116 protein-coding genes and 2 pseudogenes (2 of these 118 cut by a window edge) are annotated in these 113,017 nt (G+C 54.7%); 54 read left to right on the top strand and 64 right to left on the bottom strand.

The annotated features are described in order from the left end of the window. From LH86_RS08155 to LH86_RS08125, 7 genes are all read right to left on the bottom strand, one after another. Positions 1–335 carry the 5' portion of a lysozyme gene (locus LH86_RS08155; RefSeq protein WP_039300115.1) on the bottom strand. Its footprint begins 175 nt before the window's first position, so 335 of the gene's 510 nt are visible here — the first part of the coding sequence; it begins with the start codon at positions 333–335; its stop codon lies beyond the left edge, outside the window. Next, on the bottom strand, positions 316–531 hold the full coding sequence (locus LH86_RS08150) for an HP1 family phage holin (protein WP_039300112.1): 216 nt from the start codon (positions 529–531) through the stop codon (positions 316–318). The genes LH86_RS08155 and LH86_RS08150 overlap by 20 nt, the downstream gene beginning before the upstream one ends. Before the next feature lie 2 nt (positions 532–533). Further along, positions 534–737 carry a tail protein X gene (locus tag LH86_RS08145; RefSeq protein ID WP_039300109.1) on the bottom strand — a complete coding sequence of 68 codons (204 nt, stop codon included), beginning with the start codon at positions 735–737 and terminating at the stop codon, positions 534–536. Next, entirely contained in the window at positions 737–1,201 is a 465-nt protein-coding gene (locus LH86_RS08140) for a head completion/stabilization protein (protein ID WP_039300106.1), read from the bottom strand. The genes LH86_RS08145 and LH86_RS08140 overlap by 1 nt, the downstream gene beginning before the upstream one ends. Before the next feature lie 94 nt (positions 1,202–1,295). Next, a complete protein-coding gene (gene gpM / locus LH86_RS08135; protein ID WP_039300102.1) occupies positions 1,296–1,946 on the bottom strand; it encodes a phage terminase small subunit in 651 nt (216 codons plus the stop codon). Between the two features lie 3 nt (positions 1,947–1,949). Then, complete coding sequence (locus LH86_RS08130; protein WP_039300099.1) at positions 1,950–3,014, bottom strand: phage major capsid protein, P2 family; 1,065 nt, start codon at positions 3,012–3,014, stop codon at positions 1,950–1,952. Positions 3,015–3,030: 16 nt separating this feature from the next. After that, positions 3,031–3,855, bottom strand: coding sequence for a GPO family capsid scaffolding protein (locus LH86_RS08125; RefSeq protein ID WP_039300096.1), 825 nt, complete (start codon positions 3,853–3,855; stop codon positions 3,031–3,033). 142 nt (positions 3,856–3,997) lie between these two features. Here LH86_RS08125 and LH86_RS08120 point away from each other — a divergent pair, with 142 nt between their 5' ends. Beyond that, positions 3,998–5,764, top strand: coding sequence for a terminase ATPase subunit family protein (locus LH86_RS08120; protein ID WP_039300093.1), 1,767 nt, complete (start codon positions 3,998–4,000; stop codon positions 5,762–5,764). Then, positions 5,764–6,804, top strand: a complete 1,041-nt coding sequence (locus tag LH86_RS08115; protein WP_039300090.1) for a phage portal protein — start codon at positions 5,764–5,766, stop codon at positions 6,802–6,804. The genes LH86_RS08120 and LH86_RS08115 overlap by 1 nt, the downstream gene beginning before the upstream one ends. An 8-nt stretch (positions 6,805–6,812) precedes the next feature. Here the strand turns inward: LH86_RS08115 and LH86_RS08110 are convergent, their stop codons facing one another. From LH86_RS08110 to LH86_RS22775, 8 genes and pseudogenes are all read right to left on the bottom strand, one after another. Then, positions 6,813–7,511, bottom strand: a complete 699-nt coding sequence (locus LH86_RS08110) for a DUF4145 domain-containing protein (RefSeq protein WP_039300087.1) — start codon at positions 7,509–7,511, stop codon at positions 6,813–6,815. Between the two features lie 255 nt (positions 7,512–7,766). Next, on the bottom strand, positions 7,767–8,555 hold the full coding sequence (locus tag LH86_RS08105) for a hypothetical protein (RefSeq protein ID WP_039300085.1): 789 nt from the start codon (positions 8,553–8,555) through the stop codon (positions 7,767–7,769). A 9-nt stretch (positions 8,556–8,564) separates the two neighbouring features. Continuing rightward, positions 8,565–8,759, bottom strand: coding sequence for a hypothetical protein (locus LH86_RS08100; RefSeq protein ID WP_039300081.1), 195 nt, complete (start codon positions 8,757–8,759; stop codon positions 8,565–8,567). A 285-nt stretch (positions 8,760–9,044) separates the two neighbouring features. Next, positions 9,045–9,278, bottom strand: a complete 234-nt coding sequence (locus LH86_RS08095; protein ID WP_039300077.1) for a DinI-like family protein — start codon at positions 9,276–9,278, stop codon at positions 9,045–9,047. A gap of 10 nt (positions 9,279–9,288) precedes the next feature. Then, entirely contained in the window at positions 9,289–9,477 is a 189-nt protein-coding gene (locus tag LH86_RS08090; RefSeq protein WP_032678736.1) for a hypothetical protein, read from the bottom strand. A gap of 156 nt (positions 9,478–9,633) precedes the next feature. After that, positions 9,634–9,732: pseudogene (locus tag LH86_RS22780) on the bottom strand (DNA adenine methylase); the annotation flags it as partial. A gap of 34 nt (positions 9,733–9,766) precedes the next feature. Further along, positions 9,767–10,887, bottom strand: a protein-coding gene (locus LH86_RS08085; protein ID WP_156107014.1) for an IS3 family transposase whose coding sequence is annotated in 2 segments (ribosomal slippage) — positions 9,767–10,629 and positions 10,629–10,887 — 1,122 coding nt in all. Because the reading frame shifts where the segments join, the coding sequence is not laid out codon by codon here. Between the two features lie 76 nt (positions 10,888–10,963). After that, positions 10,964–11,089, bottom strand: a pseudogene (locus LH86_RS22775) (DNA adenine methylase); the annotation flags it as partial. 175 nt (positions 11,090–11,264) lie between these two features. Here LH86_RS22775 and LH86_RS08070 point away from each other — a divergent pair. Both LH86_RS08070 and LH86_RS08065 read left to right on the top strand, forming a co-directional pair. Further along, positions 11,265–11,639 (top strand): hypothetical protein, encoded by a 375-nt coding sequence (locus tag LH86_RS08070; protein WP_039300062.1) that lies wholly within the window; start codon positions 11,265–11,267, stop codon positions 11,637–11,639. Beyond that, positions 11,636–12,100: a hypothetical protein gene (locus LH86_RS08065; RefSeq protein WP_039300059.1), complete on the top strand. Its 465-nt coding sequence runs from the start codon at positions 11,636–11,638 to the stop codon at positions 12,098–12,100. Before LH86_RS08070 ends, LH86_RS08065 begins: the two co-directional genes overlap by 4 nt. A gap of 327 nt (positions 12,101–12,427) precedes the next feature. Here LH86_RS08065 and LH86_RS08060 read toward each other — a convergent pair whose 3' ends face one another. The 10 genes from LH86_RS08060 to LH86_RS08025 all read right to left on the bottom strand — a co-directional run bounded on the left by LH86_RS08060 (position 12,428) and on the right by LH86_RS08025 (position 18,348). Then, positions 12,428–14,704, bottom strand: a complete 2,277-nt coding sequence (locus tag LH86_RS08060; RefSeq protein ID WP_039300056.1) for a replication endonuclease — start codon at positions 14,702–14,704, stop codon at positions 12,428–12,430. Next, complete coding sequence (locus tag LH86_RS08055; RefSeq protein ID WP_039300053.1) at positions 14,701–15,531, bottom strand: hypothetical protein; 831 nt, start codon at positions 15,529–15,531, stop codon at positions 14,701–14,703. Before LH86_RS08055 ends, LH86_RS08060 begins: the two co-directional genes overlap by 4 nt. A gap of 2 nt (positions 15,532–15,533) precedes the next feature. Further along, entirely contained in the window at positions 15,534–16,406 is an 873-nt protein-coding gene (locus LH86_RS08050; protein WP_039300050.1) for a DNA adenine methylase, read from the bottom strand. Then, positions 16,403–16,537, bottom strand: a complete 135-nt coding sequence (locus tag LH86_RS22900; RefSeq protein ID WP_269320700.1) for a hypothetical protein — start codon at positions 16,535–16,537, stop codon at positions 16,403–16,405. Before LH86_RS22900 ends, LH86_RS08050 begins: the two co-directional genes overlap by 4 nt. Next, complete coding sequence (locus LH86_RS08045) at positions 16,534–16,761, bottom strand: TraR/DksA family transcriptional regulator (protein WP_039300047.1); 228 nt, start codon at positions 16,759–16,761, stop codon at positions 16,534–16,536. Before LH86_RS08045 ends, LH86_RS22900 begins: the two co-directional genes overlap by 4 nt. Further along, entirely contained in the window at positions 16,761–16,988 is a 228-nt protein-coding gene (locus LH86_RS08040; RefSeq protein WP_039300043.1) for a DUF2732 family protein, read from the bottom strand. Before LH86_RS08040 ends, LH86_RS08045 begins: the two co-directional genes overlap by 1 nt. Positions 16,989–17,054: 66 nt before the next feature. Further along, on the bottom strand, positions 17,055–17,396 hold the full coding sequence (locus LH86_RS08035) for a DUF5347 family protein (protein ID WP_039300040.1): 342 nt from the start codon (positions 17,394–17,396) through the stop codon (positions 17,055–17,057). Next, positions 17,360–17,560 carry a phage filamentation protein Fil family protein gene (locus LH86_RS21970; protein ID WP_071842863.1) on the bottom strand — a complete coding sequence of 67 codons (201 nt, stop codon included), beginning with the start codon at positions 17,558–17,560 and terminating at the stop codon, positions 17,360–17,362. The genes LH86_RS08035 and LH86_RS21970 overlap by 37 nt, the downstream gene beginning before the upstream one ends. A gap of 7 nt (positions 17,561–17,567) precedes the next feature. After that, positions 17,568–18,077 (bottom strand): phage regulatory CII family protein, encoded by a 510-nt coding sequence (locus LH86_RS08030; RefSeq protein ID WP_039300037.1) that lies wholly within the window; start codon positions 18,075–18,077, stop codon positions 17,568–17,570. A 34-nt stretch (positions 18,078–18,111) separates the two neighbouring features. Further along, positions 18,112–18,348, bottom strand: a complete 237-nt coding sequence (locus LH86_RS08025) for a hypothetical protein (protein ID WP_039300035.1) — start codon at positions 18,346–18,348, stop codon at positions 18,112–18,114. 99 nt (positions 18,349–18,447) lie between these two features. Here LH86_RS08025 and LH86_RS08020 point away from each other — a divergent pair, with 99 nt between their 5' ends. From LH86_RS08020 to LH86_RS08010, 3 genes are read left to right on the top strand one after another with little or no spacing between them, the layout of a single operon-like run. Beyond that, positions 18,448–19,068 (top strand): phage repressor protein CI, encoded by a 621-nt coding sequence (locus LH86_RS08020; RefSeq protein WP_039300032.1) that lies wholly within the window; start codon positions 18,448–18,450, stop codon positions 19,066–19,068. A gap of 3 nt (positions 19,069–19,071) precedes the next feature. Next, positions 19,072–20,100, top strand: a complete 1,029-nt coding sequence (locus LH86_RS08015) for a tyrosine-type recombinase/integrase (RefSeq protein ID WP_039300029.1) — start codon at positions 19,072–19,074, stop codon at positions 20,098–20,100. Between the two features lie 12 nt (positions 20,101–20,112). Continuing rightward, positions 20,113–21,318 carry a hypothetical protein gene (locus LH86_RS08010; RefSeq protein ID WP_039300026.1) on the top strand — a complete coding sequence of 402 codons (1,206 nt, stop codon included), beginning with the start codon at positions 20,113–20,115 and terminating at the stop codon, positions 21,316–21,318. A 233-nt stretch (positions 21,319–21,551) separates the two neighbouring features. Here the strand turns inward: LH86_RS08010 and LH86_RS08005 are convergent, their stop codons facing one another. The 6 genes from LH86_RS08005 to LH86_RS07980 all read right to left on the bottom strand — a co-directional run bounded on the left by LH86_RS08005 (position 21,552) and on the right by LH86_RS07980 (position 28,278). Beyond that, positions 21,552–21,851 carry a DUF1889 family protein gene (locus tag LH86_RS08005; RefSeq protein WP_039300023.1) on the bottom strand — a complete coding sequence of 100 codons (300 nt, stop codon included), beginning with the start codon at positions 21,849–21,851 and terminating at the stop codon, positions 21,552–21,554. Positions 21,852–22,019: 168 nt separating this feature from the next. Further along, positions 22,020–23,711 (bottom strand): methyl-accepting chemotaxis protein, encoded by a 1,692-nt coding sequence (locus tag LH86_RS08000; protein WP_039300019.1) that lies wholly within the window; start codon positions 23,709–23,711, stop codon positions 22,020–22,022. 299 nt (positions 23,712–24,010) lie between these two features. Next, positions 24,011–24,460 carry a hypothetical protein gene (locus tag LH86_RS07995; protein ID WP_039300017.1) on the bottom strand — a complete coding sequence of 150 codons (450 nt, stop codon included), beginning with the start codon at positions 24,458–24,460 and terminating at the stop codon, positions 24,011–24,013. 419 nt (positions 24,461–24,879) lie between these two features. Next, a complete protein-coding gene (locus tag LH86_RS07990; RefSeq protein ID WP_039300014.1) occupies positions 24,880–26,310 on the bottom strand; it encodes a 6-phospho-beta-glucosidase in 1,431 nt (476 codons plus the stop codon). Between the two features lie 10 nt (positions 26,311–26,320). Continuing rightward, complete coding sequence (gene bglK, locus LH86_RS07985) at positions 26,321–27,214, bottom strand: beta-glucoside kinase BglK (protein WP_039300011.1); 894 nt, start codon at positions 27,212–27,214, stop codon at positions 26,321–26,323. A 356-nt stretch (positions 27,215–27,570) separates the two neighbouring features. Then, positions 27,571–28,278 (bottom strand): GntR family transcriptional regulator, encoded by a 708-nt coding sequence (locus LH86_RS07980; RefSeq protein WP_039300008.1) that lies wholly within the window; start codon positions 28,276–28,278, stop codon positions 27,571–27,573. A gap of 195 nt (positions 28,279–28,473) precedes the next feature. On the opposite strand from LH86_RS07980, the gene LH86_RS07975 reads away from it, so the two are divergent. From LH86_RS07975 to LH86_RS07965, 3 genes are all read left to right on the top strand, one after another. Then, entirely contained in the window at positions 28,474–28,788 is a 315-nt protein-coding gene (locus LH86_RS07975) for a PTS sugar transporter subunit IIB (protein WP_039300004.1), read from the top strand. A gap of 133 nt (positions 28,789–28,921) precedes the next feature. Further along, a complete protein-coding gene (locus tag LH86_RS07970) occupies positions 28,922–30,244 on the top strand; it encodes a PTS sugar transporter subunit IIC (protein ID WP_039300001.1) in 1,323 nt (440 codons plus the stop codon). Positions 30,245–30,333: 89 nt separating this feature from the next. Further along, the gene (locus LH86_RS07965; protein ID WP_039299998.1) at positions 30,334–32,007 is read left to right on the top strand and encodes a carbohydrate porin; all 1,674 of its coding nucleotides are present in this window, start codon (positions 30,334–30,336) and stop codon (positions 32,005–32,007) included. A 58-nt stretch (positions 32,008–32,065) separates the two neighbouring features. Here the strand turns inward: LH86_RS07965 and LH86_RS07960 are convergent, their stop codons facing one another. Next, complete coding sequence (locus LH86_RS07960; RefSeq protein WP_039305995.1) at positions 32,066–32,650, bottom strand: histidine phosphatase family protein; 585 nt, start codon at positions 32,648–32,650, stop codon at positions 32,066–32,068. A 221-nt stretch (positions 32,651–32,871) separates the two neighbouring features. Between LH86_RS07960 and LH86_RS07955 the strand changes: the two genes are divergently transcribed. From LH86_RS07955 to LH86_RS07935, 5 genes are all read left to right on the top strand, one after another. Next, the gene (locus LH86_RS07955; protein ID WP_039305992.1) at positions 32,872–33,966 is read left to right on the top strand and encodes an adenosylhomocysteinase; all 1,095 of its coding nucleotides are present in this window, start codon (positions 32,872–32,874) and stop codon (positions 33,964–33,966) included. A 123-nt stretch (positions 33,967–34,089) separates the two neighbouring features. After that, on the top strand, positions 34,090–34,680 hold the full coding sequence (locus LH86_RS07950; protein WP_039299995.1) for a cytochrome b: 591 nt from the start codon (positions 34,090–34,092) through the stop codon (positions 34,678–34,680). A 16-nt stretch (positions 34,681–34,696) separates the two neighbouring features. Beyond that, entirely contained in the window at positions 34,697–35,233 is a 537-nt protein-coding gene (locus LH86_RS07945; protein WP_039299992.1) for a tetratricopeptide repeat protein, read from the top strand. Beyond that, positions 35,211–35,759, top strand: coding sequence for an RNA polymerase sigma factor (locus LH86_RS07940; protein ID WP_039299989.1), 549 nt, complete (start codon positions 35,211–35,213; stop codon positions 35,757–35,759). The genes LH86_RS07945 and LH86_RS07940 overlap by 23 nt, the downstream gene beginning before the upstream one ends. After that, positions 35,756–36,553 (top strand): anti-sigma factor family protein, encoded by a 798-nt coding sequence (locus LH86_RS07935; protein WP_039299986.1) that lies wholly within the window; start codon positions 35,756–35,758, stop codon positions 36,551–36,553. Before LH86_RS07940 ends, LH86_RS07935 begins: the two co-directional genes overlap by 4 nt. A 12-nt stretch (positions 36,554–36,565) precedes the next feature. Here LH86_RS07935 and uxuR read toward each other — a convergent pair whose 3' ends face one another. The 12 genes from uxuR to LH86_RS07875 all read right to left on the bottom strand — a co-directional run bounded on the left by uxuR (position 36,566) and on the right by LH86_RS07875 (position 48,009). Beyond that, positions 36,566–37,348 (bottom strand): Uxu operon transcriptional regulator, encoded by a 783-nt coding sequence (uxuR, locus tag LH86_RS07930; protein ID WP_052045556.1) that lies wholly within the window; start codon positions 37,346–37,348, stop codon positions 36,566–36,568. Positions 37,349–37,422: 74 nt separating this feature from the next. Beyond that, the gene (uxuA, locus tag LH86_RS07925) at positions 37,423–38,607 is read right to left on the bottom strand and encodes a mannonate dehydratase (protein ID WP_039299982.1); all 1,185 of its coding nucleotides are present in this window, start codon (positions 38,605–38,607) and stop codon (positions 37,423–37,425) included. A 256-nt stretch (positions 38,608–38,863) separates the two neighbouring features. Continuing rightward, entirely contained in the window at positions 38,864–39,076 is a 213-nt protein-coding gene (cspA, locus tag LH86_RS07920; protein ID WP_008459989.1) for an RNA chaperone/antiterminator CspA, read from the bottom strand. A gap of 417 nt (positions 39,077–39,493) precedes the next feature. Beyond that, the gene (locus tag LH86_RS07915) at positions 39,494–40,525 is read right to left on the bottom strand and encodes an NADP-dependent oxidoreductase (RefSeq protein ID WP_039299979.1); all 1,032 of its coding nucleotides are present in this window, start codon (positions 40,523–40,525) and stop codon (positions 39,494–39,496) included. 86 nt (positions 40,526–40,611) lie between these two features. Further along, a complete protein-coding gene (gene citG, locus LH86_RS07910; protein ID WP_039299975.1) occupies positions 40,612–41,457 on the bottom strand; it encodes a triphosphoribosyl-dephospho-CoA synthase CitG in 846 nt (281 codons plus the stop codon). Next, a complete protein-coding gene (gene citX, locus LH86_RS07905; protein WP_039299972.1) occupies positions 41,435–41,974 on the bottom strand; it encodes a citrate lyase holo-[acyl-carrier protein] synthase in 540 nt (179 codons plus the stop codon). The genes citG and citX overlap by 23 nt, the downstream gene beginning before the upstream one ends. Before the next feature lie 5 nt (positions 41,975–41,979). Continuing rightward, positions 41,980–43,503 carry a citrate lyase subunit alpha gene (citF, locus tag LH86_RS07900; protein WP_039299969.1) on the bottom strand — a complete coding sequence of 508 codons (1,524 nt, stop codon included), beginning with the start codon at positions 43,501–43,503 and terminating at the stop codon, positions 41,980–41,982. A 10-nt stretch (positions 43,504–43,513) separates the two neighbouring features. After that, entirely contained in the window at positions 43,514–44,389 is an 876-nt protein-coding gene (gene citE, locus LH86_RS07895; RefSeq protein WP_039299966.1) for a citrate (pro-3S)-lyase subunit beta, read from the bottom strand. Next, entirely contained in the window at positions 44,386–44,679 is a 294-nt protein-coding gene (gene citD, locus LH86_RS07890) for a citrate lyase acyl carrier protein (protein ID WP_039299963.1), read from the bottom strand. Before citD ends, citE begins: the two co-directional genes overlap by 4 nt. Before the next feature lie 24 nt (positions 44,680–44,703). Further along, positions 44,704–45,747, bottom strand: a complete 1,044-nt coding sequence (gene citC, locus LH86_RS07885; protein WP_039299960.1) for a [citrate (pro-3S)-lyase] ligase — start codon at positions 45,745–45,747, stop codon at positions 44,704–44,706. A 4-nt stretch (positions 45,748–45,751) separates the two neighbouring features. Next, entirely contained in the window at positions 45,752–46,621 is an 870-nt protein-coding gene (locus LH86_RS07880; protein ID WP_039299957.1) for a fumarylacetoacetate hydrolase family protein, read from the bottom strand. A gap of 23 nt (positions 46,622–46,644) precedes the next feature. Continuing rightward, positions 46,645–48,009, bottom strand: a complete 1,365-nt coding sequence (locus LH86_RS07875) for a 2-hydroxycarboxylate transporter family protein (RefSeq protein ID WP_039299954.1) — start codon at positions 48,007–48,009, stop codon at positions 46,645–46,647. Positions 48,010–48,313: 304 nt separating this feature from the next. Here LH86_RS07875 and LH86_RS07870 point away from each other — a divergent pair, with 304 nt between their 5' ends. Together LH86_RS07870 and LH86_RS07865 are read left to right on the top strand one after the other, a co-directional pair. Continuing rightward, entirely contained in the window at positions 48,314–49,930 is a 1,617-nt protein-coding gene (locus LH86_RS07870; protein WP_039299951.1) for an ATP-binding protein, read from the top strand. Between the two features lie 11 nt (positions 49,931–49,941). Continuing rightward, complete coding sequence (locus tag LH86_RS07865; RefSeq protein WP_008460511.1) at positions 49,942–50,649, top strand: response regulator; 708 nt, start codon at positions 49,942–49,944, stop codon at positions 50,647–50,649. A gap of 14 nt (positions 50,650–50,663) precedes the next feature. Here the strand turns inward: LH86_RS07865 and LH86_RS07860 are convergent, their stop codons facing one another. Beyond that, positions 50,664–52,184 carry a PAS domain-containing methyl-accepting chemotaxis protein gene (locus tag LH86_RS07860; RefSeq protein WP_039299948.1) on the bottom strand — a complete coding sequence of 507 codons (1,521 nt, stop codon included), beginning with the start codon at positions 52,182–52,184 and terminating at the stop codon, positions 50,664–50,666. Between the two features lie 304 nt (positions 52,185–52,488). Here LH86_RS07860 and proP point away from each other — a divergent pair, with 304 nt between their 5' ends. The 6 genes from proP to LH86_RS07830 all read left to right on the top strand — a co-directional run bounded on the left by proP (position 52,489) and on the right by LH86_RS07830 (position 59,625). Next, complete coding sequence (proP, locus tag LH86_RS07855; RefSeq protein WP_039289887.1) at positions 52,489–53,994, top strand: glycine betaine/L-proline transporter ProP; 1,506 nt, start codon at positions 52,489–52,491, stop codon at positions 53,992–53,994. 566 nt (positions 53,995–54,560) lie between these two features. Next, on the top strand, positions 54,561–56,129 hold the full coding sequence (locus LH86_RS07850; protein WP_039299945.1) for an ABC transporter substrate-binding protein: 1,569 nt from the start codon (positions 54,561–54,563) through the stop codon (positions 56,127–56,129). Positions 56,130–56,213: 84 nt separating this feature from the next. Next, entirely contained in the window at positions 56,214–57,257 is a 1,044-nt protein-coding gene (locus LH86_RS07845; RefSeq protein ID WP_039289883.1) for an ABC transporter permease, read from the top strand. Then, on the top strand, positions 57,257–58,090 hold the full coding sequence (locus LH86_RS07840) for an ABC transporter permease (RefSeq protein WP_039299943.1): 834 nt from the start codon (positions 57,257–57,259) through the stop codon (positions 58,088–58,090). The genes LH86_RS07845 and LH86_RS07840 overlap by 1 nt, the downstream gene beginning before the upstream one ends. Beyond that, positions 58,083–58,916: an ABC transporter ATP-binding protein gene (locus tag LH86_RS07835; RefSeq protein WP_039299941.1), complete on the top strand. Its 834-nt coding sequence runs from the start codon at positions 58,083–58,085 to the stop codon at positions 58,914–58,916. The genes LH86_RS07840 and LH86_RS07835 overlap by 8 nt, the downstream gene beginning before the upstream one ends. Then, on the top strand, positions 58,903–59,625 hold the full coding sequence (locus tag LH86_RS07830; RefSeq protein WP_039299938.1) for an ABC transporter ATP-binding protein: 723 nt from the start codon (positions 58,903–58,905) through the stop codon (positions 59,623–59,625). The genes LH86_RS07835 and LH86_RS07830 overlap by 14 nt, the downstream gene beginning before the upstream one ends. Positions 59,626–59,629: 4 nt before the next feature. On the opposite strand, the gene LH86_RS07825 is transcribed toward LH86_RS07830, so the two are convergent. Further along, a complete protein-coding gene (locus LH86_RS07825) occupies positions 59,630–60,529 on the bottom strand; it encodes a diguanylate cyclase (protein WP_039305986.1) in 900 nt (299 codons plus the stop codon). A gap of 478 nt (positions 60,530–61,007) precedes the next feature. Between LH86_RS07825 and ygjG the strand changes: the two genes are divergently transcribed. Next, positions 61,008–62,405 carry a putrescine aminotransferase gene (gene ygjG, locus LH86_RS07820; protein WP_172744008.1) on the top strand — a complete coding sequence of 466 codons (1,398 nt, stop codon included), beginning with the start codon at positions 61,008–61,010 and terminating at the stop codon, positions 62,403–62,405. A gap of 169 nt (positions 62,406–62,574) precedes the next feature. On the opposite strand, the gene lsrG is transcribed toward ygjG, so the two are convergent. Beyond that, a complete protein-coding gene (gene lsrG, locus LH86_RS07815) occupies positions 62,575–62,865 on the bottom strand; it encodes a (4S)-4-hydroxy-5-phosphonooxypentane-2,3-dione isomerase (RefSeq protein ID WP_008460496.1) in 291 nt (96 codons plus the stop codon). Then, positions 62,862–63,752, bottom strand: a complete 891-nt coding sequence (gene lsrF / locus LH86_RS07810; RefSeq protein ID WP_039299935.1) for a 3-hydroxy-5-phosphonooxypentane-2,4-dione thiolase — start codon at positions 63,750–63,752, stop codon at positions 62,862–62,864. Before lsrF ends, lsrG begins: the two co-directional genes overlap by 4 nt. Before the next feature lie 169 nt (positions 63,753–63,921). On the opposite strand from lsrF, the gene lsrK reads away from it, so the two are divergent. The 6 genes from lsrK to LH86_RS07780 all read left to right on the top strand — a co-directional run bounded on the left by lsrK (position 63,922) and on the right by LH86_RS07780 (position 72,289). Further along, on the top strand, positions 63,922–65,502 hold the full coding sequence (gene lsrK, locus LH86_RS07805; RefSeq protein WP_039299932.1) for an autoinducer-2 kinase: 1,581 nt from the start codon (positions 63,922–63,924) through the stop codon (positions 65,500–65,502). A 243-nt stretch (positions 65,503–65,745) separates the two neighbouring features. Next, positions 65,746–66,729 carry an alpha/beta fold hydrolase gene (locus LH86_RS07800; protein WP_039299929.1) on the top strand — a complete coding sequence of 328 codons (984 nt, stop codon included), beginning with the start codon at positions 65,746–65,748 and terminating at the stop codon, positions 66,727–66,729. Between the two features lie 51 nt (positions 66,730–66,780). Then, the gene (locus LH86_RS07795; RefSeq protein ID WP_039299926.1) at positions 66,781–67,521 is read left to right on the top strand and encodes a response regulator; all 741 of its coding nucleotides are present in this window, start codon (positions 66,781–66,783) and stop codon (positions 67,519–67,521) included. Then, entirely contained in the window at positions 67,518–68,819 is a 1,302-nt protein-coding gene (locus LH86_RS07790) for an ATP-binding protein (RefSeq protein ID WP_039299923.1), read from the top strand. The genes LH86_RS07795 and LH86_RS07790 overlap by 4 nt, the downstream gene beginning before the upstream one ends. 128 nt (positions 68,820–68,947) lie before the next feature. Beyond that, positions 68,948–70,138 carry a cytochrome c biogenesis protein DipZ gene (locus LH86_RS07785; protein ID WP_039299920.1) on the top strand — a complete coding sequence of 397 codons (1,191 nt, stop codon included), beginning with the start codon at positions 68,948–68,950 and terminating at the stop codon, positions 70,136–70,138. A 132-nt stretch (positions 70,139–70,270) separates the two neighbouring features. Then, positions 70,271–72,289, top strand: a complete 2,019-nt coding sequence (locus LH86_RS07780; RefSeq protein WP_039299917.1) for an NADPH-dependent 2,4-dienoyl-CoA reductase — start codon at positions 70,271–70,273, stop codon at positions 72,287–72,289. Here LH86_RS07780 and rlmG read toward each other — a convergent pair. Next, a complete protein-coding gene (gene rlmG, locus LH86_RS07775; RefSeq protein ID WP_039299915.1) occupies positions 72,286–73,422 on the bottom strand; it encodes a 23S rRNA (guanine(1835)-N(2))-methyltransferase RlmG in 1,137 nt (378 codons plus the stop codon). The genes LH86_RS07780 and rlmG overlap by 4 nt on opposite strands. 84 nt (positions 73,423–73,506) lie before the next feature. On the opposite strand from rlmG, the gene LH86_RS07770 reads away from it, so the two are divergent. The 4 genes from LH86_RS07770 (at position 73,507) to sstT (ending at position 77,777) form a co-directional block, all read left to right on the top strand. Then, entirely contained in the window at positions 73,507–74,007 is a 501-nt protein-coding gene (locus LH86_RS07770) for a M48 family metallopeptidase (RefSeq protein ID WP_039289830.1), read from the top strand. A gap of 48 nt (positions 74,008–74,055) precedes the next feature. Beyond that, positions 74,056–75,054 carry a Gfo/Idh/MocA family protein gene (locus tag LH86_RS07765; protein ID WP_039299912.1) on the top strand — a complete coding sequence of 333 codons (999 nt, stop codon included), beginning with the start codon at positions 74,056–74,058 and terminating at the stop codon, positions 75,052–75,054. Positions 75,055–75,297: 243 nt separating this feature from the next. Further along, positions 75,298–76,266, top strand: a complete 969-nt coding sequence (locus tag LH86_RS07760; RefSeq protein WP_039299910.1) for a TerC family protein — start codon at positions 75,298–75,300, stop codon at positions 76,264–76,266. 266 nt (positions 76,267–76,532) lie between these two features. After that, the gene (sstT, locus tag LH86_RS07755; RefSeq protein WP_039299908.1) at positions 76,533–77,777 is read left to right on the top strand and encodes a serine/threonine transporter SstT; all 1,245 of its coding nucleotides are present in this window, start codon (positions 76,533–76,535) and stop codon (positions 77,775–77,777) included. 284 nt (positions 77,778–78,061) lie between these two features. Here sstT and LH86_RS07750 read toward each other — a convergent pair whose 3' ends face one another. Then, entirely contained in the window at positions 78,062–79,549 is a 1,488-nt protein-coding gene (locus LH86_RS07750; RefSeq protein ID WP_039299905.1) for a UxaA family hydrolase, read from the bottom strand. Between the two features lie 7 nt (positions 79,550–79,556). Beyond that, positions 79,557–80,969 (bottom strand): glucuronate isomerase, encoded by a 1,413-nt coding sequence (uxaC, locus tag LH86_RS07745; protein ID WP_039299902.1) that lies wholly within the window; start codon positions 80,967–80,969, stop codon positions 79,557–79,559. Positions 80,970–81,345: 376 nt separating this feature from the next. On the opposite strand from uxaC, the gene LH86_RS07740 reads away from it, so the two are divergent. From LH86_RS07740 to LH86_RS07690, 11 genes are all read left to right on the top strand, one after another. Beyond that, positions 81,346–82,647, top strand: a complete 1,302-nt coding sequence (locus LH86_RS07740; protein WP_039299898.1) for an MFS transporter — start codon at positions 81,346–81,348, stop codon at positions 82,645–82,647. 110 nt (positions 82,648–82,757) lie between these two features. Next, complete coding sequence (gene exuR, locus LH86_RS07735; RefSeq protein ID WP_039299895.1) at positions 82,758–83,534, top strand: transcriptional regulator ExuR; 777 nt, start codon at positions 82,758–82,760, stop codon at positions 83,532–83,534. Between the two features lie 320 nt (positions 83,535–83,854). After that, positions 83,855–84,517, top strand: a complete 663-nt coding sequence (gene yqjA, locus LH86_RS07730) for a DedA family general envelope maintenance protein YqjA (protein ID WP_039299892.1) — start codon at positions 83,855–83,857, stop codon at positions 84,515–84,517. Between the two features lie 9 nt (positions 84,518–84,526). Beyond that, positions 84,527–84,904 (top strand): EnvZ/OmpR regulon moderator MzrA, encoded by a 378-nt coding sequence (mzrA, locus tag LH86_RS07725; RefSeq protein ID WP_039299888.1) that lies wholly within the window; start codon positions 84,527–84,529, stop codon positions 84,902–84,904. A gap of 181 nt (positions 84,905–85,085) precedes the next feature. After that, complete coding sequence (locus LH86_RS07720) at positions 85,086–85,454, top strand: DUF1090 domain-containing protein (RefSeq protein WP_039299885.1); 369 nt, start codon at positions 85,086–85,088, stop codon at positions 85,452–85,454. Positions 85,455–85,504: 50 nt separating this feature from the next. Next, positions 85,505–85,810 (top strand): DUF883 family protein, encoded by a 306-nt coding sequence (locus LH86_RS07715; protein WP_008460461.1) that lies wholly within the window; start codon positions 85,505–85,507, stop codon positions 85,808–85,810. A 1-nt stretch (position 85,811) separates the two neighbouring features. Next, the gene (locus LH86_RS07710) at positions 85,812–86,210 is read left to right on the top strand and encodes a phage holin family protein (protein ID WP_039299882.1); all 399 of its coding nucleotides are present in this window, start codon (positions 85,812–85,814) and stop codon (positions 86,208–86,210) included. Next, positions 86,207–86,497 carry a YqjK-like family protein gene (locus tag LH86_RS07705; protein ID WP_039299879.1) on the top strand — a complete coding sequence of 97 codons (291 nt, stop codon included), beginning with the start codon at positions 86,207–86,209 and terminating at the stop codon, positions 86,495–86,497. The genes LH86_RS07710 and LH86_RS07705 overlap by 4 nt, the downstream gene beginning before the upstream one ends. Positions 86,498–86,743: 246 nt before the next feature. Further along, positions 86,744–87,136: a DoxX family protein gene (locus LH86_RS07700; protein ID WP_039289778.1), complete on the top strand. Its 393-nt coding sequence runs from the start codon at positions 86,744–86,746 to the stop codon at positions 87,134–87,136. A 73-nt stretch (positions 87,137–87,209) separates the two neighbouring features. After that, positions 87,210–88,202, top strand: coding sequence for a glutathione S-transferase family protein (locus LH86_RS07695; protein WP_039299876.1), 993 nt, complete (start codon positions 87,210–87,212; stop codon positions 88,200–88,202). Between the two features lie 104 nt (positions 88,203–88,306). Further along, on the top strand, positions 88,307–88,678 hold the full coding sequence (locus tag LH86_RS07690) for a DUF805 domain-containing protein (RefSeq protein WP_039299873.1): 372 nt from the start codon (positions 88,307–88,309) through the stop codon (positions 88,676–88,678). A 52-nt stretch (positions 88,679–88,730) separates the two neighbouring features. Here the strand turns inward: LH86_RS07690 and mpl are convergent, their stop codons facing one another. After that, entirely contained in the window at positions 88,731–90,116 is a 1,386-nt protein-coding gene (gene mpl / locus LH86_RS07685) for a UDP-N-acetylmuramate:L-alanyl-gamma-D-glutamyl-meso-diaminopimelate ligase (RefSeq protein ID WP_039299869.1), read from the bottom strand. A gap of 175 nt (positions 90,117–90,291) precedes the next feature. On the opposite strand from mpl, the gene fbp reads away from it, so the two are divergent. Further along, positions 90,292–91,290 (top strand): class 1 fructose-bisphosphatase, encoded by a 999-nt coding sequence (gene fbp, locus LH86_RS07680; RefSeq protein WP_008460446.1) that lies wholly within the window; start codon positions 90,292–90,294, stop codon positions 91,288–91,290. A 45-nt stretch (positions 91,291–91,335) separates the two neighbouring features. Here fbp and LH86_RS07675 read toward each other — a convergent pair whose 3' ends face one another. Together LH86_RS07675 and LH86_RS07670 are read right to left on the bottom strand one after the other, a co-directional pair. Beyond that, entirely contained in the window at positions 91,336–91,833 is a 498-nt protein-coding gene (locus tag LH86_RS07675) for a DUF2569 domain-containing protein (RefSeq protein ID WP_039299867.1), read from the bottom strand. 137 nt (positions 91,834–91,970) lie between these two features. Continuing rightward, positions 91,971–93,524, bottom strand: coding sequence for a methyl-accepting chemotaxis protein (locus LH86_RS07670; protein ID WP_039299864.1), 1,554 nt, complete (start codon positions 93,522–93,524; stop codon positions 91,971–91,973). 283 nt (positions 93,525–93,807) lie between these two features. Here LH86_RS07670 and ppa point away from each other — a divergent pair, with 283 nt between their 5' ends. Further along, a complete protein-coding gene (gene ppa, locus LH86_RS07665; RefSeq protein ID WP_008460444.1) occupies positions 93,808–94,338 on the top strand; it encodes an inorganic diphosphatase in 531 nt (176 codons plus the stop codon). A gap of 48 nt (positions 94,339–94,386) precedes the next feature. Here the strand turns inward: ppa and LH86_RS07660 are convergent, their stop codons facing one another. The 5 genes from LH86_RS07660 to tamA form a co-directional block, all read right to left on the bottom strand. After that, positions 94,387–94,737: a type II toxin-antitoxin system ChpB family toxin gene (locus LH86_RS07660; RefSeq protein WP_039299861.1), complete on the bottom strand. Its 351-nt coding sequence runs from the start codon at positions 94,735–94,737 to the stop codon at positions 94,387–94,389. Further along, a complete protein-coding gene (locus LH86_RS07655) occupies positions 94,731–94,982 on the bottom strand; it encodes an AbrB/MazE/SpoVT family DNA-binding domain-containing protein (RefSeq protein ID WP_039299859.1) in 252 nt (83 codons plus the stop codon). The genes LH86_RS07660 and LH86_RS07655 overlap by 7 nt, the downstream gene beginning before the upstream one ends. Before the next feature lie 220 nt (positions 94,983–95,202). Beyond that, positions 95,203–95,547 carry a gamma-glutamylcyclotransferase family protein gene (locus LH86_RS07650; protein ID WP_008460443.1) on the bottom strand — a complete coding sequence of 115 codons (345 nt, stop codon included), beginning with the start codon at positions 95,545–95,547 and terminating at the stop codon, positions 95,203–95,205. Positions 95,548–95,549: 2 nt separating this feature from the next. Then, entirely contained in the window at positions 95,550–99,326 is a 3,777-nt protein-coding gene (tamB, locus tag LH86_RS07645; protein ID WP_039299856.1) for an autotransporter assembly complex protein TamB, read from the bottom strand. Beyond that, the gene (gene tamA, locus LH86_RS07640; RefSeq protein ID WP_039299853.1) at positions 99,323–101,059 is read right to left on the bottom strand and encodes an autotransporter assembly complex protein TamA; all 1,737 of its coding nucleotides are present in this window, start codon (positions 101,057–101,059) and stop codon (positions 99,323–99,325) included. The genes tamB and tamA overlap by 4 nt, the downstream gene beginning before the upstream one ends. A 215-nt stretch (positions 101,060–101,274) precedes the next feature. Between tamA and msrA the strand changes: the two genes are divergently transcribed. Then, positions 101,275–101,910, top strand: a complete 636-nt coding sequence (gene msrA, locus LH86_RS07635) for a peptide-methionine (S)-S-oxide reductase MsrA (protein ID WP_039299850.1) — start codon at positions 101,275–101,277, stop codon at positions 101,908–101,910. A gap of 47 nt (positions 101,911–101,957) precedes the next feature. Here the strand turns inward: msrA and LH86_RS07630 are convergent, their stop codons facing one another. Together LH86_RS07630 and LH86_RS07625 are read right to left on the bottom strand one after the other, a co-directional pair. After that, on the bottom strand, positions 101,958–102,806 hold the full coding sequence (locus LH86_RS07630) for a leucine-rich repeat domain-containing protein (RefSeq protein WP_081943000.1): 849 nt from the start codon (positions 102,804–102,806) through the stop codon (positions 101,958–101,960). Positions 102,807–102,862: 56 nt separating this feature from the next. Beyond that, entirely contained in the window at positions 102,863–104,197 is a 1,335-nt protein-coding gene (locus tag LH86_RS07625) for a hypothetical protein (RefSeq protein ID WP_052045555.1), read from the bottom strand. Between the two features lie 318 nt (positions 104,198–104,515). Between LH86_RS07625 and LH86_RS07620 the strand changes: the two genes are divergently transcribed. After that, positions 104,516–105,853, top strand: a complete 1,338-nt coding sequence (locus LH86_RS07620) for a hemolysin family protein (RefSeq protein ID WP_039299843.1) — start codon at positions 104,516–104,518, stop codon at positions 105,851–105,853. A 61-nt stretch (positions 105,854–105,914) separates the two neighbouring features. On the opposite strand, the gene LH86_RS07615 is transcribed toward LH86_RS07620, so the two are convergent. Continuing rightward, positions 105,915–106,121, bottom strand: a complete 207-nt coding sequence (locus tag LH86_RS07615; RefSeq protein ID WP_008460430.1) for a DUF1107 domain-containing protein — start codon at positions 106,119–106,121, stop codon at positions 105,915–105,917. Between the two features lie 325 nt (positions 106,122–106,446). Between LH86_RS07615 and LH86_RS07610 the strand changes: the two genes are divergently transcribed. Further along, positions 106,447–107,004 carry a YtfJ family protein gene (locus tag LH86_RS07610; protein ID WP_039299840.1) on the top strand — a complete coding sequence of 186 codons (558 nt, stop codon included), beginning with the start codon at positions 106,447–106,449 and terminating at the stop codon, positions 107,002–107,004. Here LH86_RS07610 and cysQ read toward each other — a convergent pair. Further along, a complete protein-coding gene (gene cysQ / locus LH86_RS07605; RefSeq protein ID WP_039299837.1) occupies positions 106,994–107,740 on the bottom strand; it encodes a 3'(2'),5'-bisphosphate nucleotidase CysQ in 747 nt (248 codons plus the stop codon). The genes LH86_RS07610 and cysQ overlap by 11 nt on opposite strands. A 201-nt stretch (positions 107,741–107,941) precedes the next feature. Here cysQ and LH86_RS07600 point away from each other — a divergent pair, with 201 nt between their 5' ends. After that, positions 107,942–109,873, top strand: a complete 1,932-nt coding sequence (locus tag LH86_RS07600; protein ID WP_039299834.1) for a bifunctional 2',3'-cyclic-nucleotide 2'-phosphodiesterase/3'-nucleotidase — start codon at positions 107,942–107,944, stop codon at positions 109,871–109,873. 5 nt (positions 109,874–109,878) lie between these two features. Here the strand turns inward: LH86_RS07600 and LH86_RS07595 are convergent, their stop codons facing one another. Further along, positions 109,879–110,274, bottom strand: coding sequence for a winged helix-turn-helix transcriptional regulator (locus LH86_RS07595; protein ID WP_039299831.1), 396 nt, complete (start codon positions 110,272–110,274; stop codon positions 109,879–109,881). Positions 110,275–110,366: 92 nt separating this feature from the next. Here LH86_RS07595 and LH86_RS07590 point away from each other — a divergent pair, with 92 nt between their 5' ends. The 3 genes from LH86_RS07590 to LH86_RS07580 all read left to right on the top strand — a co-directional run. Continuing rightward, positions 110,367–111,215, top strand: coding sequence for an SDR family oxidoreductase (locus LH86_RS07590; protein ID WP_039299828.1), 849 nt, complete (start codon positions 110,367–110,369; stop codon positions 111,213–111,215). Between the two features lie 78 nt (positions 111,216–111,293). Then, positions 111,294–112,115 (top strand): AraC family transcriptional regulator, encoded by an 822-nt coding sequence (locus LH86_RS07585; RefSeq protein WP_039299826.1) that lies wholly within the window; start codon positions 111,294–111,296, stop codon positions 112,113–112,115. A gap of 80 nt (positions 112,116–112,195) precedes the next feature. After that, positions 112,196–113,017, top strand: the 5' portion of a protein-coding gene (locus LH86_RS07580) for a DMT family transporter (RefSeq protein WP_039299824.1). Its footprint extends 144 nt past the window's final position; only the first 822 of its 966 coding nucleotides appear in the window; the start codon lies at positions 112,196–112,198; its stop codon lies beyond the right edge, outside the window.

Below are 113,017 nucleotides of genomic sequence, written 5' to 3'. Positions count from 1 at the left end.
AAAGCAAACGACACCACGGCGTCATAGACCTTTTGCGGCATCGACTGCAGCACACACTTATCCAGCGCCCGCTCCACACGCAGCACATTGGAGATCAGCCCCTGCGCTGCCTGTCTCTCCGTGATGGTTTTGCCCGGCACCACCCCTACCGTGTTGCCGATCCCATCAGTCCAGACATTGGCATCACACTGATATGGCTGCAGGCGGCATCCTTCGTAATCAGCAATAAGCTTCAGCCCCTCAACAGAGGTATTGAGCTGCTGAAACCCCGGCAGGGTTGCAGCAATGGCGAGCACAGCGCCAACTGCACAGCGCTTAACGATTGACGCGTTCATAAACCTCCAGGCTGATTTTTCCCGTAACGAGAAGCTGGAATGTTTTGCGCCGGTAATACCAGCTCACCGCAAACATTCCCGCGCCCAGGGCCATGCCCACTGCGGCGGCCGCATCCTGAATAGACCAGCCTCCCAGCCAGGCCAGAAAGACTGCGATCCAGTACACAATGAAGGCCGTGACTTTTTCTATTGTCATGGTCAGTCCCATAGCTGAACGGTCTGAGTGGTTGCAGCCCGGACCAAATCCGGCAGCTCCACTTCAAGCCCGTGAGGTAAAAAAGGGCCGTACTCTGCCAGCCCCGGATTTGCCTGTAGCACCTGTTCTGTGACGCCCTGCGTGCGCCCGTAATGACGCCAGCAAAGCGCATCCACAGTGTCATACTGGTGCGCACGCACTTTCATCAGATAAGCTCCACCGTGCAGTGCGGCGCATCCTGCACCCGGCTGATTGCCCAGCGGGCATCACGCCACAGGTCGGCGCTAGCCTCCGCCAGTTCTTCCCCGCGCTTTACCGCAGACGCCGTGGAATCATAGTCCTGATAGCGCTCATTGAGCACCGCACGCGCCCAGCAATACACCGCATTGCTGTAGTGATGCAGGCGCTCGCTTTTACCGTCCAGTTCTTCTGCGGGCACCTCTGCCAGCATCCGGTAGCCCAGCGCCTGCTGGCGCTGGCGGAAGGTGTACAGCTCCGCGTTGACTTCCGACATTGCCGTGAGCGCCAACTGTTTCAGCCGGGCGGGCGTCACCGTGCCGTCAGTGCGCATCACGCTGCGAAATTCGCACAGGTCCACATCAGGCCAGAACGGCGTATTTTTGATGACCTCCGCCTGTTCCGGGGCCTGCTCAGGCGCAACAAACTGCATATCGCTTTCTCCTGAAAAAGTGGGCGGTGGACGGGATTTTGATAAGGCTGAGCCTGTCGCCATCCCGTGCCGCCCGTGCGCGGGGCACGTTCCGTTACTGGCTCTCGTTGCGCAGTCTGCGCTCAAGCCGCTCTTTGTCTTTTTTCACGCCACAGCGTGGGTCGAGCTGTAGCGCATGAGTGAGGTGATTCAGGGCGGAGGCCGGGCTGAATTCGCAGAGCAAAAGACCAATGGCTTTATGTAGGCGAGCACGGGACTGATCGGGCATGTCGCTGCCGTCGGTCATATCCAGCGCCTGCAGCAAACACTCAGTATCAAAAGGTTGTGAGGCGATGATGGCGGCTTGCGCCGCGTCTGCCAGCTCCTCAACCAGCACCGTCTGCGGATTGCGGTTGCCGAGCGGCATCACCCAGCCATGGCGCAGCGCGTGGGCGGCGATTTGCAGCGCGCCAGCATAATCACCGGCGTCGATACGCCAGAGCATGGCGTACATCACCACGTCATCCTGCTGCGTGGCCTCCGCAACCAGTACACCCTCCACCCAGGCGGCATATTTCGGCAGCAGTTCCACCTTGATCTGCGCCTTTGTCACCGTGGACTGAATACCTTTCAGGCGGCGCTTATCCTCCGCCAGCTGCAGCAGCATCTGGTCATAGCCCGACGCATGACGAACACTGCCGCCCAAACGGGCGGCCTGTTCAGCCTGAACGCGCAAGCGGTGTTGCCGTGCAGGACTCAGGCTCATGCGTTACTCCCCGCCTTTCGGCGCGGCTGGCGCGCTGAAATCACCGATCTCGATGTTTTCCACCAGCGCCACGCAGCGGTAGTCTTCCACCACGTACGCCTCATTGACGGATTCAAAGTTTTCGATGCGGTCACGCTTCGGATTGTCGATAACCGCGCGACGGCGGGTGTCTTCCTGCCAGTAGATGGACAGGTTGTCCAGGCGAGTGACCAGCAGCGCATTAGCTGGGAAGAACGGCGCGCGCACCGCCTGCAGGCCCCCCATACGTTTCTGACTGATGATGAGGTCGGCGGAGATTTTCTCGCTGTTGTCCTGATCTTTGTTGACCAGTGGGAAATACTTATCCGCCAGCAGCGCACGACCACAGACCACCACCAGACCGTCATCGTCCTGGAAAATCGGATCAATCAGCTCGTTGACAGCATCCATCACCACAGCATCCAGATTGATGTACTGACCACCCGTCCCGACTTTAACCGGGGCGGCGGTAGTGGTGCCGTCTTCGGCGGTGGTGCTGCCCATCACGCAGTCCGGCGCATCTTCACGCACCTTCTGCAGCCAGCCTTTGTTCACGTCCTGTAGCATCGGGTTGTCGGCACGGTTGGAGGTTTTGGCACGCTTCACTCCGTTAAAGCCGATCATGATGCGGTCCAGTGCCTGGCGCTGAATGATGGCGTTACGGATACGCAGTTGGAAGTCCTGGAACTTCGCCCACAAGTCCAGCTTCGCGTAGGTCAGAACTGTGTCAAAGTTGGTCTGTTCGCACTTGTACTCCACATCCGTCATTAGCGTTGGATCGGTGGCTTCACGTTCTTTGGCAGTGGTGTCGGTGGTTCCGGCGATGGTGCTGCCGACACCCAGTCCCAGCAACTGACCGGACTGCTCAGATACTGGCATGATGTTGATTAGAGTGAGGAACGCGGCGGACTGCTGAATCTGGTCTTCCAGCGTCTGCTGCACGGACGGCTCCACCGTGAACTTGCTGGACAGCTCCTCCACCGGAACATTGTTCAGGCGGGCCAGCTGCATCAGGTAGGCGTTAAAGGCAAATTTGGTTTTCTGTTTCATCGGGTCTTGTGCTCCATCAGCAGTTAGTCACGGTGCCAGCGGGTGCATCAACGCCCGGCGCACGCTGGCGGTAATCCTTGCGGCTGTCTTCGGTGCTCAGTTGCTGCTGCAGCGCCGCAAAATCGGCCTGCTGTTGCTGCAATGAGGTTTCCAGCGCAGAGAGGCGGGTTTCCTGCTCAGACAGGGATTTGTCTGTGCGCTCGCCAAAGCTCTGCTGCTCAATGGCAACCAGCTCCACGGCTTTATGCACATCAGAGAAGCGCGCGTCATTGGTTTGCTCTTTTTTGGCAAACAGCGCGGTCACGCGGGAAAAGAGGTTCGGCTGATTTTCTTCCAGTTCGATCACCGTTTCGGCGGCGGCGGAGAACAGGTTTTCCGGGTTCAGCTTGCGGTTTGCCAGTGGGTTATGGGTGGCGGTGGCGCTGAATGTCAGCATTTCCGTGCCCAGGCTTGCCGGGTCATCCGTTGCCGCCAAGCCGACCAGATACGCCTTGCCAGAATCAGCAAACTGCGGGCTGACTTCCATGGAGGTGAAAAGCTTCTGGCCTTTCTTCACCAGGGCCACCAGGGCATCCGTCGGGGCCACATCGGCATAGAGCGCCATCTTGCCCGCCAGCGCACCATCTTTGATTTCCTCTGCAACCAGGGCGGTCACGGTGCCGTAGCGGTTAAAGGTGCTGTCCGGCAGGTAGGACTTGATGTGCTCAAGGTTAATCTGCGCGGTGTACACCGCCGGGTTGTAACTGGCTGCCATCTGCACCAGCCAGTCACGCTGGATTTCACGTCCGTCAGTGGTGGCACCTTCCACCCCGATGCGGAAACGCTTTGCTTTCGCTGTCATGAGCCATGCTCCGTTAGAAAAAACTTACTGGAGCCTTATGTTTGCTGGGATGGGGGGAGTGAAACAACGCGCGGGACTTGTACTGAGGACGACACAAAACGCAGCCGGGGAAAGGCGTCAGTCAAGGCCGTAATCTTGTGCCATGAACACCACACTGACTCCCACAGATCTCGATCCCCGTCGGCAGGCCATGATGCTGTACTTTCAGGGATACCGCGTAGCCCGCATTGCAGAAATGCTGGGCGAGAAAGTTGCAACCGTACACAGCTGGAAGAAGCGCGACAAGTGGGGCGACTATGGCCCGCTGGATCAGATGCAGCTGACCACTGCCGCGCGTTACTGCCAGCTCATCATGAAGGAGACGAAAGAAGGGAAAGACTTCAAAGAGATTGACCTGCTGGCGCGTCAGTCAGAACGCCATGCCCGCATCGGCAAATTTAACGACGGCGGCAACGAGGCCGACCTTAACCCTAACGTGGCGAACCGCAACAAAGGCCCGCGCAAGCCACCGGAAAAGAACGTATTCAGCGACGAGCAGACCGAAAAGCTGCAGGAAATTTTCCACGATTCGATGTTTGCCTATCAACGCCACTGGTGGGAAGCAGGCAACCGTCACCGTATCCGTAACCTGCTCAAATCACGCCAGATCGGGGCAACCTTTTACTTTGCCCGTGAGGCACTGATTGACGCCATCACCACGGGACGTAACCAGATCTTCCTATCCGCCAGCAAATCGCAGGCACATATGTTCAGGCAGTACATCATCGATTTTGCCAAAGAAGTCGAGGTGGAGCTGAGAGGCGATCCGATGGTCCTGCCTAACGGAGCGTGCCTGTACTTCCTCGGTACCAACGCCCGCACCGCGCAGAGCTATCACGGCAACCTGTACCTGGATGAATATTTCTGGATCCCGAAATTCCAAGAACTGCGCAAAGTCGCCTCCGGCATGGCAATCCATAAACGTTGGCGGCAAACCTACTTTTCCACCCCGTCGAGCCTGACGCACAGCGCCTATCCGTTCTGGTCCGGCGCGTTGTTCAACCGGGGCCGCAGCAAAGCCGACAAAGTGGACATTGACCTGACCCATGGCAGCCTGGCTCCCGGCCTGCTCTGCCCGGACGGGCAATATCGCCAGATTGTCACCGTGGAGGATGCGGTGCGTGGCGGCTGTAACCTGTTCGACCTCGACCAGCTGCGCATGGAGTACAGCCCGGACGAATACCAGAACCTGCTGATGTGTGAATTTATCGACGATCTCGCATCGGTCTTTCCGCTCAGTGAGTTGCAGGCGTGCATGGTGGACAGCTGGGAGGTCTGGTCAGATTTTCAGGCCCTGGCCCTGCGCCCGTTCGGCTGGCGCGAAGTGTGGATCGGGTATGACCCGGCAAAGGGTACGCAGAACGGTGACAGCGCCGGGTGCGTGGTGATGGCTCCACCACCTGTGCCGGGCGGCAAGTTCCGCATTCTTGAGCGCCATCAGTGGCGCGGGATGGACTTCCGCGCCCAAGCCGACGCCATCAAACAGCTTACCCAGCAATACAACGTGACTTACATCGGCATCGACTCAACGGGCGTGGGCCACGGCGTGTATGAAAATGTGAAAGCGTTCTTCCCTGCCGTGCGGGAGTTCGTCTACAACCCGAACGTGAAAAACGCCTTGGTGCTCAAGGCATACGACATTATCAGCCACCGCCGCCTGGAGTTCGACGCCGGGCACACTGACATTGCGCAGTCATTCATGGCAATCCGCCGGGCCACCACCGCCAGCGGCAACCGCCCAACCTACGAAGCCAGCCGCAGCGAAGAAGCCAGCCACGCAGATTTGGCCTGGGCAACGATGCACGCGCTGTTTAACGAACCGCTACAGGGCGAGGCCGCCAATACCAGCAACATTGTGGAGATTTTTTGATGAGTGAACACGACACCCTGACCAGCACCGTGCCAGTACAGGAAGCCGCGCAGCAGAAGAACACAACTCACGCCGAAGCGTTCAGCTTTGGCGATCCGATCCCGGTACTGGACCGCCGCGAGCTGCTGGACTACGTGGAATGCGTGCAGATGGATAAGTGGTATGAGCCGCCCGTGAGCTTTGACGGGCTGGCCCGCACCTACCGCGCCGCCGTGCATCACAGCTCGCCGATTGCCGTTAAGCGCAACATCCTGACCAGTACATTTGTCCCGCACTCGCTATTAAGCCAGCAGGCATTCAGCCGCTTTGTGCAGGACTATCTGGTGTTCGGTAACGCCTACCTGGAAAAACGGACAAACCGGCTGGGCGGCATTCTGTCACTGGAGCCATCGCTGGCAAAATACACCCGCCGCGGGATCGACCTCGACACCTATTGGTTTGTGCAATACGGCATGACCACGCAGCCTTATGAGTTCACGAAAGGCAGCATCTTTCACCTGATGGAGCCGGACTTAAACCAGGAAATTTACGGCCTGCCGGAATACCTGTCAGCCATCCCTTCCGCCCTGCTGAATGAGTCCGCCACGCTGTTCCGCCGGAAGTATTACATCAACGGCAGCCATGCAGGCTTCATCATGTATATGACCGACGCAGCGCAGAACCAGGAGGACGTAAACAACATCCGCCAGGCTATGAAAAGTGCCAAGGGGCCGGGCAACTTCCGTAACCTGTTTATGTATTCGCCCAACGGCAAAAAGGACGGCATTCAGATCATCCCGCTGTCAGAGGTGGCGGCAAAGGATGAGTTCCTGAACATCAAGAACGTGAGCCGGGATGACATGATGGCAGCTCACCGCGTACCGCCGCAGATGATGGGGATTATGCCTAGTAATGTTGGTGGGTTTGGGGATGTGGAGAAGGCCAGTCGCGTTTTTGTCCGCAACGAGCTAATACCGCTGCAGAAGCGACTGCAGGAATTTAACGACTGGCTGGGCGAGAAAGTGATTAAATTCACGCCCTATATTCTTGAAGATGAATGATTCTAAACTTATTTTTTTCGTCTTTGCTCACGCCTTGTCCGGGCTTCGATAAGGCGCTGAGGCTCAGTATAAAGCCGCTCTAAAAAAAGATAGGTAAAATCTTCAAGATCCTCAGCGGCAGCCTTATCCAAAATCCCCTCATGGGCACCATCATTTCCATCATCTTTGACACATTCAGCCAGCTCTCTCAAAGACTCAGGTAAAAGGTGATTATCAAAGAGCCACTCCATTCTTAACCCCAAGCTTCTCTTGATTTTCTGTGCAAGCCCTTGTTCACCATCAGGAACAAGACCTTTAGTCGCGTAATCAAGACAAAGCCTAAACATGGTTGCCGCTGCATTATAGCAGCCGATTGCCAGACATTTTGCACCTTCCTCATATGCATTGTTTATGTGTTCAGGCAAAAATTCTGGTGGTTCTTCTACGGCTATGTCAGCGGGTGAAATAGGTCTGCCCACTTCAACTACTTCCCTTAGCCCAAAAAGCCCACTCCCCCAATTGTAACCATCTAATGTTTTATTTTTTTCCAAAGGCCAGCACATAAACATAGTCGTTTGACGACATTCCCGACAAACGCAGTAAATCTCGTACTCGTGCGTTTTTGCTCCACCAAGGCTTGTATAAACTTTAGTGCAATTCAATCCATTAAAATCAAAAGAAATTTTCTGTGAACCACACCTTGGACAGTCGTCCACTAACGTCACCATGTCAGCTCTCCTCCTACTGGTGAAACTTATGCCTTACAATTGAACATCAACGGCTTGAAAACCCAGCCCTTTGATATCACAAATTCACTAATTCAACCATGAGCGCGCGCTCGTATCCCCGCCACGCCTGCCCGCTTTACGTAGTGGTTTTCATGCACCTGCATGATATAAGCAAAAGCCCGCCAGAACTGGCGGGCTTAGACATAAACGATCCTCAAACGATCATGCGTTTTCATGCAGCATGATCATGCACTCTTATGCGTTCTTATCCTTTGTCTCCTCTGGCTCAGAGCAATCATCAAAGGACAGGTAGGTCCCAGTATCAAACAGGGAAACAGCTTCTACCTGATCCATAGGAATCACGTGCCTGAAATGCTGCAAATTCAATCCCTCTGAATCCGCAGTAATGCCTTTCGCCAAGTACAGCTCGTAGTATCTATGCTGCTCATGGTAGCGAAGAGTATCTTTATCACGATAGCCGCTGATGTACGGAATTATCGCCAAATGTTGGGTATGGCTGTGTTCAATACGTGGAGCCGCGACATAACCGATATATACCTTTCGTGATTTAAGCGTAACGAAGATCAGCATATCTTCATCAATAGCCTGTACAAGAAGAGATTCGACACCATCCATTGAAGCCATTTCTCTATATGCGGCTTGTCTTACCTCTTCTTTCTCGAGTGACTTCCTTGCATTCTGACCTGCGGCATAGGCCAGTAAGCATGACATCCCCATGGAGAAAGCAAACAACAATGGGTAATTCATGACCTCTTTGACTGTAAGCCATGAGTAAATGTCTTTCATGCCGTATGTCGGCCAAAATAGGTGAGGCAACGAGATAATTAAGCTGAACAGCCAAAGAATGATGTAGAGCGCAAAAATGACGGCGAAACCTTGAACAACAAACTTACAACCGTGCATAGCGACATAAAAGTAAGAGGTCCAACCGTTGGTTCTGGCGTGACGTATGCGGGATTGATAGTGATTTTCTGTGTACCAAAACCCGCATACGAGAACAACCATTATGACAAGTGGTCCCATCGTCCATCCTTAACGTTTAGCTGCCAATTCCTTCATTCTGGCTTGCATAGAATCACGAACTTCTTTGTTGTTCATGTTGAGAACAGCATTCCCATTAGCATCAGTAGTAATTTTGCTATTGTTGGACTGCTCAATGTCCTGGCGGATAACATTCTGCATCCAACGCCCTGGTGCTGTGGCAAGCTTTCCTAAAATCTTAGTCATACGACCTCCTCGCTGTGCCTGCATACTTGTGGCATTGCTACTCATTCTTTTTGTTATGACCTTAGTGTAGAACAATGCCGGGTCGCGAACATCTTGTGGGATCGTTTACTTATCCCATTTTCACTACTACGACAAGAAAAACTGAACATAATTCAATCTCCCCGTATCCAAAAGCTACATATAGTGTGTCAAAGCTGAACCAACAACTACAGCCTAACGCCTCACTTAGTTCGTTGTTAAAACCTTGCTGACGTCAGAAGCAAGTTCTTACGCCAGCAACGTTCCTTATTGCAGCCAGCCATCATCATCCCAAGCCTGCTGCATGATCTCCATCACTCGTTTTTTGTCTTCGTCCAGTTTTAAACCGCTAAGTTCTATGCCATTGGCGCTTCCCTTGCGTATGCGGATCGCTTTTTTGGGGTAAAGAGGGGGCAGATTGCGGTAAAGCTCTGACTCAAGACTTTCCAGTGTTGCCTGGCTAATCTTCTGCTCTTTATCAATCATTATTTCAATGCGCATAGAGACCTCCTTAACTGGTGACGTCCATCGTTTGGCTGTATTCATGGTTACGAATTTTCGCCATCAGCTCGTCCGTCAGTTCCGACACCCACTGGATCGCAAGGCGTTTCTCTTCTTCGCTACACTCACTAGCCGCTACAAGCTTGATAAAGAAATCAATACGCTGGAGTTTCAACGACTCCAAAAGATAGTCCTGCATTTTCCCTCCTATCCTCACTACGGGATGAACCAGTCAGCATCCTCAGGAGTAGATGCTAACAACCGCGCATAAACACTGTTTATATATACAGTATAGAAGGATTTTGAGGTTGTAAATATTTTTTATCAATCAATCAGATGAGTATGTTTACTGAGGTTAATTATTAACTTCGCTCAGCGCCGTCATTATTGCCAGTCGCTCAACATGGGGCAGAGCTGCGAACTTATCGCGCCATTGCTTCGCCTTGCGTTTGATGCACTTGACCTGCCCCCAGGATTAGATACAACCTTCAGCTAGTAATGTCGGTTGGTTTTTCTTCATATTTCTCGTTTCGCCAGTCCGCTGCAAATTCAGCCGGAGTCTGGTAGTTCAGCGATGAATGTGGACGACACTCGTTATAATCCTGTCGCCAGTCATTAATCTTTTTCCGGGCGTGAACGATATCGCTGAACCAGTGCTCATTGAGACACTCATCCCTGAATCGTCCGTTAAAACTTTCAATAAATCCGTTCTGTGTTGGCTTGCCCGGTTGGATAAGCCGCAGCTCCACCCCATGCTCATAAGCCCACTGGTCAAGTGCTCTGCAGGTAAACTCCGGCCCCTGGTCCGTTCTTATCGTCGCCGGATAGCCGCGAAACAGTGCAATGCTGTCCAGAATTCGCGTGACCTGCACGCCTGAAATCCCGAATGCAGTGGTAATTGTCAGACACTCCTTCGTGAAGTCGTCCACGCAGGTCAGGCACTTGATCCTGCGACCGGTGGCCAGCGCGTCCATGACAAAATCCATCGACCAGGTCAGGTTGGGCGCCTCCGGGCGGAGCAGCGGCAGACGTTCTGTTGCCAGCCCTTTACGACGTCGTCTGCGTTTTACGCCCAGCCCGTTAAGGTGGTAAAGGCGGTACACGCGCTTGTGATTAACATGAAGGCCTTCACGGCGCAGTAACTGCCAGATGCGTCGGTAGCCAAAACGCCTGCGCTCCAGTGCCAGCTCAGTGATGCGCCCTGATAAATGCGCATCAGCCGCCGGACGCTGAGCCTCATAGCGGCAGGTCGACAGGGACAAACCTGTAAGCCTGCAGGCACGACGTTGCGACAGACCGGTCACATTACACATAAATTCAACGGCTTCCCGCTTCTGGTCTGTCGTCAGTACTTTCGCCCCAGAGCCACCTGAAGTGCCTCCTTATCCAGCATGGCTTCGGCAAGCAGCTTCTTGAGTCTGGCGTTCTCTTCCTCAAGCGACTTAAGGCGCTTAACCTCGGGCACCTCCATACCGCCATACTTCTTACGCCAGGTGTAAAAGGTAGCGTCGGAAATGGCGTGCTTACGGCAAAGCTCACGGGCAGAAACCCCGGCTTCGGCCTCTCGGAGAATACTGATGATCTGTTCTTCGGAAAAACGCTTCTTCATGGGGATGTCCTCATGTGGCTTATGAAGACATTACTAACATCGCGGTGTATTAATCAACGGGGAGCAGGTCACACTCCCTGTCGTTGTAATCCTTTCCCGCAAAGGTGTGCGAGTAGGGACGCCCCTCTGGGTTATTCATCCAGATTGTCTCAGTGTGCACACCACCGCGAATCATTGCCTGAAATTCTTTCTGACGCCAGCCCGCGAACTCCATGGATATAAACTGCATATATATGCACCATAAACCATACAATATAACATAACAAATCATTGGTTTTTTTTAGAGCAACTAAGTTGCTTTACACACATTACAATGTCATCGACATATTATTTCTTAGTATTGTAAGATATCTTCAAAATCTGACACGGAAAAAAAAATGATTTACAGAAAAAGATATGATGACTACGTTATGAAAATGATAAAAAAGATTCGTTCTTATTATCATGGAATGGCACTTTCATTTTCATTACATCCTGTAAAAGATGGAAGCGGAATAATAGTTCTAAAAATAGGGGTAAATGGACCAAAACCCTCTTATAGAAAGGAAGCAGCCACGCTTATGGAAGCGTTTGAAGGCGTTGAACAGAACATTTTCAAAGGAGATCTATCGCATATCAAATTCACTGGAACTAATATTATCTTTGACAACAATAAAGCTATTTTAGTCAAAGATAATACTAAAGAAGAATGGTCTAATACTGCTGTAGATGCAGATTTTAATAGAATATTCAGGATTAAGGATATCGTATGACTGGCAAAATAAGCTGGACAACCACTCATCCTGATGGAACGGTATCAAAGTTTGAAGCTGAAAGCGCAGCATTGAACAACACTGACATGGGGAACCTTAAGTCCTTCGTAGAATCAATCCCCAGAACAACTTCATCACCAGAAAAAAAGGAAGCTAAGCATTCCAAAGTTGTTGGAATTTCATTTCTTATATTATTTATAGCGTTAAACATTGGATATATGTTTACCCCTGAAAAATTCATACAAGATCATAATCTACTAATGATATTCATATTCTTATGTATCATAGTAGTGGGGATTTATTCCTTATGCGCACATTTGATTTTTGAAAACAACACTATCTCTATTAGCATTCTCATTTTAAGCCTTGTATGCATTGCTTTAACAACAAAAGTAACCACTATAAATAACATTTACAAAACAACTGAAAAATCTATCATTGAGAAAACGAAAGATAAATAAATCATAAATGCCAGCTGAAAATCAGCTGGCATTTAAACAAATTAACCCATCACTCCCAAATATAAACTTAGAAAGATTGCACTATTAATTTTTCCTTGAACTTTCAACAGGGGAGGCAGTTGTTGTCACGAATCCAACAGTTTGTCATAAAGCGCTTACTGGTAGCCGGACAAAATCAAACTGGCAATTTTTTAACAGGCTATAAAGGCTGGCCTGCAGTAGTTAATGATCTGCAACGGTACTCGATAAATGGCCAGCACTGTCAGGTCTCACGGTGAATGCCGTAACGCGGTACCACACCGTCAGAACTGACCATGTTGACACGGGCTATTTCCGTACTGAAAACGCACGCTTCATTCGGTTCAAAAGGTCATTAGCCTGCTGTTTAATCTCCACAATCTGGGACGGCAGACGTTGAACACCTGCCGCTGAACGGTTTCGGACAATAAGGCGCCTTTCATCAACCGTTAACACCTGATCGCCAAAGGCCACCACCGCGCCAGAAATCAACGAACGGACCATTCCGGCACTGGCATCCACACCACGCAGAACCAGAAGCTCACTAATTTGCTTTTCCTGCTCCGTCATAGGGCTGGCTTTTGGCCTCACTTTTACGCGCTTGTTAGTTATCCTTGCCGCGTCGCTCATCACCCGTTTTTCTTTCCCGGATAAAGAGCCAATATCCGCCCAGCTGGCACAGTCATTCATGACCGTGCCGCCAGGATCGGCCCGTTTTTCAACCTCCCGCGTACAGTTATTGACAGAACTCCGAGGGGCGGCGGGGCCGCCTGAAAAATCAAGGTCAAAACCGGAAACGCCGTCGGCCTGACGTTTCGGCACAATTTTGTATTTGGTAGTGCGCGTATGAATCAGCGATTCCGGCCCACGGATCGGAGAGTAAACGCCGGAAATTTTGGAGACGTCATCCCCGTAAAGGTTGCCGTTTTCGGTGACTTCATAGCTGAGGCGCACGCGCAGGAGATCACGGGAAACCAGCGGGCCACCCTGCGCACTCACGTACAAATCCCACGCGCTGCTGTCAGCGGCCTGGCGCACTGGCTCAATTTCGGGGTGCAGGACCAGCTCACGATCACCGAGGCGGCGCAATTCACGCCACACTGTTACCGGTGCGCCGCCTATCTGCTGGAACTGACGGATCGCCCAGCGAGACGCCCAGGCACTTACGCGGCGCGCCATCTCTTTCAGAGGCTTGCCGGTTTCATCATCCAGATCGTCATCAAGCTGATAGCCATCAATATTTTTTGAAATATATTTGGCGATATAGCCCGTAGCGCTGCCCTTCTCTTTCTCGATGGGTTTCATTTCGAAGCGGTTTTCAGCGGCGCCAGGCTCATTCCCATCCTCACGCATGGCGTGCTTACGAAAGATTGTTGTTGCTGGTTCGATATGCTCCGGGCGCATGAAAAGCAGGAGGTGCCAGTGCGGGGTTTCGTCGTGGTGAGGCTCAACAACGCGAAAGCCAAACACGCGAATACCATTGCGCAGCCAGGCCGCACGCGTGCGCGCCCATACTTTGCAAAGATATTTCTGCGTTTCACGCGGTGACGCGCCGCTGTATTTGTTGTTCCGGCGCCCGCCGTACTGCATTGAGTGGTATTTGGATGGAGCGGTAAGCGTGAAGAACGCCCCGGCCAGCCCGGCCTCATTCGCTAAATCTTCGAACCCGCGCATGCGCGCCATCAGTTCACGGCGCCGGTTGGCTGGGTTGGCAACGCTGCCGGCCACTTTATCAATCAGCGATACGCGCTCTCCGGTGTCCTCATCTTCCAGCTCCATTGCTTTCAGAAATTCGCGGTTGGCTTTCTTTTGCGCCGTCCACTCCTGCAAGCATGGATCACTGCAGTACGGTGCTGATTTCTTATGTACGTATCCAGCCGCAACCATCAGATGTTCACGCCAGCGAGCGTGCATACGACGCAGACGATTAAGCCACCACTGCGGAGACTGCAGGCGGGCCACTGCTTTCAGTGCGTCTTCCGCCTCCAGTTCTTCTTTGCAGTAGGCCGTCCAGCACGGGACCGGTGTTTTAAGGTGATTGGCAAGAAACCCCATGCGGCCATAACCTGACAGGGTGGCGAAATGGGGATCGGACGTACGGGCCATCTGGAAATCAAACTCGCGGTTAAACTCGCTACCCAACAGATCAGCAAGGTTATGCGCCAGCCGTTTCAGCTCTTTTTTCCCAGCCCAAAGCAGGCGCCAGAATTGTTCACGCAGAGGCAACAAAGCCGCAGGCATCACCCCCTGCGGCAGATACTGCTCATTGACCTGATCTATGCGACTAAGAACGAATCGTTCAAAGGTATTGATAAGCCAGGCATCAGCCGCTTGTTTGCCTTTGCGGTCTACCTGTTCAAGCTTTTGAGCATACATACGACGGACAAAATGAGGCAGCGAAGCCAGGCGACGACGAACTGTTCGGCCCCGATCTGGTGCTTCATCCGTTTCTGCCAGTTCGGCAATCGACAAACGCTTGCGATTGCCGTCCGGCGTCAGATACATGATCCCCGGCGCCGCATCGGCTTGCTTAAAACCGCCGATTGCAGGGCGCGGGGCATTCCATGCGTACTCAAATTTACTCATACAAGCTCCAGAGATAACTGGAAGGTATGAGCGAAACCACAAGGCCACGTTGAGCGATGCGGAGGAATAACTTTTTCGATTGTACTTTTCAGAACTGCACAACGGCCTTTCAGGATGAGCGCCTTAACTTCCTTCTCACTCAACCCTTTTGAATAGTCCGCTTCGCGTATTGAACGCGTTAATTCAGGATATTTAGTCTCGAACTTTGGAATATTGCAGGCAAGATTTGTGGAGTCAGCACTATCCAACGGGTAATTACCCAGCACGCGCCCATCCAACATGCGGAGGCCATGAATCTTTGTATCAAAACCATATCGACCATAAATAATGTCGAAAGCCTCAAACATCCTTCGATGCCAGGCTTGGGTTCTTACTACTGCGTATTTACCCGAAGAACCAAAACAAACACGAGGCCACTCCCTGCACAATTCCACCAAACGATCTAAGGACTCATGCAAATGCCAAACAGGTGCGGCTTTACCCTTAAACATCGAAGGAACTTGCTTTATTAGTTCATCATTGTCCTTTTCCCCACCTTCAACCACATCAGGGATAACAAAAAAAATCACTTTTTCATGGTGATAATATTGCAGCAACCATTGATAGAAACTGCGCCAGTCAATCACCAGACCACGCATCCATGCAGAGAACGCACCGTTATCAATCCCTACTCCTAAGGCATAGCGTATGGAAGCAGTAATCTGGTCTGGTCTGGCATATGAAACGAAAGCTCCGGCTCCGCTTACCGCAATTCGGTGAACGTCACCAGAAGCTCCCCATACTGGAGTCCCATGATAATGATGAACCTGGCGCAATACTCCCGTCATAACTAGAACCCAGCCCCCTGAATTGGAGCTGCGCCTGCGGCATAATCAACGCCATACAACGGCCCTTCATTGATAACGGCACAAGATGATTTAGAGACGGCGATAATTTCCCTGGCGGTTTTTGCTTCCCCCCCTGCTACGCCCATGCTCCGCTTTGCATCAAGCTCAAAGATTTTAAGATCACGATAAAGAGAGCGCGTTAGCTGAGTGTCACTATTGGACACGACAACACTGTGCCCCAGCGAGGAAAGATGAAGAAGTATTGAGGCAAGGTGGTACTGGTTATCCTCATCAAATCCTTTTGTGTGATAACCCGTAAAAGTTTCGTCGTATGGCGGATCGCAATAAACAACATCGCCACGCTTAACCATTGCCAACGTTTCTTCATAACTTGCACAGACAAAAGTGGCTCGCTTTGCTTTCTGAGCAAATGCGCGAACTTCATTCTCAGGAAAATATGGCTTTTTATAATTCCCATAAGGAACATTAAAAACCCCACTTTGGTTGTAGCGGCATAATCCACGGTAACAATGTCGATTCAGATAAAGGAAATATACCGCACGGTGAAGACGGTCTAATTTCTTATCATGATTAAAAACTTCTCGCACACGGTAATAATTTTCAGCAACAACAAAACTTTGAAATACCGCTTTTGCAAGATCAATAAAGCTTTCTGTATCTTGCGCAATAGTACGATACAGATTAATTAAGTCTGGGTTGACATCTGCGACAAGATAATGAGGATAGTCTGTCGCCATCATCACAGCACAAGAACCCGCGAAAGGTTCAACCAGTCGCGGACCTGCAGGCAGATACGTTTTCAGTTCAGGCATGATGGCGGTTTTATTTCCAGCCCATTTAAGGATTGTGCTCATAGCCCCTCCGCAACCAGCGAAAACAGCGCACCGCCTGCAGCAATACCAATCATCAGTCCTACAAGAATGAAAATGACCGCGCCGAACGAGTATTTCTTACGCTTACACTTCAACATTTCAGCATTGTTCACACAGCACCTCCGTTGTAGTGCTTACCTTTCAGCTCTGAAATTTCCTGACAGGTGACGCAGCACTGCACGCCCGGAACGGCGCGGCGGCGTGCTGGCGGGATAGGTGCATCGCAATCAATACAAAGCACACGAGAAGCGCCCGGCGTTTTGGCGCGGGCGTTATTGATGTGGAGCAGGCGATCTTCTTCAACGCGCTGCTGTACGAGGTCCATTGAATCAGCCATTAGTGCAGCTCCTGTGCTTCATGCTCAAAACGAATGGCTTCGCGGCGCAGCAGTTCTGCGGCTTCTTTACCATCCATACCTTTGTTAGTGATGTGAGTTGCCAGAGCTTCAAGGCGAATAGAAACGGCAGCTGCGCGAGCTTGACGCTCTTCGTTCTTTGCCCGACTCAACAACGTCCCCAGCGCATCGTTATCAACCTGAAATTCACGTACCTGAATATTTCGCATTTGTATTTCTCCTGTTTTGGGCAAAAGAATGCCCGGCGGGTTTACGCCATTTGTTTCATTGATGGATTAGTTCGGCATGGTTAGCCGTTTGGGAAATAAGCTCACCACTGCACGAAAATGATTCATTGCTTTTATCAACTCCCGCTTTTCGTCAGTAGTCAGTTCACTTAAATGAACGCCGTGACGCTCTGCTGGAATTTTTGCCATATAATAAATGGCTGCTAATGCGCGTTGATTCTCCCTGTTATTTACTGCTAATGGATTACGCATATCGTCAATAAAGCGCTCAAGCTCTGGCTCAATATTCATTCCAAAAACTCTGGACCTTATTTCTGCTATACGATTCAACCCCTCTGCCCGTTCACCACTGCTTAGTGAAACAGTCGCCGTATCGCCTTCAATAGCCATGGCATCCTCCGCTTTTTGGTGGAGAGCTGCGCCAGCAGTTCAGATTGCGATGAGGCCGGGTGCCAACGCTTGCCCTCTTTCCCCATAATCCAGCCGTGACCGTAGTGCATGGACGGACTCTGCCTTACCAGGAGCGATGCAAAAGACGGTTCTTTGTTCATCAGCTGCACCTCACATCAAACCAAACGAGGCACCCAGGCCTGTCATTGTGTCCAACGCTCCGGCCATTGCAGGATTAACCTGTAGGCGAGCCTGTAACGCCACCGCAGTCAGCGACATCATCCGGACTACGGAATTGACGCTACCTATGATCGCCCTACGACCGGCAACAGTTTTGGCATCCCCGGAAACAGCGCCAGCGGCGACCTTGCCAATCTCTGCAACTGCGCCCATCACATACTGGCCCATGTTCTCTTTAGCCACTTCGTTTGTCGGGACGCACGGTAGGCAGTGAATCTGAGCAAGGAAACCATCGACAAGCCCGGCATCCTCAGTGAGATCGGTCAGCAGCCAGATTTCAGCGCAGGTGAACTGGTGAGGCTGTTCTGGGTTGAGCTTGTTACGCAGTGTCTGAGCATTCATCCCAGCGTCAGCGGCCAACTTCACCATGTTGTGCTTAATCGCAAAAGCCCGGCAGGCTTCGTCAAAGTGCGGATGTTTGGAAACACGAAAATCAAACATGTTGAGAGTCCTTTTCTATCCCAGAATGGAACTATCAGGCTTGCATTACGACTTCGCAGCCCTGCGCTGCTTCCATCGTCAAAGCAAACATGTTGATTTCGATGAGGCTGTTAACACCCGCTTTCTTTCTGATTGGCAAGCGATTCTCACGGATCATCTGGCGGGCATAGCTTGGCTTGTAGCCGGTACGGCGGCAAAACTCATCCAGTGTGATGTAAGGCTCAGACACCACAAGATTGATGCTGGGACGCATTGTAAAATTGCTTTTCATGATGCACTATTCCTCAGTTTGGGTTGTCTCTACACTATTCGAGACTGTTATTTACTATTCGTTGCTTCACACAACGGAGAATAGGATCACAAAACGCCAATGTCAATTAATAACATCACAAAACACCACATACCACAAAAACTGCGAAACGAGATTATGCAGAACAAAGGTGGCCAACCTGTCATTGAGCGCATCCTGAAAGCCTACGGATTCACTACCCGCCAGGCGCTCTGCAATCACCTTGGAATATCACAGAGCACCATGGCTAATCGCTACGCTCGGAATACGTTTCCCTCTGATTGGGCAATAATTTGTAGCCTTGAGACAGGAGCTTCGCTCTTGTGGTTAGCAGCTGGTGATGGGGTAATGTTTGAGGATGAGAGTGAAGCGATTACTAAGACGCTCAAACACCTCATCATCACAAATGGTGTTGTAACATCACAAAATGAAATGATTTATGACAGTAGCCTTATCCCTCCAGGCCTATTCGCCCCTTTCTTAGTAACGTTCGAAAACTCAGTCTATTTAGTCGATAGCCACGATGGCGAAATCAATGATGGGTGGTGGCTAATTGAAATTGACGGGTTAACCAGCGTGAGAGAAGTTTTCAGATTCCCTGGTGGTCGTATACGCATTGAGAATGGTCGAGCCTCTTTTGAATGCCAATCACAGGACATAAAAGTGTTAGGTAAAGTGCTCTCCCATACACAGAGCTTGTAATTAATGGCTGTATCAAAACTTTCGAACGGCAAATGGCAAGCCCAGGTATTCCCTAATGGTCGGGACGGACGACGAGTACGCCGTCAATTTGCCACCAAAGGAGAGGCCCAGGCCTTTGAGCGTCATTTAAAAGAACAGGCGCAAGATAAGCCCTGGTTGGGTGAGATGGTAGACAAACGGCGCGTTACTGATCTTGTTGAAACATGGTTCAACGCTCATGGTGTGACTCTGTCTGATGGAGTGAAACGCAAGGGGGCGATGGAGTTTGCCTGCTTGGCTATGGGCAATCCTTTAGCGACTGAATTTAACGCAAAGCTTTTTGCGACCTACCGCGAACAACGGTTAAGCGGAAAAATCACCCGCTCAGATCGTGTGAAGTCAGTTGCCCCACGCACAGTTAATCTTGAGCTTGCCTATTTCCGAGCCATGTTTAACGAACTGAAAAGGCTTGATGATTGGATAGCACCGAACCCCCTGGAGAATGTCCGGGAGTTTAAAATTGACGAGGCGGAGCTGGCTTGGTTGACCGTGGATGAAGTTAAACTCTTGCTTGCTGAATGTGAGAATAGCAGAGCGCAGGACTTAGTGACCATAGTCAAAATCTGTCTCGCTACTGGCGCAAGATGGGGTGAAGCTGAATCCATAACCGGCAAACAAATTAACCCAGGCAAGATCACGTATATCAAAACAAAAGGTAAAAAGAACCGAGCCGTCCCAATCAGTGAAGAACTGTACGAGGTTCTACCCAAATTAAGAACATCAAAACCAGTGTTTACCGGATGTTATTCTGCATTCCGGGGTGCCGTTAAACGCGCGGGCATCGACCTGCCAGATGGGCAACTGTCACATGTTTTAAGGCATACATTTGCGAGCCATTTTATGATGCACGGCGGGAACATTCTCGTATTACAGCGCATCCTTGGGCATACTGATATCAAAGTGACGATGCGCTATGCTCATTTTGCTCCAGACCATCTCAATGAAGCAATTAAACTGAACCCATTAACATTGATAAACAATAAAAAACTTTAAATGGATGCCACTATGTATAGCACAAAGAAAAAATTTAAAGGTGTATGCCCACACTGCAATAATGTAATTGATTACCACGAGCTAAAATTCCAAGTAGTAAATGACATTGGAGAAATCCTCGCAAAATGTCAAAGCTGCGAAAACATGATAGGCATTCCGTGTAAGAACCCCGACGAGTCATATATTGTCAGCGGGGCTGATAAAATAGATTACTTAGATTACGAATGTGAACCACCATCAAAATTAGAAAAAATCACAGTACACTTCAAATATAAAGGTGATATTTTTAGAAGCAATCCAAAATTCGACACTGAAGCTTACAATCTTTATAAATGCCATGACTGTGATGATAACTTAGAAAAAAAAGCTTACGAAACCATGGCCGATCAATATCCAGAATGGGGACGAAAAGTTGTCCAATACATCTCTGAAGATATTTCAGGTTATGGATACGATGCTGAAAAATCAATAATTAAAACAGATTTTACTTGCGACTGTGGTAAAAACCACTCTGCATTATTCTATAAAGAATTCGACCATCGCGATTTTTCTGACGATGATTTTTTACTCGGAAATATAAATAATTGCATTCCTTTAGAAGATAGAATTGATGGAACCATTACAAAGTCTGATTTTATAGAATTAATAAAAAAATTAATTATTAGATGGGAGCTTTTGTTTGATAAAACCTATCTAATATTTCCTTATGTCGGTCATACGAGATCCGAAAGTCATGAATTACTGGATCTATGGGGAGATATCATATCCCAATCCAATTCAAATAAACTTAAGATAATTACTAAAACCCAAACATTGAACTCCTATAAAAATGCAGTATCTGCGGTTTTTCATGATTATAAAATTTTAAGCAAATTCAAATTTACTCCGCAGGTTATAGAAGACGCCACCAGAAACACTCGATTTCATGCAAAGATTTATTGTGGCGTAAATGACAATTATGTGGAATGCCTAAGTGGTTCAGCCAATATTGCCAAAGGCCCAACACATGAACAACTTACTTTTAAAAGCTATGATAGTTACGCTACTTTCTATGAAAGATTTTTGAAAGTGTTTGATACTCGTAAAGTTGCAGATGATGTATTTAGCATTGTAGAAAAGAACAATTCTAATAAATGCCATGTTCTTTTCGATCAATTAGAAGGTTATCGTCACTCGCAACTAGAAAGATCATCACTCATCACCCTCATCAAAAGTTAACGCTTCAAAAGTGGCAGCAAAGTGGCAACAGACCTATTCACTATGCTTTCATATTTATCATTATTCGATACAGCAACCCATTGAAAATAAAGTAACTTATTGTTTTGTAAGCTTTAAGATTGGGACTCATAATCGCTTGGTCGCTGGTTCAAGTCCAGCAGGGGCCACCAGACAAAAAAGGCTGACGAGAAATCGTCAGCCTTTTTGCTTACCATGATGACGAAGTAGCCAGCTCACACCAGCGCCCGAAGCTCTTCCTTCATATAAGCAGAAAAATATTCAGGGTTTTTAATCACGAGGCGGTTACCGGACTCAACCTTGTCTGCCCAACCGGCAACTTTTTTTGTGAAGTCAGTGTTCCATCCCTCCTGAACACCACGAGCCGTAACGTCGGCAGCACTTGCCGGGACGCCCAGTTGCTTCAGATACCTAAACATTCCCTTCGCGGTGCTCTCATCCATAGGGTGTGGCACGGAGGCCGAGGTGTTCATACCGCCAATGAAGTCTAATGCTTTATCAATCGCTGTTTGCATAATTTATCCTTAAAATTAAGCACTTAATTAATAAGACTCTAGATCGCGATATTCAATGTACCACCAATTTTGATTCATTTTTTCAGGGTCAGTCACGTTTAAGGCCTCTTCTCCCCTCCCCCACATTCGGATTTGGCTGCTCTGCGTCCTGCAGGCAGCCGCTGAAGATTAGAACTGCTCCCAGTGCTCTGAGCTGCCTGCATTCGTGGCAAGCGCAGGCTTACGAATCCTGGAGGTTGGTGCAGGTTCGACCTGGCGGGCGTTAGCCGCGGCAATGACCTGCCCGGTATTGAAGATACTCATCAACTGCACCAGACGAGTAGCTTGATCGCTGAGGCTCTCAGCGGCGCTGGCAGACTCCTCCACCAGCGCAGCGTTCTGCTGCGTAACCTGATCCAGTTGAGTGATAGCCACGTTGATCTGCGCAATGCCCTGCCCCTGCTCTTCCGTCGTCACGCCAATTTCAGAGATCAGCCCGGCCACGCGGTGGGACTGTTGCACCAGGTCATCGATCGTCGTTCCCGCCGAACTCACCATATCCGATCCTTTTGTTACCGTACGCATGCTGTCCTCAATCAGGACTTTGATCTCACTGGCCGCCGAAGCAGAACGCTGTGCCAGCGAGCGAACTTCCCCGGCAACTACCGCAAAACCACGTCCGGATTCCCCTGCACGAGCCGCTTCAACGGCAGCATTCAGCGCCAGAATGTTCGTCTGGAATGCGATGCCGTCAATAACGCTAATAATGTCGCCAATTTTCTGTGAGCTTTCGCTAATTTCACGCATCGTCAGCACCAGATTATTAACGGCATTCCCGCTTTGCGTGGCCGTTTCGCTGGCAGAGTTGGCCAGGCGAGTCGCAGTGCGCACCGTCTCGGCATTCTGCTGAATTGTCTGACTCATTTGTTCCATCGAAGCGGCCGTTTCCTGCAGGCTGGCCGCTTGCTCTTCGGTACGTTGGCTGAGGTCGGTGCTGCCTGCCGCAATCTCACTGGCCCCCACGGAGATAGAATGGCTGCTGTCTCGCACTTCACGCACAACCCCGAGCAAACGGCTACGCATCTCATCCATAGCCGCGAGCAGACTTCTGGTGTCTCCTTGCTTCAGTTCAACGGCGGTATTGAGCTGCCCCTCAGAAACTTGTTTGGCCACGGAAACGGCATAAACGGGTTCGCCACCGAGCTGGCCTTTCACCGCTCGCCCGATACCCCAGGCAATCAAAGAGCCAATCACGGCGCTGATAATCGTAATAATCAACAACAGGTTACCGGCAAAGTGCGCTTCTTCAACATAGCCTCGGGCCATGCCCACCGTGCTACCGGAATGATCGCTGATCATCTCGCTGAGCGCATCCAGCACTCTGGCCTGCGGGCCAACCACTTCGCTGATGACTAATGCACGAGCGGCATCGTACTGCCCCGCCGCGCTAACGCTCATCACCTTACGAAGCGCCTGGGAGTATGCCGGGCGAACATTGTTCAGGTTGTCGAACAGCTCGCGAGAGCGCTTGAGCCTCAGCGCCTTATCCAGCTGCTTCAAGAGGACGTTGTTGTCGGCGATACGCTTTTCGAGCACCTGGTTAGTTTTTGTAATGTAGTCCCGACTCTCGGCTTCGGTATGCGGCAGCGTGGTGAACAACGCCATATCACGAATATCGTGGGCATTGTCCGTAATATTATCCTTAATCTTTACGATCAGCAGTAAATTCACCAGCCGGACATTAGCGGCATAATTAAGGTTATTTCCAACAGAAACCAACTGCATTCTGGCAAATAATGCGACAAAGAATCCAATAGCGATGACCAGCGCAAAGCCAGCCCCCAGCATGGTACTAAGGCGCATATTCTTCAGTTTGTTCATAAATCCCTCTGAGCTTTAATGGTTATATCGCAGGCAATAAGAGGAGGTAATCGGTAGAAATCACATCAACGGTTGCGACGGTGTTTTTTTGAATTATCGATTTTTTATCGGCAGCCTGAGAGACTTCTTTAGCCATTATTTATAACGGTCTGCCCACATGAAATAATGACAAGGAGATGACAAACAATGAACGAATTAATATTTTAAAAATAAAATTAAAACTACTATTTTTAGGAGTGGCAGCCTCGTCCCATTCTGTGGTTAACGAGGCTGAAATTAGCGTTTTATCTGTGCAGGAATTATTTATCTGCGATGAAACGATCGTCGTCACCCACCGGGATATAAACGCGCACCCACTCCTTCCCATCAACGATATCCCAGCTGTGCCCTTCGCCGGCGGTATCCGCCGCAAGCAGCACTGTGCCTGGCTCAATGATGAACGTGGAGCCGTCGCTAACCTTAAACTTCAGCTTGCCTTTCAGGGTTACCACGTACTGCTTTTTCGGTGCCGGATGCACTCCTTTCTGCCACTCTTCAAAGGTATTACTGAAATAAAGATTTTCGGAAGAGAGCTTCGCCAGAGAGGGAATTGAACCTTTTACAAACGCAGAGTGATTATCAGCCGTGTTAATCAATTTTATCGCTGGAATACGGTGTTCGCTGGCATCTGTCTTTGTGGCTTCGGCATATCCAAACATTGAAACAAGTAAACCTGCAGTGGCCAACATAAGCCGTGTTATTTTTTTCATGATCGTGTCCAGGGTTAATTTCAGCCAGCAATTTTTTTGGTGAATAAATCACCGTGGCAAAAAATAAAATTCCATATTAGTACACCAGAGGCAATCAAATTCGTCAATATCATGCACGGCAAGTTTATTTAGTTAATAAATTAAATATACATAAAGAAAAATATGGAGTGAAAAAAATCCTGGCGAGAATGTCAATGCAGGCTGACGTTGACTGTCATTAAACGGTAAAAGAATATCTTAGAACAAAACAAACTAAAATACAGAAGGTGATAGTCATAATTTAACTTAACGCTTTATTCTAAAAATATAAGGATAGATTTAACCAGGTGGCCGGGTGCATGCAGTTCAGGGGTTGAACACATTCAAAGAAAAAACGCTGGTGTTTAAACCAGCGTTCACTCAGTCAGCCACAGGCGTTATCAGAGCTTCTCGCCGTTGCTCTCAATCACGTCTTTGTACCACTGGAAGGACTTCTTACGGCTGCGGCTCAGGCTACCGTTGCCTTCGTTGTCTTTATCAACGTAGATAAAGCCGTAGCGTTTTTTCATTTCGCCCGTCCCGGCGGAGACCAGGTCGATACAGCCCCACGGGGTGTAGCCCATCAGGTCAACGCCATCTTCCACTACCGCTTTTTTCATTTCTGCGACGTGCGCCGAAAGATAATCGATGCGGTACTGGTCGTCCACGAAGCCGTCGGCCTGCGCCACGTCAATCGCCCCAAAGCCGTTTTCTACAATAAACAACGGCAGCTGATAGTGATCCCAGAACCAGTTCAGGGAGTAACGCAGGCCCACCGGATCAATCTGCCAGCCCCAGTCGGATTTTTGCACGTACGGGTTAGAGACCAGGCTTTTTGATTCGTCGTAGTCGAACTGCGGGTTATCAGCGCTGGCTTTGGTGGCAAAAGACATGTAGTAGCTGAAGCCGATGTAATCGACGCAGCCTTCGGCCAACGCCGCGAGATCTTCGTCGGTAATATCCAGCTCAAAACCACGGCGCTCGAAGTAGTTCAGCAGATGCTGCGGGTACTTACCACGCACGTGCACATCGGTGAACCAGTAGCGGCGATGCATCGCATTCATCGCCATCATCATGTCGCCTGGCGCACAGGTCAGCGGGTAAATTGGGCACATGGCAATCATGCAGCCAACCTGCAGCGCAGGGTTGATTTCACGGGCTGCACGCACCGCCAGAGCACTGGCCACCAGCTCATAGTGCGACGCCTGATACATCACCGGCTCACGATCCTCACCCGGCTGATACTTCAGGCCCGAGTTGGTGAACGGCGCGAAGTCTTCGTGGTAGTTAGCCTGGTTGTTGATCTCGTTGAAGGTCATCCAGTACTTCACTTTGTGCTGATAGCGAGTGAAGACCACTTTCGAGAAGCGCAGGAAGAAATCAATCAGCTTACGGTTGCGCCAGCCGCCGTATTCGGTGACCAGATGGTATGGCATTTCGAAGTGCGACAGAGTAATCACCGGCTCAATGCCGTGCTTCAGGCACTCGTCAAACAGGTCGTCATAGAACTGCAGGCCAGCTTCATTCGGCTCCAGCTCATCGCCCAGTGGGAAAATACGCGTCCAGGCGATGGAGGTACGGAAACATTTGAAACCCATCTCGGCAAATAGCTGGATATCTTCTTTGTAGCGGTGATAGAAATCGATCGCTTCATGGTTAGGGTAATTTTTGCCCTGCAGCACGCCATCGGTAATTTCACGCGGGACGCCGTGAGCACCGGCCGTCATCACATCCGCCACGCTAACGCCTTTGCCACCCTCTTTCCAGCCACCTTCCAGCTGATGCGCCGCAACCGCGCCGCCCCACAGAAAACCTTCTTTGAATCCAGACATATTCTCTCCCTTAATTAGAGATCGCATGCTGCGACCGATAGTGCTGATTAAAATGGTAGACCGCGCCAATGAGTCCGGCATCGTTGCCGTGGCTGACGGTATCGATATAGTCGTCGATGGTGAACCAGGCCAGGTGTTTGCGCAGCAGCGCCAGGAAGCCAGGGCGTTCCACAATGCCGCCGCCGAGCAGGATTTTTTCCGGGTCGAACAGATTGACGAGGTTATAAAGGCCAGTGCCGAGATCGTTGAAGAACGCGTTCACCATGCGCTGGCAAGCCACGTCACCGACGTCAAAGCGGTCGAAAATCTCTTCCCCGCTGACGGCCTCAAGCGGCTTACCGGCATACTCCGCGTAGTCTTTACGCAGGGTTCTCAGGGTGCAGGTATCGTTCATGGTGTAACGGCGAACATCGCGTGGGCCAGGGCGTTCGGTCAGCATGTAACCAAATTCTCCCGCCCGGAAGCGTGCGCCGTGCACCAGTTGGTTATTGCAGAAAATCGCCCCGCCGATGCCGGTGCCGATGGTCAGTACCAGGAAGTTGCTCATCTGGGCCGCTTTGCCCTGCCAGCGCTCGGCCAGCAGAACGCAGTTAGCGTCATTTTCGATGGCGACGGGCAGCTGCGTGCGTTCTTCCAGCCACTCTTTGATGGCAAAGTTGTCGAAGCGGCGAATGGCCCCGCCCATTTCGATAAAGCCGGTGTGCGGATTGACATAGCCAGGGGCGCTGATCGCCACGCCTTCACAGCCGGGATGCGCGGCAATCCACGCTAAAATGGCCTGTAAAATTTGCTCGCCATCGCTGTCGTTGATCGTCTCTTTGCCTTTTGCCAGTATCTCGCCCTGCGAGTTGACGATCCCCATTTTTAAAGCCGTACCACCGATATCAAATGCGGCGATATTCATACGCTAATTCCTCCTGCATATTTCCGGCTCATCATTTATTTCCACTGAAACGAGGAAACTATTTCGCACCGGTCATATTCATGACTGGTAAAAGGAATACAAAAATTGACGAGTTCAATTTTTAATTATCAGTTCTGAAAACGAAGAAAATCTTAATCAATGGGAGGCGCATCAGGCAATAGAAGGGGGATAACACACTGAACAACTTTTGAACCTGTTAAAAGGCATGATATACAGTGAGTTAACGCTGATATTCATCTTTCATAAGCAACAGGTTCACTTTCATGAACATTGTTGAACCTCTTTTTAAAGCAGAACTGTGACCGACGTTGCGAATGCAAGGCCAGCCACAGCGACTAGCCCGTCTTACGAGGCAAAAAGTACTTCACCTGAAACTCGAACACGTTGGTGTAGAGGATCGAGTAATCAATCGGGCTGTGGCTGGCGTCAACGGACTGGGTTTCCATGCGGATAATCGGATCGCGGGTGCTGATGTGCAGCATTTTGGCAATTTCAGTTGACGGTAGAATGGGCTGAAACGCCTCGTAGCAGCCGTGAATTTTGACCCCACATTCATCTTCGATGTAGGAAAATTTCGAACGCTTCATGTGGTTGACCGTCAGGTCGGGGAAGCGGTTCACCGACAGCCAGGTCTCTTCCAGCTGCATCGGCACATTGTCGATGTGGCGCAGTCGTTTGGCGTAATAGACCGGTTCGCCGATGGCCAGTTGCAGGCGGCTCGCAATCTCTTCCGACGCCTGCTGCAGCTCAAATCTCAGCACCTGGCTGGACGGTTTTTTTCCTTCACTTCTGGCAATCTCGGTAAAGCTGTCCAGATGCGTAACCGAAGCCTGAAAATGTTTATTTCGTACATAGGTGCCGGACCCATGCCTGCGCTCAATCAGCGCCTCATCTTCCAGAACTTTCAATGCCTTACGCAAGGTATTACGTGACACATTATAGAACTCAGCCAGCTCTTTTTCCGAAGGGAGGATGTCGCCGATATGATAGGTTGGGCTGCTGATCCTGCTTTTTAGTAAGTTAACAACATCTTTGTATACCACTTTTGAACCTCCTTAATTCATTTAAAAACAGGCAATTACCCTTCCATTCCTATTAAAAGTCCAATATACGTTCATTTTTAATCTGTTTTTTGCACCACTCGGCGATGACTAACTGTGATCGAAATGGCAGATGAAGGCATTGATATTCATTAAGTTAGCCGCAGGTTGATTATCTACAAAGCGTTAAGGGTAAAAATGAAGAATATATTATTAGTTTGTGCCGCCGGGATGTCTACCAGCATGCTGGTGAAAAGAATGCAAGATCACGCCGAAGCGGGAAATATTTCGGTCAATATTAACGCGCTGGCGATTGCCGAGGCGAAAGAAAGAATTAAAAGAAATGAAGCAGATGTTGTTCTGCTGGGGCCTCAGGTTCGCTTCCAAAAAAGCGAAATAGAAGAAATCACCCAGGGGAAAATTCCAGTAGCGGTTATCGACATGAAGTATTATGGGCAAATGGACGGAAAATCAGTTCTTGATTCCGCACTGAACTTACTTGGCGACCATTAATCCTTTCCAGCCAAAATAATAACCCAATGGGTCATTGATTTGGTTTATCGTCACGAGGTTAAATATTGTAAAAATATTTCACCGATAAATTCAAATCCCCAGTAAATATATCTCTAATGATAAAGGGCGCATCATGAGTATAATGAATGCCTTTGAGCGCGGTATGGAAAAGCTCCTTGTTCCTATTGCGATTAAATTAAACTCTCAGATACACGTGTCGGCTATCCGCGATGCTTTTATTTTGTCATTCCCTATCGTCATGGCCAGTTCGCTGATCGTGCTGATTAACTTCGCCATCCTTTCACCGGATGGTTTTATTGCGTCACTGCTGCATCTCGGTGTGTTATTCCCTAACTTAGCCGAAGCCCAAAACATATTCTCCCCGGTAATGAACGGGTCGGTGAATATCATGTCGATCATGATTGCTTTCCTGGTCGCACGTAATATCGCCATCAGCTATCAGCAGGACGACTTGCTGTGCGGCCTGACCGCTATTGGCGCGTTCTTCGTGGTCTATACCCCTTATCAAATGATGGGCGGGCAGTCGTATCTGACGACGCAATATCTGGGTCCGCAGGGGTTATTTGTGGCGGTGATTGTCGCGCTGATTACCGGGGAAATCTTCTGCCGCCTGGCGCGTAACCCGAAGATCACCATCACCATGCCAGATGCCGTACCGCCAGCAGTTGCACGCTCATTTAAAGTATTAATTCCAATCTTCTTCGTGATGATTTTCTTCTCTGCGCTGAACTACTGCCTGACGAAAATCTCCCCGAATGGCCTGAATGAACTGATTTATACCCTGATTCAGGCGCCGCTGAAAAACATGGGCACTAATATTGTCGCGGTGCTGGTGCTTGGCGTGGTCACTAACTTCCTGTGGGTGCTGGGCATTCACGGGCCGAACACCACGGCGGCGATTCGCGAGACTATTTTCTCCGAAGCTAACCTCGAAAACCTCTCTTTTGCCGCGTCCAACGGCACTACCTGGGGCGCGCCATATCCTATCACCTGGGGAAGCATCAACGACGCTTTCGCCAACTACGGCGGCTCAGGGATGACGCTCGGCCTGCTGCTGGCTATCTTTATTGCCTCCCGCCGCGCCGACTATCGCGATCTGGCCAAAATGGCCTTCGTGCCAGGCCTGTTTAACATCAACGAACCGGTGATTTTCGGCCTGCCAATCGTGCTGAACCCGATCCTGATCATTCCGTTTATCATGGTGCCGTTCGTCAACTCTTTGGTGGGCTACACCTTCGTCACTCTGGAAATTATTCCACCGATTGCCTATGCCGTACCGTGGACAACGCCGGGGCCGCTCATCGCCTTCTTCGGCACCGGGGGGAACTGGATGGCGTTGATTGTCGGGCTGCTATGCCTGGCCATTTCCACGCTAATTTATTTACCGTTCGTTATGGCCGCCAATAAGGTAAATGCAGCACAGGCGGCGCAGTAATAAATAAACCGATGATAGCAATTTAATTTTCACCCGCCTCCGGTTATTAAAACCGGAGGCAAATAATAATTATACTTCTGGGACATTCTATGAATTCAAATTTATTGAAGGTTAGCTTATTGTCTGCATCCATCCTTCTGGCGTTATCCTCAACCCACGCAATGGCAGCAAAATTAACGGTTGAGCAGCGTCTGGAGTTACTTGAAAGACAATTATCAGAAAACAAATCAGAATTAAATAAAACGCAGAAAGAGTTAGCCATATATAAAGACAAGGTCGCTCAATTGCAGCCAGCCGGTAATAACGTGCAGTCTGGCCCGGCACAGGTGAATCAAACGGTTTATTCTCCGGTAGCCGACAACATCGAGAATGAAAATAATCATCTCGACACCAAATCCCCACCAACGCCGGTGAAAGGCACGCAAAAAGTGGCCGTGGTCAATAACGAAGGCGGCAAAACGACCGTAGAAAACGTCACCCTGAAAGACATTAGCAAATACATTAAAGATGATATTGGCTTTAGCTACGAAGGTTATTTCCGCTCCGGCTGGGCAGCGGCCAACCGCGGGTCGGCTCAAACCTACGCTGCAGGCTCGCTTGGCCGTTTCGGCAACGAAATGAGCGGCTGGTTCGACTTAACGCTGAACCAGCGCGTTTACAATCAGGACGGCAAAACCGCCAACGCCATCGTGACCTACGACGGTAACGTCGGGGAACAGTACAACGACGCCTGGTTTGGCGACAACAACGGCAACGAAAACATCATGCAGTTCAGCGATATTTTCCTGACCACCAGAGGCTTCCTGCCGTTTGCCCCGGAAGCGGACTTCTGGGTCGGGAAGCACAAGCTGCCTGAGTACGAAATCCAGATGCTCGACTGGAAATCATTAACCACCCAGGTGGCGGCGGCCATCGGGATCCAAAACTGGAACCTGGGCGTCGGCCAGCTTGACGCCTCCCTCAGCCGCAACGACGTTGACGTTTACTCCCGCGACTTCAGTCACACCACACAGATGAACACCAACTCGGTTGACCTGCGCTACCGCAACATTCCGCTGTGGGAAGACGGTTCGCTGTCGCTGATGGGCAAATATGCCTTTGCCAATAAGACCGACGACCAGAAGGACAACGAAAATAACGGCTCCTTCTTTAAGCTGAAGGATACCTGGATGGCGACGGCCATTGTGCGCCAGGATCTGCCGCGCGACACCTTCAACGAGTTCACCCTGCAGGTGGCCAATAACTCTTATGCCAGCAGCTTCGCTAACTTCTCAGGAGCCAGCAACTCCATGGCACCGGGCCGCTATTACTACGGCGACCAGACGGACGGCGTGGCCTGGCGTCTGATTTCGCAGGGAGAGATGTACCTCGCGGACAAAATTATCATGGCTAACGCGCTGGTTTACTCCCAGGGTAGCGATGTTTATAGCTATGAGAGCGGTGCCCACAGCGACTTCAGCAGCATTCGGGCCGTGATTCGCCCGGCGTGGATTTGGGATACCTGGAACCAGACCGGCCTGGAGCTGAGCTGGTTTACCCAGAAAAACAAAACCGAGCAAGGGGTTAACCTGAAAGAGTCGGGCTACAAAACCACGCTCTATCATGCTTTGAAGGTTGGCCCGAGCCTGCTCGGCTCCCGTCCTGAAATTCGTTTCTACGGCACGTACCTGAATATTCTGGACAACGAGCTGTCAAACTTCCGCTTTAACGAAAAAAGCAAGAACGAGTTTATGGCCGGCGTTCAGGCTGAAGTGTGGTGGTAATCCTCTTTTGCTAAGTGCATAAAAAACCCGTCTACAAAGGCGGGTTTTTCTTTTTCTATCAGCTCGCGCCCGCGCAGCTGTCCGGCACGGTATTCAGCCCTTCAGCACCGTGGGTGAAAGATTTAAATCGTTTTTGATCGTCCAGTTTGATGATGTACAGCGAATCAAAATCGCTGCCCGGCCATTTCGGCACCACGGTTGGGTCGCCGCCGGTTTTCTTCACCAGCTTTTGCGCCGCGATCACCAGGTTTTTATGCTCCCACGAGACAAAAGTCAGGCGGCCGCTGCTTTGGGTTTTCAGTAAATCATCCGCCAGCTCGTCCGTCTGCTCGGCGTGGTAATGCAGGTCGATGGCCTGAGAAAGGCGGATCGCGGTCGGCGTGATGGTGGTTAACGGGCGCAGCGAGCTGCCGGTTTTGTTCTCTTTCGGCGCAGCGGCGTAAATGGCATCCGGTTTGCCGTACTGGGTCAACAGAACCGACGGCAATTGCAACGCGCGGTTCAACCCTTTGCAGGTGAGCTGCCCGCTATTGTTAGCCGGTTTTTCACCGTGGCGCAGGAATACTATCGTGCTGTCAGCCTTCGCTATCATCGGGGTCAATAAGGCACTGCTTAGCAACACAACAAGCGCTTTTTTGATCATGTTTTTCTCGTTTTTATCAGGGGATGAAGCTTTTACTATAGAGAAGAAATCACGGAAAAAAACAAAACATTGGTAAGCAGACGTCACGCCCGCCGCGCCGGTTTCAGCGATTAACAACCGGCCATCGTTTTGCTATTCTGACGTCCGTTAACGTGATGACATATTCTATAAAAATCAGTAAAAACAATTAATAAGGAAAAGACGTGAGCACCCAGAGCGAGATGTTTAACAAAGAGATCGCGTGGTCTACCCGCCACATGGTTCGCACCCTCAAACAGGTTCAGGCGCTGCCCGACTTAAGCCACGTTCGCATCGCCTGCAATATGCATCTCGACCTGAAAATGATCCCGCTGGTTGAAGGCCTGCTGAAGAAAAATGCCAAAGTCTTCCTCACCACCTGCAACCCAACCACCGTGCAGGATGACGTTGTCGCTTACCTGGTTGCCGCAGGAGCGGAAGCCTGCGCCTGGCGCAATATGAACGACGCCGACTGGCGCGACTCGTGGGAAAAAGCCATCGCCTGGCGCCCAACACACCTGTGCGAAATGGGCGCGGACATCACCACGCTACTGCATCAGCGCGGCGAGTTTGGCGACGTGGTTGCCTGCCTGGAAGCGACCGGCTCCGGAGTCAACCGCCTCGCGGATCTGCGCCCTGGCTATCCAATCTTTAACTGGGACGATCTGCCGGTAAAAGAGGGCCTGCATAACCGCCACATGGTTGGCCTCACCGCCTGGCAAACCTTCTTCCAGACCACCCACCTCACCCTGCACGAAAAGAAAGTGCTGGTGATTGGCTACGGCCTGGTCGGCCAGGGCGTTGCCGCCGCCGCCAAAGCCTACGGCGGCCAGGTGATGGTTGCCGAGTTAGATCCGGCTCGCCGCCTGCAGGCCGCCTATGATGGCTGGCACGTGGTTGATATTCATGACGTGATTGCCAGCACTGACGTTGTCGCCACCGCCACCGGCGCGAAAAAAGTCGTCAGCGCAGCGGTACTGGATAAAGCCAAAGACGGCGTGTTCGTGCTGAACGTGGGCCACGTCGCCGAAGAGATCGACTGCGGCTACCTGCAGCAATATCCGACCGAAGAAGTGATGCCGTTTATCAACGCGTACCAGCTTAACGGCAAAACGCTTTACCTGATGGCGAACGGCTCGATGCTGAACCTGACCGCCGGCTTCGGCGACAGCCTGAATGCCTTCGACGTGACGCTAGCCGTGATGGCAAGCGGCATCAAACACATTGTGACCGACGGCCAGCACGCTGAAAAAGCGGTTTATTTGCTGCCGCAGTCCGTGTGGGAAAAAGCTCTGTAAGCGGCCCTCCAGCCCCGATCAAGTCAGGCCTCTGCGGAGTGCCTGGCTTTTTTTTCGTTTTCACCGAATAAAATCTCCGCCCCGATTGTTTACTCCTTACAAGAACCTGAGGAAGAGACAATCATGAGTTACCTGCCCCCCGAAGCTGCACCGCTCCGTAAGCGCTACGACGCCTTCAGCATGGCCCTCCACTGGGTCACGGCTTTCTGCGTCATATTCCTGTTTGCCAGCGCGCACATATGGGAAGTCCTTGAGCGTGGTACGCCCCTGCGCAAGGGCCTGCAATCTCTGCATATTTCCTTTGGCATCCTGCTTAGCGCGGTAATTGTCGTCCGGCTGTTCTGGCGCATTAGCGCCGCTTTTTCGCCGTCGAGAAAGCTGGAAAAAGTGCCGATGCCGGGCGCGTTTCGCATCGCCGCTCATGCCACCCACGGCGTGCTTTACATCCTGCTGCTAACCCAGGCCATGCTTGGCTTCCTGTTCCGCTGGGCGCAGGGGGAACCGTTCTGGTTCTTCAACCTCTTTGAAGTCCCGGACGTATTCAACATCGATCCAACGCTGCGCCATACCCTGGCAATGCTGCACAACAATGTGGCCTGGGCGCTGATCCTGCTGGCGGGGGCGCATGCCGCCGCAGCCCTGATTCACCATTATGTTCTGCGTGACGGCACGCTGCGCCGCATGCTCCCCGCCTGCAAAGGCAACTCTCGCTAACCTACAGGACGACACCATGAACATGCCTTCAACCCGTAAACTGCTGCCTTTGCTGTGCCTGGTTGCCAGCGGGCTTTTCTATTCCGCCGCCGCCAGCGCCATGGGCGACGATGACTCTAAAACGCCTGACTGCCCGAAAGGCCAGGTGTACGACAGCAAAACCAAAACCTGTACCGTGGAAAAAAGCAGCATGTTAAGCGACGGCGATAAGACGCAATATGCTTACCATCTGGCAAAATCTGGCCGTTACCAGGAAGCGTTAAACCTGCTGGATACCCTGCAGCAGCCCAACACGCGTGAAGCCTGGAACTACCGGGGCTACGCCACAAGAAAATTGGGGCGCACCGACGAAGGAATCGGCTATTATCAGCGCTCCATCGCCCTGGATCCGCACTATGCCAAAGTGCGCGAATATCTTGGCGAGGCGTGGATGATTAAGGGCCGCCCTGACCTGGCGAAAGCCCAGTTAGCGACCATTAAAACGCTCTGCGGAACCGGCTGCGAGGAGTATCGCGATTTAAAAGCCGCCATTGACGGGCACCCGGAGTCCTAAGGCTGAGGGCATAAAAATCACCGTCAACGAAGTTCGGTTACAGCTGGCCCAGCACCTTGCCCGCCTCTGGCGCTACGGCATGGTGCTGTCCCGCAATCGTGATGTGGCTGAAGATTTGGTTCAGTCTACCTGCGTGCGCGCTTTAGAGCGCTGCAGCCAGTTTCAGTCCGGCACGCGGATAGACCGCTGGCTGTTTGCGATTTTGTACTCTATCTGGATCAACGAAATTCGCGCCCTGCGCGTTCGCCAGGGCCAGGGCTTTGTCGACAGCGACGAGCTGAGCCAGCTGGCAGACAGCGAAAGCACCGAAGACAAGCACCAGTATCACGCACTGCTGCAGCAGGTTAGCGAGTTGCCTGAGGCTCAGCGCAATACCGTGTTTTTAGTTTATGTCGAGGGCTTCACCTATCAGGAAGCCGCCGACACGCTGGCCATTCCCATCGGCACCGTGATGAGCCGCCTGGCCGCCGCGCGGCTGACGCTGGCCAGGCACCTGATGCCGACGATGAAGAAGGAGCTCAAATGACGCGTCAATCCTTCTCCGCTCCGTGGAGCGATGAGGCTATCGTGGCCTGGCTGGACGGCGAAATGCGCGAGGATGAGCGCCACGCCTTTGAGCAGCAGTTGAATAACGACGCAGCCCTGGCCGCCCGCGTTGAACCGCTCATGCAAAGCCATCTGCCGCTGGAACAGGCTTTTGCCCCGCTTCTGGAAGAAGCGCCGGTCAATCGGATGCAGGCCAAACTCAACGTGCTACTGCATCAGCCGGTAAACGTGAACCAGCAGGCACAAGGCGTTAGCCGCCGTAGCCTGATAGCCGCCTCCCTCAGTTTCCTCGCCGTCGGCGTACTGGCCGGGCGCTTTATTCGCCCCGGCGAGCAAAAACTCAGGGGAGAACCTGAGATCCGCGACCTGATTGCGCAGTACATGTCGCTCTACAGCGCCGAAACGCTGGCGGACATCAACGTCACGCCCCAGGCGCTGCAAAACGGCCTGAACCGTATGCAGCAGGATATCGGCCTCCGGTTGCAGCAGGCGGAAGTTGAGATCCCGGAAGCCGAGCTAAAAAGCGTGAGAATGCTGCGCTACGACAGCACCTCCATCGCACAGATGGCTTATCTGCACGCCAGCTACGGGCCGATGGCGCTGTGCATTTCCCGCAGCAAGGCAGCCGACAGCCCCGCGCTGAAACACGAAGTTCGCCGCGGCCTGAACCTGGTCTGGTGGCGCAGCAAAGGGTATGAATATGTGCTGATAGGCCGCAATCCGCAGCAGGATTTGCAGCAAAGCGGCGAGCTGCTCCAGCGGCAACTCGTGTGAAATAAGCCCGGGTTAACGCCCAGGCTCGTTCAGCGGCCAGGACTCGAACAAATAACCGTCGAAGTTAATATCATCGACGTCGGACAGCTCCAGCAGCCGGTTTTTGACGTTTTCCAGGTGCTGCCACATCGCGTGTTTGGCCGCTTTGGCGTCTTTCTTAATCAGCGCCGCAAGGATTTGTTTATGGTCGGCAAGCCACTCTTGCCGATAGTGGTTGTTCTCCAGATGGCTGTGCAGCTGGATCCACATCGGGTTGTTTTCACGCCACTGCCAGGACTGCTTAAACAACTCCACCAGCATGCTGTTGTGGGTGGCCTCGGCCACGGCAAGATGGAACTGCCTGTCGCCGCTTTCGTTATCCCCGGCAACCAATTCCTGCTCTTCGACCTGCAAGGCCTGCCGCATTTTGAGAATATCTTCCCGCGTGGCCTGCTGAGCGGCAAACTCCGCGATATTGCTTTCCAGCAGCTGACGCGCCTGCAATAGCTCAAACGGCCCGGCATCGTTGCACTGGCTCGTACTGACTGGGGGATTAACGAGTTTATCCGGCATGGCAACCACAAAAATACCCGCCCCCCGGCGGACTTCCACCAGCCCCTCAATCTCCAGCATGATTAACGCTTCGCGCACCACGGTGCGGCTCACCGACAGCAGCGCCGCGATTTCACGCTCGGGCGGAAGACGATCTCCCAGGGCATATTGCTGCCGCGCAATCATGTCGCGCAGCATCACGCCAACTTCCTGATAAGGCCGCTGCGGCTGCGCGGCAGGTTTGTCCTGGATTTGCGGTTTCATCTTTACTCACGGCAGGTAGGGAATGAACCGGACTATAGCATAACTGGTTGACCCATTCCCTGGCCCGGCGAGGGCTATTTACCAAAGAACGCGCGCTGGATGGCCATCTCAACGCCGCGCACTTCCGCCAATCCTTTCAAGCGGCCAATCGCCGAATAGCCTGGATTCACCTTTTTATTCAGGTCATCCAGCATTTGATGGCCGTGATCCGGGCGCATCGGGATCAGCTCGCTTTGCCCTGCTCCTTTCCGGCGCTGCTCCTCTTCCACAATGGCTTTCACCACTTCATACATGTCCACGTCACCATAAAGGTGTGCGGCCTCGTGGAAGGTTTTAGGATTGTCTTCCCGCAGCGTTGAGCGCAGGTGCGTGAAGTAGATGCGAGGCCCGAAGCGTTTAATCATGCCGACCAGGTCGTTATCGGCCCGCACGCCGTAAGAGCCGGTGCACATCGTAAAGCCATTCGCCGGGCTATTGACCGCGTCCACCATCCACTGCATATCCTCCACGGTTGAAACAATACGCGGCAGGCCAAGTATGGGGCGCGGAGGATCGTCCGGGTGAACCGCCATCTTAATGCCAACCTGCTCAGCAACGGGGATAATGGCCTCAAGGAAGTAGGCAAAGTTTTCGCGCAGCTTGGCTTTGTCGATATCTTTGTAAGTGTCCAGCTGGGCGCGGAACTGGTCGAGCGTGTAGCCTTCTTCCGCGCCGGGCAGGCCAGCGATGATGTTGCGGGTCAGCCGCGCTTTTTCATCCTCGCGCATTTCCGCGAAGCGCCGATTTGCCTGCTCGATTTCTTCCGCGCTGTAGTCAGCTTCTGCCCCTTTGCGTTTTAAAATATGCAGCTCAAAAGCGGCGAATTCGATTTGGTCAAAGCGCAGCGCTTTGGAGCCGTCTGGCAGCGGGTATTCGAGATCGGTGCGTGTCCAGTCCAGCACCGGCATAAAGTTGTAGCACACGGTGTAGATCCCGCATTCCGCCAGGTTACGCAGGCTTTGACAGTAATTGTCGATCCACAAATCGTACTGCCCGCGATGGGTTTTGATCTCTTCATGGATAGGCACGCTTTCCACCACCGACCAGACCAGCCCGGCGGCCTCCACCACGGCTTTGCGTTTCAGTATTTCTTCGACCGGCCACACTTCCCCGTTCGGAATGTGGTGCAGCGCGGTGACGATCCCTGTCGCCCCCGCCTGCCGGGCGTCGGCCAGACTGACCGGATCGTTTGGACCATACCAGCGCCAGGTTTGCTTCATAATGACCCCTCACAATTCAAATTGGTTGACCAATAAACAATAATGATTAGGCACCACTTTTGGTGCATAAGATGACGTCTAAGTTCAGCCAATTCGGCGAGCGTGTCAATCCATAAGGGACAATTGGTTAACCAAAATCACAATTTAACACACAGCATTGCGCAACGAAGGGCAAAAGCTATTGGACATCTACAAACTACAGGCACAAAAAAACCCGCCGTAGCGGGTTTCTTCACTTCTGAAACGTCAGGCTGGATTACAGCGCAACAACGTTAGCAGCAGCTGGGCCTTTAGCGCCGTTCTCGATAGAGAACTCAACTTTCTGGCCTTCGTCGAGGGTTTTGAAGCTGTCGCTCTGGATTGCAGAGAAGTGTACGAATACATCTTTGCTGCCATCGGTAGGAGAGATGAAGCCGAAACCTTTCTCAGCGTTGAACCATTTTACTAAACCAGTCATTTTGTTAGACATAGCGATTACCTTATAGAATTTCTTGAGCCACTAAACGCGGCGAACATGGTCTGTTCAGCAGAGTTGGACTTATTCGGGCACTTAGGAGGAGACTCGAGAAGAAGGGATATCTAAGATAACGCTTGAACTGAGGACTGCTTTACTAAAACTGCTTTCATAAGGTCTGTGTTCCAAACCGGGTGCTAATCTCTCACGTCCGCCGTCATTTAGCAAGCATAGCGGGGAAATAAAAAAAATTCTCATTTAAGGGGGCGTGGCTTCCCCTCACCCTAACCCTCTCCCCACGGGGGAGAGGGATAAAGAGTCAAACCATTTCTGATTTCCCCCTCTCCACACGGGGGAGAGGGAACAAAGAACCTGACCATTTCTGATTTCCCCCTCTCCCTTCCAGGGAGAGGGCCGGGGTGAGGGTCAATCTTATTCCGCCACCTTCACAATCAGCTTGCCGAAGTTCTTCCCGGACAGCAGCCCCTGGAACGCCTCCACGGTGTTTTCCAGCCCGTCCACGATATCTTCGCGGAACTCAATCTCTCCGGCGGCGATCCACTCGCTCATCTGCTTGTAGAATTCCGGGTAACGGTGACCGTAATCCTGGAAGATAATAAACCCTTCCACGCGCATACGTTTTTTCAGGATAGTCGCCATCAGCTCCGGCAGACGGTCATGCTCAAAGGCGCTGTTATTGCCGTTGTACTGGCTGACCACGCCGCAAACCGGGACACGCGCTTTGGTATTCAGCAGCGGGAAGACGGCGTCAAACACCGCGCCGCCGACGTTTTCAAAGTAGACGTCGATGCCGTTCGGGCAGGCTTTGGCGAGCTGTGCAGCAAAATCGCTGGCACGGTGATCGAGGCACTCATCAAACTTCAGCGTCTCTTTCACATAGCGGCACTTATCTTCCCCGCCGGCAATGCCGATCACTCTCGCCCCGCGCAGGCGAGCCGTTTGCCCCACAACCGAGCCCACCGCGCCGCTGGCTGCGGCAACTACCACGGTTTCACCCGGCTGCGGATTACCGATATCCGTCAGGCCCATGTAGCCGGTAAATCCTGGCATGCCGAGCAGCCCCAGCGCCCAGGAAGGGTGAGACATGTTTTTCTCCAGCTTCTGCAGGCCTTCCCCGTTGGAAAGCGAATAATCCTGCCAGCCAGAGTCGGCCAGCACCAGGTCACCCGGCTGATAATCAGGATGCTGGGAGCTTTCCACGCGACTAACGGTTCCGCCGACGATAACCTCACCGATGGCAATCGGCGCCGAGTAGGATTTGGCGTCGCTCATACGCCCGCGCATATACGGGTCGAGGGAGAGGAAAAGCGTGCGCAGCAGCACTTCGCCTTTCCCCGGCGTAGGAACAGCGACTTCTTCCAGATGAATATCTTCGCGGGTCGGCATTCCCTGCGGGCGCTTCGCCAGCACAAAGCGACGGTTTTTCTCTGCGGTCTGAGCCATGAGGTACTCCTTCTATTATCAAGAGTGAAAACCTCAGCCTAGACAAAAACTGGCCGAATTAGCATGAAATTAGTGCTGCATAGCCGTTACACCGCAATTTCCGCTAAAACAGCGCTGACGGCCAGCAGATCCGCGCTCCCGCCGGGGCTGAGGTTGCGGGCGATAAGGTCGGCATCCATCTGCCGAAGATCGTCCTCATGCCAGCCTTGCTGAATCAGGCGCGCAGCGTAACGCTGCACATAGCGCAGTCCGTTTAGCCCGCCGCGCGAAACAAGATTGGTATCCGGGTTAGCGGCCATCAGCCGCAGCATCGCCGCAAGCAGGCGGCGCTTCGGGCAGCTCTCCGTCTGCCAGTAGGGCAGTACATGCTGGCGCACCGTCAGGAATCCGCTTTCCGCCTCACCGCGTGCGCCGGTCAGGCCAAACTGCTGATAAAGCCTTTCACCAACCGAAGAAGCCTTCCGGGCCGTAACCAGTTCTCTCTCCACAATCCCGCTGCAGATCTCGCTCACGGTGGAACACACCGCCGATGCAGTTAGCGCTTTGCCCTGCCCCTGCAGGCGGCCAGCGGCGGTAGAAAGCAGCCCCAGCGAAAACACGCCACCTTTGTGCGTATTCACCCCCTGAGTAGCCTGATACATCGCCTGTTCGCAGGCGATACCCGCCGGGCGGATCAGCCGCAGCATCTCACAGGCACCTCGCCCGGCATGTTCCCACCCCAAAGCGTGGAACGTGCTGAGCCAGGGGCCAATGGCCGCAATGCTGCCGAGAAACATCGGCAGATCCATATCCTGGTGCGAGCCGTTGTTGGCGGCATCCACCAGCCCTGGCTTTGGCGTTAACCACACCTCGTCCAGCAGCGCCTGCCGCGCCAGAGCTGGCACATCCGGAGCGACGGCAGTACTTGATTTAATCCCTGGCAAACCAGCCATCTATCAGCCTCTCAACGCGCGCGGTCACTTCATCCATGGGGTGGCGGCGGGAACGTGCGCAGGCGCGGGCGGGTTCGTTGCACACCAGGCAGCGTCTGCTCGCCAAATCCAGCGAAGTTCGCCCGACCGGGCCATTGTCGGGGCAAATCACATCCGCATCCCACAGCCTGCCGAGGGGATGAGTTTGCTCCAGCCCGACCGTGGCCGCTTTAAGTTCGCTGGCCGAATGCGCCACGCTCCACATCGCTTCGGCACCGGTTGGCAGCCACAGAACCTGCCGCTCAAGCACCGGCCAGCGGTTGCCCCACAGCAGCTGGTCGCAGGCCTGCAGCGCCACGGCCATGCAGTTGCGGTAGCGAATGCTGTCCTTTACCGCACCGGGCGCCACCAGCGTCAGGGAAAGCACCGGCTGGCGGTGCTTAACCAGCCATTCATGCTGCCGGTGCGCCCGCCGCTCTTTCGCTTCAAGCAGGGCCTCAAGGGTAACGCCCTCCGCTTCCACAAGCGTTTCACTCATTTTGCTTACTCCTCTTTAACCTGACGCACCACGTCGATCACGCTGCCGTCGCGGTAGCGGATCACGCCGACGATGCGCGGCGTAAACTCGATCGGCTTCGGCTCGCCGGTCAGGGAAATAGCACGCTGATAAAGATCTTCTATGCTCACGATCTTCATCCCCGCGCCCTCAAGTCGCTCGCGGATCTCCGGGCGAGCCGGGTTAACCGCCACGCCGTGATCCGTCACCAGCACGTCAATGCTTTCGCCCGGCGTAACGCACGTAGTCACCCGCTTAACAACGGTCGGAATACGCGTGCGCAGCAGTGGAGCAACCACAATGGTCAGGTTTGCCGCGCTCGCCACGTCGCAGTGCCCGCCAGAAGCGCCGCGCATCACGCCATCGGATCCGGTGATCACGTTGACGTTAAAGTCGATGTCGATCTCCAGCGCGCTGAGGATCACCACATCAAGTTGGTCACAGCTCGTGGCCTTCGCGCCGGGGTTGGCATAGACGTTGGTGGAGATCTCGACGTGGTTCGGATTACGCGCCAGCGAGGCCGCGGCCTGCCCGTCAAAGCACTGGGTGTCGAGCAGTTTTTCGATCAACCCTTTCTCATGGAGATCCACCAGACTGCCGGTGATCCCCCCGAGGGCAAAGCGTGCCACAACGCCATTACGCTCCATTTTTTCTTCCATAAAGCGCGTGCAGGCGGTGGCCGCCGCGCCGGAGCCGGTCTGCATGGAGAAGCCGGTGCGGAAGTAGCCCGAATGTTCAATAACTTCCGCTGCGGTGCGGGCAATCATCAACTCGCGCGGGTTGCTGGTGACGCGTGCCGCCCCGACGCTGATTTTGGCCGGATCGCCCACGGTGTCGACCTGAACAATGTAATCCACCTCATCCTGCATCAGGCTCGCAGGCATGTTGGGGAACGGCACAAGCTCTTCGGTTAACAGCACGACTTTGCGGGCAAAATGGGCGTCTACTTTGGCGTAGCCCAGCGATCCGCAGCAGGATTTACCGTGGGTACCGTTGGCATTGCCGTATTCGTCGCTGCACGGCACGCCGAGAAACGCCACGTCGATTTTTAGCTCGCCGTCCTGCAGCAGCTTCACGCGCCCGCCGTGGGAGTGAATTTGTACCGGCTCGGCCATCAGGCCATGAGAGATGGCTTCCGCCAGCTTGCCGCGCATCCCGGAGGTATAAATGCGGGTAATAACCCCGTTGCGAATCGGCTCGATCAGCGCCTCGTTGCAGGTCATCAGCGAACTTGAGGCCAGCGTCAGATCTTTAAATCCAAGGTGAGCCAGCGTGGCAACCACGTGATTAATCACCCGATCGCCTTCCCGGAAAGCATGATGGAACGAGATGGTCATCCCATCCTGAAGCCCGCTTTGGGCAATCGCCTGCTCCAGCGTGTCGCAAAGCTTGCGGGTTTTCTTCGCGTCGGCATCCGCCAGCCACGGCGTCGTCTGATGCGCCCCGTCAAAGCTTCGCAGATGGGCCAGATGCGGGTACTCAAGGTGTAAAAATTCGGTCATATTGCTCATTGTTTTATCCTTAACGGCGCACGCCGGAAGCCGCGGCGCGCTCAAGCACCACCTGCGCATGGTTAATGATTGGCGCGTCGATCATCTTGCCGTTGAGCGACACCACGCCCAGGCCGTTGCGCTCCCCTTCGTCGGCGGCGGCAATCACCCGGCGGGCATAATCGACTTCGTCCTGGGTTGGCGCATAGGCGTTATGCAGCAGCTCAATCTGCCGGGGGTTGATCAGCGATTTGCCGTTGAAGCCCATCTTGCGGATCAGCTCCACTTCCCGCAGGAACCCGGCTTCGTTATTCACGTCAGACCAAACCACGTCGAACGCGTCAATCCCGGCGGCGCGCGCGGCATGAAGCACCGCGCAGCGGGCATAGAACAGTTCCGTGCCGTCGCCACGCTCGGTTTGCATATCCATCACGTAGTCAAACGCCGCCAGCGCAATGCCGATCAGACGCGGGGAAGAACGCGCGATGGCGACGGCGTTGATCACCCCCACGGCAGATTCAATCGCCGCCATCAGCTTGGTGGAGCCCGGTTCGCGCCCGCACGCTTTCTCAATACGTTCGAGATGGGATTCCAGCAAGAAGATATCTTCCGGCGTGTCGGTTTTTGGCAGGCGCACCACGTCCACTCCGGCGCGCACCACGGCCTCGAGGTCGGCCAGGCCAAACGGGGTGTTAAGTGGGTTAATGCGCACCACGGTTTCGATGTCGCGGTACATCGGGTGCTGCAGGGCATGGAACACCAGCACGCGGGCGGTGTCTTTCTCACGCAGCGCCACGGCGTCTTCCAGATCGAACATGATCGAATCCGGGCGGTAAATAAAAGCGGTGGAGAGCATGGCGGCGTTAGCGCCGGGGAGGAACAACATGCTGCGGCGGAGTTTTTTCATTGTAGTTTTCCCCAGTCAATCTGTTCGGCATCGGCGGCACGGAGCACCGCGCTTTGCAGCCGGGCGCGGATCACGCAGTCCAGCGCCCCTTTGTCTTCCAGAATAAAAATCCCCTCTTTCACGCCGAGCTGAGCGAGCGTTTTCTCCGCCACGCGGCGAATCTGGTCGCCAAACTGCTTTTGTACTTCGCTGTGTATCATCAGGCTGAACTCACCTTCGGCGGGGGCGACTCTGACCAGCAGATCGCTGGACTCCAGCGTCCCGGCTAAGGCTTGCTTTACGATTCTCATAAGGCTTTGTCCTGGTTAAAAAATTCAGGCCACATCCCGCGCGTAGTGCCGCTGGAGATGGCTAAAGGTACTGTCCGGGACAATGTCCCGGATGCGGGCCATTTGCTGGCTCTTGAGTAAGGCTCGCACTTCAGAGGCGGAAATCTCTCGTCCGGCGGCGTGGCATTTTCGCGGCAGCTCGATCACCTGGATCGACGCCGCACTGTGATGGCGGTGCACTTCCAGCCAGTAGCGCATGGCCTGGTTGTACTCCCGGGTCACCGCGCAGAACGGCTCGTTGCCGACGAAGCGGTGCGTCACGCCCAGCGCCGGAGCAACGTAATCACGGAAAATCATCAGGTCCATTGCGCTCCAGGTTTTGTCGATAAGCCCGCTCTCTTTCAGGAAATAGCCCGGAAAGGTGGCGCGGGAGATCAGGTAGTCGGACCCCGGATGCACAACCACGTTAGGCAAGTGGGCCACTCCCTGGCGAACCATCTCCCACCGCTCCTCGAACGGAAAAAATGAAGCGTCCTCACGCACCACAAACAGGTGCAGCCAGTCGCAGCGCTGCGCCGCCTGCTCGGCCAGATAGCGGTGCCCGAGGGTGAACGGGTTGGCGTTCATCACGATGGCGCCGATCCGGTTGCCCGGTTTCCGCTGTTTTTCCAGCCCGGCGCAGTAGCGGCTGATGCCGACGGGCGTGTTTTCCATCAGCACCGCCGCCTCATCCACCTGCACCAACGGCCAGAAGCCGCTCTGGCGAAACCGGTCGAGGTTGTACGGGCGGGTAAACAGGAACAAATGCGCCTGCCCGCGTTCCATCGCGATATGCTGAATTTCCCCCAGCAAACGCACGCTGAGGTTGTCCCCGCGCCAGGCTTCATCCACCGCCACGCATTTGATGGTGCGCCACGCCAGCCCGGCACAGCCGACGATCCTGGTCCCTGAAAGGGCGACGACGAACAGCTGAATGTCGACGTCCAGCCCGAGCTGGTTACGCCCCAGCAGATCCCGGATGGCGGCCAGCGCCTGCGGCTGGCGCAGCGGATCGACGATGCTGAACTCGATGGGGTTGGGCTGGAACATAGCGTTAGTGCGCCACCGCCCCGGAAGCCAGAGGCTCACGGGCCGCAACGATCACGTTGCTGAGATGGCCAATTCGCTCGATTTCAACTTCGATGCGGTCACCCGGCTGCATGAACAGCGGCGGCGTGCGCTTTTTGCCGACCCCACCGGGAGATCCGGTAATGATCACGTCCCCCGCGCTGAGCGAGGTAAAGGTGGAGATGTATTCGATAAGCTCGGCGACCTTGTGGATCATGCTGCTGGTGTTATCTTCCTGCACCATGCGGCCGTTCAGCCAGGTGCGGATCGCCAGATCGTGCGGATCGCGAATCTCATCCGACGTGGTCATCCACGGGCCAAAAGCCCCGGTCTGCGGCCAGTTTTTCCCGGCGGTAAACCAGGTGTGCTGCCAGTCGCGCGCCGACCCGTCCATATAGCAGCTGTAGCCCGCGACGTGGTTCAGGGCGTCCGACGCAGAAATATTTACCCCGCCTTTGCCGATGATCACCGCCAGCTCGCCTTCATAGTCGAACTCGCTGGAGTGATGCGGTTTCACCACCGGGGAATCATGCCCGGTCTGGGAGTCTGCAAAACGCACAAACAGGGTCGGGGCCGGGTTGTGCTGGTCGAACTCTTTACGCTTGTCGGCATAGTTCATGCCGACGCAGAGGATTTTCTCCGGGCGCTCGATGACCGGCAGCCAGCGGACGTCTGACGCCGCCACATCGGCCTTCAGCCCGGCAAACGCCAGCGCTTCATGCACCGCGTCCGCCGCCAGCAAAGCCTTTAAATCTGCAAAACGCGAGCCTAAGCGGCGGCCCAGGTCAACGATGCCTTCCGGCGTTACAACGCCGTAGCTCCGCTGGCCCTGAAGTACATAACTTGCGAGTTTCATAACAGTTCCTGGTTAATCAAAAGTCAGACAAGAAAGTTGCCAAGCACCAGCAGCGCCACCGAGACGTTGATCGCCCCGCCGATGCGGGTTGCAATCTGGGCGAACGGCATCAGCGACATGCGGTTACCGGCGGTCAGAATGGCGACGTCGCCGGTCCCGCCCTGCCCGCTCTGGCAACAGGACACAATGGCCACATCGATAGGATGCATGCCGATTTTTTTACCGACGAAGAAACCGGTCGCCACCAGCGCGCTGACGGTGCTGACGATGACCAGCAGATTGGTGATGGTGAAAGCGTCAACCAGCTCGTTCCACGGTGTGATGGCTACGCCCACGGCAAACAGGATTGGGTAGGTCACGGCGGTCTGGAAGAATTTATAAACCACCTGCGAGCCCGCCAGCATGCGGGGGGAAACGCCATGGCAAAGCTTGATCAGCACCGCGACAAACAGCATCCCGACCGGAGCCGGCAGGCCAATCAGTTTGTGCAGCAGCATGCCCACCATGTAGAGCAGTACCGCCAGCAGCGCGCCGGACGCGATAGTGGTCACGTCTGCTTTACCGTTGAACAGGGCGGCGGTTTGCTCTTTTTCACCCTGGCTGGTTTTACCCGGCATCAGTTCGCCTTCGCCGGTCAGGTGCGGGAAGCGTTTCCCCAGCTGATTCAGGCAGCCGGAGATAACGATCGCCGTCAGGCTGCCCAGCATCACGATAGGCAGAATGCGCCCCAGCGCCACGCCCTGATCCATATGCAGCAGGGTGGCGTAGCCGATGGAAAGTGGGATCGCCCCTTCCCCGACGCCCCCTGCCATGATCGGCAGGATCAGGAAGAAGAAGATCTGGAACGGCTCAAGGCCCAGCGCCAGGCCAACGCCCATGCCAACAATCATGCCCACCACTTCGCCGCACAGCATCGGGAAGAAGATGCGCAGGAAGCCCTGAATCAGCGTGGTGCGGTTCATGCTCATGATGCTGCCGACGATAATGCAGCAGATGTAGAGGTAAAGGATGTTGGTGGATTTATAGAATTTGGTGGTGGACTCCACCACCACGTCCGGCAGCAGGCCGTAGTACACCAGCGCGGAAGGAATGAACGTGGCGCAGATTGCGGCGGCGCCCATTTTGCCGATCACCGGCAGGCGTTTACCAAACTCGCCGCAGGCGAAGCCGAAGAAGGCCAGCGTCGCCACCATCACCACGATGTCGCTCGGCAGTTTGCCGCCGAGGCAGTCGATGGCGATCAGCGCCCCTGCCAGCACAAACAGCGGCAGCGGGATGATCCCCACTTTCCAGCTGTCGAGAATATGCCACCAGCGCTCTTTGAGAGTCGGCTTATTAATATCAATGGATTCAGGAATGATGTTGTAGGAATCATCGGTCGTGCTCATATCAAGCCCCTTATTTTAATTTGTCGGGGCAGACTAAAAGATTAAATACCCCTGTAATGTGAGGGGTAGCAGATTAAAACCGTTAATTTAAAGGCATCTATGACGTTAATGGTTTTTATTATGCCGTGGTTTTTATGGTTTTTATTCCAGGCTTAGACAAACCTTAAGAGAGTGCGAAAAATTCGCTTAAATTAACGAAAAGTGCCGTTGCGTGAGGTTGTTCAAACTTTCGTTCAAAGCCGCGCCGCCAGCGGGGTATCGGTGTTAAGCTGCCGTTTTGCCTCACTGAATACACGCCCGGCCTATGAAAGTGTCCTTTCAGATACGCTTATTTATCTACCTGGTTGCCTTTTTTTCCGTGCTCTTTGCCATGCTCGGAACCTATTACTATTTCGACGTCGGCCGCCAGCTTTATCAGGAAATGAGTACCCGGGCGAGAATTCAGGCGGAAGAGATTGCCTTAATTCCTACCCTGCAGGAGTCGGTGGAAAAAAAAGATATTCCGGCAATACACAATTTTATGCAAAAGCTGGTCGTGCATAGCGATGCCAGTTTTATCGTCATCGGCGACGAGCACGGCATTCATCTTTATCATTCCGTGCATGCCGACCGCGTGGGCAAAACGCTGGTCGGCGGCGATAACGAGGAAGTGCTGCAGGGCAAAAGCATCACCACGCTGCGCAAAGGCGGCCTCGGCCTGTCGCTGCGCAGTAAAGCCCCGATCTTCGACCAGCACGGCAAAGTCATTGGCATTGTGTCAGTGGGCTACCTGAAGAGCTACCTCGATGACGTCACGTCCGGCAAGGTGATCAACATCCTGCTGGCAGCGATCATTTTGCTGCTGGCGCTGTTTATCTTTTCCTGGTACTTCACCCGCAGTATCAAAAGGCAAATGTTCTCGCTGGAGCCGCGGCAGATCAGCCTGCTGGTGCGCCAGCAAAAAGCGATGATGGAATCGATCTACGAAGGCGTGATCGCCATCGACAGCCATTCGCAGATCGAGGTGATCAACAAGGCGGCGAAGAAACTGCTAGGCCTGGAACAGCCTTCGCGCGAGATCCGCGGCAAGCAGATTGCCGAGGTGATCCAGCCGGTGACGTTCTTCGATCCCGAAGTCATGCTGGCGCGCGATACCCACGATGAAATCTGCGCCTTTAACGATCTCAGCGTACTTGCCAGCCGCGTGCGCATCGAGCTTGAGGGCGTACTGCAGGGCTGGGTGATCACCTTCCGCGACCGCAAAGATATTGATAGCCTGAGCTTCCAGCTCAGCCAGGTGAAACGCTACGTGGACAACCTGCGCATTATGCGGCACGAGCAGCTTAACCGCATGGCAACCCTTGCCGGGCTGCTGCACATGGCCCGCTACGATGACGCCAAACGCTATATCAAAGCGCAGTCCGAGCACGCCCAGGAAGTGCTGGATTTTGTCTCCGCGCGCTTCTGCTCCGCTACGCTGTGCGGGCTGCTGCTGGGGAAATACGCCAGAGCGCGCGAGAAAGGCGTGTCGCTGGCGTTCGATCCGGCCTGCAGCATGGCGAGGATGCCGACCAACGTGCCGGAATCCGAACTGATTTCGATTATTGGTAACCTGCTGGATAACGCCATCGAGGCGACCCAACGCGCCGAAGGCGAGCACCAGCCGGTGGAAGTCTATATCGTGATAAACGACCGGGAGCTGGTCATCGAGGTGGCCGACCACGGCGTCGGCATTGCGCCTGAACTGCGTGACCATATTTTCACGCCGGGCGTTACCACCAAAACCCACGGCGACCACGGGCTCGGCCTGCACCTTATTGCCAGCTACGTCGCGCTGGCGAAGGGCACCGTGGAAGTTTCCGATAACCTGCCGAGCGGCACCGTGTTCTCAGTATTTATTCCAGATGTTGTCGTTCCGGGGAGCGACCTCAGCCCAACGTAAGGCTTTTGAGTATGCAAAATGAAATGATTAACGTGCTTATCGTGGAGGATGAGAGCGAGCTGGCCGAACTTCACGCGGAGCTGATTGATAAGCACCCCCACCTGCACCTGGTGGGAATAGCCAACAGCCTGGCGGCCGCCCAGCGCCTGATGCTGGAAAAGCAGCCGCAGCTTATCCTGCTGGATAACTATTTGCCGGACGGGAAAGGCATCACGCTGTTTGGCAGCGACCTGTTAAAACAGCACGCCTGCTCGGTGATCTTCATCACTGCCGCCAGCGACATGGACACCTGCAGCCAGGCGATTCGCAGCGGCGCGTTTGATTACATCCTCAAGCCGGTCTCGTGGAAACGCCTGAGCCACTCGCTGGAGCGCTTCGTACAGTTCAGCCAGCAGCAGCGTGAATGGAAGGTGGTGGATCAGCAGAACGTCGATAAGCTTTACGAGCTACAGGCGCGTAACGCCCCGCTGGATGCGGGCAGCAAAGGTATCGAGGAGAACACACTGGAGCTCGTCCAGCGCCTGTTTCGCGAAGCCGAGGCCCAGCGCTGTTTCTCAGTAGACGACGTGGTCAGCGAAACCAAACTCAGCAAAACCACCGCCCGCCGCTACCTTGAACACTGCGTTGAGAAAGGCTTTCTCAGCGTTGAAATGCTATACGGCAAGATTGGTCACCCTCGCCGTCTGTATAAGCGGAGCCAGCCGGATAGCGCTGGCTAACTGCCTAAAACGCCTTAACCCAGGACCGTGACTGCATCCTGCAGGCGGGTGGCGCGGTGCTTCACCATCGCCGACACCTGGGCGCCCTCTTCCACCAGCGCAGCGTTTTTCTGTGTTATCGCGTTCAGTTCTGCCACCGCGCGGGTAATGTCCGCCAGGCCATCGGCCTGCTCTGACGTAGCGTGGCTTATCTGTCCGAGAAGCTGAGTGACGTTCTGCACCTGAGCCACAATATCCTGCATGGTGCGCCCCGCCTCGTGTACCTGCACCGTGCCGGACTGCACCTTGCTGGCGCTGGCGTCAATCAGCTTGCGGATGTCATTCGCCGCGCTGGCGCTACGCTGCGCCAGGTTGCGGACTTCCCCGGCCACCACGGCAAACCCTTTGCCCTGCTCACCGGCGCGAGCCGCCTCTACCGCCGCGTTAAGCGCCAGGATATTGGTCTGGAAAGCGATGTCGTTAATCAGGCTGGTGATGGAGCCGATGCGCTGGGTGCTGTCGGCAATGTCGTCCATGGTGGTGACCACGGTTTCCATCGCCTGGCCGCCCTGCGCCGCCGCATCGCTGGCGGAGCTGGAAAGCTTGTCTGCCGCCGAGGCGGTTTCTGAGTTAGTCTGTACCGACGCCGCCATTTGGTTCATGGTCGCCACCGTTTGCTGCACGTTAACCACCGTCTGGCGGGTACGTTCATTCAGGTCGTCATTGCCTTTCGCCATCGCCTCGCTGCCGCTGCGCACGTTCGCCACCTGGCTGCTAACGTCGTTGATAAGCCAGCGGCACATCAGCCCAAGCTGGCCGATGGAGCGCAGGATCACCCCAATTTCATCGCTGCGCTGAAGGTGTTTCACGCGATGGCTGTTGCCGGTGGCCACTTCCAGGGCCTGGCGGGCCACGTTTTCCAGCGGGCGGGCAATTTGCCACTCCAGCAATGCGCAGGCAAAGGCGGTGAATGCCGCGATGGCTAACATTTGCAGCGGGCTTTGTCCGAGAGCAAACGCCGAGGCCATCAGCAGGACGAACAAACCGCTCATTAACCCGCGAATACGCCAGCGCAGGGACATAGTCGGCAGCTTGCCGAACAACCCTTTACGTAGCACCAGGCCTTTATAAACGATCTTGTTGCTGCGGCCTTCGTTCAGCGCCTTGTAGAGCGGCTCAGCGGCGGCGATCTCTTCCGCCGAGGCTTTAGTGCGGATAGACATGTAGCCGGTGGTTTTACCGTGACGCACCACCGGCACCGCGTTGGCACGTACCCAGTAATGGTCACCGTTTTTACGGCGGTTTTTCACGATGCCCGTCCACGGCTCGCCCTGCTGCAGGGTGAACCACATATCGGCAAAGGCCGCTTTAGGCATGTCGGGATGTCGCACGAGGTTGTGCGCGGCGCCGCTTAGCTCATGTAGCGAGTAGCCACTGACCTGCACGAAGGTATCGTTCGCGTGCGTAATGTAACTTTTCAGATCGGTGGTGGACATCAGGGTCGTATCGTCATCAAGCGTGTATTCACGCTGGGTGACCGGCACATGGGCGGACATAGCAACTCCCTTTGAGAGGTTATCCAGATGTTAATTCTTTGGTGGTATGCATGTTATTTCGGCGTAGCGAAATTTTACTTTAGTTAAAAAATTTGATATTGATCACAGTTCTAAGTATTAGCCACATAATTTATGAGACTAGTTTAAGCATTGCACTTCACATAGTTTCAATAGGTTATTACTTTTCACTTCGCTTCATTGCCGCCTCATCTGAGTGCTGCAGTTTTCACCAGCGCTTATTGCGCGGCGCACTACACTTACAGAGGGAATTTTTACCCCCGCAAGGAAAACACGAGGATAAAGAATGCTAAAAAGGAAAAAGAAAGTCAGACCGATCAAGGTCAGTGACGTCACCATCATTGACGATGCGCGTCTGAAAAAAGCCATCACTGCCGCTTCACTGGGCAACGCGATGGAATGGTTTGATTTCGGTGTTTACGGTTTTGTTGCTTACGCGCTGGGTAAAGTCTTCTTCCCGGACGCCAGCCCTAGCGTGCAGATGATTGCCGCCCTGGGGACCTTCTCTGTTCCTTTCCTGATTCGTCCGCTCGGCGGGCTGTTCTTCGGGATGCTAGGGGATAAATACGGTCGTCAGAAAATCCTGGCTATCACCATTGTCATCATGTCGCTCAGTACGTTTGCCATCGGGCTTATCCCGTCCTACGCCACTATCGGCATCTGGGCACCTATCCTGCTGCTGCTGGCAAAAATGGCCCAGGGCTTCTCGGTCGGCGGGGAATATACCGGGGCATCTATTTTCGTCGCCGAGTACTCTCCCGACCGTAAACGCGGCTTTATGGGCAGCTGGCTGGACTTCGGTTCGATAGCCGGGTTCGTCTGCGGCGCGGGCGTGGTGGTGCTGATTACCGCCATCGTCGGCGAAGAAAACTTCCTCGACTGGGGCTGGCGTATTCCGTTCTTCCTCGCGCTGCCGTTAGGTATCATCGGGCTTTATCTGCGCCATGCGCTGGAAGAAACCCCGGCGTTCCAGCAGCACGTTGAAAAAATGGAGCAAGGCGATCGCGAAGGCCTGGCCGAAGGGCCAAAAGTCTCGTTCAAAGAGATCGCTACCAAGCACTGGCGCAGCCTGCTGGTGTGTATTGGTCTGGTTATTTCAACCAACGTGACCTATTACATGCTGCTGACCTACATGCCGAGCTACCTGTCCCACAACCTGCATTACTCGGAAGAGCACGGGGTGCTGATCATCATCGCCATTATGGTGGGGATGCTGTTTGTGCAGCCGATGATCGGCCTGCTTAGCGACCGCTTTGGCCGCCGCCCGTTCGTGTTCCTCGGCAGTATTGGCCTGTTCTTGCTCTCCATTCCGGCCTTTATGCTGATCAACAGTGGCGCCATTGGGCTTATTTTTGCCGGTCTGCTGGTGCTGGCCGTGGTGCTGAACTTCTTTATCGGCGTGATGGCCTCAACCCTGCCGGCGATGTTCCCCACCCATATTCGCTACAGCGCCCTGGCGAGCGCCTTTAACATTTCGGTGTTAATTGCTGGCCTGACGCCAACGCTTGCCGCGTGGTTGGTGGAGAGTACGCAAAATCTGATGATGCCAGCTTACTACCTGATGGTGGTGGCGGTTATCGGCTTGATTACCGCCGTGACCATGAAAGAAACGGCCAACAAGCCGTTGAAAGGCGCGACGCCAGCAGCGTCTGATATTGCCGAAGCGCGAGAAATCGTGCAGGAGCATCACGACAATATCGAGCAGAAAATCGAGGACCTGGATAAGGAAATCGAAGAGCTGCAGGCGAAGCGAACGCTGCTGGTGCAGCAGCATCCAAGGATCAACGAGTAATCTTCCCCTCACCCTGACCCTCTCCCCGTGCGGGAGAGAGGATGAACAGAACAGCCCTCACCAGCGCGTGGGGGCTTTTTTTTTGGCTTTTGCTTTTTCAAGACAGCGTTTAAGCGAAGTCTGTCACTCCGAAATGTTTCCGTTCACCCATAGATCTGTTTCCCCTGCACGTTCAAAGCACAGGTCGCGTGTTATCCCCCTCACCCCGGCCCTCTCCCCAGGGGGGCGAGGGAGAAAACAAGTTACGGGAGATATTGTTTATTCCCTCTCCCTCCGGGAGAGGGCTAGGGTGAGGGTAATAAAACCAGAAGCAACGCAGCGGTTACAGGAGCTACAGATAAAACAGAAGTGGAAGTGAACGGAAACTTAACCGAACCTGCATAATCGTGGATATCTACACCCCCTCCAGAAAGCAAACCCAGCCTCGGGTTCTCAGCACTTTATCGCATTGGATATATCGTATATTTATATGCAAAGCGCAATTTTGACTTTGTGAATTGAGATAACTCACCTAACGTAAATACACAGAGAAAAGTCGATAAAAAACACCATTACAGGGTACACACATGCAAAAAAAAGTTCTGCCATTACTGCTGCTGGCGGCGCTGTCTGCCGCTTCCCACGCTGCCACGCCGCCGGATACCCTGGTGGTAGCTCAAGGGCTGGATGACATCGTCAGCCTTGACCCGGCCGAAGCTAACGAACTCTCAAGTATTCAGACCGTGCCGAGTCTTTATCAGCGCCTGGTGCAGGCAGACCGCACCGATCCGGCCAAAGTCGTGCCAATTCTGGCAGCCAGCTGGCAGGGCGATGCGGCCAATAAGAAACTGACCATCAAGCTGCGCCCGGACGCTAAATTTGCCTCCGGCAACCCGCTGCGCCCGGAGGACGTGATCTTCTCCTACACCCGCGCGGTCACGCTGAACAAGTCCCCGGCCTTTATCCTGAACGTACTGGGCTGGCAGCCAGACAACATCGCCAGCCAGCTGAAGAAAGTGGATGACCATACGCTGGAAGTGCACTGGACCGCAGACGTCAGCCCGGCGGTTGCGCTGAATATTCTTTCCACGCCTATCGCATCTATCGTGGATGAAAAAGCGGTTGAGCCAAACGTGAAGGCCGGTGACTTCGGCAACGAATGGCTAAAAATGCACTCTGCCGGCAGCGGCCCGTTCAAAATGCGCGTCTATCAGCCGCATCAGGCTATCGTGCTGGATGCCAACCCGACATCACCGGGCGATGCGCCAAAAGTGAAGAACATTATTATTAAAAACGTGCCCGATCCGGCCGCTCGCCGCCTGCTGATTCAGCAGGGTGACGCGGACATCGCCCGCGATTTAGGGTCTGACCAGACCAGCGCGCTGGAAGGCAAACCGGGCGTGAAGGTGCTGAGCATTCCTTCAGCCGAGCAGAACTACCTGGTGTTTAACGTCGGCAACAACGCCAACCCGCTGCTGAAAAACCCGGCGCTGTGGGAAGCGGCTCGCTACCTGGTGGATTACCAGGGCATTACTAAAGATCTGCTGAAAGGTCAGTACTTCGTTCACCAGAGCTTCCTGCCGGTCGGCTTCGCGGGCGCGCTGGAAAACACCCCGTTCAAATTTGATCCGGCGAAAGCGAAAGAAATTCTGGCGAAAGCGGGCATCAAAGACGCGCATTTCTCGCTGGATGTGGAAAACAAACCGCCGTTTATCACCATCGCTCAGTCCATGCAGGCAAGCTTTGCCCAGGGCGGCGTGAAGGTTGATCTTCTGCCGGCCGCCGGTAGCCAGGTGTATGCCCGCGTGCGCGCGAAACAGCACCAGGCCGCCATTCGCCTGTGGATCCCGGATTACTTCGACGCCCACTCCAACGCCAGCGCGTTCGCCTATAACGACGGCAAAGCCAGCACCGTGGCCGGGCTGAACGGTTGGCAGATCCCGGAGCTGAACAAACAAACGCTGGCGGCCGTGGCAGAAGCTGACCCGGCCAAACGCAAAGATCTCTATACCAAACTGCAGGAAGAGCTGCAGCGCAGCTCCCCATACGTGTTTATTGACCAGGGTAAAACTCAGGTTGTGGTGCGCGATAACATCAAAGGCTACCAGCAGGGCCTGAATGCGGATATGGTGTATTACGATAACGTCACGAAATAACTGAACGGCCCCTCGCCCGCCCTTTCCATCGTGAAAGAGGTCGGTCGGGGGGTTAATCACCATTAGCGCATAAAAGAGTTACCCATGTCCGAAGTCTCGCCTTCGTCGCAGCGCCTGCGGCGTCCGCTGCTCACCCTGCTTCAGGGAATATTTACCCTTGCTCTGACCCTGATTGGCCTGCTGCTGATTACCTTCGCGCTGTCTGCGCTGTCCCCGGTGGACAGAGTGCTGCAAATCGTCGGCGACCACGCCAGCCAGTCCACTTACGATCAGGTTCGCCACCAGCTTGGGCTGGATCAGTCGCTGCCCGTGCAGTTCTGGCACTATCTGGTCAATCTCGCCCACGGCGATTTAGGCATAGCCAGCTCAACCGGCCAGCCGGTTCTGCATGATTTGCTCTCTGCTTTTCCCGCCACCCTGGAACTTGCCACCCTGGCGTTGATCGTCGGTAGCGTACTTGGCGTACTTTTTGGTGTGCTTTGCGCCCGGTTCGCGGGTTCACCGCTGGATCTCGTGGTGCGAACGTTTACCCTGCTGGGCAACTCCGTACCTATTTTCTGGCTGGGCCTGCTGATGCTGGCGCTGTTTTACGCTCGCCTGCAGTGGAGCGCCGGGCCTGGACGACTCGACGATATCTACCAGTACAGCGTCGAGGCTAAAACCGGCTTCGTGCTGATCGATACCTGGCTTTCCGGCGATAAAGGCGCGTTTCTCAACGCCATTAACCACCTGATTCTGCCGGTATTGCTACTGGCCTATTATTCTCTCGCCAGCATCACCCGCCTGACCCGCACGGCCTGCCTGAGCGAAATGAACAAAGAGTACATTACGCTGGCCCGCGCGAAGGGTGCAGGCGACATGGCGATTCTGCTGCGCCATGTGTTGCCCAATATTCGCGGCACGCTGTTCACCGTGATAGCCCTGGCCTACACCAGCATGCTCGAAGGTGCGGTGCTGACGGAAACCGTCTTCTCCTGGCCGGGCATTGGCCGCTATCTGACCACCGCGCTGTTTGCCGGGGACACCACCGCCATCATGGGCGGTACGCTGCTGATCGGCGTGTCCTTTGTGCTGATCAATAACCTGACCGACATACTGGTGCGCGCCACCGACCCGAGGATCCGCTAATGCCGTCTTCTCTCTTTCTGCGACGCATGCTGCGCTCCCCGGCGGCCCTAAGCGGGCTGATTATCATTGCCGGGCTGGTGCTTATCGCGCTGTTTGCGCCGTGGCTGGCTCCGTTCGATCCTAACTGGCAGGATGCCGCCGCGCGCCTGCAGGCGCCCAACGCCCAACATCTGCTGGGTACTGACAGCTATGGCCGCGACCTGCTTTCTCGCCTGCTTTACGGCACCCGCCCGGCGCTGGGTCTGGTGCTGCTGGTGACCGTTATTACCCTGCCGGTGGGGCTGCTGATTGGCATTCTGTCTGGCTATTACGGCGGCTGGCTGGAGCGTATCCTGATGCGCTTTACCGATGTAGTCATGTCGATGCCGCGCCTGATTCTCGCCTTTGCCTTTGTGGCGATGCTCGGCCCAGGGCTGGTTAACGGCGCGCTGGCGCTGGCTTTGACCACCTGGCCCGCCTATGCCCGCCAGGCAAGAAGTGAAATACAGCGTCTGCGCCACAGCGATTATCTTGCGGCCGCAGAAATGATGGGCATCAAAGGCTTGCGGCTGCTGGTCGGCCATATTCTGCCGCTGTGCCTGCCTTCCGCCATCGTGCGCCTGGCGCTGGATCTGGCCGGGATTATTCTTGCCGCCGCCGGGTTGGGTTTCCTGGGCCTGGGCGCCCGCCCGCCGATGTCCGAATGGGGCGCGATGATTGCCGACGGGATGCAGGTCATTTTCGATCAATGGTGGATTGCCGCCATTCCGGGCACCGCCATTCTGCTGAGCAGCCTGGCCTTTAACCTGCTGGGCGATGGCCTGCGCGACGTGCTGGAGCCGCAACATGACTAACAGAATTACCGTGTCCGGGCTGAATATCGACTACCCCGGCAGCCGGGTGGTAAGCAATCTCTCCTTCACGCTGGGCAATGAACGCCTGGCGCTGGTCGGCGAATCCGGCTCAGGAAAATCCATGACGGCCCGCGCGCTGATGGGCCTGGTGCGTAAACCGGGCAAAGTGAGCGCAGAGCAGCTCAGCGTGATGGGGCACGACCTGCTCGACATGAATGCCCGGAGCTGGAACCAGCTGCGCGGCAGCGATATCGCCATGGTGCTGCAGGACCCACGCTATGCGCTGAACCCGGTCAAAAACGTACAGCAGCAAATTGACGAAGCGCTACGATTGCACCAGAAGCTGTCCACCGCCGAACGCCGCGAGCGCTGCCGCGAGCTGGTGCAATCCGTTGGCTTGCCGGACGCGGTACTGCAGCGCTACCCCGGCGAACTGTCCGGCGGCATGGGCCAGCGCGTAATGATCGCCATTGCGCTCGCCAATAATCCCAAAGTGCTGATCGCCGACGAACCTACGTCGGCGCTCGACGCCCGCCTGCGCAACCAAATCCTTGAGCTGCTGGTAGCCCAGTGTGAGCAGCGGCAAATGGCGCTGCTGCTGATTAGCCACGATCTGCCGCTGGTGGCCGAACACTGCCACCGCGTGTTGGTGATGTATCAGGGGCAGAAAGTGGATGAAATGTCGGCAAGCGAGCTGCCGCAGGCCACACATCCTTACACCCGCACGCTCTGGACCTGCCGTCCAAATGCCGACACCTACGGGCAGATGCTGCCGACGCTGAATCGCAGCGAATTCCAGCCAGGAGAAACCTATGGCGATCGTTAAGGTTGATAATCTGAGCGTGCAGTTTGCCGCCAAAGGCGGGGTCAAAACCGCCGTCGCCGGGGCCAGTTTCGCCCTTGAACAAGGCGAGACATTCAGTCTCATTGGCGCCTCAGGCTGCGGGAAATCCACCATCCTGCGCGTGCTGGCCGGGCTGCAGCGTGACTGGAAAGGTGACGTGGAGCTGCTGGGCAATCGCATTGCGGCAGGGAAACGCTTCCAGGGGGCGCTACGCCGTGAAGTACAAATGGTCTTTCAGGATCCGTACGCTTCGTTGCACCCCAACCACACAATTTGGCGCACGCTGGCCGAGCCGCTGAAAATCCACGGAGAAAGCGAGATCGAAGCCCGTGTAGCGGAAGCCTTAAAGCAGGTTGGACTGCCAGCCGACGCTGCAAAACGCTACCCGCACCAGCTTTCTGGCGGCCAGCGCCAGCGCGTGGCGATTGCTCGTGCGCTACTGTTACGTCCGAAAATCCTGCTGCTCGACGAACCCACTTCCGCGCTGGATATGTCGGTCCAGGCGGAGATCCTCAACCTGCTCAACCGCCTGAAGCAGGAGCACGGCATGACCTATCTGCTGGTCAGTCACGATGCCGACGTGATTGCCCATATGTCCGACCGGGCGGCGTTTATGGCCAACGGGGTGATTGAGCGCAGCTTTGATCGCGATGCGCTGGTTAACGGGGAACACAGGATGGCCCACGCGTAACGCATTATTCCAGCGTGACCATTTCTTCGTCAGACAAAGCCAGAATACAGCGATTACGGCCGGTGTTTTTGCCGTAATACATGGCTTTATCTGCCCGACCAATCGCGCTATGCAGTGAGTCATCCGCGCTGACCAGGGTCAGCCCGCCGGTCACCGTCACGCGAATAGCCTGATCGTCCACGCTGACGGGGTGACTGGCTAAATGCTGGCAAATTCGCTGGCCGGCTTGCTCGGCCTGCTCACGGCCGGTCGCTTCAAGCAGCATAATAAATTCCTCGCCGCCAAAGCGATAAATACGCTCCTCGTTGCGCGTGGCCCCTTTAAAAATGGACGCGACGCTGCGCAGAACATCATCCCCCGCGTTGTGCCCCCAGGTGTCATTGATCGTTTTAAAACGATCAATATCCATGATCAGTAAATAAAGGCTGCGCTCCGCACGCTCGCAGCGAGAGCGTATCAGCGGAAATTCCTGATACATTAAATGGCGTAGCGGCAGGCCGGTTAAAGCGTCGTACAAATTGCGGTAGGAAAAAAGGTATTCTTTATATTGGTCGATACTGGAAATAAATTTTTGTTGCGCCTCATTGTAATTATTCAATAATTCTTCGCTAACCTGTCTGGCGATAATAGATAACATTAATGCCCGGGCAGCATTGTGCATAGCGGTGTGGTGCTTATCAATCAGCAGAATCAGCTCCCGATCCAGGCTAACACCTTGCAAGCGCTGACCGAGCCAGCGGCTGAAACGGCAATGCTGGTGGGAATGCCTATCGTTGATTTCTTTATCGGGTTCACCGCCCAGCAGGCTAAGACGCAGGCATTTATTTGCCCAATTATAGTGATCGCGGATGGCAATATTCAGCTCTGATAAAGAGCTATCGATGTCCTTTATATTGATAGTCACGCTGTGCACACCTTGTGTTTAACGGGTCAAATTAATATCCACCACCTGATGATAACGAATATCGCGGGTTAATTTTCACGCCGAATCATAACTTAAACAAAGCCTAAACGATAAACCCATATTAAAAACTTTACGAATAAGGACATTAGTTGTCATACGGTATTTCAGAATAAATAAATAAGTATCTATTAACCATTAAGAAAAATTGAACAATAACATGCGAAGCTTTTATTTCTCTCCTGCGCCAACGAGAAACATTTCGCCCCAAAGTGGTGCAAACCTCTTTTCTGCAAGGTCATGCCCACTCATTTGGCCTTCAGCATTAAAACACGCAAAATGTAATCTATTGTGATTAATTATTGCACAGATGGACTCCTGCGGGCGTTTATCCCGATTTCACTTACGGCGCGTTACCTGGCGCAATCCCTGCAATACTTATTTTGTGTATCGCGTGATACGCCACACCCAGGAGCACATTTTGAACAGGTTACCTTCCAGCGCCTCGGCCCTTGCCTGTACGGCGCACGCACTGAACATTATCGAAAAGAAGTCACTTAGCCATGAGGAGATGAAGGCGCTAAACCGGGAAGTGATTGATAGCTTCCAGCAGCACGTTAATCCGGGTTTTCTTGAGTACCGCAAGTCCGTTACCGCCGGCGGGGATTACGGAGCCGTAGAGTGGCAAGCGAGCAGCCTGAATACGCTTGTCGACACCCAGGGCAAAGAGTATATCGATTGCCTGGGTGGGTTCGGCATCTTTAACGTGGGGCACCGTAATCCAGTCGTTGTTTCCGCCGTCCAGCATCAGCTTGAAAAGCAGCCCCTGCACAGCCAGGAACTGCTCGACCCTCTGAGGGCGATGCTTGCCAAAACGCTTGCCACACTGACTCCGGGTAAACTCAAATACAGCTTCTTTAGCAACAGCGGCACCGAATCCGTGGAAGCCGCGATAAAACTGGCTAAAGCGTACCAGTCGCCCCGAGGGAAATTTACCTTTATTGCTACCAGCGGCGCGTTCCACGGCAAGTCTCTGGGTGCACTTTCGGCTACAGCGAAATCCACTTTCCGCAAACCATTTATGCCGCTACTGCCCGGCTTCCGCCATGTACCCTTTGGCAATATCGAGGCATTACGCACGCAGTTCAGCGAATGCCGTAAAACTGGCGATGATGTAGCTGCACTGATCCTGGAGCCGATTCAGGGAGAAGGCGGGGTGATCCTGCCGCCGCCAGGCTATTTGCCTGCGGTACGCCAGCTTTGCGACGAATACGGCGTGCTGCTGATCCTGGATGAAGTGCAAACCGGAATGGGCCGCACCGGCAAGATGTTTGCCTGCGAGCACGAAAACGTGCAGCCGGACATTCTCTGCCTTGCGAAAGCGTTGGGCGGCGGCGTGATGCCGATTGGTGCCACGGTTGCGACGGAAGAGGTGTTTTCCGTGCTGTTCGATAACCCGTTCCTGCACACCACCACGTTTGGTGGCAACCCGCTGGCCTGCGCTGCGGCGCTGGCGACGATTCACTATCTGCTGGAAGAAAATCTGCCTGCTCAGGCGGCTCAGAAAGGGCAACTGCTGCTGGATGGCTTCCGGGCACTGGCCCGTGAGTTCCCGGACCTGGTTGTTGAGGCGCGCGGCCAGGGGCTGTTAATGGCGATTGAGTTCCGCGACAACGACATCGGCTACGACTTTGCCAGCCAGATGTTCCGCCAGCAGGTACTGGTGGCCGGGACGCTGAATAATTCGAAAACCATTCGGGTCGAGCCGCCGCTGACGCTGACCATTGAGCAGTGCGAGCATGTGCTTGAGTGCGCGAAGCGCGCGCTTTACAGGCTGAGAGTGACGCAGGATGAGACAGCAGAGGCGCAGGAAAGCTGATTGACACTCACCCCAACCCTCTCCCTAAAAGGGAGAGGGTGTTTTCCCTGTTCCATCTACTCCCTTCTTTTTTATCCCCTCTCCCTGTGCTGAAGGCATTATCCCTATTCAGATCTTTATTTTTATCCCCTCTCCCCCAAGGCGAGAGGGTCAGGGTGAGGGGCATTCCCTACGGCAGCAGCCCAATAAAACTCTGCTTCTTACGTGGCTCAGACATCATCTCATCCAGCTTCTCAACGCAAGCGAGATAGTGCGGGGTCTTCTTGTGCGCCAGCACCGCGGCCTCATCCTGATAGGCTTCGTAAATATAAAATCGCGTTGAAACCTCCGGGTCCTGCAGCACGTCAAAGCGTAAATTACCGGGCTCTTTGATGGCACCTTCGTGATTCGCCCGAAACACGTCCAGAAACTCGTCGACGCGCTCTGGCTTGATGTTGATCTCCACCAGCGTGACGTTCATGCCTTACCTCCCTGATGCTTCGCTTCAAGCCAGAACTGATAGGCTTCGCGGGCAGATGCTTTCTCGTGTACCACCTTCTTCACCGCCTGCAACATCGCCAGGGGTGCTTCAGACTGGAAGATGTTGCGACCCATATCCACGCCGGATGCCCCCTGGTCTATCGCCTTAAAGCACATCTCCAGCGCCTCCTGCTCGGGCAGCTTTTTTCCACCGGCGATAACGATCGGCACCGGACAGCTGGCGGCGACTTTCTCAAAACCTTCCTCAACGAAGTAGGTTTTTACAAACTGGGCCCCAAGTTCGGCAGCAATACGGCTCGCCAGCGAGAAATAGCGCGCGTCACGGGCCATCTCTTTGCCTACGCCGGTGACGGCAAGTGTAGGAATGCCGTAGCGCGTCCCCTCGTCTACCAGCTTGATGATGTTGTTGATCGACTGATGCTCATACTCGCTGCCGATATAAATCTGCGCGGCCACCGCGCAGGCGTTGAGGCGCATAGCATCTTCCATCGTCACGGCGACGCTTTCCCGCGAGAGTTCGCTGAGGATCGAATTACCACCGGAGGCACGAAGCACAACGGGCTTGTTGGTCGCAGACGGGACCACGCTACGCAGAATGCCGCGGGTACACATCAGCACGTCGGTTTCAGGAAACAGCGGCGCAATAGAGAGATCAATGCGCTCCAGCCCGGTGGTCGGCCCCTGAAAATAACCGTGATCGAAGGCCAGCATCACGGTGCGCCCGGTGTTGGGGTTAAAGATCCTCGCCAGCCGCGACTGCATGCCCCAGTCCAGCGCCCCGCTTCCCTTCAGGTAAAACGCCCGGTTTTCCTGCGGCTGGCCAATACCGAAGTCTTTCCCGTCTTTAATATCATCCAGATCTGCCATCAAGTTCTCTCCCGGATCCATCAGTGAATAAGAGATAGTGTTCAAAAACTTAGTCAGGGATCGCCCATCGCAACCGTGCAGCGATCACAAAACATCCAAATAGATCGCCCAGATCTCCCGCGATGGATAAGAGTTTATTTATTGAACGAGCGACGGAAGAGGTCTGTGAATGAGTTATCTACTTGCACTGGACGCCGGAACGGGCAGTATTCGCGCCGTGATTTTCGATACTTCTGGCCAGCAAATAGCCGTTGGCCAGGCCGAATGGAAGCACTTGAGCGTAACCGACGTGCCGGGATCGATGGAGTTCGATCTCGCCGTAAACTGGCAGCTCGCCTGCCGCTGCATCCGTGAAGCCCTGCACAAGGCTAACCTCTCCTCTTCGGCGATTAGCGCCGTTGCCTGCTGCTCTATGCGGGAAGGGATTGTGCTGTACGATCGTCACGGTGAGCCAATCTGGGCCTGCGCAAACGTGGATGCCCGCGCCAGCCGCGAAGTCAGCGAGCTGAAAGAGATCCACGACTTCCAGTTTGAGTCCGAGGTGTACCAGGTTTCAGGCCAGACGCTGGCGCTGAGCGCCATGCCGCGCCTGCTTTGGCTGGCGCACCATCGCCCGGACATCTACCGCCAAGCCGCCACCATCACCATGATCAGCGACTGGCTGGCGGCCAAACTTTCTGGCGAGTTGGCGGTTGATCCTTCTAACGCCGGTACGACCGGCATGTTGGATCTGGCGACCCGCGACTGGCGGCCTGCTCTGCTGGATATGGCCGGGCTGCGCGCCGACATACTTTCTCCGGTCAAAGAAACCGGCACCGTGCTGGGCGGCATAACGCCGCAGGCGGCCGAAGAAAGCGGGCTGCTAAAAGGCACGCCGGTGGTGATGGGCGGCGGCGACGTCCAGCTCGGCTGCCTGGGATTGGGCATCGTCAGGCCCGGGCAGACGGCGGTGCTGGGCGGCACATTCTGGCAGCAGGTGGTAAATCTGCCGGCCATCAAAACCGACCCCGACATGAACATCCGCATTAACCCGCACGTCATCCAAAACATGGTGCAGGCGGAATCCATTAGCTTCTTCACCGGCCTGACGATGCGCTGGTTCCGGGACGCCTTCTGCGCGGAAGAAAAGCTGCTGGCCGAGCGCCTCGGCGTGGATACCTATGCGCTGTTGGAAGAGATGGCAGGCCGCGTACCCGCAGGCTCCCATGGGGTGATGCCCATTTTCTCTGATGCCATGCATTTCAAGCAGTGGTATCACGCCGCGCCGTCGTTCATTAACCTTTCTATTGACCCTGAGAAATGCAACAAAGCGACGCTATTCCGCGCCTTAGAGGAGAACGCGGCGATTGTCTCCGCCTGTAATTTGGAGCAGATTTCCGGCTTTTCTGGCGTGAAGTTCGACTCGCTGGTCTTCGCCGGGGGAGGTTCAAAAGGCGCACTATGGAGCCAAATACTGAGCGATGTCACCGGCCTGCCGGTGCGCGTCCCGGTGGTCAAAGAGGCAACGGCGCTGGGCTGCGCCATTGCCGCAGGCGTGGGTGCCGGGCTTTTCGATTCGCTGGCCAATACCGGCGAGCGCCTGGTACAGTGGCAGCGGGAGTTCACGCCGAACCCGGCGCACCGCGAGCTTTACGACGAGATGAAGCGCAAGTGGCAAAAAGTGTATGCCGACCAGTTAACGCTGGTGGACAGCGGCCTGACGACGTCGATGTGGCAGGCTCCGGGGCTTGTGCCGAGAGTTGCAGGATAATTTTCCCCTCACCCCAGCCCTCTCCCCAAAGGGTAGAGGGGGAAAATAAACAGCGGAACATTTTTTATCCCCTCTCCCTTTCAGGGAGAGGGCTAGGGTGAGGGTAAAGGCACTTTGTATCACACTGTATCCACGACCCCGCCAGATACGCAGCCATGCAAAAAAGGCGGTTTGGAAAACACGCCACCTACAATCCCGTGATGTGATAACCGAACATTTTCTAATGGCTTTGGAGAAAACATCATGTTCAACAAACTGACCCTGTCTGCGCTGATTGCCCCTCTTTCTCTCTCAGTGGTTTTCGCCTGCCAGGCGGAAGCCGCGGGGTTCGATGCTAATCAGATAAAACAGATTAACGCGGGCGTGCTGAACGTCGGCTATGTCGATCTCGGCCCGAAAGACGGGCAGCCGGTTATTCTGCTGCACGGCTGGCCCTACGACATCAACAGTTTTGACTCGGTAGCGCCTGAGCTGGCAAAGCAGGGTTACCGGGTTATCGTGCCTAACCTGCGCGGCTTCGGCAGCACCCGCTTCCTTTCCCCATCCACGCCCCGCAACGGTGAACCTGCGGCACTGGCTCAGGATACGGTGGCGCTGATGGACGCGTTACACATCAAACAGGCCATTTTTGCTGGCTATGACTGGGGCGCGCGCACGGCAGATATCGTGGCGGCGCTGCATCCTGAACGGGTGAAAGCGCTGGTGTCGGTCAGCGGCTATCTGATTAGCAGCCAGGAAGCAGGGAAAAAACCGTTGCCGCCACAGGCCGAGCTGCAGTGGTGGTATCAGTTCTATTTCGCGACCCCGCGCGGCGCGGCAGGCTATGAGAAGAACACTCATGACTTCGCCCGCCTGATCTGGCAGCAGGCTTCACCAGGCTGGAAGTTCAGCGATGAGACCTTTAACACCAGCGCCAAATCGCTGGATAACCCGGACCACGTCGCCATTACCCTGAGCAACTATCGCTGGCGCCAGGGGCTGGAAAACGGCGAGCAGAAGTACGCGGCTGATGAGAAAAAGCTGGCTGCGCTGCCGAACATCACCGTGCCAACTATCACCATTGAAGGCGACAACAACGGCGCGCCACATCCTGCACCTGCGGCCTATGCGGCGAAATTTACCGGCAAATATGAACACCGAACCTTCAGCGGAAACATCGGCCACAACCCGCCACAAGAAGCGCCAGAAGCGTTTGTGAAGGCGGTGGTAGACGCAGGTAAGCTGTAGTAAAAAAGCTATGCTAGTTTTACCCTTCACTTTTAGCGCCGGGAGCCCCAGGTGGAACATATCGATCATATTCTCGTGGTGGACGACGACCGCGATATTCGCGAGTTAATCGTCAGCTATCTGGAGAAATCTGGCTACCGGGCCACCGGCGCGGCCAACGGCAAGGAGATGCGTTCCATTCTGGATAAGCAGCACGTCGATTTGGTGGTGCTGGACGTGATGATGCCTGGCGACGATGGGCTGACGCTGTGCCGCCAGCTGCGGAGCGATAAGCACAAAGATCTGCCTATTTTGATGCTGACCGCCAGAAACGAAGACAGCGACAGGATCCTCGGCCTCGAAATGGGCGCGGACGACTACGTGGTAAAACCTTTTGTCGCCCGGGAACTTCTGGCGCGGATCAAAGCGATCCTTCGTCGTTTCCGCGCCTTGCCGCCTAATTTACAGGTGACCGAAGCGGGCAGGATCATCGCTTTTGGCGAGTGGCAGCTTGATACTTCTGCCCGGCATCTGATTGATTTACAGGGCACGATCGTTGCCCTGAGCGGGGCGGAGTATCGCCTGCTGCGCGTGTTTTTGGATCATCCGCAGCGCGTTTTGACGCGCGATCAGCTGCTGAACCTGACTCAAGGCCGCGATGCAGAGCTGTTTGAGCGCTCCATCGATTTACTGGTCAGCCGCGTCCGCCAGCGTTTAAACGAAGATGCCCGCACCCCGGCCTACATCAAAACCGTGCGTAGCGAAGGCTATGTGCTTTCCGTTCCCGTGACGATCGTCGAGGCGCGAGAATGAGGCTTTGGCCCCGAACTCTGCTTTCCCGCCTGTTTCTTATCGTTCTCGTCGGCCTGCTGCTGGCTAACGGTATGACCCTGGCGCTCACCACGCTCGAGAGGATGAACAGCGCCCGCAACGTGATGCTGGATAACCTGCAAAACAACGTTGCCACCAGCGTCGCGATCCTCGACAAGCTACCGGCTAATGAGCGCCCTGGCTGGCTGGACCGGCTCGCCCGGGAAAATTATCACTACATTCTTGGATCGGGTACGCCAGGTAAACCGCCTGCCGACGAACGTTCGAAAGATGCCATTGCTTCCCTGAAAGAGGCGCTGGGCGAGCATTATCAGCTCGATTTCACTGCCATTCCCGGTATACGCTCCCATATTCAGGCGCATTTGACGCTGGCCGACGGCTCGCCGCTGACCATCGATCTCACACCACGTATGCCGCCGATTGAAACCTGGCTGCCGGTGGTGATTGCCATTCAGCTTGTCCTGCTGGCGCTTTGCGCCTGGTTCGCTGTGCGCCAGGTGGTGCTGCCGTTTACCCGTTTTACCCGCGCCGTTGAAGCGCTGGAACCCGCCAGCTCAAGCCCCGTGGACATGCAGGAAAGCGGCCCGCAGGAAGTGGAACACGCCGCCAAAGCATTTAACGCGATGCAGGCCAGAATCCAGGGCCACCTGAAAGAACGCACACAAATTCTGGCGTCCATATCGCATGATTTACAGACGCCGATTACCCGCATGAAGCTGCGTCTGGAGATGAGCGACGAGCCAGAGCTGCGCGACAAGCTGATGCAGGATTTGGACAACATGACGCATCTCGTCCGCGAAGGCATCGCCTACGCACGGTCGTCGGAAAGTCTGGAAGAAACGCCCCAGCGTGTTGAGTTGAGGGCGTTTGTTGACACTATTACCTGCGATTATCAGGACGTCGGCAAAGCAGTGACGTTTGCCGCATCGGAAGTGCCACTCCCGCTTTCGACCCGCCCCCAGGCGCTGCGCCGTATTCTGACCAACCTGCTGGATAACGCGCTGAAGTTTGGCTCTGCGGCAGAAGTCCGCCTGACGATGGGAGCCAGCCAGATAACGCTGGCTGTTTGCGACAACGGGCCGGGGATCCCCGAGGAGGAGCTGGACGCCGTGTTGCAGCCTTTTTACCGCGTGGAAAGTTCCAGAAACCGCGACACCGGCGGCACCGGGCTTGGGCTGGCGATAGCCGCCCAGCTTGTCGGCCAGTTAGGCGGAAAATTAACGCTGAGCAACCGCCCACAGGGCGGTTTGCAGGCCAGTATCTCGCTGCCTGTAACCTGATTGTATCGCTCTGTATGCGGCTGAGCCCCCGACAAACAAACTGACAATCAGGACGGTTTTCCCACACATCACGAACACATCAGGCGGGTTAAATACCCCGAAATCATCCTGTAACCGTGAGGTGTGTTATGCCCGTTCTGATTGCCTTTCTTGGCGGTATGCTCAGTTTATTAAGCCCCTGTACGCTGCCCGTTATTCCTCTGCTTTTCGCCGCATTTCGCGGCAAAAAACGCCAAATCATCGCCCTGCTTGCCGGCATGGTGACCATGTTCACCGCCGTGGCTTTACTGGTCGGTGCTGCCGGAGAGTGGATCGTGCGCGCCACGCTGGTTGGCCGCTGGGTAGCGCTGGGGATGCTGGCACTTGCCGCGCTCACGCTCATCTTCCCCGCGCTTGCCGAACGGCTGATGCGCCCGGCGGTGCAGGTGGGGAATGCCATCAACAACCAAAGCTACCGCGCTCGCGGCACGCTGTCGGCTTTTCTGGCAGGACTGGCGGTGGGGCTGCTTTGGTCGCCTTGCGCGGGGCCGATTTTGGGAGCCATTCTCGGTATCGGGTTGTCCGGCTCTTCGGCTGCCACCACCGGCCTGCTGCTGGCGACCTACGGCAGCGGCTGCGCGCTGATGCTGGCACTGCTGTGGTTCTGCGGTCACCGGCTGCTGACTCGCCTGCGTGAAAAAATGGCGCTGATGGCGCAGCTGCGTCGCGCGGCAGGGGTAGCAATGCTGGCTACCGTGGCGTTTATCGCCTCTGGCACCACGGCGGTGCTGCAAAACGCCAACGGTTTCGGCGCGAAGCTGGAGCAACGCCTGCTGGCCTTCTCCCCCACCATCGCGCCAGCGCCTAAGCTGCAGCCTGTTGTGGATCCCGTGCCCTCCAGCGCGATGCCGCCGCTTTCCGGGGGAACCGCATGGATCAATAGCCCACCGCTGACGCCAGAGGCGCTGAAAGGCAAAGTCGTGCTGATCGATTTTTGGACCTTCGATTGCATTAACTGCCAGCACGCGCTGCCGCACGTCCGGGAATGGGCCAACAAGTATAAAGATCAGGGCCTGGTGGTGATTGGCGTGCATACGCCGGAATATCCGTGGGAGAAAGATCTCGATTCGGTGAAAAAGGCGGTAGCCAAGTGGCAGCTGCCGTACCCGGTCGTCACCGACAATAACTACCAGATCTGGAATGCCTTCGGTAACCAGTACTGGCCAGCGCATTACTACTTCGACGCCCGTGGGCAGCTGCGCAACGTCTCTTTCGGCGAAGGTAACTACGAGCAGCAGGAGCAGGTTATTCAGAAGCTGCTGAAGGAGGCTCGCGCCTGATTGACCTTCCGGGGAGGCGGGAATATGACTCTCATCACATTCGCCGCACTCCCCTTTTCCCTTTTGCCCCGCGACGGCTAAATTAGAACTCATCCGACCACATAACAATAAAATTACATTCTGGACACAATCATGAGCTACTCGTCGCTGCTTACCCCGTTGGATCTTGGCTTCACCACTTTGAAAAACCGCGTGCTGATGGGCTCGATGCACACCGGGCTGGAAGAGCTGCCGGATGGGCCTGAGCGCCTCGCCGCTTTCTATGCCGAACGTGCCCGGCACGGCGTGGCGCTGATTGTCACCGGCGGGATCGCCCCTTCGGCCTCCGGGGTGACCGTTGCCCACGGCGCGGTGCTGAACGATAAGAGCCAGCTGGCGCATCACCAGATTGTGACTGATGCAGTTCACCGCGAAGGCGGTAAGATTGCCCTGCAGATCCTGCACACCGGGCGCTACAGCTACCAGCCTAAGCTGGTCGCCCCGTCGGCCATTCAGGCGCCGATCAACCCGTTCAAACCCCACGAGCTGAGCCACCAAGAAGTGTTAACGCTGATTGAGGACTTTGCCCACTGTGCCAGCCTGGCGCGTGAAGCCGGGTATGACGGCGTGGAAATCATGGGCTCGGAAGGCTATCTGATTAACCAGTTTTTGGCCGCCCGCACTAACCAGCGCGACGATGAATGGGGCGGAGACTACGGACGCAGAATGCGCTTTGCCGTTGAAGTCGTCCGCGCCGTAAGGGCTCGCGTTGGCAAAGAATTTATTATTATTTACCGCTTGTCGCTGCTCGACCTTGTCGAAGGTGGCGGTAACTTTGAGCAGGCAGTTACGCTCGCCAAAGCGATAGAAAAATCGGGAGCAACGCTGATTAATACCGGCATCGGCTGGCATGAAGCCCGTATTCCTACCATCGCGACCTCAGTGCCGCGCGGCGCGTTTAGCTGGGTCACCAAAAAACTGAAAGGCCACGTCGCACTGCCGCTGGTGACCACCAACCGCATCAACACCCCGGAAACCGCCGAGCAGATCCTGGCCGACGGTGATGCCGATATGGTGTCGATGGCGCGCCCTTTCCTGGCTGACGCGGAGTTTGTTTCTAAGGCCGCTGAGAATCGCGCCGATGAAATCAATACCTGCATCGGCTGCAATCAGGCCTGCCTGGATCAGATCTTCGTGGGCAAAGTCACCTCTTGCCTGGTTAACCCGCGCGCCTGCCATGAAACCAAAATGCCGGTTGTACCCACTGCACAACCGAAGCGTCTTGCGGTGGTAGGTGCAGGCCCCGCTGGACTGGCTTTTGCGGTCAACGCCGCCGGACGCGGCCATAGCGTCACGCTGTTTGACGCTGCGGCGGAGATCGGCGGGCAGTTTAATATCGCCAAACAGATCCCCGGCAAAGAAGAGTTTTTCGAAACGCTGCGCTACTACCGCCGGAAGCTGGCTCTCACCGGCGTGGATGTGCGCCTGAATCAGTACGTTACCCCGGAGATGCTGCACGACTACGACGAAGTTATTCTGGCCTGCGGGATTGAGCCGCGCCTGCCGGAGATTGACGGCATCGGGCATCCGAAGGTGCTGAGCTATGTCGACGTGCTGCGCGACAAAGCCCCGGTGGGCAAACGCGTGGCGGTGATTGGCGCGGGCGGGATTGGGTTTGATACTTCGATGTACCTGAGCCAGGAAGGGGCGTCCACCAGCCAGAGCATCGCCGAATTCTGCGTGGAATGGGGGATTGATACCAGCCTGCAAACGTCAGGTGGCCTGCGCCCGGAAGGGCCGCATCTGCATAAAAGCCCGCGCACTATCTTCCTGCTGCAGCGTAAAACCAGCAAGCCGGGGGAAGGCCTGGGCAAAACAACGGGCTGGATCCACCGCACTACGCTTGCCGCGCGCGGCGTGAAAATGATGGCTGGCGTGAACTACGAGCGCATTGACGATGCCGGACTGCACATCACCGTGGGCGGGGAGTCTCAGCTGCTGGAAGTGGAAAACGTGATTATTTGTGCCGGGCAGAACCCACGCCGCGAGCTGGCTGAGCCTTTACAGGCTATGGGCAAAACCGTGCATTTGATTGGCGGGGCCGATGTGGCGATGGAGCTGGATGCCCGACGCGCGATTGCGCAGGGCACCCGTTTAGCGCTGGAGATTTAGCGGCGACGGCCTAACTTCACCGCTTTTAGCACCACGAACTTGTTGTTCGTTGCCACCGTGGTGCAGTTGCCGAAGATCTTCTTCAGCTTGCGGAAGTAGTCGAGGTGGCGGTTGGCCACGATGTACAGCTCGCCGTTGATTTTCAGGCAACGGCGAGCGTGATGGAACATCTCCCACGCGATCTGATCCGTCAGGGCATGCTGCTGGTGGAACGGCGGGTTGCACAGTACGGCGTTAAAGCGGAAAGGCTCCACGCCGGACAGCGCGTTGTTAATCATAAACTCACAGCGGTCGATGTCACCCGGCAGGTTGGTTTCAACGTTCAGGCGCGCGGAAGCCACCGCCATCGGCGATTCATCCACAAACACCACCTGCGCCAGCGGGTTTTTCTCCAGCAGCGTCAGGCCAATCACGCCGTTACCGCAGCCCAGATCGACGATCTCGCCTTCCAGATCCGACGGCAGACTTTCGAGGAAGAAACGCGCGCCGATATCCAGCCCGGTGCGGGAAAAAACGTTGGCGTGGTTGTGAATCGTCCACTCGGTGCCGTCCAGCTTCCAGCTCAGTGTTTCCGGCACATCTGCCAGATCCGGTTTGGTGAAGGTCGGGTTAATCAGACGCGCTTTTTTCCACGCCAGCGTGGTCGTGGTTGGCCCTAAAATCTTTTCAAACAGCTCCAGCGTCGAGTTGTGAATATCCCGCGCTTTCGCGCCCGCAATGATGCGGGTTTCCGGCGTCACGACTTTGCGCAGCGCACGCAGCTGCTGCTCAAGCAGGGCCAGCGTTTTAGGAATTTTAATCAGCACCAGCCCCGGCGCCTGCGGGTAAGCCGCAGTGCTGTCGAGGAAGGTGACGCTGTTTTCCGGGATTTCGTTCTCGCGCAGGTTTTCACGCGTGGCCAGCTCGCTTAAGTAGGAGTCGCCAATGCTGTATGGCTTGTGTTCAGCCAGCACGCAGGCCAGCGCACCGAAGGTATCGTTAAAAACAAGAACGGGGCCGACTGGCTCAAGTTCGTCTACCTGCTGCAACAGGTAGTCATCTGCCGCTTCCCACGCCTGCAGCGGGTTTACGTCGTCCGTTTCCGGAAAACGCTTCAGCGTCAGTGAACGAAAACCGTTGTCTAATTGGCTCATCGGCCCTCCTGGATGGTAAAGTTTGGTGATATCCCCATAGCGGGGGCGAGAGTATACCTTTTTTTCCTTCAACCTGAGACAAGCATGAGCGAACTGATTTATTTAAGCGGCTATCCGGAGCATTTGCTCTCGCAGGTGCGCACCCTGATTAGCGAGCAGCGCCTGGGCGCGGTGCTGGAAAAACGCTACCCGCAGGGGCACAACATCGCGACCGATAAAGCGCTTTATGCTTACACTCAGGAGTTGAAAAACCAGTTTCTGCGCAATGCGCCCCCGATAAATAAAGTCGCTTATGACAACAAGATCCACGTGCTGAACAACGCGCTGGGGCTGCATACCGCGATTTCTCGCGTGCAGGGCAACAAATTAAAAGCTAAGGCGGAGATTCGCGTGGCGACCGTGTTTCGCACCGCCCCAGAAGCTTTTTTACGCATGATTGTGGTTCACGAGCTGGCGCATCTTAAGGAGAAGGATCACAACAAAGCGTTTTACTCCTTGTGCTGTCATATGGAACCGCAGTATCACCAGTTAGAATTCGATACACGACTTTGGCTTACCCAACTGGCGCTTAGCGGCGCGGCTTGATAAAGCCCCGATTTATTGATTATCGACTTCCGGAGAACGCACCCGTTTATGATACGTTTCGCTGTGATTGGAACCAACTGGATCACCCGCCAGTTCGTGGATGCCGCCCATGAGAGCGGCAAATATAAGCTGACTGCGGTGTATTCCCGCAGCCTCGAACAGGCGCAAAGCTTCGCCAACGATTACCCGGTGGAGCATCTGTTTACTTCACTGGATGAGCTGGCGCAGAGCGATGTGATCGACGCGGTGTATATCGCCAGCCCGAACTCGCTGCACGGCCCGCAGAGCCTGCTGTTCCTGAGCCACAAAAAGCACGTCATTTGCGAGAAACCGCTGGCGTCTAATCTTGCCGAGGTTGAAGCGGCCATCGCCTGCGCCCGTGAAAATCAGGTGGTGCTGTTCGAGGCGTTCAAAACCGCCAGCCTGCCTAACTTTATTGCCCTGCAGCAGGCGCTGCCGAAGGTGGGAAAAATTCGCAAGGTGCTGCTCAACTACTGCCAGTACTCTTCCCGCTACCAGCGTTACCTGGACGGTGAAAATCCGAACACCTTTAATCCGGCGTTTTCTAACGGCTCGATCATGGACATCGGTTTCTACGTGCTGGCCTCAGCGGCGGCCTTGTGGGGCGAGCCGCAAGCCGTTCATGCCACGGCTTCCCTGCTGGACAGCGGCGTAGACGCGCACGGCACCGTGCAGCTGCACTACGGTGATTTTGACGTGACTCTGCTGCATTCCAAAGTGAGCGATTCGACGATTCCAAGCGAAATTCAGGGTGAAGCCGGATCGCTGGTGATCGAAAAAATCTCTGAATGCCAGCGGGTGACGTTTATCCCGCGCGGCGGCAAACCGCAGGATCTGAGCCAGCCGCAGCATATCAACACCATGCTGTACGAAGCGGAGACGTTCGCGCGTTTGGTGGAAGAGAATGAGGTCAATCACGCCGGGCTGGTGACATCGCGCATCACCTCAGCGCTGGCGACCAAGATTCGCCGCCAGACCGGGGTGAAGTTCCCGGCGGACGACGTGGGCCAGCAGGCCACGGCATAAAGTATTTCGTATAAAAGTAGGTATCAAATATTGACCAAAGCCATGGCTTGTCATATTTTGTTACCTGCAAAGGGGAGTAACTTCATTGCCGGTTAATCGTCATTACGATGCGCAAGCATCCGGTTGCCGGGCGACGTGAAAACGTCGTAAGTGAGACCTTGCCGGAAGGCGAGATCCCTGTTGCAAGCGAAAGCGGCTGGCGTCTTCTGATGTTGGCCGTTTTTGTTTTCAAGGAATCTCATTATGCATACTGTCGGTACCCCGCTGCTCTGGGGCAGCTTCGCCGTCGTGGTCGCCATCATGCTGGCGATCGATCTGCTGGTTCAGGGCCGTCGCGGCTCGCACACCATGTCAATGAAACAGGCGGCCGTCTGGTCGCTGGTTTGGGTTTCACTTTCCCTGCTGTTTAACCTCGCTTTCTGGTGGTATCTCAGCGGCACTGCCGGGCGCGAAGTCGCCGATACTCAGGCGCTAGCCTTCCTCACCGGTTACCTGATCGAAAAAGCGCTGGCGGTCGATAACGTCTTCGTCTGGCTGATGCTGTTCAGCTACTTTGCCGTGCCTGCCGCGCTGCAGCGACGCGTGCTGGTTTACGGCGTGCTGGGCGCAATCATTCTCAGAACCATCATGATCTTCGGCGGCAGCTGGCTGATTACCCAGTTCGAATGGCTGCTGTATGTGTTCGGCGCTTTCTTGCTCTTCACCGGTGTGAAAATGGCGCTGGCAAAAGAGGACGATACCGGCATCGGCGACAAGCCGCTGGTTCGATGGCTGCGCGGCCATCTGCGCATGACGGATAAGATAGAGAACGAGCGCTTCTTCGTGCGCCAGAACGGCCTGCTGTACGCGACGCCGCTGCTGCTGGTGCTGATTCTGGTCGAGCTGAGCGACGTGATTTTCGCGGTAGATAGTATTCCGGCGATCTTCGCGGTGACCACCGACCCGTTCATTGTGCTGACGTCGAACCTGTTCGCGATCCTCGGCCTGCGCGCCATGTACTTCCTGCTGGCGGGCGTGGCAGAGCGCTTCTCGATGCTGAAATATGGTCTGTCGGTGATCCTGGTGTTTATCGGTATCAAGATGCTGATCGTCGATTTCTACCATATTCCTATCGCCGTTTCGCTCGGCGTGGTGGGCGGTATTCTGGCAGGAACGCTGATTATTAACGCCTGGGTTAACCACCGTAACGACCAGAAGACGTCGATTAAATAGACCAGCTTTTCATCACAAATTAAGGGGCGTAATGCCCCTTTTACGTTCTGGCAATCCGCCATCGCATCAAATTGCTGAATATGTCACACGAATGTTAATGATCAGTTACGAAATCTAACACTGAACGCAATTCCAGCTTGAAATGCTTTTTCCTTCCCCGCTTTTCCTTATACTCACCGGGCAAACACATTTTCTTACAACCGCATAGACGTAGCTCACTACGCACGCGGCACAGCACGACATCACTGAAACACAGGAAGGTATTCATGAGTTCGCAAGCTTCTGGACTACTGCAGCGCTTTGCCCGCGGCAGCCTCGTAAAACAAATTCTCGTTGGCCTGGTGCTGGGCATTCTGCTCGCGCTGGTCTCAAAACCTGCCGCTATCGCAACCGGCCTGCTCGGCACGCTGTTCGTCGGCGCATTGAAAGCCGTGGCGCCGGTGCTGGTACTCACACTGGTGATGGCTTCCATCGCGAACCATCAGCACGGCCAAAAAACCAATATTCGCCCTATCCTGGTGCTCTATTTACTGGGCACTTTCTCCGCCGCGCTGACCGCCGTCGTCGTTAGCTTTATGTTCCCTTCCACGCTGCACCTGACCAGCGGCGCTACGGACATTACTCCGCCGTCCGGGATCGTCGAGGTGGTTCACGGTTTACTGATGAGCGTGATTGCCAACCCGATACACGCCCTGCTGAACGCCAACTACATCGGTATTCTGGTGTGGGCGGTTGGTCTGGGCTTTGCTCTGCGCCACGGCAATGAAACCACCAAAAACCTGGTGAACGATTTGTCTGACGCGGTGACCTTTATCGTGAAGGTGGTGATCCGCTTCGCCCCTATCGGGATCTTTGGCCTGGTCGCCTCCACGCTTGCCACCACCGGTTTTTCCACGCTCTGGAGCTATGCCCAGTTACTGCTAGTGCTGTTGGGCTGCATGTTCGGCGTGGCGCTGATCATCAACCCGCTGCTGGTGTTTATCACCACTCGCCGTAACCCGTATCCGCTGGTGCTGGCCTGCCTGCGCGAAAGCGGCGTGACCGCGTTCTTTACCCGCAGCTCCGCGGCGAATATTCCGGTCAACATGAGCATGTGCCAGAAGATGAACCTGGATCGCGATACTTATTCGGTGTCGATTCCGCTGGGCGCAACGATCAATATGGCCGGGGCGGCCATCACCATTACGGTGCTGACGCTGGCGGCCGTTCATACCCTGGGCGTGCCGGTGGATCTGCCAACCGCGCTGCTGCTGAGCGTGGTGGCTTCACTTTGCGCCTGTGGGGCTTCGGGCGTGGCAGGCGGTTCGCTGCTGCTGATCCCGCTGGCCTGCGGCATGTTCGGCATTCCGAACGAGATTGCCATGCAGGTGGTGGCGGTCGGCTTTATCATCGGCGTATTGCAGGATTCCTGCGAAACCGCGCTGAACTCCTCTACCGACGTTATCTTCACTGCCGCCGTTTGCCAGGCAGAAGATGCTCGTCTGGCGAAGGCCGATTTGTTACGCGGTTAATTCTGACGAGCCACGCTGGGTGTTCGGCACTGACTTAAACCACAGCATCGTTTCTGGTTTTTACCCTCACCCTAACCCTCTCCCTAAAAGGGAGAGGGGATAAGCGCTATACCCCTCAGCTTACTTTCTCGCTCGCCCCTTGGGGAAAGAGGATAAACCTTGTCTCCCGCAGCTTGTTTTCTCCCTCGCCCCCTTGGGGAGACGGGATAAACCCTGTCTCCCGCAGCTTCTTTTCTCCCTCTCCCCCTTGGGGAGAGGGCCGGGGTGAGGGGAGGACCGGGAATTCATAGCGTGACACCACTTTTAAACAGCGCCAGCTCGCGAAAATCATTTTTCTCGTTGCAGGTTGGCGCGCCGTTCACTTTCTCAACTATCGTCTCAATAAACTGCGCCAGCAGCTCGGGCATCGTGCTGCCATGCAGCAGCCTGCCCGCGTCAAAGTCTATCCAGTGCGGTTTCTTCGTGGCTAGCTCGCTATTGGTAGCAATTTTTAGCGTCGGCACAAAGCCGCCGTAGGGCGTCCCGCGTCCGGTGCTGAACAGCACCATATGGCAGCCTGCCCCCGCCAAAGCGCTGGTAGCGACCGCATCGTTACCCGGCGCGCTCAGCAGGTTTAAGCCAGTCTGTTTTAGCCTTTCGCCATAGCGAAGAACATCGACCACCTGGCTTTCACCGGCTTTTTGCGTACAGCCGAGGGATTTCTCCTCAAGCGTGGTGATCCCGCCCGCTTTATTCCCCGGCGACGGGTTCTCGTAGATCGGCTGCTGGTGTGCGATGAAGTAGCGTTTGAAATCGTTGACCATTGCCACGGTTTTCTCAAACGTGGCTTCGTCCCTGCAATGGCTCATCAACAGCCGCTCCGCACCGAACATTTCAGGCACTTCCGTCAGCACCGTAGTACCGCCGTTCGCCACCATATAATCCGAGAACCGGCCCAGCATCGGGTTGGCGGTAATACCGGAGAGGCCGTCCGAACCGCCGCATTCCAGCCCAAATTTCAGCTCGCTCAGTTTTCCAGGTTCACGCCTGTCGTGACGCATGGCCTCATACAAGGCTCGTAAATGCTCCAACCCCGCTTCAACCTCATCGTCCTGCTGCTGAAGCGCCATGAAATGGACGCGTTCGGGGTCGTATTCCCCCAGCGTTTCGCGGAACGCACCGATCTGATTGTTCTCGCAGCCCAGCCCCACCACCAGCACCGCGCCCGCGTTCGGGTGATGAACCATGTTTTGCAGCATGGTGCGGGTATTGAGATGGTCGTCCCCCAGTTGGGAGCAGCCAAACTGGTGGCTGAACAGCCAGGCACCGTCGATATCCGGGGCGTTATTGGTTTCCTGCAGGAAGCGGCTCAACATCTGACGAGCCATGCCGTTCACGCAGCCGACGGTCGGCAGGATCCATAGCTCGTTACGAACGCCGATCGCGCCGTTGCTGCGGCGATAGATGTTGACTTCCCGGTCGCCAAAAGGCTCCACCGCGGGCACGACTTCCGGCTGATAGCGGTATTCATCGACGTCATTAAGGTTGGTGCGCAGGTTATGGGAATGTAGATGCTCACCTGCGGCAACATGGCAAAGCGTGTGGCCAATGGGCAGGCCATATTTCACGACGTTTGCCCCTTCGGCAATCGCCTGGAGCGCAAACTTGTGGCCGCGCGCGATCGGCTGGCTCAGCCTGAAAGCTTCCGGCGGAGTGCCTACTTCTTCGCCTTCCGCCAGGTCCACCAGGGCGACAGCAACGTTATCCAGCGCATGGATCCTGATATATCGCATCCCGGCCTCAGTTCAGCTCAATGGCAAAATAGTCGCGGGCGTTGTTGAAGCAGATGTTTTTCACCATCTCCCCCAGCAGCGGCATATCTTCAGGCACTTCCCCCGCCTGAACCCAATGGCCCATCATGCGGCATAGAATACGGCGGAAGTATTCGTGGCGCGTATAGGAGAGGAAACTGCGGCTGTCGGTCAACATACCGACAAAGCGGCTCAGCAGCCCAAGCTGGGCGAGCTGAGTCATCTGCCGCTCCATGCCGTCTTTCTGATCGTTAAACCACCAGCCGGAGCCAAACTGCATTTTGCCAGGCATGCCTTCGCCCTGGAAGTTACCGACCATCGTGCCAATCACTTCGTTATCCCGAGGATTGAGGCAGTAGAGAATGGTTTTCGGCAGCAGGTTTTCTTCATTTTGCTTGCTTAACAGTTTCGACAACGGCTCGGCCAGCGGGCGATCGTTGATAGAATCAAAGCCTACATCCGGCCCCAGCAGGCGGAACTGGCGCTGGTTATTGTTACGCAGCGCGCCGATGTGGTACTGCTGCACCCAGCCGCGACGGGCGTATTCCGTGCCAAGCCAGGCCAGCACCGCCGTTTTAAATTGCGCGACTTCGGTGTCGTTAACCGCACCGCCAGCCAGGCGACGGGCAAGAATTGCGTCCAGCGTGGCTTCATCCGCTTCGGCAAAGACCACCACGTCCAGCGCATGATCGGCCACCTTGCAGCCGTGGGCAGCAAAATGATCGAGCCTTTTGCTCAGCGCCGCCTGGAGATCGCTAAAACGACGAATGTCGGTATCGGACACGGCGGCCAGCGTCGAAATGTAGTCGGTAAACGTCGCCTGCTCGATATTAAAGGCTTTGTCCGGCCGCCAGCTCGGCAGCACTTTGATGTCGAAGCTACCGTCTTTAGCCACGGCGGCATGGTGCACCAGAGAATCCACCGGATCGTCAGTGGTGCCGACCATTTTCACGTTCATCTGCTGCATGATGCCGCGGGCGGTGAATGAATCCTGCTCCAGCAAGGCGTTGCACTGCTGCCAGATATCCTCCGCCGTTGCCAGCGAGAGCAGTTTGCCGGTAATGCCAAACGGGCGACGCAGCTCCAAATGCGTCCAGTGATAGAGCGGATTGCCGAGGGTATGCGGCACGGTGGCAGCCCAGGCATCAAACTTTTCGCGGTCGCTGGCATCGCCGGTGCAAAGCCGCTCGGCCACGCCGTTAGTCCGCATCGCCCGCCACTTGTAGTGATCCCCTTTCAGCCAGATGTCATACAGGTTTTTAAAGCGATAGTTGTCGGCAATTTGCTGCGGCGGCAGATGGCAGTGGTAGTCAAAAATGGGCTGCGATTTCGCGTAGTCATGGTACAGACGGCGGGAAAATTCAGTATCAAGAAGAAAGTCGTCAGTCATAAAGGGGGTCATAGGAGATTTCCTCTGCAGATAACGGTGCTATGCATTCGCATCATGATGGCACAAAGTTATCACACCAATTTTTCTGCAACGACCTCAATTTTGCGTCAATGGTCACAAAACAAACACATAAATTCCGCCTTTATATGCATAAAACGGACTAAATCCCGCGCCGATACTGACCTGAGAGCAAGATATAGCCCAACATTACGCGAAAATGCTTTTGTGATATCACTCAACTTATAAAGATGTATGACAAGTTATCTTTCAAACCGTCGCAGTACCTCTTGCCGGGCATCGCTTGCCGCGGCCCATGGGTGACAAGAGCAGGAACGGAAGCCGATTTATCGGGAACAACGTTCACAATAAAGACGGGATGGGGTTAGAAATGCGAAAAATAAAAGGTTTACGCTGGTACATGATAGCGCTGGTGACGCTGGGCACCGTGCTGGGCTATCTGACCCGCAATACGGTGGCCGTCGCGGCCCCCACGCTGATGAGCGAACTGAATATCACTACGCAGCAATACTCGTGGATCATCGCCGCCTATTCGGCTTGTTATACCGTTATGCAGCCTGTCGCGGGCTATCTGCTTGACGTGCTGGGTACCAAAGTGGGCTACGCGGTGTTCGCCGTTGCCTGGGCTATTTTCTGTGGCGCAACCGCGCTAGCGGGCAGCTGGGGTGGTCTCGCTCTTGCCCGTGGCGCAGTCGGTGCCGCCGAAGCTGCGATGATCCCCGCAGGGCTAAAGGCCAGCAGCGAGTGGTTCCCCGCCAAAGAACGCTCTATTGCGGTGGGGTATTTCAACGTCGGCTCTTCCATTGGAGCCATGATTGCCCCCCCGCTGGTAGTCTGGGCCATTGTGATGCACAGCTGGCAGATGGCGTTCATGATAACCGGCGCACTTAGCTTTATCTGGGCCATGATCTGGCTGTGGTTCTACAAAAATCCCCGCGACCAGAAAAAACTCACCAGCGAAGAACGCGAGTACATCATTAGCGGCCAGGAAGCCCAGCACCAGACCGATAACACGAAAAAGATGTCGGCGTGGAAAATCCTGCGTAACCGCCAGTTCTGGGGCATCGCCCTGCCGCGCTTCCTCGCTGAGCCCGCGTGGGGCACGTTCAATGCCTGGATCCCGCTGTTCATGTTTAAAGCCTACGGCTTCAACCTGAAAGAGATCGCGATGTTCGCGTGGATGCCCATGCTGTTTGCCGACTTTGGCTGCATTCTTGGGGGCTATTTACCGCCGCTGTTCCAGCGCTGGTTTGGCGTTAACCTGATTGTTTCACGCAAGCTGGTGGTCACGATGGGGGCCATCCTGATGATTGGGCCTGGTACGATAGGCCTGTTTACCAGCCCTTACGTGGCGATTGCCTTGCTCTGCGTGGGTGGATTTGCTCATCAGGCGCTGTCCGGGGCGTTAATTACGCTTTCTTCCGACGTTTTTGGCCGGAACGAAGTCGCCACGGCGAACGGACTGACGGGCATGGCGGCCTGGACCGCCAGCACCTTGTTTGCCCTGGTCGTCGGCGCGCTGGCCGACACGATGGGATTCAGCCCGCTTTTCGCAGCGCTTGCCGTGTTCGATCTTCTCGGCGCGATTGTTATCTGGACGGTGCTGAAAAACCAGTCTGCCAGCGAACTCGCGGCCGCAGCTCCCGTCCCGGAGGCCGTGACACAGTCCTGATGTAAAAACCGCCGCCTTCGGGCGGCAATTCTCACGTTGGTTGCTAGAGCGATACCCGGAAAAGTGGTATAACAAATTTATTCACGTACAGCCCTCTTCCGGAGCAACTTATGGATGCCGTAGAACCCCGCCGCCTTTATCAGCAGCTTGCCGCCGAATTAAAACAACGCATTGAAACCGGTGTTTATCAGGTCGGGGAAAAACTGCCTGCGGAGCGGTTTATCGCCGAAGAGAAAAACGTCAGCCGCACCGTCGTCCGCGAAGCAATTATCATGCTGGAAGTGGAAGGTTACGTTGAGGTTCGCAAGGGTTCAGGTATTCACGTGATGTCTAACCAGGCAAAATACATGACCGTGCCGGATGAGCGCTTTGAGTTTGCCAATTATGGCCCTTTCGAGCTGCTGCAGGCGCGACAGCTTATTGAAAGTAATATCGCGGAGTTCGCCGCAACCCAAGTCACCAAGCAAGATATTGTGAAACTGATGGAGATCCAGGAAAAGGCGCGAAAAGAGCAAACTTACCGTGATTCTGAGTGGGATCTGCAGTTTCACGTCCAGGTTGCACTGGCTACGCAAAACGGCGCGCTGGCAACCATCGTCGAAAAAATGTGGAGTCACCGCATCCACAACCCGTACTGGAAGAAACTGCACGAACACATCGATATGCGCCCGGTAGATAACTGGTGTGACGATCACGATCAGATTCTTAAAGCCCTGATTCGTAAAGACCCACATGCTGCAAAACTGGCGATGTGGCAGCATCTGGAAAATACCCGTCAAATGCTGTTTAACGCCACCAGCGATGATTTTGAATTCAATGCTGACCGCTATTTCTTTGCAGAAAACCCGGTCATTCACCTTGATACAGCCGCAAACGGTCAAAAATAGTCATTTTTACGGCCGAGGGTAAGCAAACCATAAATAGTGTCAGCGTTTGTAAATACCCTCGCCAGCATCTCCCCCAGTAAGCAAAATCATTGCTCAACAAACTGCAAATACTGTGACGTATAACGCGTAGTTTTGTTACAATTAGATGCAATTTCACCGTCTGTGTGGGTTTCGTGCCCTCTCGCTGTCGTTTTAGGTCATGTTATTTCGACTCAGCGGCGCGGGCAGTGAGTTGTAGCCAGCAAATGATAATAACAACCATGCTGCATTCTGCTCATCCGTTTACACCGGCGACCTAAACAAAGTGCCAGGAACCCTGAATGGAACTACTGACTCAACTGCTCTCCGCTCTCTGGAGCCAGGATTTTGAAACACTCGCCAATCCGTCGATGATTGGCATGCTCTATTTTGTGCTGTTCATGATTTTATTTCTTGAGAACGGCATACTGCCGGCCGCGTTCTTACCCGGCGACAGTTTACTCGTGCTGGTTGGCGTTCTGATTGCTAAAGGCGCAATGGGTTTTCCCGAAACAGTCGCACTGCTGACCATCGCCGCAAGCCTCGGCAGCTGGCTGGGCTATATCCAGGGGCGCTGGCTGGGAAATACCCGTATCGTACAAAACTGGCTGTCGCACCTGCCGGCCCATTATCACCAGCGTTCACACCAGCTTTTCCATAAGCACGGGCTGTCTGCACTGCTCATTGGGCGCTTTATTGCTTTTGTTCGTACCCTGCTACCAACTATTGCCGGATTATCGGGTCTTAATAGCGCGCGCTTTCAGTTCTTTAACTGGATGAGCGGCCTGCTATGGATATTGATTCTGACAACTCTGGGCTATTTGCTGGGCAAAACGCCAGTCTTCCTGAAGTACGAAGACGCTTTGATGTCGTGCCTGATGCTGATCCCGGTGGTGCTTCTGGTCATCGGTCTGGTCGGTTCGTTAATCGTGCTTTGGCGTAAAAAACGTAGCCAAAGTCGCTAGAGGAATTCGATGAAATTTGCTTTCACTCGCCGCCTGAGGGCGGCGCTGCTTGTTGGAGCCCTGGCGATTGCGTCGCTGATGGTGTGGTCCGGCATGCAGAATAAGGATTCCACACTCGAAATTCGTGCCTCACGGCAGGGCGGCAGCATTCCCGACGGCTTTTATGTCTGGCACCACCTGGATGCCAACGGTATCCGCTTTAAAAGCATTACGCCGCTCAATAACACCCTATTGGTCACGTTTGATTCCAGCGCACAGAGTGAGGCGGCAAAAGAAGTCCTAAACCGCACGCTGCCCCAGGGGTATGTTATTGCTCAACAGGATGGAGACAAAGACGCGCTAGCCTGGCTCTCTATACTACGTCCTGACCACAACCACCTCGGCTAGTCCCCCCTTCTTTCAGTCTGAATTTGCTATCCTCTTCTGGGTTTTTAGCAGATTCATGACTATGCTTTACCCGTTTTCACCGCTATTTATCAGCGTTTTTTCACCACAATGGAACGATGCATGGAGTATGATCGTCCGATACTTTTATGAATCGTCTTAACAAACAATGGAAGGTTTAACCATGAATTACCGCACCGTACTGGCACTGGCTTTACTCACGCTAACTTCTGCCGCACAGGCAAATACCCTTTGCAGCGAGAAAGAGCAGGATATTCAACGCGAGATTGGCTATGCGGAAAAACACAACAATCAGCACCGTATTGATGGCCTGAAAAAAGCGCTGAGTGAAGTGCGTGAAAACTGCAGCGACGCAGGTCTGCGCGCTGAACACCAAAAGAAGATTGCCAAACAAAAAGCTGAGATCGAAGAGCGTAAAGCCGATCTCATCGAAGCCCGCCAGAAGGGCGACCCGGACAAAATCACCAAACGTGAAAAGAAACTTGCGGAAGCAGAAGATAGCCTCAAAGCTTTAGAGAAGCGTGATTACTGATTGTGTAGTCGCAGACTTTAAGGATCCATCTCAAACACTCGGAGAGAACTATGTCAAAAGATACTACGTCAGAACATTTACGCGCTGAGTTGAAATCCCTGGCAGATACGCTTGAAGAAGTCCTGAGTGCGTCCACGGACAAGTCAAAAACTGAACTGGACAAACTGCGTGCCAAAGCGGAAAAAACGCTAAAAGAGAGCCGGGATCGCCTGGGCGAAACCAGCGAGGCCATCGCCAAACAAACCCGTGAAGCGGCCGCCAAAGCGGATGATTATGTTCGCGAGAATCCGTGGACCGGCGTAGGCATTGGTGCGGCGGTCGGCGTCGTGCTGGGTGTGCTGCTGGCTCGTCGCTAATATGGCGGATTCTCACCAAAGCCAGGGGCCGGGCAAAAGCGTGCTCGGCGTTGGCCAGCGGCTGGTGACGATTCTGGTCGGCATGGTCGAAACGCGTGTGCGTCTTGCCGTGGTCGAGCTGGAAGAGGAAAAAGCACACATCGTCCAGCTGCTGCTGATGCTCGGCCTGACCATGCTGTTCGCCGCCTTTGGCTTAATGAGCCTGATGGTGCTGATTATCTGGGCCGTTGATCCGCAGTATCGTCTTAACGCCATGATTGCTACCACCGCCGTCCTGCTGTCGCTGGCATTGATCGGCGGTATCTGGACGCTGCGAAAGTCTCGTCAATCAACCCTGCTGCGCCACACCCGGCGCGAGCTGGAAAACGACAGGGACCTGCTGGAAGAGGATAAGCGATGAGTGATGCAGAACGCGTCAAACGCAAAGCCTATTTACTCAGTCAGGTTCAGCAGCAGCGGCTCGATCTCAGCGCCGCAAAACGCGACTGGCTACAGGTCACCAGCCCCTACGATCGCGGCTGGAACACTCTAGTCAACCTGCGTAGCTACGCGATGATCGCCAGCAGCGTGTTGGCAATCTGGACGGTGAAGCACCCCGGTAAACTCATGCGCTGGGCCAAACGAGGATTTGGCGCCTGGAGCACCTGGCGGCTTATTCGTAACACGCTTAACACCCCCTCGCGCTAAACTTAAACACCGCCTCTGGCGGTGTTTTTATTTCTGCCCTTCTCTTCCTTACCTCGTATTTTTACTTTCCTGACTTAGTTTCCTCAGGATATTTGAAGAACTTAGACAGTTTTCCTTGCTAACAATCTTTTTTCACCCCGTCTATTATCCTCCCCATCGACAGCAAACATCGGTAATCACTGGAGTTTGCGCACCTTTTAAGCCCTGGCCGAGTAAGCCGGAAAAGAAGAACCGCTGGAGAGTAAAATGAAAAAATTAGAAGATGTTGGCGTACTGGTTGCTCGTATTCTGATGCCAATCCTGTTTATTACCGCTGGCTGGGGCAAAATCACCGGTTATGCAGGTACACAGCAGTACATGGAAGCGATGGGCGTGCCGGGTGCACTGCTGCCGCTGACCATTCTGCTTGAGTTCGGCGGCGGTCTGGCCATTCTGTTCGGTTTCCTGACCCGCACAACCGCGCTGATCACCGCGCTGTTTACCGTGCTGACCGCGTTCCTGTTCCACAGCAACTTTGCTGAAGGCGTGAACTCCATTATGTTCATGAAAAACCTCACCATCGCAGGTGGCTACCTGCTGCTGGCGGTCTTCGGCCCGGGCGCAATCAGCCTTGACCGCGTCCTGAATAAAAAATGGTAAGCGTTCTATACTGATGAACACCGAGAAAGCGAAGACACCGTCTTCGCTTTTTTGCTATTGAGGAGGAGAAAAAATGGGACAACTCATCGACGGCGTCTGGCATGACGTCTGGTACGACACCAAATCGACCGGCGGCCGCTTTAAACGCTCTGAATCCGCCTTCCGCAACTGGCTGACTGCCGACGGCACAGCGGGGCCCTCCGGCAAAGCAGGATTCGCCGCAGAGAAAGATCGCTATCATCTGTATGTGTCTCTCGCCTGCCCCTGGGCGCATCGGACGCTTATCGTGCGCAAGTTAAAAGGCCTCGAGCCATTTATTTCCGTTTCCGTCGTTAACCCGCTGATGCTGCAAAACGGCTGGACGTTCGCGGAAGATTTCCCGGAGGCAACCGGCGACACGCTTTACCACCACGACTTCCTGTATCAGCTTTACCTGCAGGCCGATCCTCATTACACGGGCCGCGTGACGGTGCCCGTACTTTGGGATAAGAAAAACCAGACGATCGTCAGCAACGAGTCCGCAGAAATCATTCGGATGTTTAATACGGCCTTTGATGCGCTTGGTGCACGAGCTGGAAACTATTACCCCGACGAGCTCAAAAGCGAGATTGATGAGCTGAACGGCTGGATTTATGACACGGTAAACAATGGCGTGTACAAAGCGGGCTTTGCCACTTCTCAGGAAGCCTACGATGAAGCCGTTGAAAAAGTCTTCATCTCCCTGGCGCGTCTGGAGCAAATTCTTGGTCAGCATCGCTACTTAACCGGCCCGCAGCTAACCGAGGCAGATATTCGCCTGTGGACGACCCTGGTCCGTTTTGATCCGGTGTATGTCACCCACTTCAAGTGCGATAAATACCGCATCAGCGACTACCCAAATCTTTACGGTTTCCTGCGTGATATCTATCAGTTACCCGGCATCCGTGAAACGGTAAGCTTCCCGCATATCCGTACCCACTATTATCGCAGCCACAAAACGATCAACCCAACCGGCATCATTTCCATCGGCCCTGCACAAGATTTAGACGAGCCGCACGGGCGAGATGAGCGGTTTAGGAAGAGTTAAGAATATTCAGCGCAACAACGATTTACGGCCTATGCATTCACGACTATTCTTGAATCGATCGCTTCCCGTTCAGGTGATTGTCGGATAATCAAGGCAGGCCTTAGATGGATTGGTATTTCAAAGCATTAAGAAATTACATTGGGTTTGGCGGGCGTGCTCGCCGCAAAGAGTACTGGATGTTTCATCTGGTGAACTTCATCCTGGCGGGCGTGCTGAGCGTGCTGGATAAAATGCTTGGGCTGCACATCGCCAAGGATGAAGGGGCGCTCACCACGATTTATACCGTTCTGGTTTTCCTGCCGCTTTGGGCAGTCCAGTTTCGCCGCCTGCACGACACCGACCGCTCAGCCTGGTGGCTGTTGCTGCTGTTAATTCCGATTGTCGGCTGGCTGATTATTCTGGCATTCAACTGCCAGGACGGCACACCGGGAACTAACCGCTTTGGGCCAGATTCTAAAGCCCCCGAACTCTACTAAACAAAAAGGGCGTACCGTCAGGCACGCCCTTTTTTATCGTCAGGCTCTACGCTTAAAACGCTTGCTCACTCTGCTGTTCAGCTTTCTTCGCCAGACCATCCAGCAGTTTCTGATGAATACCGCCAAAGCCGCCGTTGCTCATGACCAGAATATGATCGCCAGGCTGGGCCGTTTTCACTACCATCTCCGCGAGCGTGTCCACATCCGCACTCCAGTGTGCTGGCTGCACGCACGCTTCCGCCACTTCAGCAACCTGCCACGGAATGTGCTGCGGTTGAAGCAGGAACACTTCGTCCGCGCGCCCCAGAGAAGGGGCCAGATCGTCTTTGCATACTCCCATTTTCATGGTGTTAGAACGAGGTTCCAGCACGGCCAGAATGCGAGCGGTACCGCCCACTTTCCCGCGCAGGGCAGCAAGCGTAGCCAGAATCGCCGTCGGGTGATGAGCAAAATCATCATAAACGGTGACGCCATGCGCTTCACCGCGCAGTTCAAGACGACGACGGGCGTTCACGAAACTACCCAGCGCCTGAGCTGCGTCAGCAGGAGTAACGCCAACGTGGCGGGCAGCGGCAATGGCCATCAGGCCGTTATGCATGTTGTGTTCGCCGACCAGTTGCCAGTTCACGGTGCCCACGCATTCGCCGTCCAGGTAAACTTCCCACTGCGAAGCATCGGTCGTCAGCTTCTTCGCCTGCCAGTGGCCCTGATCGCCCACCAGCTCCTGCTCGCTCCAGCAGCCCATCGCCAGGGTTTGCTTCAGATTGACGTCGTTTTCCGGCCAGATAATTTTGCCCTGGCCTGGGACAATGCGTACCAGGTGATGGAACTGCTTTTGGATCGCTTTCAGATCGTCAAAGATATCCGCGTGATCGAACTCGAGGTTATTGAGGATCAGCGTCCGCGGGCAGTAATGGACAAATTTTGAGCGTTTGTCGAAGAACGCGCAGTCATATTCATCGGCTTCAATAACGAAGAAGGGGCTATCGCCCAGGCGCGCAGATACGTCAAAGTTGCCCGGTACGCCGCCAATGACAAAGCCAGGCTTATAGCCACAGGCTTCAAGGATCCAGGTCGCCATGCCGGCGGTGGTGGTTTTACCATGCGTCCCCGCCACCGCAATCACCCAGCGGTCACGCAGCACAAAGTCATGCAGCCATTGCGGCCCGGACATATACGGAATGCCCTGCTCCAGCACGGCTTCCACGCACGGATTTCCGCGCGTCATCGCGTTACCGATGATCACCAGATCCGGGTGTGAGTCGAGCTGACTGGCGTCATAACCTTCGATTAACGAGATCCCCTGCTCTTCGAGCAGCGTACTCATCGGTGGGTAAACATTGGCGTCCGAGCCCGTCACTTCATGCCCTAAAGAGCGTGCCAGCATCGCCAGGCCGCCCATAAAGGTGCCACAGATCCCTAGAATATGAATGCGCATACGAAACTATCCTTTCTTTGTTTGGCGCACATTCTAACCGCATGGCTGCGGAGGCGAAACGCATTTCAGGATATTCCTTATCTTGCTGGCGCGATTCACCTGTGCGCGACAATTTGAAAATTTGTTAAGATTGTTGCGATCGCTTTATCCAACATAATGATGCAGGGAAAGTGTTATGAAAACGTTAGGTGAATTTATTGTCGAAAAGCAGCATGAGTTTTCCCATGCTACCGGTGAGCTCACGGCTTTACTGTCGGCAATAAAGCTGGGCGCTAAAATCATCCACCGCGATATCAATAAGGCCGGTCTGGTCGATATCCTGGGGGCGAGCGGTGCCGAAAACGTGCAGGGCGAAGAGCAGCAAAAACTCGACCTGTTCGCGAATGAAAAACTGAAGGCAGCGTTAAAAGCGCGCGGTATTGTGGCCGGTATCGCTTCCGAAGAAGAAGACGAGATCGTGGTCTTTGAAGGCGCCGAGCAGGCAAAATATGTCGTGCTGATGGACCCGCTTGACGGATCTTCTAACATCGATGTCAACGTGTCCGTTGGCACCATTTTCTCTATTTACCGCCGCATTACGCCAGTCGGCACGCCGGTCACCGAGGAGGATTTCCTCCAGCCAGGTAACCAGCAGGTTGCTGCAGGCTACGTGGTTTACGGCTCATCAACGATGCTGGTTTACACCACCGGCTGCGGCGTACACGCCTTCACCTACGATCCTTCTCTCGGCGTGTTCTGCCTGAGCCAGGAACGTATGCGCTTCCCGGAAAGAGGCAACACCTACTCCATTAACGAAGGCAACTACATTAAATTCCCGACCGGCGTGAAGAAGTACATCAAGTTCTGCCAGGAAGAAGATGCCGCCAGCAAGCGCCCGTACACCTCGCGCTACATTGGCTCCCTGGTCGCGGACTTCCATCGTAACCTGCTGAAAGGCGGTATTTATCTTTACCCAAGCACCGCCAGCCACCCGGAAGGCAAGCTGCGTTTGCTGTATGAGGGCAACCCAATGGCGTTCCTCGCGGAACAGGCCGGCGGAAAAGCCAGCGACGGGAAAGAGAGAATTCTGGATATCATCCCAACCACGCTGCACCAGCGCCGCCCGTTCTTCGTCGGCACGAAACACATGGTCGATGACGTAGAGCGCTTTATTCGCGAATACCCGGACGCCTGATGACAACGGCGTGCCGCCGCCATACCCGCAGCGGCACGCTGAAAATCAGAGGACGAAAGTGCGCTTAACTCGCTCGGAAACGCAGAAATAAGGGATCCAGATACAGGCCCCAAAGAAGTTACGCATCAACGTTTTTGCCGCGTCAAAATCGATCGGCACTTCGAAGAAGGCCTTGGCGAAGTAAAGATCCAACGCCTGGAAAACGATTCCTGCCACGAACAACACAATATAGTAGCGTGGTAGCTGGCGCTTTTTACGGAAAAAGAGGCTAGAAACGTAAATGGCCGAGGCAAACAGGCCTGCAAACCCTACGGCTTCGAAAATCAGTACTCCCCAGGCAGCCCCGGTAAAATAATCATAATTATTCGTTATTATTTTCAGAGTGTTAACGAAAGCGATAAAGTTGAACAGAACCGAAAGCACCAAACCCAGCGCGGGGACATAAAGCCAGCCACGGATACGTTTAAACTCTTTCTCCTCACACACAGCGCAGTAATCGCTGTCTTTTATCGCTTCGTTATCACACTGAATGCAGATTGCCATAGATCCCTCTTAAAAATCCTAACAGATTGTTTATACGTTAAATTTTTATATTAGAGCAAAGCCGGGGGATGAATCACCCCACCAAAATGAGTAGCGGCGAGGACAAAATGCCGTTCACCGCTACGAATGACTGTTGATTAATAGCGGAACGAAGCCATCGCGGCGACCAATTGCTGCGACTGTTCTTCAAGCGAATGCGTGGCCGCAGTGGATTGCTCAACTAAAGCCGCATTCTGCTGTGCCGCTTCATCCATCTGGCTGACCGCAATATTGACCTGCTCAATACCGTGGCTTTGCTCGTTAGACGCGTTGGCAATTTCGCGAACCAGTTTAGTCATACGCATAATTTCTTCGGCGATTTCGTCCATCGTTTCCCCGGCCTGTTGCGCAAGCTCGCTGCCCTCACCCACGTGAGTTTGCGAATCGGAAATCAAGGTGCGGATCTCTTTTGCTGCCTCAGCGCTGCGGCTTGCCAGGGTACGAACTTCACCGGCTACTACGGCAAAACCACGGCCTTGTTCACCTGCCCGGGCGGCTTCCACCGAAGCGTTAAGCGCCAGAATATTGGTCTGGAAAGCGATGCCGTCGATAACGCTCAGAATGTCGGCAATACGTCCTGCGCTGCCGGAAATATCGCGCATTTTTTCAATCACGTAGCAAACCATTTCGCTGCCACGGTCGGCGGTATCGGAGACGACTTTCGCCAGCTTGTGCGCCTGCTCGGCGTTATCGGCATTTTGCTTCACCGTCGCCGTAATTTGCTCCATGCTGGCCGCCGTTTCCTCCAGCGAGGTCGCCGTGGACTCCGTACGTTGGGAAAGATTGAGGTTGCCCGCCGCCAGCTCACGGCTGCCGGTATCAATCTGGGAAGAGGCATCCCGCACGCGGCTGACCGACTCCACCAGCGAGGTTCTCATCGCCACGATCGCGCTGGCAAGACGGCCAAATTCGTTGTTGCCCGTTTGCGGGAGCGGTTGGGTTAAATCGCCATCGGCCACGTACTCCAGTTGATGAATCGCCTCATCCAGTGGCTTCAACAGCAGGTGGCGCAGCGCCAGCCAGACCAGCACAATAATCGCGGCGGTCAGCAGCGCGGCAAAAATAATAAAGCCCAGAACAAGGGTCTTGTGCAGCTGAACGGCAGCCACTTCGCTGTTTCCGCGCGTTTCACCCCAGCTCTGGAAAGCCTGCACGTCATTATCAAACTTCTGCCCCAGCGGGATCAGGCTTTTTTCCAGCAGGTCGTAATAGTCGTCCGGGCTTTGCTTTTGCAGCGCGGCAAGCATCGGCGTAATACCTTGCGCCTGATAGGCACCAAAGCTCTTTGCCAGGCCGGTAAGCAGGGCGTTACCCTGGTCGTCATTCACGCCGCTGTCGATGACGGACTTAAGGTTTTTCTGCGCCAGCCCAACTTCACCCACGATCTTCTGCGTGGCTTTTGTCGCGTCGTCCAGCATGCCAATTTCCATCTGGCGTACCGCCTGGCTTGCCTCGTTTCGGGCGCGAAGCAGCAGAATATAGCCATCGCTAATGCGCACCATTTGCTCACCCTGCAGGCGGTTGATACGCTCAAGAGAAGTGGAACTTTGCTGCAGGGCATAAATGCCGATGCCGCTTACAACCAACAGCAAGAACGTCATAACCGCTAACAGCGTCAGCAGCCCCGTGCGAATCGACAAATTTCTCAACATGCTTAATTCCCGGTTTAACGATGGCTCATGAATAAAGTAGTGAGCGTGTTATCGGCAATTTTCGGAAAATGTTTAATCAATTTGCGTTATTTACGTTCGTTAAGTGCTTGTTGCCATGATGTTTAACTCAATTATGACAATGAAATGACTCAAGATTTGAGTAGCCTGAAGCGGGGTATTTGACCCGTCGGGGGGCTCGCGGTCAAAAAACAGCAAAAGACATTTAATCGCAGTTGGCTATAATATCGGGCACTTGAAATACACCAGGTTAAAGGAAACAGACATGAGCTTACTCAACGTCCCAGCGGGTAAAGATCTGCCGGAAGACATCTACGTTGTTATCGAAATCCCTGCTAACGCCGATCCAATCAAATACGAAGTAGACAAAGAGAGCGGCGCGCTGTTTGTTGACCGTTTCATGTCTACTGCAATGTTCTACCCGTGCAACTACGGTTACATCAACCACACCCTGTCTCTGGACGGTGACCCGGTTGACGTACTGGTCCCAACCCCATACCCGCTGGAGCCAGGTAGCGTGATCCGTTGCCGTCCAGTTGGCGTTCTGAAAATGACCGACGAGTCTGGCGAAGATGCAAAACTGGTTGCGGTTCCGCACACCAAGCTGAGCAAAGAATACGATCACATCAAAGATGTGAACGACCTGCCAGAACTGCTGAAAGCGCAGATCACTCACTTCTTCGAGCACTACAAAGATCTCGAGAAAGGCAAATGGGTGAAAGTTGACGGCTGGGATAACGCCGAAGCTGCTAAAGCTGAAATCATCGCTTCTTTCGAACGCGCTGCTAAGAAGTAAGTTAGCCCGCCAGAAAGAAAAAACACCGCCTCAGGGCGGTGTTTTTGTTTATTCGAGGATGGCCTGAAAACGTGCCAAAACTTCCTCGACAATGTCTGCCGGAACGGTTTCAAGTTTCTGTGCTCCACGGCATTCAAGATCGACCATTCTGGCTTGATTAATTAACACCACGCCACAGGTCTCTGTCCCGCATCCGCTAAGTGAAACGGCAAAACCTGCGTCCCTTGCATAATTTCCGCCCTGGGTTATAGGTGCCACTAGCGCAGTGCCCGTCTGGTTAAATGCCCGGGTTGAAAGCACAAGAGCAGGACGGCCTTCTCCCTGTTGCTCCCGGCCAACGGCGGGATTGAACCCCACGAGAACAATATCTCCCCTTTCAAAACCCCCGCGTCTCACCAAACTTCTTTCCCGACCGGGTTATCCTTGCCCCAAATGTCTTCTTCAGAAACTTTTGGTGCCGACGGGTCGCCCTGAGCCAACAGTTCGTCCAGCGTGTATTTCTTCCTTATGGGTTTCATGATCAGTTGATTATTCATCACTTCAGCCTCCAGGCTTTGTCCAATTTTTACGCCTAGTTCATCCATTAGTGCTCCGGGAATGACCATACCAGCACTGTTCCCCCATTTTTTGATGGTAATGCGCATACGCTCTCCTGACAGGGCATGTTATACAAAGTATAAACAACACTGTACAAGATGTCGCCAGTTATAAGCGGAAAGGGCCGGAATAGCCAGCAAGGAAAAGATGCTGATTAAAAATATGGGAAGTACTTTCCAAAGCGTGCTGCAAAATCAGGTAAGAGGATAATTCGCTGGGAAGCAGGCAAAAAAACGGCCATGTGTTGGCATGGCCGCTTAGGTGTGATTAATACTTTTCTCGATCCAGCCAGTTCCCGCTGTCGATTCGGGTTAACCCCTCGACAGGACGCTGATAGACATACATCCACGCGCCGCCGTATGGAGTCTGAATCAGCTGACGGCTGTACTCTCCCCCTTTGGTGCGCAGCGCGTCCAGCTCAGAAAGCGTAGAGGCGTCTATCCGGTAAACTTCGCCGGAAACCACGCCATCACCCGGCACGGCGCCTGGATAATGCCCAAGGCTATACAACACGTAGTTTTCCTGCGTGTGGTCGCCCAGCCACTGGGCGTTGGTCATCCAGTGGCTGTTGCCTTGTTTGCGTCGTAAACTGCCGTAAACAAATATTCGCATTGCTAAAACTCAAACTGATAGAGCAGATCTAGTGCCTGATCTACGCCAGACACCGCTTCCAGATACAGCTTAGGCATCAGACGATAACGTAACGTTAACGTCGCCAGAGAGTCAAAAATACCTACGCCATATTTAACCTGTAGACCCGGCAGTACATAGCCGCTAACCACCACCTGAGAGGAATCACCCACCCCCGCGGTGTCGAGCGCCAGATTGCTTACGCCAAACGTCTCGCCGATTTTACCCACAACCTGACCACTTTGTGCAACCCCCAGGCCCACAAGCATCGACGTCATCGCGTCGCCGTCGTTACCGGAAGTGTCTAAACCCTGGCCGCGAAGCAGGTAGGACAAGGCTTCCTGCTGGGACATCGCCGGATCTGAGAATATTTCAGCTTTGGGTTCATCTGCCGGGCCGGTCACACGCACGCCAGCCGTCACGCTGTTTTCGGTCGAGTCCGGGTTACGGATAGCTTCAATATTCAGGTACGGGTTGTCCGGCGGGCCGGAGAACAGCAGTTCGCCTTTGCGGACGATAAGATCCTGGCCGTAAGCATGGAAACGGCCCTGAGGAATGTTGATCTGGCCGTTGAGGCCGAGTCCCTGCTTGTCCTGCACCATTTTCAGATCGCCGGTCAGGCGCGCTTTCAGGCCGAAAGCGTCCAGCCGCACGTTGTTGCCGACGTGAATCGTCAGGTTGCTGTTGATCGGGATCCCGGCGGATTTAGGGCTAACCGGCTTCAGATCTTTATCCAGCATCACTTCATCACTTGAGACACCCACGGCGCTGTCCGGCACATCATGTACCACGATACGCGCCCACGGCACATCAACGTTCCCGTTGAGGGTAAACAGGCTTGGTGTGGCCACAAATTCAATATCCGGGGAAACGTCCAGGCGCACCATCGGCGGCACGGTAATGCGCACTTTGCTACCTTTCGCGGCTATGCGCGCCCGCCAGTTGTCGATTTGCGTCCAGTCGGCGTCGCCGCTTAACACAATCTGGCCTTGCTTAGTGCGCACCACGCCCTGCAGGGTGGAGTTCATCCCGTTGAAGTTCATGGCAATCTGGCTTGGCTGCATCTCGAACGGCATAAAGTTGCCTTCAACATCGACGCCATTGAGCTGCATTTGCCCGAACATCTGTGGCCGTTCAAGGTTGCCACCGAGGCGTAAGTTCGCGTTCAGCGTACCATCCGCTTTTTCGCCTTTCGAGAAGATGGCGTTGGCAATCGCCAGGGAGAAGTTGCGAATATTGACGTTGCCGCCGAGGTTACGTCGCCCCTGTGGGTCGGTGATTTGAACCTGGCCGTCAAACTGCCCGTTATTCGCCACCTTCACCAGCCAGCCAAGCTGGGCGCGGTTATTCTTCAGTTCGGCGTTAAGGTCTAGCGTGTCGAAGGCAACCGGCAAGGTATTGCCGTTCACTACCTGCGCCACCTTCACGCCGCGCCCGCTGAGCGTTACCTGGCCCTGCGGCAGGCCGCCAGCTTCGCTGTCCCAGCTCACGTCAGCCTTACCGGTAAACACGCCGCTGGCCTGAGTATCCGCAGGCATCAACGGCTTCAGCATGGCCAGATCGAAGCGGTTGAGGTTCACCAGCGCCCGGCCTTTCGCCCCGGCGTCGATAGTTTGCGGCACACACAGTTCGGCGTTCGGGTTTACCCAGCAGTGCGGGCCAATGGCGATTTTCTGTTCTTTATTGCGGAAGTCCAGCGTCAGCTCGCGGTTGAGCGCCCACGGCCCTACCAGCGTATCAAAACGGGTATCCGTTAACTTGCCGCGCCAGCGCTCTTCGTTACGGTCGAAGCTGCCGCTCAGGTTGAGACGTCCGGAAACAGGCTCTCCCTGAATACGCAGTTGAAGCTGGTGCTGCTTCTCATCACCTTTGGCGTCCAGCGTGACGAGATCTACTTTCACGCCAGGCTGAGCAACACGTTCTACGCGCAGGTTGAGGTTCCCGGCGATTTGGTCGCTCGATTTTACATCACCTTTCAGCAGAACACGGGCAATCGTCAATTCCTGCCAACGCAGGCCGTTAGCGGTCAGGTCAGCCAGCAATTGTGGCGCTTTTACGTCGCCGCGAACCTTCACGATCCCTTTCGCCGTCCCACCTAAACCAGGCAAGGCGTTGTCCAGATTCGGGGCATTTATGTTGGCGTCAAGGTTAAGATCTTTTTCGCCAAGTTCGCCTTTCACGTCTACCGTGTTGCGGCCCAGTTCCAGATGCAGGCCCGGCACTTTCCACTGCATGTAGCTGTTACCCTGCAGCGTGCCTTCCACATTGACCTTATTCTGCTTCACGTTGCCGGCAAGCTTCAGCTCGGAAATATCCAGCTGCCAACTGCCGCCATACAGGCTGCCCCGGGTTTTGATCTTGCCGTCCAGCTTCGCGGGCCAGTCCGGGAACTGCTTCGCCGTGTTGATGCCAGTCAGCGTTATTTCCCCCTGCCAGCTGATGGCTTTGCTCCAGTCCACCAGCGCTTTCAGGTCGGTGTTGCCCTGCAGCGCAGCCACACGCAGCTTATCGAGGCTAAACTGCTGTTCGTTGCCTTTGCCATCCAGCGTGATAGTGGCAGGCGGAACCTGGTCGCCCTTCACGGCTGTGCTAAAGGCCAGCTTGTAGTCGGTCATTTTGCCGGTCAGGCGCAGTTTCAGATTGTCAGCCTGATACTGCTTCGCGCCGGTCAGCGGCCAGGCAAGCTGCTTGCTGTCCAGTTCGACGTTGAGCGGCAGCCCGGCTTCAGCCAGGCGGGTTTGGGCATTCAACTGCATCCCCACCGGCCCTGACAGATTGACGCCCACTTTCAGCTCGTCGCGCAGCGCACCGCCCACGGTCATCTTCACTTTTTCGCCTTTCAGCGGGTCGATGTTCAGCGTGCTGTTAAGCGTTAAATCAACCGGCCAGTTGTCGCGCAGCTGCGCGCTGCCGGTGGCGTTGACCAGCCCCTGCGAGGAGTCTACATCCAACGCATCCAGCTTGAGATTGCCGTCGATGCTGCTCACTTTCAGCAGCAGAGAGTTGACCAGCAAATCCGTATCGCCGGTCAGGCGCAGACGCGCCCCGCGGAATTCCTGAATATTCAGATTTACCGGCAGATTCACATCCGTCATTTCCGGCAGCAGCGGCTTCTCAAACAATTGCTTCAGCGTTTCCCCGAGCGGCGCTTCTTCCGGCTGAGGGTTTTGAATTTTCGGCTCAACAATCTCTTCTTTTGCCACCTGCGCGGCTTTCGGCAACGCAATCAGCAAACCTTCCAGCGATGTCGGGGTCAGCGTCAGGTTACGCTGCTCCCAGGTCAGGCCGCTGGTGAAGTCCATCACCGAGACGGTGGTGTCGTCGATTTTCACGTTAACGTTATTCAACGCCACGCGGCTCAGGGTAATCGGGTACGGCGTGGAGAGATTCAGCGGGCCGCTGTCCTCTTCCTGCACCGGGGCAGACGGCGGCATTTTTTTCGTGTCGACCGCAATATCTACATCTTTCAGCGAAAAATCATTTACGCACAGGCTGCTGTGCCACAGGCAGTTTAGCTTTACCGCAAGATGAACCTCGCCCGCACGCACGGCGACTCCGGGCTGCTCATAACGCAGGTTCTTTAACGTCAGATTGCGCCAGCCGCCGTCAACCTGGGCGATATTCAGCCCCGGCACCCAGCGATTAGCGCCTTTAAACAGCAAATGCAGGCCTGGCGTAGTTCCCACCAGGAACCCGACTGCCGCGATCAGCAGTACAATCACAGCCAGCACCGCGAGGCTTATTTTCTTCCAGCGACTCATAGTTCAGGCCCCAAACCGATGTAAAACTGTAAACCGTGCTCTTCCTTGTCACCCACCGGTACGGCGAAGTCGAGCTTGATAGGCCCAACCGGGGATTGCCAGCGCACGCCAACACCCGCGCCGGTTTTGAAGTTGCTGCGTTTGATGTCATTCACCGCTTCACCGGAGTCAACAAACGCCGCGCCCCACCATTTGCCGGTCACGTTGTACTGGTACTCCAGCGAGCCGGTGGCCAGTTTGGAGGCCCCCGTTAACTTGCCGTTGCTATCTTCTGGCGATATCGATTTGTATTTATAGCCACGAATACTGCGGTCGCCGCCGGCGAAGAAACGCAGATCCGGCGGCACTTTTTTGAAGTCGTTGGTTTCGATCCACCCCACATTGCCGCGCACGACAAAACGGTGTTTTTCATACAGCGAACGGATCCAAACGTTTTGCGCCTGGAACACGCCGAAATCGACGCCGGAACCCCAGGCCGTATTAGAGACATCGATCGAGTAACGCTGTGAGTCACCCCACGTGGGCATCAGGCCCCCCCGCGAGCGGGTACGATTCAGGCTAACGCCAGGATAAAGCAGCATCGTCGTGTTGGTGACGTCGGCCTGGGTAAAGTGGTCGAGGCTCCAGCGCAGGTTAACGGCGCGCTGCCAGCCACTGGACATATCCCAATAACGGGACAGCGCCACGGTGGTGGAGTCCGATTGGGTATCGTTGAGATCGGTTCGTTTAAAACCGCCCTGGACCAGGTAATACTGCTCCAGAGGGCTTTTTAACAGCGGAACTTTGTAGCTGAAGTCGAGCGTTTGCTCAGGGCCGGAAAGGCTGGTGCTGGTTGTCAGGCTGTGGCCGTAGGAGTTCATCCACGGTTTTTTCCAGCTGGCCTTCACGCGCGGCCCCACGTCCGTGGAGTAACCCACCCCGGTTTCAATGGTGTTTTCAGTACGGGGCGTCACGACGCCCTGCAATGGCAGCACTTTAGTCTGGCGTGATTTGTCAAATTCGGGCGCCACTACCACGGAGTTAAACCAGCCGGTGGCGGACAGACGGCGGTTCAGTTCGGCCAGGTCGCTCGACTGGTAATAGTCCCCCTGCTTGAAAGGCACAAGGTTTTGCAAATACTCTTCGCGAATCTGGGAGCCCTGAAAGGTCACCGCCCCAAAGCGATAGCGCTCGCCGCTGTCGTAATCGATATCCCAGAATGCCTGATGCCTTTCGAGAGATACGCCTAACTGGCTCTTACGGAAATCGCTGTCGAAGTAGCCCTTACGCAGCGCAATGCTGGAGAGGCTTTTTTTGAAGTTATCGTAGTCAGCGTGATCGAGCACGGTGCCGATTTTAGGCCGCTTGGGCAGCAGCGCCAGATAGTCTTTATCGGTTCGCGCCCCGCCACGCAAAATCACGTCGGTACCGCCAATTAACACAGGTTGGCCGGCATCAACTTTTGCCAGCAGAACCTGGCGCCCCCCGTTCTGCGGCGGTGGTTTGAGCGTAAAATTAATGGTTGGCTCGTAGTAGCCCAGCGCCTTTAAACCAGCGCGAATGGCATCATCGACGCGCGCCTGGAAGCGACGATCCGGCGTCACTTCATCGCTTTCGATGGTGGAAAGCTGAGCACGGACGTTTTTTTGCAGTTCGCCGCTGAGTCCTTCAACCTGCAGGCGCACGCTCGCGGCGTTTGCCCATGTACTCGCCACACACAGGCCTGTAATACATAAAGTACGGATTCCTGGCACGTTTTCTCCTGAATATCCTTGTTCCCACCCCTGGAAGGAAACGTCATTCCCGCTCCGCGGATTAACAAAACCCTAACACTAAGGGTTGAAAATAACTCACTAGCCTAAATCTTTCTTATATGTAATGTAGTCTCTAACTTGTGTGTATTGTCTGAAATTGCACGACTGATGACAACAGCACGCTTTTTTTACCGATTTTCGGGAGATCCAACGCTATGTCATTCTTCGACAAAACGCACACTGTGACGCAGGCCGATGCCCTGCCTGGCCGCAACACACCGATGCCGGTGGCCACGCTTCATGTGGTTAACGAACACTCAATGACCAATGTACCAGATGGGATGGAAATCGCGCTGTTTGCGATGGGGTGTTTCTGGGGCGTAGAACGTCTGTACTGGGAAATTCCAGGCGTTTACAGCACCGCGGCAGGCTACAGCGGCGGCTACACGCCCAACCCAACCTATCGAGAAGTGTGCAGCGGCCAGACCGGCCATGCTGAAGCAGTGCGCGTGGTTTATGATCCGAAAGTCGTTAGCTACGAGCAGCTTTTGCAGGTGTTTTGGGAAAACCACGACCCGGCTCAGGGGATGCGCCAGGGCGGCGACGTCGGCACCCAGTACCGCTCGGCCATATACCCGCTCACGCCGGAACAGGACAAAGCCGCCCACGCCAGCCTTGAACGTTTCCAGGCCGCGATGAATGACGCCGGTGATAAACGCCAGGTCACTACTGAAATCGCCAACGCCGGCCCGTTCTACTATGCGGAAGACGACCACCAGCAATATCTGTATAAGAATCCGCACGGCTACTGCGGCATTGGCGGCATCGGCGTTTGCCTGCCGCCTCAGTAAGCTTCGCGATAAAGCCAGTCAACCGACTGGCTTTTTCTTTAACGTCGTTAACCAAAGCCAACCCACGCCTTTTGATTATTCACATCCAGCGTCGCGGAAGTATGCCCATTCCCGAGGCTGGCCATGCTGATGTTATTTGCCACACCATGCTTATTCAGCGCCGCCAGCATCGCCCGCACGTTACCCGCCGAGCCCTGATCGTTAGCTCCGACCAGAAACACCTCGGTTTTGTGCGCCGAAGGATACAAATGCCGGGACAGCATATCTTCCAGAGGAATTCCCCCTGAACCACTGCGCTGCGGGTTATCCATATGCAGCGCCAGGCTTTTCCCATCCTGAACAATCATCGCCGCCAGGCAAGGCGCCAGGTCGGTGGTGAACAAGGCAGTTTTCTGCCGGGGCGGCTGATGAATGACCTGCGCACGGTTATTGCCCTGGGCAAAAAACTGCAGTTTGTACCCTTCATCCGCAAAACGTTCATGTGAACGACGAAAAGGCACGCCCTGGTTGTGCTGATTCATCGCCAGCTGCAGCGTTTGCAGGGACCCCAACTGTAAAAGCGCTTTGGCCGGAAAAGTCTGCAGCGGGTTGCCGGACAGATTCAAATGTTTAAGGTGCGTCAGTGCGCCCAGGGAGTCAGGTAGTGCCGTCAGACCTCGCTCGCTCAGATCTAATGTTTCCCCACGGCACTGAAAGTTATTCATGATTTCGCTGCAGGCCGCCGCTCTGGCTTTGCCTTCTTCCGCTGTAGGAGCCGCAGCGGTCCAATTCTTAAGATCGCCGTGTAAATCACTAGCGTGCAGGCCAGAGGAAGCGGTTTTCACCGCTGCCGTTGAGGATGTGGTGGAGAATGGTGGCAGACCTGAAGGTCGCGCCGTCGTAGAGTTAATATGCATAATCAGGCTCCGAAAATAGACTGCCTGTATGTGGACGTAACTCCCCCATCGGTTCCTTACACCTGCTGCTCTGCGGCATTAAGGGTGGTGGCTGGCTGGCGATTTAGGGCCGCCTGCAGCTGATGCCCGATCCAGCCTGCCGCCGAGTTCACGGCCACCGGGACCTTTTCCTGTAACGTTTGCGTCATTTTGTCCGCCACGGCGTCAGCGAGAATCTCAGCCGCAGGCACGGCAAAGAACACCGGGGCAGAGGCCACGACGTTGGTCGCATGGCTGATGGCGCTAAGCGATGCAGCATTCACTCTGGGGAAGGCGCTGGCAATCGCTCCGCCAATGGCGCTACGCAGGCTAATCACACCGGCAAAACCTCCGGCCAGCATCGCCGTTTTCCCAAGGCTCGGTGCAGAAAGAACGCTTGCCGTCGCTTTCAGGCTGTCTGTGGCAATGTCCAGGGGCAGCTTCGCCACGCGCTGAGCGGCGTTTTTAAGCGTATCGCTCACCACATGCGTATTTTTCAATTCAGTGAACCGCTGCTGCCAGTCGTTGCGCCCCAGCAAATACTCCGGCCCGGTTCGGCCTTTGCTTTCGTCCACCGCATGGAGAATAGCGCTCATTGCACCACCAGCCACCACACCACCCGCTGCGGACAGCCATGTATCGGCTTCACCGGCCACTTTCGCCCCGGCAAAATGCGTCAGCGTGGCCGCCGTCGCCAGGCGTGCAAGATTGCGGGCGGAATAGGTCTGAATGGCTAACCCGGTTTCTGCCACTGTCGTCAACAGGCTCGGTTTAAGATCTTTGATCGCTTCGCGCATGGCCGGATGCAGGTCGCTGTCTTTGGCAGACAGCCAGGGATTCGTTGCCGTGGCGCGGTTAAGCAGCGTGGTACCAATGGTGTCGGCAATGCTGGACTGCAGGCCAGCATGGAGACCAATTTCCGCCGCAGTGTGGGCAAAAGCACTCAACAACGGGACTTTATCGAAGGCGACAGACGCGGCGGCAAACGGAATAGCTCGCACGGCACCTCGCGCAACTTGCCCTAGCCTGTCCAGCTGGTGCCCTTTGGTCAGCACGGCTTCAACAGAGGCGGGCGTTTCCCCCATTTTATGTAATTCACGGGTTCTCGACTCAATCAGGGCATGCATTTCAGCATGGTTATCGCCGTTAATATGTTTGCCAAACAGCGCGCCAAGCTGGTGATGGATCGCGGCTTCATTGGCCGAGCCATAAACGCTGTCCCCCACAAAATGCAGGCTTTCATGCGCGCTGACGGCTGCAGAAGTGGCCACCGACGAGCTGGAAGCAATCGATGCCGGCCGCTGGCCGCCGTGTTCCGGCAAAGGAGGAGGTTCCGCCGCATGCCTGTGCGCGGAAGTAACGGAATTGACCATGTGAATGCTCTCCTGATAATGGGCTAACCGGTCAGGTGAGTGGCAAAAAGAGACGAAAAGTTCCGGGGATAAAAAGAAGAAAAGCAGCTTATACAATGCGCTAACCGTTAAGCCCATTAATCAAAAAAACAGATCAATAAAAATCCGGCTAATCACCGGTTAAATTACAGCCTCTGGTAGCACATCCCTTCCTTACGCTATACTACTCCTTGAATTTGCTGGCTCGTTCACAAAAGCGGCCAGCATTTCTTGTGTTTGACCCCTAAGATTTATCCACTTTCCCCTTCCGAGGACCTGGCCACAACAGCCAGATAAATTATGTTAAACAGTATTTTGATAATACTTATCCTTATTGCTATTAGTGCCTTTTTCTCAATCTCTGAGATCTCGCTTGCCGCCTCTCGTAAAATCAAACTTAAGCTGCTGGCCGATGAAGGCAACGTCAATGCCCAGCGCGTGCTAAAGATGCAAGAAACGCCGGGCATGTTCTTTACCGTCGTACAAATTGGCCTTAACGCCGTGGCCATTCTCGGCGGTATCGTCGGCGATGCGGCTTTCTCACCGGCGTTTAAAATTCTGTTGGAGCGTTTTCTGGCTCCGGAACTCGCCGACCAGCTCAGCTTTATTATCTCATTCACCCTTGTCACCAGCCTGTTCATTCTGTTCGCAGACCTCACCCCGAAACGCATCGGTATGATTTCTCCCGAAACGGTTGCTTTACGTATTATCAACCCGATGCGCTTCTGTCTGTTTGTTTTCAGACCTCTGGTGTGGTTCTTCAACGGCCTGGCCAACGTCATTTTCCGTATCTTCAAGCTGCCGATGGTGCGTAAAGACGACATTACTTCTGACGACGTTTATGCGGTGTTTGAAGCCGGCGCGCTGGCGGGCGTACTGCGTAAGCAGGAACACGAACTGATTGAAAACGTCTTTGAGCTGGAATCACGTACCGTGCCGTCCTCCATGACCTCGCGCGAAAACGTGATTTGGTTCGATCTGCACGCCGACGAGCAAAGCCTGAAGTCCACCATCGCTGAACATCCGCATTCCAAGTTCCTGGTGTGTAACGGCGATATCGATCACGTCGTTGGCTATGTTGATTCCAAAGAGCTGCTGAACCGCGTACTGGGCAACCAAAGCATGGCGCTGAACAGCGGTGTGCATCTGCGTAACGCCCTGATTGTGCCGGATACCCTGACGCTCTCCGAAGCGCTGGAAAGCTTTAAAACCGCCGGGGAAGACTTCGCGGTTATCATGAACGAATACGCGCTGGTGGTGGGCATCATTACCCTGAACGACGTGATGACCACTCTGATGGGCGACCTGGTCGGCCAGGGGATGGAAGAGCAAATCGTTGCCCGTGATGAAAACTCATGGCTGGTGGAAGGCGGCACGCCGATTGACGACGTGATGCGCGTGCTGGATATCGACGAGTTCCCGCAGTCCGGTAACTACGAAACCATCGGCGGGTTCATGATGTTTATGCTGCGTAAGATCCCGAAACGCACCGACTCGGTGAAGTTCTCCGGCTACAAGTTCGAGGTGGTGGATATTGATAACTACCGCATCGACCAGCTGCTGGTGACGCGTATCGACAATAAGCCTGTCGCGCTATCGCCAAAGCTGCCTGATGGTGAAGCGCCTCAGGAACAGTAGGCTTACCGCAGAAACATTAACGGCCCCTTCGGGGCCGTTTTTTTTACGTTCATCTATGGGCCTAGCCCATATCCGCCTGTAAGCGCATCACCTGGCGGTTGACCTCGGACATGACCGAGTAGTGCTGCTTATCCTTAACCTTCGGGACAAGGATTTTGCCCTTATCAAATTCGAAAGCGCCAACGTCCTTGATATACAACCGTCCACGGAACAGGATCTTCACGTACTTCGCCACCTGAAGGGGGTTGTAACGTTGGAAAATTTTCATTGTTCTTTACTCCTGCATGTTAACGCCTCTGCGAGCTACATTTGGCCCGACAAAATGAGGCGAAAAAGTTTGGTGCTCGAAAACTATAGTCCAGATATCGAAGGTCACCTAGTGTGTAGAAGTTTTTTTACTAAAAGATTACAAAGTTGCAGAACAATATTTTTAAATGTAAAAAACGGCAGCGTAAGCCTTCAAATTTCAGGGTTATGTGCGTCAGCCCGCAAACTGGCACTTTGCTTGCGGGACAGATGCTTATTCAGCACATATGCTTAAAACATTGGCCCAAGTGGTCGGATCACCTGCTAACAACAATAAGGAGTCACCGATGACCCTGCGCAAAACGCTGGCGCTGTCTCTTCTGCTGCTGCCGCTTATGGCCTCAGCCCATAACTTTGAAAATAACCAGCGCGTTTCCCCTATTGGTATTACCGACAAGGGCGAGCTGGTGCTGGATAACAGTAAGTTTAGTTATAAAAACTGGAATAGCGCGCAGCTGCCTGGGAAAGTGAGAGTCCTGCAGCATATTGCCGGCCGTTCGAGCGCCAAAGAAGAAAATGCGGCCATGGTCGAAGCCATCAAAGCGGCAAAATTCCCGCATGATAAGTACCAGACCACCACCATTGTGAATACCGACGACGCAATTGTTGGCACCGGCATGTTTGTGCGCAGCAGCATCGAAAGTAATAAGAAAGAGTTTCCGTGGTCGCAGTTTATCGTCGACAGCAACGGCGTAGCGGCGAAGGCGTGGCAGCTGCAACAGGGTGGCTCAGCTATCGTGGTGCTGGATAAAGAAGGCAGGATCCAGTTCGCCAAAGATGGTCCGTTAACCCAGCAGGAAGTGCAGCAGGTGATTAGCCTGCTGCAAGGGTTACTCAGTAAATAGAAACGCGGAAGCCGGGGTTCAGGAACGACTCACGCGGGGTATAGTCCAGCGGCTTGCCCTGCCAGTCATGAACGTGCGCCCCGGCAGCGACCGCCACCGCATGCCCTGCTGCGGTGTCCCAGATATTGGTTGGCCCAAAGCGAGGATAGAGCTGAGCCTGGCCGTCGGCCACCAGGCAGAACTTCAGCGATGAGCCAATGGCCGTGGTCTGGTGCTCGCCCATCTGCTGGAGATACTCTTTCAGCTCGCTATCGTTGGCGGCATGAGACCGGCTGACCACCACGCGCGGTGGACGGGCATCCCGCACATGAATCTGATTGCGTACGCCACACTCTTCTTTCCAGGCCTTCCCTTCTGCGGCGCTGTACATAATCTTCAGCACGGGCGCATAGACAACGCCCATCACCGCTTTCCCGCCTTCAATAAGCGCGATATTCACGGTGAACTCGCCGTTACGCTTCAGAAACTCTTTTGTACCATCCAGCGGATCGACCAGCCAGTAGCGCTGCCAGCTTTGGCGGGTATCCCACGACTGGGGATCTTCTTCTGACAGCACGGGAATCTCCGGCGTCAACGCTTTCAGCCCCTTCAGAATAATATCGTGCGCAGCCAGATCTGCCGCCGTCACCGGGGAGTCATCAAGCTTATGGGTTGCCTCAAGCGGCTTTACCCCGTCATAAACCTGCATGATAGCGACCCCGGCCTCGCGGGCCAGCTGGCAAATTTGTTCTAACATTCTCCACCTCGTGTTGTGTCTCTGCGCTACATCGAGCGAATAACTTATTGTTTTACTTATATCTCATTGCACCGCGATGCGCTATCTGTGAAGCATTTCTGGTTTACCGGACTTAAATTCTGGCAGACTTCACAAAATTGTAAGCAACAGTCTGTATATACATTGCCCTTTGTGGCGTACCTCTAAAAAGGACATTTAAACATGATTAAGTTTAGCGCAACGCTTCTGGCGACGCTGATAGCCGCCAGCGTCAATGCGGCCACCGTTGACCTGCGGATCATGGAAACGACCGATCTGCACAGCAACATGATGGACTTCGATTACTACAAAGATACGCCGACAGAGAAGTTCGGTCTGGTACGCACCGCAAGTTTGATCAATGCCGCGCGCGGTGAAGTCACCAACAGCGTGCTGGTGGATAACGGCGACATTATTCAAGGCAGCCCGCTGGGCGATTACGCCGCCGCCAAAGGGCTAAAAGCCGGGGAAATTCATCCGGTTTATAAAGCGCTGAATACGCTCGACTATACGGTCGGCAACCTGGGCAACCACGAATTCAACTACGGCCTCGACTTCCTGCACAAAGCCCTCGCTGGCGCGAAATTCCCGTATGTGAACGCCAACATCATCGACGTGAAAACCCAGAAGCCGATGTTCACGCCGTACCTGATTAAAGAAACCGAAGTCAAAGACAAAGACGGCAAAACCCAGACGCTGCGCATCGGCTACATCGGCTTCGTGCCGCCGCAAATCATGACCTGGGACAAAGCCAACCTGAGCGGCAAAGTGACGGTGAACGACATCACTGAAACGGCGAAGAAATACGTGCCGGAAATGCGCCAACAGGGCGCTGATGTAGTCGTCGTGATAGCCCACTCGGGGCTGTCCAGCGAGCCTTATCAGGCGATGGCCGAAAACTCCGTTTATTACCTCAGCCAGGTGCCAGGCGTGGACGCCATTATGTTCGGCCATGCCCATGCCGTATTCCCAGGGAAAGACTTTGCCAATATTAAAGGGGTCGATATCGAAAAAGGCACCCTGAACGGCGTACCTGCCGTGATGCCGGGCATGTGGGGCGACCACCTCGGCGTGGTGGATCTGGTGCTGAACAACGATTCTGGCAGCTGGAAAGTCACCAGCAGCAAGGCGGAAGCGCGGCCAATTTATGACAGCGTAGCCAAAAAATCACTGGCGGCAGAAGATCAGAACCTGAAGAAAGTGCTGGAGCACGATCACACCGCAACCCGTGAGTTTGTCAGCAAACCGGTGGGTAAATCGGCGGACAACATGTACAGCTACCTGGCACTGGTGCAGGACGATCCCACCGTTCAGGTGGTGAATAACGCGCAGAAGGCCTACGTCGAGAAATACATTCAGGGCGACCCGGATCTTGCGAATCTGCCGGTGCTTTCCGCCGCCGCACCGTTCAAAGTGGGCGGACGTAAAAACGATCCGGCCAGCTTTGTTGAGGTCGAAAAAGGCCAGTTGACCTTCCGTAATGCCGCCGATCTCTACCTTTATCCGAACACGCTGGTGGTGGTGAAAGCGACCGGGAAAGAAGTTAAAGAGTGGCTGGAATGTTCCGCCGGGCAGTTCAATCAGATCGACGTGAACAGCACTAAGTCTCAGGAACTGATCAACTGGGACGGCTTCCGTACCTACAACTTCGACGTCATCGACGGCGTGAACTACCAGATCGACGTCAGCCAGCCGGCTCGCTACGACGGTGAATGCCAGATGGTGAACCCAAATGCCGAGCGCATCAAAGACCTCACCTTCAAGGGCAAACCTATCGATCCGAATGCCGTCTTCCTGGTGGCGACCAATAACTACCGCGCTTACGGCGGCAAGTTTGCCGGCACCGGCGACAGCCACATCGCGTTTGCTTCCCCGGATGAGAACCGCTCGGTGCTGGCTAACTGGATCGGCGCCCAGGGCGAAATTCACCCTGCGGCGGACAACAACTGGCGTCTGGCGCCTATAGCCAGCAAGCAGCCGCTGGACATCCGCTTTGAAACCTCGCCAACCGACAAAGCCGCCGCTTTTATCAAAGAAAAAGGCCAGTACCCAATGAAAAAAGTCGCTAACGACGACATTGGTTTTGCTGTCTATCAGCTTGATTTAAGGAAGTAAGTGCCTCAGGCGTCCCGTTTCTCGCGGGACGCCATCACCTGCGGCAAATTCTCTTCTATCCAGTCGGCCAGCGCGGCCACTTTCTCGGCAATTTCATGGCCCATCGGCGTCAGCGTGTACTCCACGTGCGGCGGCACCACCGGGTAAGATTTGCGATCCACAAAACCGTCCGCCTCCAGCCACTGCAGCGTCTGCGCCAGCATTTTCTCGCTCACGCCGCCCATCTTGCGCCTTAAATCGCTAAAACGATGAGTGCCGTCCTGTAATGCCACTAAAATTAAGACACCCCAGCGGCTGGTCACGTGTTTCAGCACATCCCGCGAGGGGCATTTGTCGCTGAACAGATTGCCGTTGCGCAGTTGCTCGCTCAGCGTCATGGGCGCTTCGATGATTTCACTCATTCGATACTTACCTTTTTGTACGTACTTACTAAAAGTTAGTTAGAGTGCTAGTGTGGCACAACTTGTTCGAAACATCACTCAGGAGTTTGATCATGATTGCGATTACCGGCGCATCCGGCCAGTTGGGCCGCCTTGTTATTGAAGATTTATTGAAAACGGTGAAAGCCAAAGAGATCGTGGCCGTTGTGCGTAACCCGGCCAAAGTTGACGATTTTGCCAACCGTGGCGTGCAGGTTCGCGCGGCGGATTACGGCGATGTCTCTGCGCTGGCAAAAGCGTTCTCCGGCGTGGAAAAAGTGTTGCTGATCTCCTCCAGCGAGGTTGGCCAGCGCGCCGCCCAGCACAGCAATATTATTGCCGCAGCTAAACAGGCAGGCGTGAAACTCATCGCCTATACCAGCCTGCTGCATGCCGACAAATCGCCACTGGCCCTCGCCGAAGAACACATTGTCACGGAGCAACAGCTCAAAGCGTCCGGCGTTCCATTCGTGCTGCTGCGTAACGGCTGGTATACCGAAAACTATCTGGCCAGCGTGCCGCCTGCGATTCAGCACGGCGTGTTTATCGGCAGCGCCGGGGAAGGCAAAATCGCCTCTGCAACGCGAGCTGATTACGCGGCAGCTGCTGCTAAAGTGCTGACGCTGGATAACCAGGCGGGCAAAGTTTATGAGCTGGCGGGAGATCACGGCTGGACGCTCGCAGAACTGGCGGCAGAAGTCAGCCAGCAAAGCGGCAAGCCTGTGGTTTATCAGAACCTGAACGAGGCCGATTTTAAAGCGGCACTTCAGGGCGCTGGCCTGCCGGAAGGTTTTGCCGCGCTGCTGGCAAACTCCGATGCAGGCGCGGAAAAAGGTGGTCTGTTTGACGACAGCCACCAGCTAAGCAAACTGATTGGCCGCCCAACCACGCCGCTTCGCGACAGCGTGAAAGGCGCCCTTTAATTGTTAAAAACTGGTTAATAACTAGCCCTGCACGCGGACATCTCTATAATAACGGGAGGATCCGCGTGGAGAGCAAGCGTGCAGGGAGTTCCCGAGCAGTTCAGCGATGAGAGAGACAGCGCCCAGTTCCGGCATTTGCCGCAGCTGCCGGGCGTTGAGCTTTATCACGCCCATATTGCGAAATACGCCTTTGAGCCACACACCCACGAAGCCTTCGGCATCGGTGCCATCACCTGGGGCGCAGAGCGCTTCCGCTACCGGGGCGAGCAACTGGTTGCCCCCACGGACTCGTTGGTGCTGATGAACCCGGATGAGCTGCATACCGGCGAAGCCGCCAGCGAAGACGGCTGGCAGTACCGCATGATTTACCTGGATCCTAACCTGCTGGAGTCGCTGACCGGGGAGAGAAGCTGGTGGTTTAACGCCGCCGTGAATCACGATCCCGCCCGCGCCCGCCAGGTTTCGCAGTTTATTGCGGGCCTTTGGCAGGCCGAGGATACGCTCACTCAGCAGGGGCTGTTGCTGAATCTTGTCGAGGCGTTTCGCCCCTATGCCCGCCACCTTCCTGGGACTCACGAGGCGGCAAACCGCTTTGCCCTCGTGCGCGAATACCTTTACGACAACTATATGCACACCATCACCCTTGAAGATTTAGCGGGGCTGGTGTCCCTTAGCCCTTACCATTTCCAGCGGCAGTTCAAAGCCTGCTACCACGTAACTCCGCACCAGATGCTGATGGCGATTCGCCTGTGGCACGCCAAACAATTCCTCACCCACGGCATGCCCGCCGCCCAGGTTGCCGCCGCCAGCGGCCTGACGGACCAGGCGCATCTGACCCGCGCCTTTGCCCAGCGCTATGGCATTACACCAGTGCGTTACCAAAAGCAGGTTACACGCTAACAAGACAGCAACCTGGTACAATACGCCGCGGCACAGCCCCCTTACACTGCCGCTAAATCATGTTGTTGCAGGAAATAAAGATGTTAAGTGGTGTGCTGTACGCCCTGCTGGCGGGGCTGATGTGGGGATTAATTTTTGTGGGGCCGATTATCGTTCCGGACTATCCGGCGGCCCTGCAGTCGACCGGGCGCTATCTCGCCCTTGGGCTGATTGCTATTCCCATTGCCTGGCTTGGACGCAAGCGCCTGCGCGAGCTGAGCCGTCAGGACTGGTTTACCGCCCTGAAGCTCTCGAGCGTCGGGAACCTGATTTACTACGCTTGCCTAGCGAGCGCTATTCAGCGTACCGGCGCGCCTATCGCGACGATGATCATCGGCACGCTGCCGGTGGTAATCCCCATTTTTGCTAACCTGCTGTACAGCAAAAGGGACGGTAAGCTGCCGTGGCGACGCCTTGCTCCGGCGCTGGTGGTGATTGCCGCTGGGCTGATTATGGTGAATACCGCCGAGCTGCGCGGTGAGCAGGCCGATTTCAGCTGGTGGCGTTACGCCAGCGGTATTCTGCTGGCCTTTGTTTCGGTGGCCTGCTGGGCCTGGTATGCTCTGCGCAATGCCCGCTGGCTGCGGGAGAACCCGGATAAAAACCCTATGATGTGGGCCACGGTTCAGGGGCTTTCCACGCTGCCCTTCTCGCTTATCGGTTATATCGCCGTGTGCATTTGGATGGGCAGTCATGATTCAGGCTTTACCCTGCCCTTCGGCCCGCGCCCGGAAGTCTTTATCACCCTGATGCTGGCGATTGCCGTTCTCTGTTCCTGGCTCGGTAATCTTTGCTGGAACATCGCCTGCCAGCGCCTGCCGACGGTCATTGTCGGCCCGCTGATTGTCTTTGAGACTTTAGCG

It is taken from the genome of Cedecea neteri (genome assembly GCF_000758325.1).
Taxonomy (GTDB): Bacteria; Pseudomonadota; Gammaproteobacteria; order Enterobacterales; family Enterobacteriaceae; genus Cedecea; species Cedecea neteri_B.
This window is presented reverse-complemented; position numbering and strand designations above follow the sequence as displayed.

Bases quoted from the DNA above. Each gene is read 5' to 3' on its own strand.
- LH86_RS08150 (WP_039300112.1), bottom strand. From the start codon at position 531: ATGACAATAGAAAAAGTCACGGCCTTCATTGTGTACTGGATCGCAGTC.
- LH86_RS08145 (WP_039300109.1), bottom strand. From the start codon at position 737: ATGAAAGTGCGTGCGCACCAGTATGACACTGTGGATGCGCTTTGCTGG.
- LH86_RS08140 (WP_039300106.1), bottom strand. From the start codon at position 1,201: ATGCAGTTTGTTGCGCCTGAGCAGGCCCCGGAACAGGCGGAGGTCATC.
- gpM (WP_039300102.1), bottom strand. From the start codon at position 1,946: ATGAGCCTGAGTCCTGCACGGCAACACCGCTTGCGCGTTCAGGCTGAA.
- LH86_RS08130 (WP_039300099.1), bottom strand. From the start codon at position 3,014: ATGAAACAGAAAACCAAATTTGCCTTTAACGCCTACCTGATGCAGCTG.
- LH86_RS08125 (WP_039300096.1), bottom strand. From the start codon at position 3,855: ATGACAGCGAAAGCAAAGCGTTTCCGCATCGGGGTGGAAGGTGCCACC.
- LH86_RS08120 (WP_039300093.1), top strand. From the start codon at position 3,998: ATGAACACCACACTGACTCCCACAGATCTCGATCCCCGTCGGCAGGCC.
- LH86_RS08115 (WP_039300090.1), top strand. From the start codon at position 5,764: ATGAGTGAACACGACACCCTGACCAGCACCGTGCCAGTACAGGAAGCC.
- LH86_RS08110 (WP_039300087.1), bottom strand. From the start codon at position 7,511: ATGGTGACGTTAGTGGACGACTGTCCAAGGTGTGGTTCACAGAAAATT.
- LH86_RS08105 (WP_039300085.1), bottom strand. From the start codon at position 8,555: ATGGGACCACTTGTCATAATGGTTGTTCTCGTATGCGGGTTTTGGTAC.
- LH86_RS08100 (WP_039300081.1), bottom strand. From the start codon at position 8,759: ATGACTAAGATTTTAGGAAAGCTTGCCACAGCACCAGGGCGTTGGATG.
- LH86_RS08095 (WP_039300077.1), bottom strand. From the start codon at position 9,278: ATGCGCATTGAAATAATGATTGATAAAGAGCAGAAGATTAGCCAGGCA.
- LH86_RS08090 (WP_032678736.1), bottom strand. From the start codon at position 9,477: ATGCAGGACTATCTTTTGGAGTCGTTGAAACTCCAGCGTATTGATTTC.
- LH86_RS08070 (WP_039300062.1), top strand. From the start codon at position 11,265: ATGATTTACAGAAAAAGATATGATGACTACGTTATGAAAATGATAAAA.
- LH86_RS08065 (WP_039300059.1), top strand. From the start codon at position 11,636: ATGACTGGCAAAATAAGCTGGACAACCACTCATCCTGATGGAACGGTA.
- LH86_RS08060 (WP_039300056.1), bottom strand. From the start codon at position 14,704: ATGAGTAAATTTGAGTACGCATGGAATGCCCCGCGCCCTGCAATCGGC.
- LH86_RS08055 (WP_039300053.1), bottom strand. From the start codon at position 15,531: ATGACGGGAGTATTGCGCCAGGTTCATCATTATCATGGGACTCCAGTA.
- LH86_RS08050 (WP_039300050.1), bottom strand. From the start codon at position 16,406: ATGAGCACAATCCTTAAATGGGCTGGAAATAAAACCGCCATCATGCCT.
- LH86_RS08045 (WP_039300047.1), bottom strand. From the start codon at position 16,761: ATGGCTGATTCAATGGACCTCGTACAGCAGCGCGTTGAAGAAGATCGC.
- LH86_RS08040 (WP_039300043.1), bottom strand. From the start codon at position 16,988: ATGCGAAATATTCAGGTACGTGAATTTCAGGTTGATAACGATGCGCTG.
- LH86_RS08035 (WP_039300040.1), bottom strand. From the start codon at position 17,396: ATGGCTATTGAAGGCGATACGGCGACTGTTTCACTAAGCAGTGGTGAA.
- LH86_RS08030 (WP_039300037.1), bottom strand. From the start codon at position 18,077: ATGTTTGATTTTCGTGTTTCCAAACATCCGCACTTTGACGAAGCCTGC.
- LH86_RS08025 (WP_039300035.1), bottom strand. From the start codon at position 18,348: ATGAAAAGCAATTTTACAATGCGTCCCAGCATCAATCTTGTGGTGTCT.
- LH86_RS08020 (WP_039300032.1), top strand. From the start codon at position 18,448: ATGTCAATTAATAACATCACAAAACACCACATACCACAAAAACTGCGA.
- LH86_RS08015 (WP_039300029.1), top strand. From the start codon at position 19,072: ATGGCTGTATCAAAACTTTCGAACGGCAAATGGCAAGCCCAGGTATTC.
- LH86_RS08010 (WP_039300026.1), top strand. From the start codon at position 20,113: ATGTATAGCACAAAGAAAAAATTTAAAGGTGTATGCCCACACTGCAAT.
- LH86_RS08005 (WP_039300023.1), bottom strand. From the start codon at position 21,851: ATGCAAACAGCGATTGATAAAGCATTAGACTTCATTGGCGGTATGAAC.
- LH86_RS08000 (WP_039300019.1), bottom strand. From the start codon at position 23,711: ATGAACAAACTGAAGAATATGCGCCTTAGTACCATGCTGGGGGCTGGC.
- LH86_RS07995 (WP_039300017.1), bottom strand. From the start codon at position 24,460: ATGAAAAAAATAACACGGCTTATGTTGGCCACTGCAGGTTTACTTGTT.
- LH86_RS07990 (WP_039300014.1), bottom strand. From the start codon at position 26,310: ATGTCTGGATTCAAAGAAGGTTTTCTGTGGGGCGGCGCGGTTGCGGCG.
- bglK (WP_039300011.1), bottom strand. From the start codon at position 27,214: ATGAATATCGCCGCATTTGATATCGGTGGTACGGCTTTAAAAATGGGG.
- LH86_RS07975 (WP_039300004.1), top strand. From the start codon at position 28,474: ATGAAGAATATATTATTAGTTTGTGCCGCCGGGATGTCTACCAGCATG.
- LH86_RS07970 (WP_039300001.1), top strand. From the start codon at position 28,922: ATGAGTATAATGAATGCCTTTGAGCGCGGTATGGAAAAGCTCCTTGTT.
- LH86_RS07965 (WP_039299998.1), top strand. From the start codon at position 30,334: ATGAATTCAAATTTATTGAAGGTTAGCTTATTGTCTGCATCCATCCTT.
- LH86_RS07960 (WP_039305995.1), bottom strand. From the start codon at position 32,650: ATGATCAAAAAAGCGCTTGTTGTGTTGCTAAGCAGTGCCTTATTGACC.
- LH86_RS07955 (WP_039305992.1), top strand. From the start codon at position 32,872: ATGTTTAACAAAGAGATCGCGTGGTCTACCCGCCACATGGTTCGCACC.
- LH86_RS07950 (WP_039299995.1), top strand. From the start codon at position 34,090: ATGAGTTACCTGCCCCCCGAAGCTGCACCGCTCCGTAAGCGCTACGAC.
- LH86_RS07945 (WP_039299992.1), top strand. From the start codon at position 34,697: ATGAACATGCCTTCAACCCGTAAACTGCTGCCTTTGCTGTGCCTGGTT.
- LH86_RS07935 (WP_039299986.1), top strand. From the start codon at position 35,756: ATGACGCGTCAATCCTTCTCCGCTCCGTGGAGCGATGAGGCTATCGTG.
- uxuR (WP_052045556.1), bottom strand. From the start codon at position 37,348: ATGAAACCGCAAATCCAGGACAAACCTGCCGCGCAGCCGCAGCGGCCT.
- uxuA (WP_039299982.1), bottom strand. From the start codon at position 38,607: ATGAAGCAAACCTGGCGCTGGTATGGTCCAAACGATCCGGTCAGTCTG.
- cspA (WP_008459989.1), bottom strand. From the start codon at position 39,076: ATGTCTAACAAAATGACTGGTTTAGTAAAATGGTTCAACGCTGAGAAA.
- LH86_RS07915 (WP_039299979.1), bottom strand. From the start codon at position 40,525: ATGGCTCAGACCGCAGAGAAAAACCGTCGCTTTGTGCTGGCGAAGCGC.
- citG (WP_039299975.1), bottom strand. From the start codon at position 41,457: ATGGCTGGTTTGCCAGGGATTAAATCAAGTACTGCCGTCGCTCCGGAT.
- citX (WP_039299972.1), bottom strand. From the start codon at position 41,974: ATGAGTGAAACGCTTGTGGAAGCGGAGGGCGTTACCCTTGAGGCCCTG.
- citF (WP_039299969.1), bottom strand. From the start codon at position 43,503: ATGAGCAATATGACCGAATTTTTACACCTTGAGTACCCGCATCTGGCC.
- citE (WP_039299966.1), bottom strand. From the start codon at position 44,389: ATGAAAAAACTCCGCCGCAGCATGTTGTTCCTCCCCGGCGCTAACGCC.
- citD (WP_039299963.1), bottom strand. From the start codon at position 44,679: ATGAGAATCGTAAAGCAAGCCTTAGCCGGGACGCTGGAGTCCAGCGAT.
- citC (WP_039299960.1), bottom strand. From the start codon at position 45,747: ATGTTCCAGCCCAACCCCATCGAGTTCAGCATCGTCGATCCGCTGCGC.
- LH86_RS07880 (WP_039299957.1), bottom strand. From the start codon at position 46,621: ATGAAACTCGCAAGTTATGTACTTCAGGGCCAGCGGAGCTACGGCGTT.
- LH86_RS07875 (WP_039299954.1), bottom strand. From the start codon at position 48,009: ATGAGCACGACCGATGATTCCTACAACATCATTCCTGAATCCATTGAT.
- LH86_RS07870 (WP_039299951.1), top strand. From the start codon at position 48,314: ATGAAAGTGTCCTTTCAGATACGCTTATTTATCTACCTGGTTGCCTTT.
- LH86_RS07865 (WP_008460511.1), top strand. From the start codon at position 49,942: ATGCAAAATGAAATGATTAACGTGCTTATCGTGGAGGATGAGAGCGAG.
- LH86_RS07860 (WP_039299948.1), bottom strand. From the start codon at position 52,184: ATGTCCGCCCATGTGCCGGTCACCCAGCGTGAATACACGCTTGATGAC.
- proP (WP_039289887.1), top strand. From the start codon at position 52,489: ATGCTAAAAAGGAAAAAGAAAGTCAGACCGATCAAGGTCAGTGACGTC.
- LH86_RS07850 (WP_039299945.1), top strand. From the start codon at position 54,561: ATGCAAAAAAAAGTTCTGCCATTACTGCTGCTGGCGGCGCTGTCTGCC.
- LH86_RS07845 (WP_039289883.1), top strand. From the start codon at position 56,214: ATGTCCGAAGTCTCGCCTTCGTCGCAGCGCCTGCGGCGTCCGCTGCTC.
- LH86_RS07840 (WP_039299943.1), top strand. From the start codon at position 57,257: ATGCCGTCTTCTCTCTTTCTGCGACGCATGCTGCGCTCCCCGGCGGCC.
- LH86_RS07835 (WP_039299941.1), top strand. From the start codon at position 58,083: ATGACTAACAGAATTACCGTGTCCGGGCTGAATATCGACTACCCCGGC.
- LH86_RS07830 (WP_039299938.1), top strand. From the start codon at position 58,903: ATGGCGATCGTTAAGGTTGATAATCTGAGCGTGCAGTTTGCCGCCAAA.
- lsrG (WP_008460496.1), bottom strand. From the start codon at position 62,865: ATGAACGTCACGCTGGTGGAGATCAACATCAAGCCAGAGCGCGTCGAC.
- lsrF (WP_039299935.1), bottom strand. From the start codon at position 63,752: ATGGCAGATCTGGATGATATTAAAGACGGGAAAGACTTCGGTATTGGC.
- lsrK (WP_039299932.1), top strand. From the start codon at position 63,922: ATGAGTTATCTACTTGCACTGGACGCCGGAACGGGCAGTATTCGCGCC.
- LH86_RS07800 (WP_039299929.1), top strand. From the start codon at position 65,746: ATGTTCAACAAACTGACCCTGTCTGCGCTGATTGCCCCTCTTTCTCTC.
- LH86_RS07790 (WP_039299923.1), top strand. From the start codon at position 67,518: ATGAGGCTTTGGCCCCGAACTCTGCTTTCCCGCCTGTTTCTTATCGTT.
- LH86_RS07785 (WP_039299920.1), top strand. From the start codon at position 68,948: ATGCCCGTTCTGATTGCCTTTCTTGGCGGTATGCTCAGTTTATTAAGC.
- LH86_RS07780 (WP_039299917.1), top strand. From the start codon at position 70,271: ATGAGCTACTCGTCGCTGCTTACCCCGTTGGATCTTGGCTTCACCACT.
- rlmG (WP_039299915.1), bottom strand. From the start codon at position 73,422: ATGAGCCAATTAGACAACGGTTTTCGTTCACTGACGCTGAAGCGTTTT.
- LH86_RS07770 (WP_039289830.1), top strand. From the start codon at position 73,507: ATGAGCGAACTGATTTATTTAAGCGGCTATCCGGAGCATTTGCTCTCG.
- LH86_RS07765 (WP_039299912.1), top strand. From the start codon at position 74,056: ATGATACGTTTCGCTGTGATTGGAACCAACTGGATCACCCGCCAGTTC.
- LH86_RS07760 (WP_039299910.1), top strand. From the start codon at position 75,298: ATGCATACTGTCGGTACCCCGCTGCTCTGGGGCAGCTTCGCCGTCGTG.
- sstT (WP_039299908.1), top strand. From the start codon at position 76,533: ATGAGTTCGCAAGCTTCTGGACTACTGCAGCGCTTTGCCCGCGGCAGC.
- LH86_RS07750 (WP_039299905.1), bottom strand. From the start codon at position 79,549: ATGCGATATATCAGGATCCATGCGCTGGATAACGTTGCTGTCGCCCTG.
- uxaC (WP_039299902.1), bottom strand. From the start codon at position 80,969: ATGACCCCCTTTATGACTGACGACTTTCTTCTTGATACTGAATTTTCC.
- LH86_RS07740 (WP_039299898.1), top strand. From the start codon at position 81,346: ATGCGAAAAATAAAAGGTTTACGCTGGTACATGATAGCGCTGGTGACG.
- exuR (WP_039299895.1), top strand. From the start codon at position 82,758: ATGGATGCCGTAGAACCCCGCCGCCTTTATCAGCAGCTTGCCGCCGAA.
- yqjA (WP_039299892.1), top strand. From the start codon at position 83,855: ATGGAACTACTGACTCAACTGCTCTCCGCTCTCTGGAGCCAGGATTTT.
- mzrA (WP_039299888.1), top strand. From the start codon at position 84,527: ATGAAATTTGCTTTCACTCGCCGCCTGAGGGCGGCGCTGCTTGTTGGA.
- LH86_RS07720 (WP_039299885.1), top strand. From the start codon at position 85,086: ATGAATTACCGCACCGTACTGGCACTGGCTTTACTCACGCTAACTTCT.
- LH86_RS07715 (WP_008460461.1), top strand. From the start codon at position 85,505: ATGTCAAAAGATACTACGTCAGAACATTTACGCGCTGAGTTGAAATCC.
- LH86_RS07710 (WP_039299882.1), top strand. From the start codon at position 85,812: ATGGCGGATTCTCACCAAAGCCAGGGGCCGGGCAAAAGCGTGCTCGGC.
- LH86_RS07705 (WP_039299879.1), top strand. From the start codon at position 86,207: ATGAGTGATGCAGAACGCGTCAAACGCAAAGCCTATTTACTCAGTCAG.
- LH86_RS07700 (WP_039289778.1), top strand. From the start codon at position 86,744: ATGAAAAAATTAGAAGATGTTGGCGTACTGGTTGCTCGTATTCTGATG.
- LH86_RS07695 (WP_039299876.1), top strand. From the start codon at position 87,210: ATGGGACAACTCATCGACGGCGTCTGGCATGACGTCTGGTACGACACC.
- LH86_RS07690 (WP_039299873.1), top strand. From the start codon at position 88,307: ATGGATTGGTATTTCAAAGCATTAAGAAATTACATTGGGTTTGGCGGG.
- mpl (WP_039299869.1), bottom strand. From the start codon at position 90,116: ATGCGCATTCATATTCTAGGGATCTGTGGCACCTTTATGGGCGGCCTG.
- fbp (WP_008460446.1), top strand. From the start codon at position 90,292: ATGAAAACGTTAGGTGAATTTATTGTCGAAAAGCAGCATGAGTTTTCC.
- LH86_RS07675 (WP_039299867.1), bottom strand. From the start codon at position 91,833: ATGGCAATCTGCATTCAGTGTGATAACGAAGCGATAAAAGACAGCGAT.
- LH86_RS07670 (WP_039299864.1), bottom strand. From the start codon at position 93,524: ATGTTGAGAAATTTGTCGATTCGCACGGGGCTGCTGACGCTGTTAGCG.
- ppa (WP_008460444.1), top strand. From the start codon at position 93,808: ATGAGCTTACTCAACGTCCCAGCGGGTAAAGATCTGCCGGAAGACATC.
- LH86_RS07655 (WP_039299859.1), bottom strand. From the start codon at position 94,982: ATGCGCATTACCATCAAAAAATGGGGGAACAGTGCTGGTATGGTCATT.
- LH86_RS07650 (WP_008460443.1), bottom strand. From the start codon at position 95,547: ATGCGAATATTTGTTTACGGCAGTTTACGACGCAAACAAGGCAACAGC.
- tamB (WP_039299856.1), bottom strand. From the start codon at position 99,326: ATGAGTCGCTGGAAGAAAATAAGCCTCGCGGTGCTGGCTGTGATTGTA.
- msrA (WP_039299850.1), top strand. From the start codon at position 101,275: ATGTCATTCTTCGACAAAACGCACACTGTGACGCAGGCCGATGCCCTG.
- LH86_RS07630 (WP_081943000.1), bottom strand. From the start codon at position 102,806: ATGCATATTAACTCTACGACGGCGCGACCTTCAGGTCTGCCACCATTC.
- LH86_RS07625 (WP_052045555.1), bottom strand. From the start codon at position 104,197: ATGGTCAATTCCGTTACTTCCGCGCACAGGCATGCGGCGGAACCTCCT.
- LH86_RS07620 (WP_039299843.1), top strand. From the start codon at position 104,516: ATGTTAAACAGTATTTTGATAATACTTATCCTTATTGCTATTAGTGCC.
- LH86_RS07615 (WP_008460430.1), bottom strand. From the start codon at position 106,121: ATGAAAATTTTCCAACGTTACAACCCCCTTCAGGTGGCGAAGTACGTG.
- LH86_RS07610 (WP_039299840.1), top strand. From the start codon at position 106,447: ATGACCCTGCGCAAAACGCTGGCGCTGTCTCTTCTGCTGCTGCCGCTT.
- cysQ (WP_039299837.1), bottom strand. From the start codon at position 107,740: ATGTTAGAACAAATTTGCCAGCTGGCCCGCGAGGCCGGGGTCGCTATC.
- LH86_RS07600 (WP_039299834.1), top strand. From the start codon at position 107,942: ATGATTAAGTTTAGCGCAACGCTTCTGGCGACGCTGATAGCCGCCAGC.
- LH86_RS07595 (WP_039299831.1), bottom strand. From the start codon at position 110,274: ATGAGTGAAATCATCGAAGCGCCCATGACGCTGAGCGAGCAACTGCGC.
- LH86_RS07590 (WP_039299828.1), top strand. From the start codon at position 110,367: ATGATTGCGATTACCGGCGCATCCGGCCAGTTGGGCCGCCTTGTTATT.